90 protein-coding genes and 1 other RNA gene (2 of these 91 running past the window's edge) are annotated in these 115,343 nt (G+C 54.5%); 58 read left to right on the top strand and 33 right to left on the bottom strand.

Going from position 1 to position 115,343, the window contains the following annotated elements:
- The 4 genes from VIJ98_RS16550 to VIJ98_RS16535 form a co-directional block, all read left to right on the top strand.
- Positions 1-53, top strand: the 3' end of a protein-coding gene (locus tag VIJ98_RS16550) for a cytochrome ubiquinol oxidase subunit I (protein WP_008107195.1). It extends 1,369 nt beyond the left edge of the window; the window shows 53 of its 1,422 coding nt (coding positions 1,370-1,422); the start codon falls outside the window, past its left edge; it ends in the stop codon at positions 51-53.
- A gap of 1 nt (position 54) precedes the next feature.
- A complete protein-coding gene (gene cydB / locus VIJ98_RS16545; protein ID WP_008107197.1) occupies positions 55-1,059 on the top strand; it encodes a cytochrome d ubiquinol oxidase subunit II in 1,005 nt (334 codons plus the stop codon).
- A gap of 1 nt (position 1,060) precedes the next feature.
- Positions 1,061-1,228, top strand: coding sequence for a DUF2474 domain-containing protein (locus VIJ98_RS16540; protein WP_323275057.1), 168 nt, complete (start codon positions 1,061-1,063; stop codon positions 1,226-1,228).
- Positions 1,229-1,450: 222 nt separating this feature from the next.
- On the top strand, positions 1,451-2,317 hold the full coding sequence (locus VIJ98_RS16535; protein ID WP_008107201.1) for a helix-turn-helix domain-containing protein: 867 nt from the start codon (positions 1,451-1,453) through the stop codon (positions 2,315-2,317).
- A gap of 194 nt (positions 2,318-2,511) precedes the next feature.
- Here the strand turns inward: VIJ98_RS16535 and VIJ98_RS16530 are convergent, their stop codons facing one another.
- The gene (locus VIJ98_RS16530) at positions 2,512-2,568 is read right to left on the bottom strand and encodes an SEC-C metal-binding domain-containing protein (protein ID WP_137386906.1); all 57 of its coding nucleotides are present in this window, start codon (positions 2,566-2,568) and stop codon (positions 2,512-2,514) included.
- Between VIJ98_RS16530 and VIJ98_RS16525 the strand changes: the two genes are divergently transcribed.
- The 3 genes from VIJ98_RS16525 (at position 2,569) to VIJ98_RS16515 (ending at position 4,367) form a co-directional block, all read left to right on the top strand.
- On the top strand, positions 2,569-2,712 hold the full coding sequence (locus VIJ98_RS16525) for a hypothetical protein (protein WP_162129952.1): 144 nt from the start codon (positions 2,569-2,571) through the stop codon (positions 2,710-2,712).
- Between the two features lie 243 nt (positions 2,713-2,955).
- The gene (locus tag VIJ98_RS16520; RefSeq protein WP_323275055.1) at positions 2,956-3,738 is read left to right on the top strand and encodes a siderophore-interacting protein; all 783 of its coding nucleotides are present in this window, start codon (positions 2,956-2,958) and stop codon (positions 3,736-3,738) included.
- An 89-nt stretch (positions 3,739-3,827) separates the two neighbouring features.
- Positions 3,828-4,367, top strand: coding sequence for a PadR family transcriptional regulator (locus tag VIJ98_RS16515; RefSeq protein WP_154155262.1), 540 nt, complete (start codon positions 3,828-3,830; stop codon positions 4,365-4,367).
- Positions 4,368-4,424: 57 nt separating this feature from the next.
- Here the strand turns inward: VIJ98_RS16515 and VIJ98_RS16510 are convergent, their stop codons facing one another.
- Complete coding sequence (locus VIJ98_RS16510) at positions 4,425-4,712, bottom strand: SelT/SelW/SelH family protein (protein WP_154155265.1); 288 nt, start codon at positions 4,710-4,712, stop codon at positions 4,425-4,427.
- Between the two features lie 221 nt (positions 4,713-4,933).
- Here VIJ98_RS16510 and VIJ98_RS16505 point away from each other — a divergent pair, with 221 nt between their 5' ends.
- The 6 genes from VIJ98_RS16505 (at position 4,934) to VIJ98_RS16480 (ending at position 12,354) form a co-directional block, all read left to right on the top strand.
- Entirely contained in the window at positions 4,934-7,267 is a 2,334-nt protein-coding gene (locus VIJ98_RS16505) for a TonB-dependent receptor domain-containing protein (RefSeq protein ID WP_154155267.1), read from the top strand.
- A gap of 48 nt (positions 7,268-7,315) precedes the next feature.
- A complete protein-coding gene (locus VIJ98_RS16500) occupies positions 7,316-8,338 on the top strand; it encodes a ChuX/HutX family heme-like substrate-binding protein (protein ID WP_323275052.1) in 1,023 nt (340 codons plus the stop codon).
- Positions 8,335-9,156, top strand: coding sequence for a hemin ABC transporter substrate-binding protein (locus tag VIJ98_RS16495; protein WP_323275050.1), 822 nt, complete (start codon positions 8,335-8,337; stop codon positions 9,154-9,156). Before VIJ98_RS16500 ends, VIJ98_RS16495 begins: the two co-directional genes overlap by 4 nt.
- Positions 9,149-10,147, top strand: a complete 999-nt coding sequence (locus VIJ98_RS16490) for an iron ABC transporter permease (protein WP_154155273.1) — start codon at positions 9,149-9,151, stop codon at positions 10,145-10,147. Before VIJ98_RS16495 ends, VIJ98_RS16490 begins: the two co-directional genes overlap by 8 nt.
- Entirely contained in the window at positions 10,144-10,923 is a 780-nt protein-coding gene (locus VIJ98_RS16485; RefSeq protein ID WP_323275048.1) for a heme ABC transporter ATP-binding protein, read from the top strand. The genes VIJ98_RS16490 and VIJ98_RS16485 overlap by 4 nt, the downstream gene beginning before the upstream one ends.
- Positions 10,924-11,166: 243 nt before the next feature.
- Positions 11,167-12,354, top strand: a complete 1,188-nt coding sequence (locus VIJ98_RS16480; RefSeq protein ID WP_323275046.1) for an IS4 family transposase — start codon at positions 11,167-11,169, stop codon at positions 12,352-12,354.
- 112 nt (positions 12,355-12,466) lie between these two features.
- Here VIJ98_RS16480 and VIJ98_RS16475 read toward each other — a convergent pair whose 3' ends face one another.
- Positions 12,467-13,450: an MDR family oxidoreductase gene (locus tag VIJ98_RS16475; protein ID WP_110868031.1), complete on the bottom strand. Its 984-nt coding sequence runs from the start codon at positions 13,448-13,450 to the stop codon at positions 12,467-12,469.
- A 208-nt stretch (positions 13,451-13,658) separates the two neighbouring features.
- On the opposite strand from VIJ98_RS16475, the gene VIJ98_RS16470 reads away from it, so the two are divergent.
- A complete protein-coding gene (locus VIJ98_RS16470; RefSeq protein WP_323275044.1) occupies positions 13,659-15,806 on the top strand; it encodes an ornithine decarboxylase in 2,148 nt (715 codons plus the stop codon).
- Between the two features lie 92 nt (positions 15,807-15,898).
- On the opposite strand, the gene mltC is transcribed toward VIJ98_RS16470, so the two are convergent.
- Genes mltC through mutY form a run of 3 tightly spaced genes read right to left on the bottom strand, consistent with a single transcriptional unit; the run spans position 15,899 to position 18,390 of the window.
- Entirely contained in the window at positions 15,899-16,978 is a 1,080-nt protein-coding gene (mltC, locus tag VIJ98_RS16465; protein ID WP_008107227.1) for a membrane-bound lytic murein transglycosylase MltC, read from the bottom strand.
- 54 nt (positions 16,979-17,032) lie between these two features.
- Complete coding sequence (locus VIJ98_RS16460; protein WP_007890330.1) at positions 17,033-17,305, bottom strand: oxidative damage protection protein; 273 nt, start codon at positions 17,303-17,305, stop codon at positions 17,033-17,035.
- On the bottom strand, positions 17,305-18,390 hold the full coding sequence (mutY, locus tag VIJ98_RS16455; protein WP_323275042.1) for an A/G-specific adenine glycosylase: 1,086 nt from the start codon (positions 18,388-18,390) through the stop codon (positions 17,305-17,307). The genes VIJ98_RS16460 and mutY overlap by 1 nt, the downstream gene beginning before the upstream one ends.
- 154 nt (positions 18,391-18,544) lie before the next feature.
- Between mutY and trmB the strand changes: the two genes are divergently transcribed.
- The 4 genes from trmB (at position 18,545) to VIJ98_RS16435 (ending at position 22,884) form a co-directional block, all read left to right on the top strand.
- On the top strand, positions 18,545-19,264 hold the full coding sequence (gene trmB / locus VIJ98_RS16450) for a tRNA (guanosine(46)-N7)-methyltransferase TrmB (protein WP_008107230.1): 720 nt from the start codon (positions 18,545-18,547) through the stop codon (positions 19,262-19,264).
- Positions 19,264-19,590 carry a YggL family protein gene (locus VIJ98_RS16445; protein WP_008107231.1) on the top strand — a complete coding sequence of 109 codons (327 nt, stop codon included), beginning with the start codon at positions 19,264-19,266 and terminating at the stop codon, positions 19,588-19,590. Before trmB ends, VIJ98_RS16445 begins: the two co-directional genes overlap by 1 nt.
- Before the next feature lie 102 nt (positions 19,591-19,692).
- Positions 19,693-20,409 (top strand): DUF2884 domain-containing protein, encoded by a 717-nt coding sequence (locus VIJ98_RS16440; RefSeq protein ID WP_323275041.1) that lies wholly within the window; start codon positions 19,693-19,695, stop codon positions 20,407-20,409.
- Positions 20,410-20,583: 174 nt separating this feature from the next.
- Positions 20,584-22,884, top strand: a complete 2,301-nt coding sequence (locus VIJ98_RS16435) for an Ig-like domain-containing protein (RefSeq protein WP_323275039.1) — start codon at positions 20,584-20,586, stop codon at positions 22,882-22,884.
- Positions 22,885-22,921: 37 nt separating this feature from the next.
- Here VIJ98_RS16435 and hemW read toward each other — a convergent pair whose 3' ends face one another.
- Genes hemW through VIJ98_RS16415 form a run of 4 tightly spaced genes read right to left on the bottom strand, consistent with a single transcriptional unit; the run spans position 22,922 to position 25,954 of the window.
- A complete protein-coding gene (gene hemW, locus VIJ98_RS16430; protein WP_323275036.1) occupies positions 22,922-24,073 on the bottom strand; it encodes a radical SAM family heme chaperone HemW in 1,152 nt (383 codons plus the stop codon).
- Complete coding sequence (locus VIJ98_RS16425) at positions 24,066-24,659, bottom strand: XTP/dITP diphosphatase (protein WP_154155286.1); 594 nt, start codon at positions 24,657-24,659, stop codon at positions 24,066-24,068. Before VIJ98_RS16425 ends, hemW begins: the two co-directional genes overlap by 8 nt.
- A gap of 20 nt (positions 24,660-24,679) precedes the next feature.
- Positions 24,680-25,234: a YggT family protein gene (locus VIJ98_RS16420; protein ID WP_008107240.1), complete on the bottom strand. Its 555-nt coding sequence runs from the start codon at positions 25,232-25,234 to the stop codon at positions 24,680-24,682.
- Between the two features lie 12 nt (positions 25,235-25,246).
- On the bottom strand, positions 25,247-25,954 hold the full coding sequence (locus VIJ98_RS16415) for a YggS family pyridoxal phosphate-dependent enzyme (protein ID WP_008107243.1): 708 nt from the start codon (positions 25,952-25,954) through the stop codon (positions 25,247-25,249).
- Positions 25,955-25,970: 16 nt separating this feature from the next.
- Between VIJ98_RS16415 and VIJ98_RS16410 the strand changes: the two genes are divergently transcribed.
- Positions 25,971-26,963 (top strand): type IV pilus twitching motility protein PilT, encoded by a 993-nt coding sequence (locus tag VIJ98_RS16410; protein WP_323275034.1) that lies wholly within the window; start codon positions 25,971-25,973, stop codon positions 26,961-26,963.
- 54 nt (positions 26,964-27,017) lie between these two features.
- Here VIJ98_RS16410 and ruvX read toward each other — a convergent pair whose 3' ends face one another.
- From ruvX to metK, 8 genes are all read right to left on the bottom strand, one after another.
- A complete protein-coding gene (ruvX, locus tag VIJ98_RS16405) occupies positions 27,018-27,434 on the bottom strand; it encodes a Holliday junction resolvase RuvX (RefSeq protein WP_008107247.1) in 417 nt (138 codons plus the stop codon).
- Positions 27,434-27,997: a YqgE/AlgH family protein gene (locus VIJ98_RS16400; protein ID WP_008107249.1), complete on the bottom strand. Its 564-nt coding sequence runs from the start codon at positions 27,995-27,997 to the stop codon at positions 27,434-27,436. Before VIJ98_RS16400 ends, ruvX begins: the two co-directional genes overlap by 1 nt.
- Positions 27,998-28,079: 82 nt before the next feature.
- Positions 28,080-29,024, bottom strand: a complete 945-nt coding sequence (gshB, locus tag VIJ98_RS16395) for a glutathione synthase (protein WP_323275032.1) — start codon at positions 29,022-29,024, stop codon at positions 28,080-28,082.
- 78 nt (positions 29,025-29,102) lie between these two features.
- On the bottom strand, positions 29,103-29,834 hold the full coding sequence (gene rsmE, locus VIJ98_RS16390; RefSeq protein ID WP_008107252.1) for a 16S rRNA (uracil(1498)-N(3))-methyltransferase: 732 nt from the start codon (positions 29,832-29,834) through the stop codon (positions 29,103-29,105).
- Positions 29,835-29,908: 74 nt separating this feature from the next.
- A complete protein-coding gene (gene endA / locus VIJ98_RS16385) occupies positions 29,909-30,616 on the bottom strand; it encodes a deoxyribonuclease I (protein ID WP_061720234.1) in 708 nt (235 codons plus the stop codon).
- A gap of 113 nt (positions 30,617-30,729) precedes the next feature.
- Positions 30,730-31,242: a SprT family zinc-dependent metalloprotease gene (locus VIJ98_RS16380; RefSeq protein WP_154155290.1), complete on the bottom strand. Its 513-nt coding sequence runs from the start codon at positions 31,240-31,242 to the stop codon at positions 30,730-30,732.
- A gap of 118 nt (positions 31,243-31,360) precedes the next feature.
- Positions 31,361-32,755 (bottom strand): sugar porter family MFS transporter, encoded by a 1,395-nt coding sequence (locus tag VIJ98_RS16375; protein ID WP_008107259.1) that lies wholly within the window; start codon positions 32,753-32,755, stop codon positions 31,361-31,363.
- Between the two features lie 464 nt (positions 32,756-33,219).
- On the bottom strand, positions 33,220-34,374 hold the full coding sequence (metK, locus tag VIJ98_RS16370) for a methionine adenosyltransferase (RefSeq protein ID WP_061720231.1): 1,155 nt from the start codon (positions 34,372-34,374) through the stop codon (positions 33,220-33,222).
- Between the two features lie 784 nt (positions 34,375-35,158).
- Between metK and speA the strand changes: the two genes are divergently transcribed.
- The 10 genes from speA to VIJ98_RS16320 all read left to right on the top strand — a co-directional run bounded on the left by speA (position 35,159) and on the right by VIJ98_RS16320 (position 66,344).
- Positions 35,159-37,138 carry a biosynthetic arginine decarboxylase gene (gene speA, locus VIJ98_RS16365; RefSeq protein WP_323275029.1) on the top strand — a complete coding sequence of 660 codons (1,980 nt, stop codon included), beginning with the start codon at positions 35,159-35,161 and terminating at the stop codon, positions 37,136-37,138.
- A 715-nt stretch (positions 37,139-37,853) separates the two neighbouring features.
- Positions 37,854-38,543, top strand: a complete 690-nt coding sequence (locus VIJ98_RS16360; protein ID WP_323275027.1) for an EAL domain-containing protein — start codon at positions 37,854-37,856, stop codon at positions 38,541-38,543.
- Positions 38,544-38,851: 308 nt separating this feature from the next.
- Positions 38,852-54,943 carry an Ig-like domain-containing protein gene (locus VIJ98_RS16355; RefSeq protein ID WP_323275025.1) on the top strand — a complete coding sequence of 5,364 codons (16,092 nt, stop codon included), beginning with the start codon at positions 38,852-38,854 and terminating at the stop codon, positions 54,941-54,943.
- A 74-nt stretch (positions 54,944-55,017) separates the two neighbouring features.
- Positions 55,018-56,469: a TolC family outer membrane protein gene (locus VIJ98_RS16350; RefSeq protein ID WP_154155296.1), complete on the top strand. Its 1,452-nt coding sequence runs from the start codon at positions 55,018-55,020 to the stop codon at positions 56,467-56,469.
- Positions 56,466-58,637, top strand: a complete 2,172-nt coding sequence (locus VIJ98_RS16345; protein WP_008107276.1) for a type I secretion system permease/ATPase — start codon at positions 56,466-56,468, stop codon at positions 58,635-58,637. The genes VIJ98_RS16350 and VIJ98_RS16345 overlap by 4 nt, the downstream gene beginning before the upstream one ends.
- Positions 58,634-59,860, top strand: coding sequence for an HlyD family type I secretion periplasmic adaptor subunit (locus VIJ98_RS16340; RefSeq protein ID WP_008107279.1), 1,227 nt, complete (start codon positions 58,634-58,636; stop codon positions 59,858-59,860). The genes VIJ98_RS16345 and VIJ98_RS16340 overlap by 4 nt, the downstream gene beginning before the upstream one ends.
- Before the next feature lie 311 nt (positions 59,861-60,171).
- On the top strand, positions 60,172-61,314 hold the full coding sequence (locus VIJ98_RS16335; protein WP_154155300.1) for a capsule biosynthesis protein: 1,143 nt from the start codon (positions 60,172-60,174) through the stop codon (positions 61,312-61,314).
- 23 nt (positions 61,315-61,337) lie between these two features.
- Positions 61,338-62,999, top strand: a complete 1,662-nt coding sequence (locus VIJ98_RS16330) for a polysaccharide biosynthesis/export family protein (RefSeq protein WP_154155302.1) — start codon at positions 61,338-61,340, stop codon at positions 62,997-62,999.
- 12 nt (positions 63,000-63,011) lie between these two features.
- Positions 63,012-65,042, top strand: coding sequence for a capsular polysaccharide biosynthesis protein (locus tag VIJ98_RS16325; protein WP_154155304.1), 2,031 nt, complete (start codon positions 63,012-63,014; stop codon positions 65,040-65,042).
- Between the two features lie 33 nt (positions 65,043-65,075).
- Positions 65,076-66,344, top strand: a complete 1,269-nt coding sequence (locus VIJ98_RS16320; protein ID WP_323275859.1) for a capsular biosynthesis protein — start codon at positions 65,076-65,078, stop codon at positions 66,342-66,344.
- Between the two features lie 10 nt (positions 66,345-66,354).
- Here VIJ98_RS16320 and VIJ98_RS16315 read toward each other — a convergent pair whose 3' ends face one another.
- The 5 genes from VIJ98_RS16315 to VIJ98_RS16295 are packed head-to-tail and all read right to left on the bottom strand — an operon-like array spanning position 66,355 to position 71,345.
- A complete protein-coding gene (locus VIJ98_RS16315; RefSeq protein WP_154155308.1) occupies positions 66,355-67,524 on the bottom strand; it encodes a glycosyl hydrolase family 28-related protein in 1,170 nt (389 codons plus the stop codon).
- Positions 67,525-67,573: 49 nt separating this feature from the next.
- Entirely contained in the window at positions 67,574-68,710 is a 1,137-nt protein-coding gene (locus VIJ98_RS16310) for a hypothetical protein (protein WP_323275021.1), read from the bottom strand.
- A 7-nt stretch (positions 68,711-68,717) separates the two neighbouring features.
- On the bottom strand, positions 68,718-69,881 hold the full coding sequence (locus VIJ98_RS16305; protein WP_154192445.1) for a Stealth CR1 domain-containing protein: 1,164 nt from the start codon (positions 69,879-69,881) through the stop codon (positions 68,718-68,720).
- A gap of 22 nt (positions 69,882-69,903) precedes the next feature.
- Positions 69,904-70,572, bottom strand: coding sequence for an ABC transporter ATP-binding protein (locus VIJ98_RS16300; protein WP_154155314.1), 669 nt, complete (start codon positions 70,570-70,572; stop codon positions 69,904-69,906).
- Positions 70,569-71,345 carry an ABC transporter permease gene (locus VIJ98_RS16295; protein WP_323275017.1) on the bottom strand — a complete coding sequence of 259 codons (777 nt, stop codon included), beginning with the start codon at positions 71,343-71,345 and terminating at the stop codon, positions 70,569-70,571. Before VIJ98_RS16295 ends, VIJ98_RS16300 begins: the two co-directional genes overlap by 4 nt.
- A 636-nt stretch (positions 71,346-71,981) precedes the next feature.
- Between VIJ98_RS16295 and speB the strand changes: the two genes are divergently transcribed.
- Positions 71,982-72,902: an agmatinase gene (speB, locus tag VIJ98_RS16290; RefSeq protein ID WP_258143876.1), complete on the top strand. Its 921-nt coding sequence runs from the start codon at positions 71,982-71,984 to the stop codon at positions 72,900-72,902.
- A 54-nt stretch (positions 72,903-72,956) separates the two neighbouring features.
- Entirely contained in the window at positions 72,957-73,361 is a 405-nt protein-coding gene (locus VIJ98_RS16285; RefSeq protein WP_008107307.1) for a YidB family protein, read from the top strand.
- A gap of 77 nt (positions 73,362-73,438) precedes the next feature.
- Here VIJ98_RS16285 and VIJ98_RS16280 read toward each other — a convergent pair whose 3' ends face one another.
- Positions 73,439-74,191, bottom strand: a complete 753-nt coding sequence (locus VIJ98_RS16280; RefSeq protein WP_008107309.1) for a M48 family metallopeptidase — start codon at positions 74,189-74,191, stop codon at positions 73,439-73,441.
- A 273-nt stretch (positions 74,192-74,464) separates the two neighbouring features.
- Here VIJ98_RS16280 and tkt point away from each other — a divergent pair, with 273 nt between their 5' ends.
- The 6 genes from tkt to argO all read left to right on the top strand — a co-directional run bounded on the left by tkt (position 74,465) and on the right by argO (position 82,030).
- Positions 74,465-76,456 carry a transketolase gene (tkt, locus tag VIJ98_RS16275; protein WP_154155320.1) on the top strand — a complete coding sequence of 664 codons (1,992 nt, stop codon included), beginning with the start codon at positions 74,465-74,467 and terminating at the stop codon, positions 76,454-76,456.
- 340 nt (positions 76,457-76,796) lie between these two features.
- Positions 76,797-77,816 (top strand): erythrose-4-phosphate dehydrogenase, encoded by a 1,020-nt coding sequence (gene epd / locus VIJ98_RS16270; protein WP_008108272.1) that lies wholly within the window; start codon positions 76,797-76,799, stop codon positions 77,814-77,816.
- A 51-nt stretch (positions 77,817-77,867) separates the two neighbouring features.
- Positions 77,868-79,031, top strand: a complete 1,164-nt coding sequence (gene pgk, locus VIJ98_RS16265) for a phosphoglycerate kinase (protein WP_154155322.1) — start codon at positions 77,868-77,870, stop codon at positions 79,029-79,031.
- A gap of 104 nt (positions 79,032-79,135) precedes the next feature.
- Positions 79,136-80,215 carry a class II fructose-bisphosphate aldolase gene (gene fbaA / locus VIJ98_RS16260; protein WP_154155324.1) on the top strand — a complete coding sequence of 360 codons (1,080 nt, stop codon included), beginning with the start codon at positions 79,136-79,138 and terminating at the stop codon, positions 80,213-80,215.
- A gap of 188 nt (positions 80,216-80,403) precedes the next feature.
- Complete coding sequence (gene mscS / locus VIJ98_RS16255) at positions 80,404-81,279, top strand: small-conductance mechanosensitive channel MscS (protein WP_008108267.1); 876 nt, start codon at positions 80,404-80,406, stop codon at positions 81,277-81,279.
- A gap of 127 nt (positions 81,280-81,406) precedes the next feature.
- Positions 81,407-82,030, top strand: a complete 624-nt coding sequence (argO, locus tag VIJ98_RS16250; RefSeq protein ID WP_323275012.1) for an arginine exporter ArgO — start codon at positions 81,407-81,409, stop codon at positions 82,028-82,030.
- On the opposite strand, the gene VIJ98_RS16245 is transcribed toward argO, so the two are convergent.
- Positions 82,027-84,285, bottom strand: a complete 2,259-nt coding sequence (locus VIJ98_RS16245) for an FAD-dependent oxidoreductase (protein ID WP_407330307.1) — start codon at positions 84,283-84,285, stop codon at positions 82,027-82,029. The two genes, argO and VIJ98_RS16245, sit on opposite strands and share 4 nt — an antisense overlap.
- Positions 84,286-84,342: 57 nt before the next feature.
- Here VIJ98_RS16245 and VIJ98_RS16240 point away from each other — a divergent pair, with 57 nt between their 5' ends.
- Complete coding sequence (locus VIJ98_RS16240; RefSeq protein WP_323275008.1) at positions 84,343-85,041, top strand: IclR family transcriptional regulator; 699 nt, start codon at positions 84,343-84,345, stop codon at positions 85,039-85,041.
- Here VIJ98_RS16240 and VIJ98_RS16235 read toward each other — a convergent pair.
- The gene (locus tag VIJ98_RS16235) at positions 85,028-86,335 is read right to left on the bottom strand and encodes an MFS transporter (RefSeq protein ID WP_323275006.1); all 1,308 of its coding nucleotides are present in this window, start codon (positions 86,333-86,335) and stop codon (positions 85,028-85,030) included. The genes VIJ98_RS16240 and VIJ98_RS16235 overlap by 14 nt on opposite strands.
- A gap of 218 nt (positions 86,336-86,553) precedes the next feature.
- Between VIJ98_RS16235 and VIJ98_RS16230 the strand changes: the two genes are divergently transcribed.
- Positions 86,554-87,282, top strand: a complete 729-nt coding sequence (locus VIJ98_RS16230; RefSeq protein ID WP_008108260.1) for an oxidative stress defense protein — start codon at positions 86,554-86,556, stop codon at positions 87,280-87,282.
- A gap of 103 nt (positions 87,283-87,385) precedes the next feature.
- Here the strand turns inward: VIJ98_RS16230 and VIJ98_RS16225 are convergent, their stop codons facing one another.
- Complete coding sequence (locus VIJ98_RS16225) at positions 87,386-88,291, bottom strand: LysR family transcriptional regulator ArgP (protein WP_008108259.1); 906 nt, start codon at positions 88,289-88,291, stop codon at positions 87,386-87,388.
- Between the two features lie 181 nt (positions 88,292-88,472).
- Here VIJ98_RS16225 and rpiA point away from each other — a divergent pair, with 181 nt between their 5' ends.
- Together rpiA and serA are read left to right on the top strand one after the other, a co-directional pair.
- The gene (gene rpiA, locus VIJ98_RS16220) at positions 88,473-89,132 is read left to right on the top strand and encodes a ribose-5-phosphate isomerase RpiA (RefSeq protein ID WP_008108258.1); all 660 of its coding nucleotides are present in this window, start codon (positions 88,473-88,475) and stop codon (positions 89,130-89,132) included.
- A 279-nt stretch (positions 89,133-89,411) separates the two neighbouring features.
- Positions 89,412-90,650, top strand: coding sequence for a phosphoglycerate dehydrogenase (serA, locus tag VIJ98_RS16215; RefSeq protein ID WP_008108257.1), 1,239 nt, complete (start codon positions 89,412-89,414; stop codon positions 90,648-90,650).
- Between the two features lie 38 nt (positions 90,651-90,688).
- On the opposite strand, the gene VIJ98_RS16210 is transcribed toward serA, so the two are convergent.
- The 3 genes from VIJ98_RS16210 to zapA all read right to left on the bottom strand — a co-directional run bounded on the left by VIJ98_RS16210 (position 90,689) and on the right by zapA (position 91,911).
- Entirely contained in the window at positions 90,689-91,285 is a 597-nt protein-coding gene (locus VIJ98_RS16210) for a 5-formyltetrahydrofolate cyclo-ligase (protein WP_323275004.1), read from the bottom strand.
- Between the two features lie 73 nt (positions 91,286-91,358).
- Positions 91,359-91,542, bottom strand: a non-coding RNA gene (gene ssrS / locus VIJ98_RS16205) — 6S RNA.
- A 39-nt stretch (positions 91,543-91,581) separates the two neighbouring features.
- The gene (zapA, locus tag VIJ98_RS16200; RefSeq protein WP_007890288.1) at positions 91,582-91,911 is read right to left on the bottom strand and encodes a cell division protein ZapA; all 330 of its coding nucleotides are present in this window, start codon (positions 91,909-91,911) and stop codon (positions 91,582-91,584) included.
- Between the two features lie 170 nt (positions 91,912-92,081).
- Here zapA and VIJ98_RS16195 point away from each other — a divergent pair, with 170 nt between their 5' ends.
- The 9 genes from VIJ98_RS16195 (at position 92,082) to VIJ98_RS16155 (ending at position 103,129) form a co-directional block, all read left to right on the top strand.
- Positions 92,082-92,663, top strand: coding sequence for a YecA family protein (locus VIJ98_RS16195; RefSeq protein ID WP_061719857.1), 582 nt, complete (start codon positions 92,082-92,084; stop codon positions 92,661-92,663).
- A 50-nt stretch (positions 92,664-92,713) separates the two neighbouring features.
- The gene (gene pepP / locus VIJ98_RS16190) at positions 92,714-94,036 is read left to right on the top strand and encodes a Xaa-Pro aminopeptidase (protein WP_323275002.1); all 1,323 of its coding nucleotides are present in this window, start codon (positions 92,714-92,716) and stop codon (positions 94,034-94,036) included.
- On the top strand, positions 94,033-95,211 hold the full coding sequence (ubiH, locus tag VIJ98_RS16185) for a 2-octaprenyl-6-methoxyphenyl hydroxylase (RefSeq protein ID WP_008108253.1): 1,179 nt from the start codon (positions 94,033-94,035) through the stop codon (positions 95,209-95,211). The genes pepP and ubiH overlap by 4 nt, the downstream gene beginning before the upstream one ends.
- Before the next feature lie 20 nt (positions 95,212-95,231).
- Positions 95,232-96,434, top strand: a complete 1,203-nt coding sequence (gene ubiI, locus VIJ98_RS16180; RefSeq protein ID WP_256697300.1) for an FAD-dependent 2-octaprenylphenol hydroxylase — start codon at positions 95,232-95,234, stop codon at positions 96,432-96,434.
- A gap of 503 nt (positions 96,435-96,937) precedes the next feature.
- Positions 96,938-98,035, top strand: a complete 1,098-nt coding sequence (gene gcvT, locus VIJ98_RS16175) for a glycine cleavage system aminomethyltransferase GcvT (protein WP_323275000.1) — start codon at positions 96,938-96,940, stop codon at positions 98,033-98,035.
- Between the two features lie 22 nt (positions 98,036-98,057).
- On the top strand, positions 98,058-98,444 hold the full coding sequence (gcvH, locus tag VIJ98_RS16170; RefSeq protein WP_323274998.1) for a glycine cleavage system protein GcvH: 387 nt from the start codon (positions 98,058-98,060) through the stop codon (positions 98,442-98,444).
- A 99-nt stretch (positions 98,445-98,543) separates the two neighbouring features.
- Positions 98,544-101,417 (top strand): aminomethyl-transferring glycine dehydrogenase, encoded by a 2,874-nt coding sequence (gene gcvP, locus VIJ98_RS16165; protein ID WP_323274996.1) that lies wholly within the window; start codon positions 98,544-98,546, stop codon positions 101,415-101,417.
- Positions 101,418-101,480: 63 nt separating this feature from the next.
- Complete coding sequence (locus VIJ98_RS16160) at positions 101,481-102,224, top strand: SDR family oxidoreductase (protein ID WP_323274994.1); 744 nt, start codon at positions 101,481-101,483, stop codon at positions 102,222-102,224.
- 251 nt (positions 102,225-102,475) lie between these two features.
- The gene (locus tag VIJ98_RS16155) at positions 102,476-103,129 is read left to right on the top strand and encodes a hemolysin III family protein (protein ID WP_323274992.1); all 654 of its coding nucleotides are present in this window, start codon (positions 102,476-102,478) and stop codon (positions 103,127-103,129) included.
- A gap of 49 nt (positions 103,130-103,178) precedes the next feature.
- Here VIJ98_RS16155 and ygfZ read toward each other — a convergent pair whose 3' ends face one another.
- The gene (ygfZ, locus tag VIJ98_RS16150; protein WP_323274990.1) at positions 103,179-104,162 is read right to left on the bottom strand and encodes a tRNA-modifying protein YgfZ; all 984 of its coding nucleotides are present in this window, start codon (positions 104,160-104,162) and stop codon (positions 103,179-103,181) included.
- 218 nt (positions 104,163-104,380) lie between these two features.
- Between ygfZ and sdhE the strand changes: the two genes are divergently transcribed.
- Both sdhE and VIJ98_RS16140 read left to right on the top strand, forming a co-directional pair.
- Entirely contained in the window at positions 104,381-104,647 is a 267-nt protein-coding gene (sdhE, locus tag VIJ98_RS16145) for an FAD assembly factor SdhE (protein ID WP_061719865.1), read from the top strand.
- A 34-nt stretch (positions 104,648-104,681) separates the two neighbouring features.
- Positions 104,682-105,041, top strand: coding sequence for a protein YgfX (locus tag VIJ98_RS16140; protein ID WP_323274987.1), 360 nt, complete (start codon positions 104,682-104,684; stop codon positions 105,039-105,041).
- Here the strand turns inward: VIJ98_RS16140 and fldB are convergent.
- Positions 105,038-105,556: a flavodoxin FldB gene (gene fldB / locus VIJ98_RS16135; RefSeq protein ID WP_258143860.1), complete on the bottom strand. Its 519-nt coding sequence runs from the start codon at positions 105,554-105,556 to the stop codon at positions 105,038-105,040. The genes VIJ98_RS16140 and fldB overlap by 4 nt on opposite strands.
- A 100-nt stretch (positions 105,557-105,656) precedes the next feature.
- Between fldB and xerD the strand changes: the two genes are divergently transcribed.
- The 3 genes from xerD to recJ are packed head-to-tail and all read left to right on the top strand — an operon-like array spanning position 105,657 to position 109,020.
- Complete coding sequence (gene xerD / locus VIJ98_RS16130) at positions 105,657-106,550, top strand: site-specific tyrosine recombinase XerD (protein ID WP_323274985.1); 894 nt, start codon at positions 105,657-105,659, stop codon at positions 106,548-106,550.
- A gap of 22 nt (positions 106,551-106,572) precedes the next feature.
- Positions 106,573-107,286, top strand: a complete 714-nt coding sequence (gene dsbC, locus VIJ98_RS16125) for a bifunctional protein-disulfide isomerase/oxidoreductase DsbC (protein WP_323274983.1) — start codon at positions 106,573-106,575, stop codon at positions 107,284-107,286.
- Between the two features lie 6 nt (positions 107,287-107,292).
- Positions 107,293-109,020: a single-stranded-DNA-specific exonuclease RecJ gene (gene recJ, locus VIJ98_RS16120; protein WP_323274981.1), complete on the top strand. Its 1,728-nt coding sequence runs from the start codon at positions 107,293-107,295 to the stop codon at positions 109,018-109,020.
- Positions 109,021-109,101: 81 nt separating this feature from the next.
- On the opposite strand, the gene VIJ98_RS16115 is transcribed toward recJ, so the two are convergent.
- Positions 109,102-111,864, bottom strand: coding sequence for an autotransporter domain-containing protein (locus VIJ98_RS16115; RefSeq protein WP_323274979.1), 2,763 nt, complete (start codon positions 111,862-111,864; stop codon positions 109,102-109,104).
- A 554-nt stretch (positions 111,865-112,418) separates the two neighbouring features.
- Between VIJ98_RS16115 and prfB the strand changes: the two genes are divergently transcribed.
- The 3 genes from prfB to VIJ98_RS16100 all read left to right on the top strand — a co-directional run.
- Positions 112,419-113,517 (top strand): peptide chain release factor 2 gene (gene prfB / locus VIJ98_RS16110; RefSeq protein ID WP_323274977.1). Its coding sequence is split into 2 segments (ribosomal slippage): positions 112,419-112,493 and positions 112,495-113,517, totalling 1,098 coding nucleotides; the frame shifts between segments, so codons are not numbered across the junction.
- Positions 113,518-113,526: 9 nt separating this feature from the next.
- Positions 113,527-115,047, top strand: coding sequence for a lysine--tRNA ligase (lysS, locus tag VIJ98_RS16105; RefSeq protein ID WP_154155352.1), 1,521 nt, complete (start codon positions 113,527-113,529; stop codon positions 115,045-115,047).
- A 131-nt stretch (positions 115,048-115,178) separates the two neighbouring features.
- Positions 115,179-115,343: the 5' portion of a MurR/RpiR family transcriptional regulator gene (locus VIJ98_RS16100; RefSeq protein ID WP_258143855.1), read on the top strand. Its footprint extends 687 nt past the window's final position; 165 of the gene's 852 nt are visible here — the first part of the coding sequence; the start codon lies at positions 115,179-115,181; its stop codon lies beyond the right edge, outside the window.

The following is a 115,343-nucleotide window of genomic DNA, read 5'->3' as shown; positions in this document are numbered from 1 at the left end:
CGCGTCCGTTGTCGGCGGCCAAAACCCATAGCGAAAAGAGTGGGGAGCACTAAGATGATCGACTTTTCAATTATCTGGTTTGCCATCATCGTGTTTGGCACCTTGATGTACATCGTGATGGATGGCTTCGATCTCGGCATTGGCCTGCTGTTGCCGTTTAACAAAGATCCCATCGAACGCGACATGATGGTTAACACCGTTGCTCCGGTTTGGGATGGCAACGAAACCTGGCTGGTGCTGGGCGGCGCGGCGCTGTACGGCGCGTTCCCGCTGGCATATTCGGTGCTGTTGGATGCGCTGTCGATTCCTTTGACGGCGATGCTGATTGGCCTGATCTTCCGTGGTGTCGCTTTTGAGTTCCGCTTTAAAGCTACGGTAGAACACCGTCCGTTCTGGGATAAGTCGTTTATTGCCGGTTCACTGCTGGCCACCTTCAGTCAGGGCGTGGCGGTTGGCGCCATCCTGAATGGTTTCCCGGTGGTTGGCCGTGAATATGCGGGTTCAGCGATGAGCTGGTTAGCGCCGTTCCCGCTGTTCTGCGGCGTTGGTCTGGTGATCGCCTATGCGCTGCTGGGTTGTACCTGGCTGATCATGAAAACCGAACACGACCTGCACCGTAAGATGTCTGCGCTGGCGACACCGCTGACGCTGACGCTGCTGCTGGTGGTGGGCATTATCAGTATCTGGACGCCGCTGACGCATGCGGATATCGCGCAGCGCTGGTTCTCGCGTCCGAACCTGTTCTGGTTCCTGCCGGTTCCGGTGCTGGTGGTGCTGTGTTCGTGGGGGATTGTGCGTGCCATCAAACGTGAAGCGCATTACTCGCCGTTCATCCTGACGCTGGCGCTGATTTTCCTTGGCTTCTCGGGCCTTGGCATCAGCATCTGGCCGAACATCATTCCACCGTCAATCACCATCTGGCAGGCGGCGTCTCCGGCGAGTAGCCAGGCGTTTATGCTGGTGGGCGGCTTGCTGATTATTCCGGTCATTCTGGGTTACACCTTCTGGAGTTACTACGTGTTCCGCGGAAAAATCAAAGCCGACGAAGGATACCATTGATATGAAAACCGAGGTCAGCAACATGAAAACTCACTCTGAAACGAAGATTCCGTGGTGGAAGCAGTTGATGAGGCTGGTGGTCATTTACGGCGCAAGCGTGCTGGCACTCGGTGTGGTGGCATCACTGTTTCGTATGATGATGACGGCAGCGGGCATGCGTTCGCATTGAGTTCCGGCATTAGCAGAACTCGCTGATATCACCGTAAGGTCGCCATTCATGGCGACCTTTTTCTTTTCTGCGATCAAAAAAACGTTAGTAACCTAAGCAATTAATGCTTTTCCCGCTTCGGTACGTTTACTCTTCCTTACGTTAGTAATACGTTTTTGTTATATTTATGTGACGAATAACGCAAATTCATTACGTTAACCACCTCATTCGACCATCAAAATCATGCTCAGCCTGAATGTAAAAAAACAGTACATCAACGATCTGGTGGACTGGATTGAAGCGAACCTGACCGACGAGCTCAACATCGATCTGATTACCCTGAAATCCGGTTACTCCAAATGGCACATGCAGCGCATGTTCAAAGAGATGACCGGGCAAACGCTGGCGTCCTACACGCGCAAACGTCGTCTGACCATGGCGGCGATGGCGCTGCGTTTGACCAGCATGCCGCTGATTGATATTGCGGTGCGCTTTGGCTTTGATAATCAGCAGAATTTTACCCGCGTGTTTAAAAGTCACTTCTCAATGACGCCGGGTGCCTATCGCCGCATTCCGGAGATGCTGATGAAGGATTTCCACAGCCGCATCTCCACGCAGCGTGAGTGGGTCAATGCGCGTCTGGCGCAGAAGCCGGAAATTCAGCTGTGTGGTGAAGTGATTGAGTGGGAATGTCGCTTCGGGGAGTACATCGATCACCACAACCATGTGGTGGCGCAGCACACGCGCGACTTCATCGCTTTTGCGGGTCAGCACGTGAATCGCGGCTGGCTGGGCTTCCAGTTCAGTCCGGGCGTACATTCAGCCGATCAGCAGCACATCAGCCTGTTCCAGGCATTGGAAAGTCAGTACGCCGATGTACTGCCGCGCAACGTGCAGAACTGGACCGGCGAAAGTGGTTTGTATGCGGAGATTGACTGGCACGGTGCACCGGAAGAGATCAACGCGTTCACCGCGGAGATTTACTACAACCACTTGCCAGCGCTAGGCGTAGCACGCCGTGCGGGCAAAGATCTGCTCAAGCTGGATCTGAAATACAGCACGCCCGATCTGCTGCAGGGCACCTTCTATATTCCGGTGGCGGATAAGTAATGCATAATTCGTGCGGTAAACCGTGACAAACCGCACGATTTTATAAACTCAAGGCGTTAATCGGCGTAAAATTCTTCATCGAAACCTGATTGGCCGCGTAAATCACCAGCCGCCACACATCAGGCTGGATAATCACCTGCATTTCTGGTCCATTCCGGGCCGCTATAGTGAACAGACAAAAAATTATGCGACTTCTACCGTTGTTCCTCATGACAGCGCTTGTAGCGTTTTCTTCGCTGGCAAGTGCACAGATGGCTGAGCCTTTTTCACCGCCGGGTGGACTGCATCCGCATCAACCCCATTGTGCGCAGCATGAAATTCTCGGCGACAATGTGCTGCCGAAACATAGCCAGGATGATGGCAGTTTCGTAACCTGCGGCAATCACCAGGCTTAATCTCGTCCCGCCACAAAATTCCCATCTGCTGCATCCTTTATGAAGGTCGTCATAAATGACGCCCCTACATTCGCACATGCCTCCCGTAGGGTCGCCATTCATGGCGACCTTTGCGATTGCGCGTACCATTCTGGCGACCAAACACACAGATAGCATTTTTCGGCATTGCATCGAAGATATATCATAACTATTCTCTCCTCATCAGATGAGAATGACTTTCACTATCTTTTAGGGAGACACCACTTGCAAACTACCCCTTCCGAACGCGCGCCACGCCGCGTGCGTAATGAACTGCGTTTCCGCCATATCACTGTGGCAAGTAAGACGCTGATTGCCGGTGAATTCTGGCGCATTGTTTTCAACGGCAGCGATCTGGCCGGCTTCAACTCGCCATCGTTTGACGATCACATCAAAGTGTTTTTCCCGGAACATGCTGGTGCCGAACTGGCGCTGCCGCAAATCACTGATGAAGGCATCGTTTGGCCGAATGGCGTGCGTCCTGCCGCGCGTGATTACACGCCGCTGGAATTTAACGGCGTCGATTCTCTGACCATCGATTTCTACATCCACGATGGCGGCGTTGCCAGCAGCTGGGCAAGCGAAGCCAAAGTGGGCGATCAAATTGCGATGGGCGGCCCGCGCGGTTCGTTGGTGATACCAACGGATTATGCCTGCCAGATTTACGTCTGTGATGAGACCGGTTTGCCGGCCTTTAAACGTCGTTACAGCGAAATCCAGGCGCAGGACATTCACCTGCTGGCCTATGCCGATGAAGCCACCGGGCGCGATTATCTCGGTGATCTGCCGAATGTGCAGGTGAGCTGGTTGGGAAGCGGCAGCATGCAGGCCGATAACCTGGCACCGATAACGGCGCAGCTGGATCAGATTGCGCTGCCCGCCACTGAATACTTCATCTGGCTGACCGGCGAGGGCGAAGCGGTGAAATCGCTGAGCGATTACTTCACCCTGGGACGCGGTGCAAATACCGATTTCGTGCGCGCCGTAGCTTATTGGCATCAGAAATAACGGTAATGCCGCGCGCGCTGCCGCCTGTGTTGAATTTTGCCAGGTGGCAGACTACTATCAACCTCCTTTAATTAGCGCTCAGGAAGGCAATGAAACAGCAGCGGGATTTTCCATGGCAGTCCGATCACGCACAGCGTACCGTCTGTGCAGGCGCACGTAAGAAGCGTCGGGAGCGGATGCTGGATGCCAGCGATATCCGCCTGTTAATGCTGCACTTTCTGGCTAACAGTTCTGCGCACGGTTATGAGCTGATCAAATCGGTTGAAGAGCTCTCAAAAGGGGAATATTCCCCGAGTCCCGGCATTATTTATCCCAACCTGACGCTGCTCGAAGAGATGGATGCGATTCGCGTGGTCGATGCGCAGGCATCACGAAAAGCCTATGCGCTGAATGAGAGCGGCGTGGCGTTGCTGGCGGAGAATCGTGACAATGTGGATGCGATTATCGAGCGCTTAACTTCGCTGGCGATTCTGGTGAATAACCGCAGCATTCCGCAGGTTGAGCAGGCGATTCACCTGATCAAACACACCTTGAATCATCGTCTGGCGCAGGAAGATATTTCTGCAGAGTCGCTGGAAATCGTGATTGAAGCGTTGCATCAGGCGGCCGAGAAAATCGCGAACAGTTAACGCCGAACGTAGGGTCGCCATTCATGGCGACCGTCCAGAAAACCGCACCAACCAAAATCAACTCTTCTTCTTATCCACATGCCCAAGCGCGCGATCCGGCCAGCAAACATCGCGCACGCGCTGCTTCAGCGCAGCCGCATCCGGGAAACCGCCTTCCTGCTTACGCTCCCAAATCACCTGACCATCAATGGTGATCTCAAACACGCCGCCGGTTCCCGGCTTGAGCGTCACTGCACTTAAATCCTCGGCAAACGTATGCAGCAGCTCCTGCGCCATCCAGGCGGAACGCAGCAGCCAGTTACATTGTGTGCAGTAATGAATGGTAATCGCTGGTTTTTGTGACATAACCTGTCTCGTTTAGATAATGAAGTTAACAAAATGTGCGGTCCAAGATACATCTTAGCTTACTGCTAGTTGATAATGATTACCACTTGCATTACATTCCTGTCGACATCATTTATTACATAAAATAAGTCCATATTTTTTTACGGTCTTTTAACCAAAGCCCGTACTTTCAGGCAGCAAGCAAGTGAGCGAATACTAACAATTAACCAGGTATTTCGCGCATGTCTTCACTCTTTCAGGGAACGGCCCAGCAACGTCTTTTCAAAGTTGCCATCTTATCTTCAGCCATTCATGCCGCTTGCAGCTTTGCCGCCAGCGACAGCACCAGCAATGAACCGGTTCTCACCGTCACCGCGCCAAAACAGCAGGCCGGTAATAAAACCACCATTACGGCACAAGAGCTGCAAAAACGCGGCGCGAATGATTTCGGTTCGATCATGCGTTATGAACCGCTGATCAGCGCCACCGGTTCGAGCGGCGGATCCTCTGCCGGCAAAAGCGGTTTCGACCGCGCGGGCTATACCGGTTACAACATTCGTGGCCTGGAGAGTAACCGCGTCGGCATGGATATCGACGGCATTCCGATTCCGGATGCCACCGGACGTCCTTACGTCAGCCGCACCGGCAACAACACCTTTGGTATTGGCCGCGATTACATCGATCCCTACATGTTTGGCAGCGTTGATATCGAGAAGGGCGCCACGGCGGTGGATCAGCCGAATACCTCGATTGGCGGTAACGTCTCGTTCCATAACAAAAGCGCCGACGATTACCTTAGTAGCGACAAAAATACTTACTTCGGTTATCAGAGCGGTTACGACTCATCGAATCGTAGCTGGCACAACGGCATCACTGCCGCCGCCGGCGATGACGAGTTGCGTGGCCTGTTTGTTTACAGTCGTCGCGATGGTCAGGAGACCGAGAACAACAGCGGCGTGATCGATGCTTATCCGGCCAACTGGCACTCGGACGCCTTTATGACCTCCGGTATCTGGCAGCCGAACGATCAACATAAGCTGAGCGCTACTTTCGATTACTATCACAAAACCAATCACAGCCATTACGACACCTGGGACACCAGCGGCAACACCGTTTGGGGCACCGCGCAGCAGCAGAGTGATACGCGCCGCTGGGGCATCAATCTGGCGGATGAGTGGACGCCGTACAACGACTTTATCGATACGCTGACCACGCGCCTTTACTGGCAGCAAACGCAGGCGCACGACAATACCTATTTGCCAACCAGTGCCAGCCAGTACGGCTTTGTTTACTCTGATTTCAACGTCGATACCTACGGTTTCGACACGCGCGGCACCAAAACGCTGGGCCGCCATGAGCTGAGTGCCGGTGTCAACGCGCGCCTGGATAACAGCGAGCGTCCATTCCGTCAGGAACCAACGCCGAGCACCTTCAGCGCCATCACGCAGCCGCAGTCTGACAGCCGCACCTTCGCTGTGGCGGGTTACCTGCAAGATAAGATCAATTTCGATCTTAATAGCCACAACTTCGCGGTCATTCCCGGCGTACGCGTGATGTATCAAAGCACCAAACCCAAGGATCTGGGCGATCTGACTAACGGCAGCACAGTGCTGACCGAAGAGCAGGTTGATGCGCTGTACGGCAAAACCAACTCCGATACGCAGGTGCTGCCATCGCTGACCTTCCAGTACGACTTAACGCCAGCGTTGACCACCTATCTGCAATACAAACGCGGCGTGCAGTTCCCTACCACCAGCCAACTGTATGGTTCATGGAACCTTGGCTCCAGCTATGCGGGGAGCGCGCAGTATGCGCTGATTGGTAACACCGATCTGAAAACCGAAACCAGCAACAACTTCGAGTGGGGCCTGAAAGGCCAGGCGACAGAAGGCGTAACGGTTAACACTTCGGTGTTCTACAACCAGTACAAAAACTTCATCGCTTACACCCGCTATCGTCGCTCGGCCAATCCGGAGATGTTCGTTAACGTACCGAGCAACATCTACACCAGCTATCAGGCTGAAAACCGCGATAAGGCCTACATTTATGGTGCTGAGATCTCAACCAAAGTGAATTACGGCACCTGGTTCCCGCAAGTGGATGGCCTGAGCAGCACCTTTGCGCTGGGCTATAACGAAGGTAAATCGAAGTCCAGCTACGCCGGTGACAAGTACATCGATCTCGATAGCGTCGCGCCACTGAAAGCGATTGTTGGCCTGGCGTGGGATGACAAAGCGCGCGGCTACGGCGCAGCGCTGACCGCCACCTTCGTGAAAGGCAAACAGGCCACGGCGACCAACCGCGAAAGCTACACCAACACCGGCACGGCAATCACTGATTCCACCTCGGAATATATGCGCGTACCGGGTTACGGCATGGTGGATGCGACGGCTTACTGGCAGGCGACGAAAAACGTCAAGCTGAGCGGCGGCATCTACAACATTACCGATCGCAAATACTGGGATTACACCAGCAGCCGCACGCTGACCAGCAGCAATGCCCAGGAACGCAACGACATCAACCTGGCCGTAATGCCAGGCCGCACCTTCCAGCTGGGTGTAAACGTCGATTTCTAATCACTTTTCGCCCTGCGGCAGCGCAGGGCATTTTCATGGAGCAAGGCAATGAACCCACGTTACGATCACTATCTGGCGCTGAAAGGCGAGCATCCGAAAAAGTACGCCCGCGATCTCGCGGCATTGATGGGCATTGGCGAAGCGCAGCTGTGTGAAGCGCGTGTCGGCCATGATGCAAAAGTGTTAAAAGCTGATTTCCCTGCGCTGCTGGCGGCACTGGCGGCGGTAGGTGAAACCAAAAGCATTACCCGCAATGAATATGCAGTCCACGAGCAGGTGGGCAAATATGAAAATCTGCACCTCGGCGAACACGCCGGACTGATTCTCAACCCGCGTGCGCTCGATCAGCGCCTGTTCCCGAGTCAGTGGCACAGCGCGTTCTTCCTGCGGGAGCAGAGCGCTCATGGAGAACGTCAATGCATCCAGATTTTTGATCGCCACGCTGATGCGGTGCTGAAAATCTACACCACCGACAACACTGATATGGCCGCGTGGGATGCGCTGATTGCGGAGTTCGTGCAAGAGAACGCGGCGGCGTTAGATCCGCAACCCGCCAGCGCGCCACAATACAGCAGTGCGATTGATGCCAGCAAAGTGGAAGCCGAATGGCGCGCCATCACCGATGTGCATCAGTTCTTTGGTTTGCTAAAGCGTCACAACATCTCGCGCCCGCAGGCGTTCCGCGCGGTGGCGGACGATCTGGCACGCCAGGTGAGCAATGACGCGCTGGCGCAGTTGCTGGATCTGGCGCAGCAGGATGGCAACGAAATCATGATTTTCATCGGTAACCGTGGCTGCACGCAGATCTTTACCGGCGCGGTAGAGAAGCTGATGCCGATGGATAACTGGATCAACATCTTCAATCCCACCTTCACGCTGCATTTGATGGCGGATCACATCAGCGAAAGTTGGGTGACGCGCAAACCGAGCGGCGACGGCTTCGTCACCAGTCTGGAACTGTTTGCCGCCGACGGCACGCAGATCGCGCAGCTGTACGGTCAGCGCAGCGAAGGCACGCCGGAGCAGGCACGCTGGCGTGAGCAGGTGATGTCGCTGGAGGCGTTAGCATGAAAAAACTTCTGTTGCTGCTGACTGCGCTGGCACTGCCCGCTGTAGCGGCCGAGCGGGTGATTTCGATTGGCGGCGACGTCACGCAGATCATCTACGCATTGGATGCGCAGCAGGATCTGGTGGCGCGAGACAGCACCAGCCAGCATCCGGCGCAGGCCAACAAGCTGCCGGATGTCGGTTATATGCGTCAGCTAAATGCCGAAGGGATTCTGGCGCTGAAACCGACGCTGGTGCTGAGCAGCGAGCTGGCAAAACCGTCGCTGGTATTGCAGCAGGTGGAGCAGGCGGGCGTGAAGGTGGTGGATGTCACCGGCAAAAACAGCCTCGACGCCATCCCGGAAAAAATCGCCACCATCGGCAAGGCGCTGCATCGTGAAGATGAAGCCAACGCGTTGATTGAAAAGGTCAATAAACAGCGCGCGCAGATTCCGCAACAATCTTTGCCAGTTAAAGTGCTGTTTATCATGGCGCACGGCGGCATGCGCACCCAGGCGGCAGGCGCGCAAACCGGCGCGGACGGCGCGATTCGCAGCGCCGGTCTGATCAACGCGATGGCGGCGGTGCCGCACTATCAGCAGCTGTCGCAGGAAGGTGTGGTCGCAGCCGCACCGGATTTGATCGTGGTGGGTGAAGATGGTCTGCGTACGCTGGGCGGCGAAGAGAAAGTGTGGTCGCTGCCCGGTTTGGCATTGACGCCAGCCGGTCAGCATCGCGCTTTGCTGGTGGTTGATGAGATGGCGCTGCTGAGCTTTGGCCTTGATACACCGGGCGCGATTGTGAAGTTGCGCCGTGCCGCTGAAGCTGTAAAACATGACTAATGCATCGGTGATGCGCTGGCTGCTGTTGATGGCCATCAGCACGCTGATATTAATGCTGCTGGCCGCCAACTTCGGCGCGATGCCGCTTTCAATGCGCACCTTGCTGCGTGCGCCGCTGAGCGATATGGCGTGGCAAATCTGGATCAACATCCGTCTGCCGCGCGTGCTGCTGGCGGTGTTGCTCGGCATGGCGCTGGCGGTATCCGGCGCGGTGATGCAGGGATTGTTTCGCAATCCGCTGGCCGATCCCGGTTTGCTCGGCATCAGCAGCGGAGCGGGGTTGGCGGTGGCGATATCGATTGTCATCCCGCTCGGCTTGCCGCCGCTGCTGGCGCTGTGGCTGCCAACTCTCGCTGCCTTTATGGGCAGTTTGGTGGTGACGCTGCTGATCTTCAGTTTTAGCCGTCTGGCGCTGGGCAATCTCTCGCGCCTACTGTTGGTCGGCATCGCCATCAATGCCTTGTGCGGTGCGGCGGTTGGCGTGCTGTCGTGGCTGAGTAACGATCAACAGCTACGTCAGCTGGCGCTGTGGGGCATGGGCAGTTTGAGCGCGGCGCAGTGGCCGAGTTTGCTGGTGTGCGCAGTGCTGATTCTGCCGGCATTGATGGCGATTCAGCTGCGCGCGCGTCGTCTCAACTTGCTGCAACTCGGCGAAGAAGACGCGCATTACATGGGCATCGACGTTAAGCGCACGCAGCGTCAACTGCTGGTGCTGAGCGCGTTGCTGGTGGGCACCGCCGTCGCGGTGAGCGGCATTATCGGCTTTGTCGGTCTAGTGGTGCCGCACCTGATGCGCTTTTGTCTCGGCAGCGATCATCGCTGGATGCTGCCGGGTTCGGCGCTGGCTGGCGCGATTTTACTGCTGCTGGCCGATACGCTGGCGCGCACGGTGGTGGTGCCGGCGGAAATGCCGGTTGGCTTATTAACCAGCCTGCTGGGCGGTCCGTGGTTTCTCTGGCTGATTCTGCGTGAGCCCAAGGGGGATGAATGAGTGACTGCATGCAGGCGCGCGGCCTGCGTTTTAGCCACGGCTCACGCGCCTTGATCGACGACGTTTCCCTGATTTTACAGCCTGGCGAAATGATCGCGCTGATCGGCCCCAACGGCGCGGGGAAATCCACGCTGCTGCGTTTGCTCACCGGGTTTCTCACGCCTGAAGCGGGTGAATGCTGGCTCGGCGATCGACCGCTAAACAGCTGGCCGCGCGAACCGCTGGCGCAGCGCCGCGCGGTGATGCGTCAGCAAAATAGCGTGAGTTTTCCACTGCCTGCCGCCGATGTGGTGGCGATGGGCCGTGCGCCCTGGCCGGGCATTAAATCTAAAGCGGTAATCGAAGAGGTGATGCAGATTACCGGCAGCTTTGAGCTGGCAAAGCGTGATTATCGATCGCTTTCCGGTGGTGAACAGCAACGCGTGCAGCTGGCGCGCGTTCTGGCTCAGCTGTGGCACGATGATGGCCCGCGCGGCTGGCTGTTTCTTGACGAACCCACTTCCGCACTGGATCTGTTCTGGCAGCAGCACAGTTTGCGCTTGCTGCATCGCCTGACGCGCAACGGGCGCTTCAGCGTCTGTACCGTGCTGCACGATCTTAATCTCGCGTCGCTGTGGTCGGATCGCGTGCTGTTGCTGCATCAGGGCAAGCTGGTGGCGGAAGGCGCGCCGCATGAAGTAATGACTGAACACACACTGACGCGTTGGTATCAGGCGGAGCTGGATGTGGTGATGCAGGATGAGAAGGGCAGGCCGCAGATTCAGTTACGTGCATGATGTTTCGTAGGGTGGGCATTTATGCCCACCAGGCCGCGATTGATGTGTACAAGGTCGCCATGAATGGCGACCCTACGTGCAGGGTTTTGTAGGGTGGGCATTTATGCCCACCAGGCCGTGATTAATGTGTATAAGGTCGCCATGAATGGCGACCCTACGTGCTGATGAATCCCCACAAAAACGACGCAGGCACAGTGGAAAAATGATCTAATTATTGCGCCAACAAAAAATAAGATCGCCACTATGCCTGCTTCCGCATTTTGCCATAAATTTTTACGGGAATCTTTAGCCAGCACCCATCAGTATCGTCGTAACGCCCTCACTGATATGACGATTTCCCTGACCCGCGGTGCTTCCCTCAATCTGACCAGCATTGGTCGCTCTCTTGCGGGTGATGCCCGCGTTAAGCACAAAATCAAACGCGTTGACCGCCTTATGGGGAATGCCGCCCTCCACCGGGAGGTGCCCGCGCTGTCACGCGACATTATCTGCTGGCTTATCCGGGACATGAAGGAGTGCGTCATTGCCGTGGACTGGAGCGCCTGGCCGACTCAGTCCTTCAGCCTTTTGCGTGCCAGCCTGCTGGCGGATGGACGCGCCATCCCGCTGCTGAGCCTCATCGCAGAAGGCGATAAGCTGGGAAATCCCGACCTTCAGAACCGTTTTCTGGACGACCTGGCCGGGTGCCTGGGAGACAGGAAAGTGACCATCGTCACCGATGCCGGGTTCCGCCGCGAGTGGTTTAACCGCGTTCAGTCGCACGGATGGCACTTCATCGGCCGGCTCAGGGGCAACGGCGTTCTGAAGCTGGCCGGAACGGAAGAGTGGGTAACGCCGGGTCAGCTAAAAGCCGGCACAACGCCGCGCTGTGCTGGTGCGGCCCGGCTGACGCGATATAAAAAATCACCGGCTTACGGCTTCGTGCACGTTCATAAGAGAGCACCCAAAAATCGTCACGGAAAGAAAAGCCGGGATCGTTTTTTTTACACGCGCGAAGAGGCAAACCAGAGTCGCCTGGCCCGTGAGCCGTGGGTGCTGTTTACCAGCGATGCGGAGCTGAAGTCACGGACGGTAATGAAGCTTTACAGCCGGAGAATGCAGATAGAGCAGAACTTCCGGGATGAAAAGAGTGAACGTTACGGTATGGGGCTGAGAAGCAGCTTCAGCCGGAGTGTGGAAAGGATGTCAGTGCTGAACCTGCTGTCGACGCTGTGCAGCATCTTACTGTGGCTGATGGGCTACGCGCTTGAAAGAAAAGGCGAGCACCGGTTTTATCAGGCGAACACGGTGCAACACCGGCGAGTACTGTCATACCTTACGCTGGCAAGAAATGCGATAAGGCACAACGCGGCAGGGATTAGTCTGCTGGATATAGAAACGGTGCGAGCCGAACTATCAGCGAGTTACAGGAATATCGTCTATGTGTATTAACGATATTCCTGGGGATCCCTCAGCCCTACGTGCAGGGTTTTGTAGGGTGGGCATTTATGCCCACCAGGCCGCGATTCATGTGTACAAGGTCGCCATGAATGGCGACCGCTACTCAGCGGCAATCGACGATCAAACGTCCGCGTACTTTACCCGCCAGCAGCTGCTCAGCACCTTCACGCGCTTCGCTCAGCGGAATCACCTTGGTTAACTGCTGCAATAGGTCGCCATCCACCAGTTCCGCCAGTCGCTGCCACGCCTGCTGACGCAGCGGTTTGGCGCACATCACGCTATCTACGCCCGCCAGCACTACGCCACGCAGAATGAACGGCGCGACGCTGGTCGGCAGATCCAAACCCTGCGCCATACCGCACGCCGCTACTACGCCATCGCGCTTGATGCCCGCTAACACATTGGCCAGCGTGTGGCTGCCAACGCTATCAATCGCCGCCGCCCAGCGCTCTTTTGCCAGCGGTTTGCCCGGCTCGCTCAGCTCTGCACGATCGATAATCGATGTAGCGCCAAGCGTGTTGATCAGGTAATCGCTATCGCTGGCGCGACCGCTGGAAGCAATAACCTCATAGCCGAGACGCGCCAGTAAGCTGACGCTGAAACTGCCAACGCCGCCGCTCGCGCCCGTCACCAAAACCGGGCCGTGCTGCGGCGTGATGCCCTGTTTTTCCAGCGCCAGCACGCACAGCATGGCGGTGAAGCCAGCTGTGCCAATCGCCATGGTTTGTAGCGGGCTCAGTGCGGCAGGCACTTTCACCAGCCAGTCGCCCGAGACGCTGGCTTTCTGCGCCAGCCCGCCCCAATGTTTTTCGCCTACGCCCCAGCCGGTGAGCAGCGCCACATCGTCCTGCTGCCATTCGGCATGGCGGCTGCTGATCACCCGGCCAACAAAATCGATGCCCGGTACCATCGGGAATTGCCGCACAATCGGGCCTTTGTTGCAGATGGCGAGCGCGTCTTTGTAGTTGAGCGTGGAGTAGCTTACTTCGAGGGTGACATCCTGATCGGGCAGTTGTTTTTCTGACAGATCTTTCAGGGATGTGCGGTATCCCTGTTCATCATTTTCAATGACCAATGCCTTGAACATGCAGCCTCCGGCTGGTTGAGGAAAGTGGGGTAATAGTACTCCTTTTTTTGCCTTACCCAACCCTTACCCGCCGCGGGTTGTTCCCGCAAAAAAAAGATGACATTATTGCGCCCCAGTTAGTGATCAACTCCCAGATTTACTTCGCCGAGGAAACCTCCTCATTGCTGTGCCATCGGCACCCACTCATCCTCTCTCAGGGATTTGTGTTATGAACCCATTGAAAATTGCTGCCAGCGTTGCTGTAGCGCCAACCCTTAGTCTGAACACTGCGCGCGACGTGGTGACGCTGGACAATACCGACTTTACCGATGTCGCTGCGGTCGTGATCACCTTGTCGGACACGCGCAGTGGCGTGCTGACGCTGTTACGCAAAATCGGCTTTAATCTGCCGGTGTTTGTCGCCAATGCGTTCGATGAAGAAGTGCTGAAGCTGCCTGGCGTCACCGGTGAAATTAACGGCGCGCCCGAAGAGTGGGACGCGCTAGAGGACGCTGCGCAGGCCTATGAAGCCGAGTTGCTGCCACCGTTCTTCGACACGCTAACGCGCTACGTCGATATGCAGAACAGCACGTTTGCCTGTCCGGGACATCAGGGCGGCGCTTTCTTCCTCAAACATCCAGCGGGACGTCAGTTCTATGAGTTCTACGGCGAGAACGTCTTCCGTTCGGATATGTGCAACGCCGACGTTAAGCTCGGCGATCTGCTGATCCACGAAGGCTCAGCCAAAGATGCTCAGAAGTTCGCGGCGAAAGTGTTTAACGCCGACAAAACCTACTTCGTGCTCAACGGCACGTCCAGCGCCAACAAAGTGGTGACCAACGCGCTGCTGACGCGCGGCGATCTGGTGCTGTTTGACCGCAACAACCACAAATCCAACCATCATGGCGCGCTGATTCAGGCGGGCGCAACGCCGGTGTATCTGGAAGCGGCGCGTAATCCGTTTGGCTTTATCGGTGGCATTGATGCGCACTGTTTTGACGATGCTTATCTGCGTGAAGAAATCGCCAAAGTGGCACCCGAGCGCGCCAACGATCAGCGACCTTTCCGCCTGGCGATTATTCAGCTCGGCACCTACGACGGCACGGTGTACAACGCACGTCAGGTGGTCGATCGCATCGGTCATCTGTGCGATTACATCCTGTTCGATTCGGCGTGGGTTGGCTACGAGCAATTTATCCCGCTGATGGCCGGCTGCTCGCCGCTGACGCTGGAGTTGAACGAGAACGATCCGGGCATCTTTGTCACGCAGTCGGTGCACAAGCAGCTGGCCGGTTTCTCACAGACGTCGCAAATTCACAAGAAAGACAATCACATCCGTGGGCAGAAACGTTTCTGTCCGCACAAGCGCCTCAACAATGCGTTTATGCTGCACGCCTCAACCAGCCCGTTCTATCCGCTGTTTGCTGCGCTGGATATCAACGCCCGCATGCATAAAGGTGAGGCGGGACGCAGCATGTGGCACGAGTGCGTCACCATCGGCATTGATGCGCGCAAAGCGATTCTGGAACGTTGCGAGATGATCCAGCCGTTCCTGCCGGAGAAAGTGCACGGCAAACTGTGGCAAGCGGCGGAAACGGAAGCTATCGCCGCCGATCCCGCTTACTTCAGTCTGGAACCGGGCGCGAAGTGGCACGGCTTTGAAGGTTACGCGCAACAACAGTATCTGGTTGATCCGTGCAAGCTGCTGCTTACCACGCCGGGCATTGACGCCGCCAGCGGTGAGTACACCAGCTTCGGGATTCCAGCGACTATTCTGGCCAACTATCTGCGCGAGAACGGCATCGTGCCGGAGAAGTGCGACCTCAACTCGATTCTGTTCCTGCTGACACCAGCGGAAACGCCGGAGAAGATGGCGCATCTGGTGGCGATGCTGGTGCAGTTTGAGCAGCACGTGCGCGAGGATGCGCTGCTGGCGGAAGTGCTGCCGAGCGTGTATCGCAAGAATATCGATCGCTACAAAGGTTACACGCTGCGCCGCTTGTGTCAGGAGATGCACGATCTCTACGTCAGTTTCGATGTGAAGGATCTGCAGAAAGCGATGTTCCGTTCAGCCTGCTTCCCGCCGGTGAAAGTGAATCCGCAGGATGCGCATCAGGCCTATATTCGTGGCGAAGTGGAGCTGGTGCCGATTGCCAAAGCCGAAGGGCGCATTGCGGCCGAAGGCGCCTTGCCGTATCCACCAGGCGTGCTGTGCGTGGTGCCAGGCGAAGTGTGGGGCGGCGCGGTGCAGCGTTATTTCCTCGCGCTGGAAGAGGGCATCAACCTGCTGCCGGGCTTCTCGCCGGAGCTGCAAGGGGTTTACACCGAAGAAGATGAGAGCGGGCGTTTGTGTTTAGTGGCGAATATGATGGTGTGAGATTTGATTCGTCATTAAAAAGGTCGCCATGAATGGCGACCCTACACGTAAGGTGGGCATTTATGCCCACCTTTTTAAATCAATACCTTATCTTAAAACCGGCGATAACTGCGCTGCGCCTGGCTCACTTTATACAGATAACGACGCGATTCCGCCGATGGATGGTTGGTGGTCAGCGTCTGGTAAACTTCCGTCGGCGACATACTATTTATTGACGAGAACGCGCGATCCTTATCGCTGGAGAACACGCGCAGCACGCTGCCCGCACCGCCGTTGTACGCCGTAATCACCGCATAACGCCGTGATGTCGGATCCTGAATCCCACCTAAATAACTTCTCTGCAGCAGCGACAAATACGCGGTGCCCGCATCAATATTATTCTCAGGATCAAGCAGATAGCTGCGGCTCGGTTTGCCGCCTTTGCCCTTCATGCGGAACACATCGACACCGGCAGTGTGCTGCACCACCTGCATCAGTCCCAATGCATCAGCATGGCTCACCGCATACGGGTTGAAGCTCGATTCAATCTGCATAATCGCCAGAATCAATGACGCATCGACGCCATATTGCTCAGCGGCTTTGCGCACCATCGGCAGATATTTGTGCGCACGTTTGTCGAGGTGGTTTGGCACCATCGGAATGGTAACCGACCAGATGACGTGCAATCCGGAGGTGCGTTTCTGCAGTTTGTTTTGAATCAGATAATCAGCAAAGCTACCGGCGCGGCCCTGCCAGCGAATCGGCTGGCCGGTATTATCCAGCACCTGGCCGTACAGCAGCGGCTCTTTACTGATTTGAATATCGTTGGCATCGGAGTAGAGATCGACATTGCCCGGATCTTCGCCAATCAACAGTGTGGTGATGATCGCCTGACGCAGGCTGGCCATCGGATCGGTGCCGGAAATGGTCTCAATGGTGATGCTACCGCTGTCAAAGTTGATGTGACTGCGGGTGTAATAGCCGTCGCTATATTTGACGTAATCTTTCGGTCCGGCGATCAGAACTTCATTGATTCCCCAAATGTTTTCAATATTGTGGGCAAACTGGCCCATCAAAATATCAAAACCGTTGGTGTCCTTGACCCACTCTTCATGGTACTGCGATTTTTTTTGTCCGGAGCAGGAGACCAAAAGTGGTGCAATCACCAAGAGCGCTATCAGTTTTTTATTCATTGTTAATGCGTGCCTGAATCGAAAAAGAGGGCCTCAAAGGGAAGCCCTGAACGGTTATTTTTCTGGCGGGGTGTAACCTTCAATGTGCACATCTTTGCCTTCGAACAGGAAATTGATCATCTCCTTTTCCAGCACTTTGCGATCTTCCGGGTTCATCATGCTCAATTTCTTCTCATTGATCAGCATGGTTTGCTTGGACATCCACTGCTGCCAGGCTTCTTTGGAGATCTCATTAAAGATGCGCTTACCCAGCTCGCCAGGATAGAGCTGAAAGTCCTGACCTTCAGCGTCGCGTTGCAGATAAGTACAAAAAATGGTGCGGCTCATTACTCTTCCTCTTCGGTCACGTCTGCTCGACGCGTAAGCTGCTGGGGATGGCGCAATTCATGCAGCAAGCGCTCAACCGGCGCCGCCAAACCCACTGACGGTGGTTGCGCTAAGTTATACCAGAGACCGCCCGCTTCATCCATCAGCGACCCAGCCGAAGGCCATGCTAGCCACATAGGCACAATGTCTAAGTGGAAATGGCTAAAGGTATGGCGGAACGCGGTGAGCTGCTGCGGTTTGGCATGAATGCCGCGCTCGGTTAGCCAGTCAGTTAGCGCTTGCTCACTTGTAAATTGTGGGAAGCAGAACAATCCGCCCCAAAGGCCAACCGGCGGACGCTGCTCTAACCACACGTCATCGCCATCCTGCATCATCAACATCCAGCCGCTGCGTTCTGGCAAGGTCTGCTTGGGTTTTTTGCCCGGATATTCAGCCCAACTGCTGTTGGCATAAGCGACGCATCCGCCGTTGAGCGGGCAGATTTCGCATTTAGGGCGTGAGCGAGTACATACTAACGCGCCAAGGTCCATCATCGCCTGATTGAACTGGCTGACGCCTGCCGCTGGCGTGACTTCTTCGCTGATCTGCCACAGCCGTTTTTCAACGTCCTTTTTACCCGGCCAGCCGCCCACCGCGTAGCAGCGCGCCAGCACGCGTTTTACGTTGCCATCCAGAATCGGGAAGTGCAGACCGAGCGACAGCGATAACACCGCGCCCGCAGTAGAACGACCAATGCCCGGCAGCGCTGCAACATCGTCAAAGTTACGCGGGAACTCGCCGCCATGCATCTCCACCACCTGTTTCGCGGCTTTGTGCAGATTACGCGCACGCGCGTAATAGCCGAGACCGGTCCACAGATGCAGCACTTCATCCAGCGGCGCAGCCGCCAGATCGGCCACAGTTGGGAAACGCGCCATAAAGCGTTCAAAATAGGGAATGACGGTAGCAACCTGGGTTTGCTGCAGCATCACTTCAGAGAGCCATACCTTGTACGGCGTTTTCTCCTGCTGCCACGGCAGGGTTTTGCGACCGAAGCGCTGATACCAATCCAGCACTTGTTGCGCGAACGTCGGCGCTTGCATCATAAGAAGGAAATTTTCCGTGTTTACTCTACAATCAGGCAGGAATTCCAGCACAGAGACCTCAGGGTGTAAACCGGAACATTGCAAAGGCTTGCTTCTGCTTCCTAACTTTGCATAATGCCCGTTTCCCAGAACAGGCTAACCAGCAGGCTTCAACATGATTAATGACGTCATCACCCCAGAATTTGATGAGAACGGGCGGCCATTACGCCGTATCCGCAGTTTTGTGCGCCGTCAGGGGCGCTTAACGAAAGGACAGCAGCTCGCGCTCGATAATTTATGGCCGGAGATGGGCGTGGAGTTTCAGCAGGAGCCGCTGGATCTGGTGACGCTGTTTGGCCGCGACGCGCCGGTGGTGCTGGAGATCGGTTTCGGCATGGGCGCCTCGCTGGTGACCATGGCGCAGAACAATCCGCATCAGAACTTCCTCGGCCTGGAAGTGCATGCGCCGGGCGTGGGTGCTTGCCTTGCATCGGCGAAGGAAGCGGGCGTGGAAAACCTGCGCGTGATGTGTCACGACGCGGTGGAAGTGCTGCAGAAGATGATTCCGGATAACTCGCTGCGCATGGTGCAGCTGTTCTTCCCGGATCCGTGGCACAAAGCGCGCCATAACAAACGCCGCATCGTACAGGTGCCGTTTGCTGAGCTGGTGATGCGCAAATTGAAGCTGGGCGGCGTGTTCCATATGGCAACCGATTGGGAAGCCTACGCCGAACATATGTTAGAAGTGATGAGCAGCATCGACGGATATAAAAATCAGTCGGAAAGTAACAATTACGTGCCGCGTCCAGAAACGCGTCCGTTAACCAAGTTTGAGCAGCGCGGGCAGCGACTGGGCCATGGCGTATGGGATCTGATGTTTGAGAGGGTGAAATAATGGCCGTACAGCGTAGCCGTCGTTTGCGTAAAAAACTGCATATTGATGAGTTTCAGGAATTAGGCTTCTCCGTCGCATGGCGTTTTGCCGAAGGCACCACCGAAGAGCAAATCGACGCCACTGTTGATCAGTTCATTAATGAAGTGATCGCGCCGAATGGCCTGGCGTATGACGGCAGCGGTTATTTGGTGTGGGAAGGTCTGGTGTGCTTGCAGGAAACCGGCAAATGCACCGATGAACATCGCGAACTAGTGCGCAAGTGGCTGGAAGCCCATAACCTGACCGATGTGCAGGTGACTGAACTCTTCGACGTTTGGTGGGACTAAGTTTTAGTGGTTGATGCGGGAAGGTGGCCATAAATGGCCACCCTACAACGGAATTCGTAGGGTCGCCATTTATGGCGACCTTTTTATTGCTCAGGAGATTTCATGGTTCGTAAGGCACTTATCGCCGCGCTGCTGCTGGCGGCAACTCAGGCTCAGGCTGCATACGAGTGCAGCGTCAAGCCACAGGATGATGTGATCATTAAACCGCAGAGCGTGCAGGTGGTGGGAACCAACGGCAACCTCGAAATCACTCCGCAGGGCGATGTGCAGTTTAATGGCCAGAAGGTCAACGTGGATAACGCCGCGCGCCAGAAAGCCATCGATTATCAAACCGCGCTTCGTCGCGATTTGCCGTGGATCGATAACGGCGCGACCTCGCGTCTGGAACGCAGCCGCGTGGCGCTGGATAAAGTGATTGTCGAAAAGCTTGGCGAGAACAGTAACGTGCGTAATCGTCTCACCAAGCTGGATGGTCAGCTCAAGCAGCAAATGAACCGCATTATTGAGCATCGTCCAGACGGTTTGACCTTCCATCATCAGGCTATCGATCAGGTGCGCGCGGAAGGCGAGAAGCTGGTACAGAGCACGCTCGGCGGCATCATGCAGGATAGCCTCAACGAAATGGGCAGCAGCCAGGCGGCAAACGGCAGCAATCCATTGCAGGCGATCATGGGCAACCTTGGCGGCCTACAGCAGTCGGTGCAGGCGGAATGGAATAAGCAGGAGCAGGATTTCCAGAACTTCGGCCACGAAGTGTGTAACCGCGTTACCGTACTTGAAGATCAGCGCAAAGGATTGATGCAGGGCGTTAAAGGATAATTGCCCAGAGTTTGAGAAAGCCAGCCCATAACGGGCTGGCTTTTTAGTTTTAAGCGTTACTGCATTTAAGAATCCCGGATTCGGGACGAATCTGATAACTGTAAAAATTCTAATTAATAAAGATGGCAATGGTTTAGCAACCCCATGAAATCATTTATTTTTTAAGGAATTTTTATGCTATTTTCTAACACCTCTGCTTCCAATAATAATCCTTTGGTACTCCCACCGCTTATCGTGCTAGCCGAGTCCGGTTGGTATAACGATGCGCAAAAGCGCTGGGAAGGCAGCGTGCCATCACCAGACACTGTTGCAGTGATCATCACCATCAACGGAAAAAATCCAATTAGCGTGCCGGTAGTGGGCGGTCGTTTTGAATGGACGCCCACGATGCCATTGGCAGATGGCGAATATGTTCTCACCTTTACTGCGATGGATGCTGCCGGTAACAGCAGTACGCCCATTGTCGTCGATTACAACATTGATACCATTGCGCCAGACAAGCCGGTTATCACCGCAATTGAAGACGATGTTGATGGCGGTATCCAGAACGGTAATAGCATTAAGCGTAACGGTTATACCAACGATGCTAACCCAGTGATTCGCGGCGAGGCTGAAGCGAACAGCCTGGTATACATTTACAACAAAAACAGCAAAACTCCCCTAGCTTCGGTAAAGGCGAATTCGCATGGTGAATGGGAAGTCGAAGTCAATTTGCCAAGTGATGGCGCTTATGAACTCAGCGCCGTGGCAGAAGATCGAGCTGACAATCGCAGTCAGGCATCGCCGATATGGAAATTTGAACTTGATACGCAGAAGCCCAATGAGGCAGCAATCAGTTTCTATAAGGATGATGTGGGTCTCTATCGTGGCGAGTTTAATTTTAATCGCGCCACCGATGATCGTCGCCCAGAGCTTCATGGCATAGGCGAGTTTGGAGAATTTGTGCGTGTACAATATGCCAGTAAGAACGGCAGTTGGATAACCACTGCAACCGTAACGGTTGATAGCAATGGCCAATGGAAGTGGACACCACCCATTGATCTTGCGGATGGCGAGTGGAGTTTCCGCGTTCGCGGCATCGACCACGCGGGTAATGTGAGCAAATGGAGTAGCAGCACGTCGCTGATCATCGACACCACTACTATCCAGCCAACCATTTTGCAGGCGATTGATAATGTTGGGCCGATCAGCAATATATCACCAGGACAAGCAACCGATGACCCACGGCTGGATTTCAGCGGTAAAGCGGAAGCCAGCAGTCTGATTACCCTTTATCAAAATGGTATTGCTGTTGGATCGACTCAGGCAAGCGTTTATGGTGACTGGAAAATTACGCCATCTAAAGACATGACTGTTGGGATAAATAATTTTAGCGTCAAGGCGATAGATGCTGCAGGTAATGAAAGTGTGTATTCCACCCAATATCCGGTGCATTATAAGCCGTTACCAGAATATGAAAGAAACTACGAAGACTGGGAGTCCAGAGGGAATGATAACTGGTCAACAGGTAGAATTTATAACTATGGCAAGCTTAAAGTCACTGAATTGAAACATGGTGATGCAGCGAATGGCTGGCATACGGGGATTATTACGAACGGCAAGACACATAATGATTATTATCATGGTCGTGCAGTCACTATGTTGGATAACTCCATTGTTAAATATGATTTTGGTGAAACCGACTTCGTTGCTTTCAATTACGCTAACTTACACAACAATAATACTCAGGTGAAAATTTTCTCGCCAAACGGTGAACTGATCGCCACTCAATTTCTCGCCAGCAGTGGCACCATTAATTATGAATATCAGAGTAGCAAATTTAGTTATCAAACAACGGCCAATAAACCGATTGGTTACATAGAAGTGCACTCTGCCGTTGATCCAGATACCTATGCATATTATTGGTTTAAGGGCTGGGTTAAAACGGTCAATGATGTTGGCTGGACCATTGATACTATGACCTGGGGAAGTGGCGAAGCAGGTGGGGTTAGTAAAGTTAACAGCATCGCTTCAACAGATGCGTCCCCAATTTACTCCCCAACTGCTGGTGAACTGCATATTATTGATGTCGCCAATTGGTTAATCACCACACAGTATTTGCATCCTGAAACTGCGGCAAGCATTGTCTTTGATAGTGCCAACCAGATAATTGATTTTGCAGCAGTGAGTGAGCGTGTGGATGGCATGCAAAAAATCGATATTACTGGCGTAGGCAATAATCAGCTTAATCTTGATTTAAAAGCATTGCTGACTGAAGGCGCCAATGGTTTATTTATCAGTGATAACAGTAAGCAATTTATGATTGATGGTGATGCCGGTGACCGAGTTATTCTTGATCGTGCTGAGTTCAGCGATGGCTGGTTAATGTCACAGAATAAAGTGCAGGTTGGCGGAGAAAATTGGACGCTCTTAACCAATAGCAAGGAGCATTACACGCTGTTAGTGAACCAGGAAATAGATATTACTTACGGCTAATACGAGAAAAAATGCCCGGTTTATGCCGGGCATTCTTTTACTCTTCGGTCAGGAATAGCTCCAGCAGCGAGTTCAGGAACAGTTTCCCTTTCTCGGTTATCTGCCAGTTCTCCGTGGTTTCCACCACATATCCCGCACTTATCGCCGCATCAATTTGCGGGCGAATCACCTGCTCATGCATGCCGGTGTAGCGGCGGAAATCAGCGCGCGGTGCCGCTTCCAGCAGACGGAAACGGTTCATAAAGAATTCGAACGGCTTGTCGTTCTCAGCCACGTCGTGCTGCTTATCGAGATAGTTGCCTTTCATAAAGCCGCGCGGATGGCGGGTTTTTACCGTACGCACGATGCGACCATCGGCTTGCGTCAGCTTGCCGTGTGCGCCACAGCCAATGCCGAGGTAATCACCGAAACGCCAATAGTTGAGATTGTGCTCGCAGCGATAACCCGATTTGGCATACGCCGAGGTTTCATATTGTTGATAGCCCGCAGCGCTCAGCAGTTGATGGCCTTGCTCAAAGATATCCCACAGCGCATCGTCATCCGGCAGTTTCGGCGGGCGCGATCCGAATAAGGTATTCGGCTCAATCGTCAGCTGATACCACGACAGATGCGGTGGGTTGAGCGCAATCGCCTGGCGCAAATCATCCAGCGCTTCTTCCAGCGACTGATCCGGCAAGCCGTGCATCAGGTCGAGGTTAAAGCTGCGCAGACCTAAACCTTCCGCCAGCTGTGCAGCGCGCACCGCTTCTTCCGGCCCGTGAATGCGGCCAAGGCGCTCCAGCTTTTGGGGACTGAAACTCTGCACGCCAATCGAAATACGGTTAATACCGGCTTTCTGGTAGCCGCTAAAGCGATCGGCTTCCACGGTGCCCGGATTGGCTTCCATGGTGATTTCCGCATCGGCCGCCAGCGGCAAACGCGCACGCACGCCGTCCATCAGCATCTGCATTGCATTGCTGCTCAGCAGGCTTGGCGTACCGCCGCCGATGAAAATAGTGCGCACTTCACGTCCGCCGGTCAGCGGCAAATCCTGTTCGAGATCGTTAAGCAGGTGCTGCACATACTCAATGTGCGGCACCTCGCCTTTTAACGCGTGAGAGTTGAAATCACAATACGGACACTTCTGCACACACCACGGAATGTGGATGTACAGGCTTAATGGCGGCAACTCAGGTAAAAAATCAGGCATTGCGCATCGCTTCCAGCAGCAGCGTCAATGCTTTTCCACGGTGAGAGACGGCGCGCTTTTCGTCTTTACTCAGCTCTGCCGCCGTTTTACCTAATTCAGGTACATAAAAGATGGGATCGTAACCGAAACCGCCTGCGCCCGCTGCCGCGCGGGTGATTTCCCCGGCCCAGCTACCGTGGAACACCAGCGGCGTTGGATCGGCGGCGTGACGCACGTAAACCAGCACGCAGTGGAACTGCGCCTGACGTTCCCCATCCGGCACCTTTTCTAATGCTACCAGCAGCTTTTCGAGATTTTGCTGGTCGCTGGCATCAACGCCCGCATAGCGCGCGGAGTAAATCCCCGGCGCGCCGCCCAGCGCATCGACCGCCAGACCGGAATCATCGGCAATCGCCGGTAAGCCGGTGATCTCGGCCGCATGACGCGCTTTCAGAATGGCGTTTTCGATAAAGGTCAGGCCGGTTTCTTCCGCCGACTCAACGCCGAGTTCGGTTTGCGCCACGATATCAAGCCCGAAGGCCGCTAACAGATCGGCCAGTTCACGAACTTTGCCCGGATTACCGGTAGCGAGAACAACTTTTTGCATAACAGTTCCAGATAGACGAATTACAGCAAATACCAGAGACCTGGGAACAGGTCCATGCCGAGGAAATTCAGCGCGTACAGCACCAGAATCACAATCATGGCAGAGAAATCTATACCGCCCATCGCCGGCAGAATACGGCGAATTGGCGACATCAGCGGTTCAGTCAGCTGCATCAAAACCTGATCCACCGGGCCGCGACCCTGGCTGATCCAGCTCATCAGCGAACGAATGATGATCACCCAGAACACCAGATAACCGGCGGATTTCACCAGCGACAGCAGGCCAACCAGCAGGTTGGTGGGATCAACCGAGAACACGCCGACCTGAATCAGCAGCAGGATCGGATATTTCAGCGTGGTCAGCACAAAGGCCAGCAGTAGTGATGCGGTATCAATCGGCCCAATCGCCGGGATCACGCGGCGCAGCGGTTTGATAATCGGTTGGGTGATCTTCACGACAAACTGCGCCAGCGGGTTGTAGAAGTCACAGCGCGACCACTGCATCCAGATGCGCAGCAGCAGCACCATCACGTACAAATCGATCAGCGTTTTGACTAAAAACGTCAGTGTTAACATGAGGTTCCTCAATTATTGTTGTGAAGGTCGCGCATAATCCCGCGCGCCAAAAACGGCGGTGCCAATACGCACCATGGTGCTGCCCGCGGCGATGGCCGCGTCCATATCGTCGCTCATTCCCAGAGAAAGCGTATCGACGTCAGGATAATCCTGTTTTAAGGCATGAAACGCGGCGGCCATCTGCTGACACACCGCTAATTGCCGCGCGTAGTCTGATTCGGGTGCCGGAATCGCCATTAGCCCCCGCAAGCGCAGCTGCGGCAGTGCGGCGATCTGTTGCGCCAGCTCCGGCAGCGCCTCCAGCATGATGCCAGATTTGCTGTTCTCGTCACTGATATTTACCTGAATTAACACGTTGAGCGGCGGCAACGACGCCGGGCGCTGATCGTTCAGGCGCTGCGCGATGCGCTGGCGGTCAACGGTGTGGCACCAGGCGAAGTTTTCCGCTACCAGACGGCTTTTATTGGATTGCAGCGGGCCGATAAAGTGCCATTGCAAATCAGGATGTGCGGCCAGTTCAGCCACTTTTTCAACCCCTTCCTGCACGTAATTTTCACCGAACGCTTGTTGTCCAGCGGCAATGGCTTCTGCGACCGCGCTCGCAGGTTTGGTTTTGCTCACTGCAAGCAGCGTAATTTCTTCTGGCGCGCGGCCGCAACGTGCGGCGGCAGCGGCGATACGCTCACGCACTTGCTGTAAGTTGTGCTCAATGGAAGTCATAGTCAGGAGAAGTTAAATGGAGTTGGATGAAATTGTGGCCCTTAGTGTAAAGCATAACGCCGCCGATCTGCACCTTTGCAGCGGACATTTGCCGCACTGGCGGCGACAAGGCGTGCTGGAGCCGATTCCGCAGCAAAACGCACTGGATGGCGGCTGGCTGGAAGCCTTTATGCAGCAGTGGCTGACGCCACCGCAACAGGCCGAGCTGGAGGAGAACGGCCACGTTGACTTTGCCATCACGCTTGCCAGCGGCATTCGACTGCGCGCCAACCTTTTTATGCAGCGTCACGGCTTATCGCTGGCGCTGCGGTTGATTGCCAGCCACGCGCCCGATCTCAGCAGCCTGCATTTACCCGACGTAGTGAGCCAGTTGTTACAGCTGGAAGAGGGGCTGATTTTAATTACCGGTGCCACCGGCAGCGGCAAATCAACTACGCTGGCGGCGATGGTGGATTGCCTGAACCGCCAACAGGCGCGGCACATCCTGACGCTGGAAGATCCGATTGAGTTTGTGCATCGCAGCCAGCGATCGCTGATTCAGCAGCGCGAAGTCGGCGCACATTGCGCATCGTTTCAACACGGGCTGAAAGCTGCGCTGCGCGAAGATCCTGATGTGATTCTGCTCGGTGAATTGCGTGATAGCGAAACCATCCGCCTGGCGCTCACTGCGGCAGAAACCGGCCATCTGGTGCTGGCTACGCTCCATACGCGCGGCGCAACCCAGGCGGTTGATCGGCTGGTGGATGTGTTTCCCGCTGAGGAGAAAAATCTGGTGCGCACCCAATTAGCGGGCAGCCTGAAAGCGGTGCTGGCGCAGCGTTTAGTGCCGGCGAAAGCGGGCGGGCGTATTGGCTTGTTTGAAGTGTTGGTAGCGACGCCAGCGGTGGCGAATCTGATTCGCGAGGGCAAGATGCATCAGTTGCCTGGCGTGTTGCAAACCGGTGCGCAGGCGGGCATGCAGACATTTGCGCAGAGCGAGCAGGCGCGGCAGTTAGCGGGGATGATTTAACGTGTTGTTGTTATATCGGTCGCCATGAATGGCGACCCTACGAAAATGCACGCTTTAATGCGTGTCAAACCAATCTTCGAGGATAATCACGGCGGATTGGGAATCAACCTGGCCTTTCTGTAACGCACGAAAGCCGCCGCGTTCAAACAGGTCGGCACGCGCTTCGACGGTGCTCAGGCGTTCGTCCTGCAGCTCGACGCGAACGCCAAAACGGCCATGCAGGCGATTGGCGAACTTACGTGCACGCGTGGTGAGCTCCTGTTCGGTGCCATCCATATTCAGCGGCAAACCCACCACCACATAATCGGGCTGCCACTCTTTCAGCAGCTTTTCGATCAGCTTCCAGTCCGGCGTGCCATCCTGCGCTTTGAGCGCCGTTAACGCGCGGGCGGTGCCCGTTAACTGCTGACCCACAGCAACGCCGATGCTTTTGGTGCCGAAATCGAAGCCCAGTAAGGTTTCACTGGCCATCAGGCGTGTCCTGCATCGGTGGCAATATTGTGAATATCAACACCTAAACCGCGTGCCGCTTCACGCCAGCGCTCAGCGATGGGCGTCTGGAACAGAATATTGGTGTTAGCAGGCGAGGTGAGCCAGGCATTCTCCAGCAGCTCATCTTCAAGCTGACCTTTCTCCCAGGCGCAATATCCCAGCGCTACCAGCACGTTATCGGGCTGCGAAGTGGTACCGATCGCTTCCAGCACATCACGCGAGGTGGTGATCACCGTGGTGTCTGAAATACGAATGCTTGAGGAGTAAATGCGCTGCGCCGAGTGCAGGATGAAACCACGATCTTCCGCCAGCGGACCACCGGCGAACACCGGCTTGTCCAGTTTGATGGCAGGATCGCGTTCGGATGCGCTAATTTTTAGCTTTTTCAGAATGCCTTCAACCGTCAGGTTATCCATCGGCTTATTCACGATCAAACCCATGGCACCATCTTCATTGTGCTCGCAGATATAAACTACCGAGCGTTTGAACAGTGGGTCCTGCAGCGACGGCATCGCAATTAAAAAATGATGCTGTAAATTCATTATCACTCGTATACCAAAAATAACCGGCGCAGCCGCGGCAGCGCCGGTTTTGGGTGTTCACGGAGTGGAGACTCCGACGGCATCAGCCCAGGCGTTTCTCAATGGCATCCATCAGCATGCCAGTGATCGATATCGGGAACGCGGCCTCGATTTCACGTACGCAGGTTGGGCTGGTCACGTTAACTTCAGTCAGTTTATCACCGATGATATCCAGGCCGACAAAAATCAGCCCTTTAGCTTTCAGCGTTGGGCCGACGCGACGTGCAATTTCCCAGTCGCTGTCGCTCAGCGGACGCGCTTCACCACGGCCACCGGCCGCCAGATTACCGCGCGTTTCGCCGCCTTGCGGAATACGCGCCAGGCAGTACGGCACAGGTTCGCCATCCACTACCAACACGCGTTTGTCGCCATCTTTGATCGCTGGCAGATAGTTCTGCGCCATGCAGAAGTTCTGGCCATGATTGGTCAGGGTTTCGGTGATCACGCCGAAGTTGGGATCGTCTTGCTTCACGCGGAAGATCGATGCGCCGCCCATGCCGTCCAGCGGCTTCAGGATCACGTCGCCATGTTCCTGCCAGAAGGCGCGCAGCTGCTCTTTGTTGCGCGTGACCAGCGTATCTGGCGTCAGGTCGGCAAACCATGCGGTGTAGAGCTTCTCGTTGCAGTCACGCAGACTCTGCGGTTTGTTGACGATCAGCGTGCCTTGCTCTTCTGCGCGTTCCAGCAGGTAAGTGGCGTAGATAAATTCGGTGTCGAACGGCGGATCTTTACGCATCAGCACCACGTTGAGATCGGCCAGCGGGATATTCTGCTCGCTGCCAAACGTGTACCAGTTGTTGTAGTTCTGCTCAACGCTCAGCAGACGGGTGCGCGCATAGCTCACGCCACCGCGCAGGGAGAGATCGCTCATCTCCATGTAATGAATTTCGTAACCACGGCGCTGTGCTTCCAGCAACATGGCGAAGCTGGTGTCTTTTTTAATGTTGATGGACGAAATTGGGTCCATAACGATGCCAAGCTTAATCATTATTCTCTCCTGTACGGGGGAATCTGCCGCCCCGAAAGCAATGGTGCTGTGTGTTGAGCTGCAACCCGCAAGTATCGCTTAACCGAGGTCACCAAACCTCACCTGAAGTGCCGTAATGGCGGTGAGTGCGGTGGTTTCGGTGCGCAACACGCGTGGTCCAAGCAGAATATCGGTAAAACCCTGCTGCGCAGTCATGGCAATTTCATCGGCGGTTAAGCCACCTTCCGGCCCAATCAGTAAGCGCAGGCGCTCAACCGGCTGCGGCAGCGTATTGATGCTGTGGCTGGCGCGCGGATGCAAATTGAGCTTCAAACCGTCTTCGGCTTCCGCGCACCAGGCTTGCAATGTCATCGGTTCGCGAATTTCCGGCACACGATTACGACCGCACTGTTCACAGGCGGCAATCGCGATTTTCTGCCATTGCTGAATTTTTTTCGCCAGTCGCTCGGCATCCAGCTTTACGCCGCAGCGTTCAGAAAACAAGGGCGTAATCACATTCACGCCAAGTTCGATCGATTTCTGGATAGTGAATTCCATTTTTTCACCGCGCGACATCACCTGGCCGAGGTGTAAATGCAGCGGGGATTCACGGTCATCAGCCTGACTGGCAAGGACCCTTACTTTTACACGCTTTTTATCAGCCTGGGTGATTTCGGCGCTAAAAGTCAGATTACTGCCATCAAACAGCTCAATTTGCTGACCGGCCGTCATGCGCAGCACGCGTCCGACATGGTTAGCGGCATCCTCGTCGAGGAAGACTTCACTGTTAACTTCGAGAGATTCGGGATGATAAATGCGAGGTATACGCATGCGGTTCCTGCCAGCGTTATGCCGTGTCAGCAGACACGGCGCAATCGAAAAAAAGCTAGTGTAGGGTAGCGCTTTTAGCGCTGGCAAGCCTGCTGTACGTAGGAATTATGATTTCCCTGCACTTTAGCGATGCGATTGTCGCGCTCGCACTCCCACGTCGTCACCGGATATTGCTTATCCCACGCGGTAAACAGCTGGGTTTGCTGACGCGACAGGCGCAGATGATATTGGTCGCGCATATAGAAGTAAGTGCGGGCAATGGCGCCACGCGCACGCTCCGGCGGCTGCGCTAGTTTCTGCTTAAAATCGACCTTCATGCCGCATTGACCGTACTGCTGTTCGCCGCCGTTCCACTGGCTGTACTGGAAGTTATTGCGGTCGCCGTTCACTTCACCAATCGCGGGTTGCAGGTTATGCAGATCGCTTTCGATGCGGCGGTAATCGGCATCTTTGCTGCAGCTTTTGCGGCCGCCGTTTTGCCAGCATTGACGCTGATGGCCGAACTCCCACGCGGGCATCACATGTTCCCACTCAATACGTTCGGCGCGATTGGCGTTTTTGCGCACGCTGTAGCCGCAGCTGTTTAAATCGGGCACGCCCTTTTTGCCGTGCCAGCTGATTTTGCAGCCGCAGTAAAAGTCGGCTGGCGCATCAGCATTGATCTGCGCGGCATACGCTTTGGCCTGACTAAAATTGTTTTGATGATAGTTAGTGAAACTGAGGCTGTAAGCGCTAAGCGGGGCAACTAATAAGGTAAGTAACAGCAGCGTTTTGCGAGACATATTCCAAAAATTAACCTGGTCCTGAAAAAGGGCGGCAGGGTAACAGAATGATGACGTACGGGATATGAGATTAGGCTATGTTGCTGAACTATATTACAAACTATATTGCTAAACTATTTCGATAAAAACTCACCGGGTTGCAGCAGCGATTTGCAGTGCACGCAGCGATATTCGCTTTCACCGCGCAGCACGCGGTTATGGCGACGCACAGTGAGCTGATGCTGCTGGCAGCTGCAGCGATAGGGAAAGGTGTTGCTGCGCACCGAGTCGATTTCAAACTTGTGGGTGCGACGCGCAGGCACACCCAGCACGCTCTCCATCATCCATTTCCACTCTTTGCCGTGCGGCGGCACGCGGCCAAAGGTTTTCCACACCAGCAGATGCGCCAGTTCGTGCGGCACCACTTCATCAACAAATGCCTGCTGATTCTCCAGCAGCAGCACCGGATTGATGCGGATTTCCCACTTCTCCAGCCATGCGGTGCCCGCAGCGGTGCCGCGCTGCTGATAGATCAAAGAGGGCTCATCAAAGCGGCGTTCCAGCTTTTCGTTAGCCAGCTGCAAATAATGGCGCAGCGAGCGCATGACGGCTTGCTGTAAGGCGATGGGAAGGCGTGGTGTTTTCATGTGGGGCAGCATAAAAGGTTGCAGCGGTTGAATCAACTGAGTGTGCAGCGGTCGCCATTAATGGCGAACCTATAAAAAAGGGCTGCCAGTTGGCAGCCCTTGCATTCGCTTATCGGGATTACTTCTGACCGATGTCGCGCAGTTTTTTGCCAGACATCAGGTTGCGTTCGATGTGCTCCAGCGAGACGTTTTTGGTCTCTGGAATCAGCGCCAGCGTCAGCAGAATGAAGAACACGTTCAGACCGGCGTAAACCCAGAAGGTCGGCGCGTTGCCCAGCGTGTTCAGCATGGTCAGGAAGGTGGCACCGACGATCATGTTGGCAATCCAGTTGGTCGCGGTGGAAACCGTGATACCGAAGTCGCGGCCTTTCAGCGGCTGAATCTCGGAACACAGTACCCAAATCAACGGACCGGCAGACATCGCAAAACCAATGATGAACATCAGCAGCATCGCCACCGCGAAGTACTGCGCTTCTGGCGAGTGGATGCCGATGTGCAGCATGGTGCCGAGAATGCCCATACCAATCGCCATCACCATGAAGCCCAGCACCAGCGTAGGTTTACGGCCCCAGCGATCCACCAGACCGATAGCAATAAAGGTGGCCAGTACGTTCACCAGACCGACAATCACCGTGCCCCACATTTGCTGCGTGGTATTGGCAAAGCCAGCGATTTCGAAGATTTTCGGTGCGTAATACATGATGACGTTCATACCGGTGAACTGCTGCATCACCTGCAACAGCACGCCAAGGAACACCGCGCGGCGGAAGTTGCTGTTGCTCTGGAACAGCTGCCAGCCCGACTGTTTGATTTTCAGGCTTTCACGGATTTCATCCAGCTCGCGTTTTGCTTGTTCGCTGGTATCACGCAGACGCGACAACACGCGCTCAGCACTGCGGAAATCACCTTTAGCTGCCAGCCAGCGTGGGCTGTTCGGCAGGAAGAACACGCCAATCAGCAGCAGCACCGCTGGTATGGTGATGATGCCCAGCATCCAGCGCCATGCGCCAGCATCGCTGAACGCGGTATCGGAGAGATACGCCGCCAGAATACCGATGGTGATCATCAGCTGGTACAGCGAAATCATACTGCCACGAATCTTCTCTGGCGCGATTTCAGAGAGATAAAGCGGCGCGGTGTAAGAGGCGACACCAACGGCCAGGCCAAGCACCACACGTGCGGCGATCAGCATTTCCGGGCTGGTTGCGCCTGCAGACCACAGCGAACCGATAACGAACAGAATCGCACCGGCCATCAGGCTCTTTTTACGACCGAGACGCGATGACATCCAGCCGCTACCCACAGCACCCACAGCTGCACCAAACATCATTGAGCTGACGATCCACTCTTGCTGATGAGCGGTGACGTTAAAGTCTTTCGCGATGAAAGGCAGAGCACCGGCGATAACACCGATATCCAATCCAAACAGCAATCCGGCCAGCGCCGCTAAAAAGCAGACAAACAAGGTCATGACCTTATTTGAAGTTCTGCTCTTATGAGTATTACCAGGCATGAAGCCTCCAAAGTTTATCCATCGTTGTTGTTATCAATGTTATGAAACCTGTCGGCGGAAAAAAGTGAGTAAGATCACATCAGTGTAATCGGTTACACACGCTGAAACCCTGCAATCCAGCATTTTCCGCCCGAAATAGTTACGTAACCAGTAAGGTATAGCACCCTTTAAGTTTCTGACATCGCACTAAATACCGGCAATCAGAGGACGCTGAAAATAACGCATTTTCACGGTAATAACTACGCTGAAAAATCTCTAAATTGCCGATTGTTAAAGGATTTCAAAATGTAATCGTTATCACCAAGTTGTAAGCGAGGTGAAAGAAGTGTAGACAGCCTGGAAGAAGTGACAAATCGAGGTTTGGAGTTGTTGGAGTGGTTGGGACCAGGTCGTCATAAATGACGACCCTACGGGCACAAAAAAGCCCGCCAGTGGCGGGCTCAATAACGATGTCGCTTCTGAGCTTACTTCAAACCCGCCGCTTCGCGCAGCTGCGCAGCTTTATCAGTCTGCTCCCACGGGAAGTGCTCACGACCAAAGTGACCGTATGCTGCAGTCTCTTTATAGATCGGTTTCAGCAGATCCATCATCTGAATCAGGCCGTATGGACGCAGGTCGAAGAACTCACGCACCAGCAGCGTCAGCTGTTCGGTGGAGACTTTCTCGGTACCGAAGGTTTCAACCATGATTGAGGTTGGCTCAGCCACGCCGATGGCGTAAGAAACCTGGATTTCACAACGGTCAGCCAGGCCAGCCGCGACGATGTTCTTCGCCACATAACGCGCGGCGTAAGCAGCAGAACGGTCAACTTTTGACGGATCCTTACCGGAGAACGCGCCGCCACCGTGACGTGCCATGCCGCCGTAGGTATCAACGATAATTTTACGACCGGTCAAACCGCAGTCGCCCATTGGGCCACCGATAACAAAACGGCCGGTTGGGTTGATGTGATATTTGGTGCTGGCGGTGATCCACTCAGTCGGCAGAACCGGCTTGATGATCTCTTCCATCACCGCTTCACGCAGATCGGCGGTGGTGACATCTTCAGCGTGCTGCGTTGACAGCACAACCGCATCGATACCGACAATTTTGCCGTCATCGTACTGGAAAGTGATCTGGCTTTTTGCATCCGGACGCAGCCACGGCAGTGAACCGCTTTTACGCACTTCAGCCTGACGCTGCACCAGACGGTGCGCATAGGTAACCGGCGCTGGCATCAGCACATCGGTTTCGTTGCTGGCGTAGCCAAACATCAGGCCCTGATCGCCCGCGCCTTGCTCCAGCGGATCGGTACGGTCAACGCCCTGATTAATGTCTGGAGACTGCTTACCAATCGCGCTCAGCACTGCGCAAGAGTTAGCATCAAAGCCCATATCGGAATGGACATAGCCGATTTCACGTACGGTATTACGGGTGATCTCTTCGATATCCACCCATGCGCTGGTGGTGATTTCACCGCCAACCAGCACCATACCGGTCTTCACGTAAGTTTCGCAGGCCACGCGCGCTTTAGGATCCTGCTCGAGGATCGCATCCAGCACGGCATCGGAAATTTGGTCAGCGATTTTATCAGGATGTCCTTCTGATACGGACTCAGATGTAAAAAGGTGTTTAGCCATTCTGTTCTTTACCTTAAAAATGGTTTGAATACGACTGCATAGCGTAAGTGGGATCAGACCGACTCGACGCCCCTTCAGGCAAAGCCGCAAGCAGTAGGCAGCGAGAGCATTAACTCACACCGCCTGGATGTTAATCAGTTTAGATGGAAAACCATCTGGACGGCTATTCTAGGTTACTCAGTGAGCACTTTTCCAGTGCTTTTTCCGATCCCGCATTTTCCGCAACATCACAAGTGGAATTATTTCCTGACACCGCGCGCAGTTACCTGACAAAGATTTTGCAATTTACCCCGCGTGGCTGTATAAAACGCCGCTGCTGTCGACCACAGCCGCAAAGGATGACGCCGCCGTGCGTCGCGCCGTCAGATGCCATTTAATCTGACCTTCACCCAAGCCGTTTCTCGCATGCTTTAAGCAGGCGATGGAGGTGATTAAAGTAATGAACCACTCTTTCTCTCGCTTTGGTTCACTGCGCTGTTGCGGCGCGCTGGCACTCCTTTCACACTCCAAACCCGTTCTTTTCTTCTATCGACGTTGTGTTCATTCTCCCGACACGCGCGCCGGTTAACATTTCTCTGCATCTATTACTGCATTTCGCTGTCTACAGACCGTGGAAGTCTCAGGCTATTTGCCCCGACTTCGGTGCGGTGTTTTACACTTAGAGTCAGCTTTGCACATTGCAACCTTACAGAGGCAGCAAGCAGGATGAGGCAATTTTTACCCGGCGCCACCATGACAAAACTCGGTAACAAATTCATATTTCAACGGAAAATTGAGGTTCGCGATGTCTGACGACACGAAGAATATCAAGGGTTCGTCAGCTGGCGAACAAGGTGTACTCCGCTCCATGCAGGAGGTGGCAATGAACGATCAGGAAGCAAGCAGAATGCTGCGTACCTACAATATTGCCTGGTGGGGAAACAATTATTACGACGTCAACGAGCTGGGGCACATCAGCGTGTGTCCCGATCCGGATCAGCCGGAAGTGCGCGTTGACTTAGCGAAACTGGTGAAAGAGCGCGAAGCCGACGGCCAACGTCTGCCAGCGCTGTTCTGCTTCCCGCAGATTCTCCAGCATCGTCTGCGTTCGATTAACGCCGCCTTCAAACGCGCGCGTGAATCTTACGGCTATAAAGGTGACTACTTCCTGGTTTACCCGATCAAGGTTAACCAGCATAAGCGCGTGATTGAGTCGCTGGTCAACTCTGGCGAACCGCTGGGCTTAGAGGCCGGTTCGAAAGCCGAGCTGATGGCGGTGCTGGCCCACGCCGGTAAAACCCGCTCGGTGATTGTTTGTAACGGCTATAAAGACCGCGAATACATTCGTCTGGCGCTGATCGGTGAAAAGCTCGGTCACAAAGTCTATCTGGTGATCGAGAAGATGACCGAGGTACGTCTGGTGCTGGAAGAGGCCGAGCGTCTGAACGTGATTCCGCGTCTCGGCATCCGTGCGCGTCTGGCGTCGCAGGGCTCGGGCAAGTGGCAGTCGAGCGGTGGTGAGAAGTCGAAGTTTGGTCTGGCGGCCTCGCAGGTATTGCAGCTGGTCGACATTATGCGCAAAGCGGGTCGTCTCGATAGCCTGCAGCTGCTGCATTTCCATCTCGGTTCGCAAATGTCCAACATCCGCGACATCGCTACCGGCGTACGTGAGTCGGCGCGTTTCTACGTTGAGCTGGCGAAGCTGGGCGTCAACATCAAATGTTTCGATGTGGGCGGCGGTTTGGGCGTGGACTATGAAGGAACGCGCTCGCAGTCAGATTGCTCGGTCAACTACGGTCTGAACGAATACGCCAACAACGTGATTTGGGCAATCGGCGATGCCTGTGAAGAGAACGGTCTGGAACATCCAACCGTGATCACCGAATCAGGTCGTGCGGTGACTGCGCACCACACCGTGCTGGTGTCCAACATCATTGGTGTTGAGCGTAACGAGTTCAGCACGCCGGTGGCACCGGATGCCGATTCACCGCGTCCGATTCAGAGTTTGTGGGATACGTGGCAAGAGATGCACGAACCTGACGTGCGTCGTTCGCTGCGTGAATGGCTGCACGATAGCCAAATGGATCTGTTCGACATCCATACCGGTTATTCGTCAGGCACCTACGATCTCGGTCAGCGCGCCTGGGCAGAACAGCTTTACCTGAGCATCTGCCACTATATTCAGCAGCACCTCGACCCAAGCAACCGCGCGCATCGCCCGATCATTGATGAGCTGCAGGAACGTATGGCGGATAAGATTTACGTCAACTTCTCGCTGTTCCAGTCGATGCCGGATGCGTGGGGCATAGATCAGCTGTTCCCGGTGCTGCCGCTGGAAGGGCTGAATAAAATGCCGAAGCGTCGCGCGGTGTTGCTCGACATCACCTGTGACTCCGATGGTACCATCGATCACTACGTCGATGGCGATGGCATTGCCACCACCATGCCGATGCCGGAATACGACATCGATAATCCGCCGATGCTCGGCTTCTTTATGGTCGGCGCGTATCAGGAAATTCTCGGCAACATGCACAACCTGTTCGGTGACACCGAAGCGGTGGATGTGTTTGCGTTCCCGGATGGCAGCGTGGAAGTGCAGCTGTCGGATGAGGGCGATACCGTGGCGGATATGCTCGAGTACGTACAGCTTAATCCGAACGATCTGATGACGCTGTTCCGCGATCAGGTGACCCAGCAAACCGATATTCCTGAAGAGCTGCGTGCGCAGTTCCTCGCAGAATTTGAAAGCGGCCTGTACGGTTACACCTATTTAGAAGATGAGTAATTAACTGCTCTCAAACCGAGCCCGTAAAGGGCTCGGTTATCTCTTTTCCTGCTATATTCTCGCACATCCTCAACCTTTTAATTCTATTTGTGAAGACGATCACTCTTCGCTTATTTTTAACCTGCCGCCAAAAAATCGCATTTATATCCTCAGTGCTATCTCTTTCTTTTTGCTGATAAAGCCAATCAGTAACAACCTCCTTTTTCGCCAATGCCCTTACATTACCTAATGATTAATCAGTGATTAAGCAGCTTATCTGTTATGTATTCCTTGCAATGCATAATCAAAATTTAAACATTAAGGATTGAATAGTCACTCACGATAACTTTATTTATTGGAGCTTATTGGAATCATGAATTCCAGATGAAACATTTTCAAATTTGAGATAAGTATAAAAATCAATCAATGCTAATTTGCTTTTTATTGTTATTTTTCAATTTGTTCGTGTTTTGTAGAGCTGTCAAGGTTAGCGTTAAGTTAAATTTTTCTCAGATTTATCCGAAGTTTTTATGAATTTTAAAGAAATTTACTTACGTTATTGATTGGTTTAAACGATTAAAGTTGTCAGTGCTGTTTACTGAAATCTATTTCTCAAAGTGTAAGTTGTACGTTAACCTTCAGTTAAGACATTAAGTTTTATCAATGTTTACCTTGCTTCTCACATGAGAAATCCTGACAGTTTAATGCTATCAGGCAGTTGCAGTAAGGATGTGAAATGAGCAATCAACCGAAGACAGTGTTCTTGTTAGAGCCGGTTTATGATTTATCCGGCCAGGTGATTGCCAGGGAATTATTAACGCGTCTCGCAGATGACGCGGACATCAATAATAAGCGTAATCCTGAAAGGGATGTTGGGTTCTTCAGTCAGCTTTCTGCTGACGTTAAATGGCAGTTATTCCTCCACCAGATCGAAAAACTTATTCAGCTATACCAGAAAGGGTTCGACCAGATTGTCAGTGTCAATGTTGATAGAGATATCGTAGCCAGCATTTTTAAAGATGCTGAAATACAAGAAAAACTGGCTCAACTGACGCTATTGCGTCTGGAAATATCAGCATTCTTCACCGCGCGATTTAATAGCGCCGATCTGTTGATTTTAAAAGGTGTCGCGAAAGTGACGCCCGCCCCTTTATGGCTCGACGACTTTGGTCCAGGTTATTCCAACCTTTCCATGTTCGATAGCGGAATATTTGAAATCGTCAAGATTGACAAAGAATTTTTTTGGCAATTTGGCGACGGTCGCACCTTTGACATTCTGCTCGACCATCTCAACGAATTATGCAACGGCGTCATCGTTGAGGGTGTTGAAAATCAACAACAGGTCAACCTGCTAGCGCATAAAGCGATTTATGGCATGCAGGGTTTTCTGTGGCAGAGCGTCTATCTCGATGATTTATTAGCATAATCCTGAATATTACTGGGTTGGTTTCATCCCTCGGGGAAGTGAAAAATGTCAAAGCCTGGGCTCCATGCGTTTCACGTCATTTGTGCCCGGCCAATTGAGAAAATAAAACTTTTTCCCGTGGTGATTTTTAGAAATAAATCCAATCAGTTATCAGGATGGCGGCTAAACAAAACTCAACGCGATTTCATTCTTAGCCTGTATGAGATCGAACAAGAGAAAAAGTGAATATTCATGGTGATTATTCACGGTAAAAGCCGGTGTCTGCGGATGCCGGGCATTTTAATGGAACTTCGCGGGATCTCGATAACATGAATAATATCTCAGTAACCCCAAAAGGTGGGACCGTTGCTTCTGAGCTGAGTGGAAATCAAGTTAATTTGACCGCTCCGAGTTTGGTGAAGCTGCATCTTAATCAGTCTGATATTAAGTCTTTCACACGCAATGGTAATGATTTAGTCGTCACCACAAAATCTGGTGAAGTCCTTGTTATTCATAATTTTTACAGCCCGAACGGTGATAGCGATCTGGTCCTGCAGGACGATCGCGGCGCGATGTGGTGGGTTGAAGATCCCGGTACTGAAGGTTTCCATTACGTCTCTATCGACAGCACCGAAGGGCTGTTAGCGGAAAACACCACCAATGACGGCACCATCGCCGCCTTCGGTATCGGTGGTGCGGCGCTGGCTGGTTTAGGTGCGATGTTTGCCGGTTCGGGCGGTGGCGGTGGCGGAAATGCCACGCCGAGTAACCCCGATGACGGCAACAACGGCGGCAATCCTACTAACCCGACCAATCCGACCAACCCAACCAATCCCGGTGGTGGCGATGACACTACGCCGCCAACCGCCATCACGGATTTGGTGATTAACGACACGGTTGGGCCCTATCAGGGCGCGATTGGTGCGGGCGCAATTACCGATGACAACACGCCAACCCTGAGCGGCACCGCTGAAGCGGGTGCCATTGTCAGTATTTACGATGGCACGACGCTGCTCGGCACGGTGACCGTTGGCGCGGATGGCCGCTGGAGCTTTACCACGCCTGCGCTGGCGGACGGTCAGCACAGCCTGACCGCCACCGTCACCGACGCGGCGGGTAACACCAGTCCGGCAACCAATCCGGTAGATTTCACCGTGGATACCGTCGCACCAACCGCCGTTGGCGGCCTGAGCGTGATTAACAACAGCGGTACCACTGCGCAGCCAATCACCAACGGCGGCGCGACCAAAGACACCACGCCAGTGCTGAGCGGAACCGCTGAAGCGGGCTCGATTATCACCATCCGCGATGGCGATACGGTGCTTGGCAGTGTCACTGTCGGCAGCAACGGTGCCTGGAGCTTTACCAGCCCCGAACTCAGTCAGGGCAGCCATACGCTGAGCATCACTGCAACCGATGCAGCGGGGAATACCAGCCCAGCCACCACCATCACCTTCACGGTGGATACGCAAGCGCCGACAGCAGTAACTGACCTGCTGGTCAACGATAACTCGGGCGGCAGTTCCGGTACGGTTACCAATGGCGGCACTACCGATGACAACACGCCAACGCTTACCGGTAGCGGTGAAGTGGGCGCGATTGTCAGCGTCTACGATGGGCAAACGCTACTGGGTACGGCGGTCGTGGGTAGCGACGGAACCTGGAGTTACACCACCACAGCTTTGAGCAACGGTAGCCACAGCCTGACCGTGACCTTAACCGATGCGGCGGGCAACGTCAGTGCGCCTTCAGCACCTTATGATATCAACGTGCAGGCCGGTATTCCCCCAGCAACCACCTCGCTCGAAATCACCGACGATTCCGGCAATACGCTGGTGCAGCTCAGCAACGGTGGCAGCACGCACGACAACACACCAACCTTGAGTGGTCTGGCAACTGCTGGCGCACTGATCACGCTGTATAACGGCAGCACCGTGTTGGGTAGCGTGGTCGCGGGCAGCGATGGACAGTGGACCTTTACGCCAGCCGCATTGGCAGATGGCAGTTACGCGTTCCACGCCTCGGTAACGGATACCTCTGGCAACGTGACGCAAACGCCGGTTATCACCATCACCGTGGATACCGTGCCACCTGCTGCGGCCGGTGGCGTCACGCTGAGTGATAACGATGGCAGCACGCTGCAACCGATCGCTTCCGGTGGTGCGACCAATAGCACCACGCCAGTACTGAGCGGCACCGCAGAACCGGGCAGCACCGTCACCGTGCGTGATGGCGATACCATACTCGGCACCGCAACCGTGGGCAGCAACGGCACATGGAGCTTCACTTCACCAACGCTGACGGAGGGCGGCCACAGCATTACTGCCACCGTCACCGATGCAGCAGGGAACGTCGGCCCAACCTCCAGCCCGATCACCTTCACCGTGGATACCCAGGCTCCAGCAGGGGCCAGCAATGTGGTGATCAGCGATAACGTCGGCGGAGCTACCGGCCCAATTACTGCGGGTTCGACTACCGATGACAACACGCCAACGCTGAGCGGCAACGGCGAAGTTAACGCCATCGTTAAAATCTACGACGGCAGCACGCTGCTCGGCAGCGCTACTGTCGGCAGCGATGGCACCTGGAGTTTCACGACGCCAGCGCTGAACAATGGCCAGCACACGCTGAGCGTGACGCTGACCGATGCGGCGGGCAACGTCAGTCCAGCGACAACCGGGGTGAACTTCACGGTTGATGCGGGCGTCGCGCCGACCACCAGCACGCTGCAAATCACCGATGACAGCGGCAGTACGCTGAAAATCCTGCCAGACGGCTCCAGCACGCATGACACCACGCCAATTCTTAGCGGCCTGGCGTCAGCGGGCGCGGTGATTGAGTTGTACAACGGCACCACGCTGCTGGGCAGCACCGTGGCAGGTGCCGATGGGCAATGGAGCTTTACGCCTGGCGCGCTGCCAGACGGGACTTACGCCTTCCACGCCACTGCAACAGATACCACCGGCAATGTGACCGATTCCGGCACGCTTACTATCACCATTGATAACGTTGCGCCTGCGGCGGCAGCCGATCTGCAACTGAGTGACAACAACGGCGGTACCGTAGTGCCGATTGCCGCTGGCAGCACCACCAATGACAATACGCCAACCTTCAGCGGCACGGCCGAACCGGGCAGCACCGTGACGGTGCTGGATGGCACCACCGTGCTCGGCACTGCAACCGTCGGCAGCGATGGCGACTGGAGTTTCACTACGCCAACGCTGGCTGATGGCAATCACAGCCTGACCACCACCGTCACCGATCCCGCTGGCAATACCGGTCCGGCATCATCTCCGGTCACCGTGACGGTGGATACCACGCCGCCAGCCGTGGTGGGCAATTTGGTGATCGAAGATAGCGTCGGCGCGGTACAAGGACCATTAACCTCTGGCGACACCACCGATGACCGCGCACCAACCCTGAGCGGCACCGGCGAGCCGAATGCCACTATCAGCATTTACGATGGCACCACGCTGCTGGGCAACACCACCGTGGGCACCGACGGCACCTGGAGTTTCACCACGCCAGCGCTGAGCAACGGCGATCACACCTTTACCGTCACGGCAACTGATACGGCCGGTAACGTTGGCCCAGCCAGTCCGCCGATTGTTATCACCGTTGATGCAGATATTCCTCCTGCCACTTCGTCGCTGGAAGTGACGGACGAAAACGGCAATACCGTCGCGCAGCTGACTGACGGTGCCAGCACCAACAACGACAGCCCGGTATTAAGCGGTGTGGCGGGTGCTGGTAACATCATCACACTGTATGACGGCACCACCTTGCTGGGCAGCACCACGGCGGGCAGCAACGGCCAGTGGATCTTCTACCTCAGCGGTCTGACGGATGGTCCGCACGCGCTGCATGGCACCATCACCGATGCCAACGGCAACGTTACTGATACTGCAACCATCAACATCATCGTGGACACCATCGCGCCGGATGCCGCATCCGGTGTGGAACTCACCAACGACGCGGGCAGCATTACCCAGCCGATTGTGGCGGGAGGGGCCAGCAATGATGCGACGCCAGTGCTGAGCGGCACGGCGGAAGCGGGCAGCAAAGTCACTATTCTGGATGGCAACACCGTGCTTGGCACCGTTACCGTTGGCAGCGACGGTAACTGGAGCTTCACCACGCCGACGCTGGCGGAGGGCAATCACAGCCTGACCACCACCGTTACCGATGCGGCGGGTAATGTCAGCCCGGCGACCACACCGATCGCCTTCAGTGTAGATACCATCGCGCCAGCGCCGGTCAGTGGCCTGGTGGTCAACGATAACGTCGGTGGCAGCACCGGTCCGTTGACCTCTGGCGCTATCACTGATGACAGCACGCCAACCCTGACCGGCACCGCCGAAGCGGGATCGGTGGTGCGTGTGTATGACGGCACCACATTGCTGGGCTCAGCGACAGCGGGCAGCGACGGCAGCTGGAGCTTCACGCCAGATAACGCGCTGACCAACGGCCAACACAGCCTGACCACCACCGTTACCGATGCGGCAGGCAACGTGAGCCCGTCGTCGCCGGTATTCACCCTGAATGTCGATGCCGGCGTTCCGGCGACCAGCAGCTTGCTGGTGGTCACCGACGACAGCGGCAGCACGCTGGTTGAACTGCCAAACAACTCCAGCACCCACGACACTACGCCAATTCTCAGCGGGCTGGCGGGCGCGGGCGATCTCATCACGCTGTATAACGGCACCACCGTCATTGGCAGCACCGTCGCGGGCAGCGATGGGCAGTGGAACTTCACGCCAGCGGCGCTGGCCGATGGCAACTACGCTTTCCACGCTGTCGCCACTAACGCCACCACCGGCGTCGATACCGATTCGCCAACCATCAACATCACCATCGATACCGTAGTGCCAGGCGCACCAACCGGCGTGGGGCTGGAAGATGGTGCTGGCGTGCCGATCACGGATGGCAGCAGCACTAACACCAACACACCAACGCTGACCGGCAGCGGTGAAGCGGGCAGTACGGTAACCATCTCGGATGGCACCACTGTGCTCGGCACCACCACGGTAGGTACAGACGGCACCTGGAGTTACACCACGCCACCGCTGAGCGATGGCGGTCATAGCCTGACTTCAACCGTTACCGATCCAGCAGGCAATACCGGTCCGGCTTCAACGCCGGTGACCGTGACCATCGATACCCAACCGCCTGCGGCGGCGGGCAATGTGCAGTTCACCAATGACGACGGAACGCCGCTGGCCTCAGGTAGCACCACCAGCGACACCACGCCAACTCTTAACGGCACCGCCGAACCGGGCAGCACCGTTACGGTGAGTGATGGCACCACCGTGCTGGGCACTGCAACCACCGGCACCGACGGCAACTGGAGCTTCACGCCAACCACTCCGCTGACTGAAGGACAGCACAATCTCACCACCACCGTCACCGATACGGCCGGTAACGTTGGCCCGTCATCATCAGTGGTGATTGTGATTGTTGATACCACACCACCCGCAGCCGCCACCGATCTGCAGCTCAGCAATGATGGCAGCGGCACGCTGGTGCCGGTCGCGGATGGCGGCACCACCAACGATGTGACGCCAGTATTGAGTGGTCGCGCGGAGCCGGGCAGCATTGTGACGGTTTCCGATGGCGGCACGCCGTTGGGTTCGGTTACCGTCGGCAACGATGGCAACTGGAGCTTTACCTCTCCAACGCTCGGCGATGGTGCGCACAGCCTGACCACCACCGTGACCGATGCGGCGGGCAATACCGGCGCAGCGAGCACGCCGTTAACCTTCACCATCGACACTACGGCACCGCCAGCACCGGGCGGTGTGCAGCTGAGTAACGACACCAGCGGCACGCCAGTTCCGATTACCTCTGGCGCGGCAACCAACGATGCAACGCCAGTATTGAGCGGCACCGCAGCAGCGGGCAGCACCATTACCGTTTCTGATGGCGGCAACGTGCTCGGCACCGTGACGGTTGGCAGCGGCGGAACATGGAGCTTCACCACGCCAGCGCTGAACGAAGGCAGCCACAGCCTGACCGCCACCGTTACCAGCCCAGCGGGTAACACCGGTGCGCCATCTACGCCAATTGTGGTCACCGTGGATATCACGCCACCTGCGGCGGCAACGGGTCTGCAACTCAGCAACAACGAAGGCACGACGCCGGTACCGATTGCCGCAGGCGGCACCACCAACGACACCACGCCAGCGCTGAGTGGCACCGCAGAAGCGGGCAGCATCGTCACGGTACGTGATGGCACCACCGTGATTGGCAGCGCGACCGTTGGCAGCGATGGATCGTGGAGCGTTACGCCAACCACGCCGTTAACGGCGGGTGAGCACACGCTTACCACCACCGTCACCGATGCGGCCGGTAACGTCGGCCCAACCTCGACGCCGATCACCGTCAACATCGACACCACGCAGCCGCCAGTGGCAGGCAGCGTGGTGCTGAATAACGACAACGGCAGCACACCAGTGCCTATTGCGAATAACGGCGCCACCAACGACACCACGCCGGTGATCAGCGGTACGGCGGCGGCGGGCAGCACGGTAACAGTGCTGGATGGCAGCACCGTGCTGGGCACCGTTGTGGTCGGCAGCGGCGGCAGCTGGAGCTTCAGCACACCAGCGTTGAGCGAAGGCGAACATAGCCTGACCACCACCGTCACCAGCGCTGCGGGTAACGTCAGTGATCCGTCTACGCCAATCAACTTCACCGTTGATACCCAGGCTCCAGCCACCTCAACCGGCCTGCAGTTGAGCAACGATGGCGGCACCATCATTGCCACTGGCGGCATCACCAACGACAGCACGCCAATATTGCGTGGCACGGCGGAAGCGGGCAGCACCGTCACTGTGCGCGATGGCACCACGGTGCTGGGCACCGCGACAGCGGGCAGCGACGGCAGCTGGAGCTTTACGCCAGCCACCGCGCTGGGCGATGGCGCGCATAGCCTGACCACTACCGTCACCGATCCGGCGGGCAATAGCAGCGGCGCGTCAACACCTATCACTTTCAGCGTGGATACCACACCGCCAGCCGCTGCCACTGCGCTGCAGCTCAGCAATGACAATGGCAGCACGCCAGTGCCTATTGCCGCTGGCGGTAGCACCAACGACACCACGCCGGTATTAAGCGGCAGCGCCGAAGCGGGCGGCGTGGTTACCGTGCGTGATGGCACCACGGTGCTGGGCAGCACCACAGTCGGTACCGATGGCAAATGGAGCTTCACGCCCACCACACCTCTTGATCCGGGTACGCACAGCCTGACCACGACCGTCACCGATACGGCGGGTAACGTGGGTCCGGCATCAACGGCGATCGCGGTGACTATCGACACCACGCCACCGCCAGCGGCAACGGCGGTGGTCCTCAATAACGATCAGGGCAGTACACCAACGCCGATTGCTACGGGCGGCGCCACCAACGACACCACGCCGGTGTTGAGTGGCAGTGCTGAAGCGGGCAGCATCGTCACCGTGCGCGATGGCACCACGGTATTGGGCACGGCGATTGCAGGTAGCGGCGGCGCATGGAGCTTCACTACACCAGCGCTGAGTCAGGGCAGTCACAGCCTGACGGCGACCGTGACCGACGCTGCTGGCAACAGCAGCTCACCGTCTACCGCTATCACCTTTACCGTGGATACGCAGGCACCATCAGCGGCGACCGGTCTGCAGTTGAGCAATGATTCCGGCCAAACGGCGGTTCCGATTGCGGCAGGTGGCGCAACTAACGACACCACGCCAGTGTTAAGCGGCAACGCCGAAGTGGGCAGCACGGTCATTATCTCTGATGGCAGCCTGGTGCTCGGTTCGGTGGTGGTCGGCAGCGGCGGCACCTGGAGCTTCACACCCGCCACGGCGTTGGGCGAGGGCGCACACAGCCTGACCACCACCGTGACCGATCCTGCAGGCAACATCAGTGCGCCATCTGCGGCGCTGAACTTCAGCATCGATACCACGCCGCCGGTGGCTCCAACGGCGATTACCCTTAACAACAACAACGGCGGCACACCAGTCACCATCGCCGCAGGCAGCACCACCAACGATGCCACTCCTGCGATTGGTGGCACCGCCGAGGCTGGAAGTACGGTGACGGTGCTGGATGGCACCACTGTGCTGGGCTCCGTGATTGTCGGCAGTAACGGCCAATGGAGCTTCACCACGCCAACGCTGGGTGAAGGCGGTCACAGCCTGACGGCGACCGTCACCGATCCGGCGGGTAACGTCGGCCCGGCGTCCACGGCCATCGCCTTTACGGTGGATACCGTTGCGCCAGGCGCGGCAACTGGGCTGGCGCTCAACAATGACAATGGCGGTTCGCCGGTACCGATTGCCAACAACGGCACCACCAACGACAACACGCCAGTGCTGAGTGGTACGGCGGAAGCGAACAGCATCGTTATTGTGTCTGACGGCACCACCGTGCTCGGCAGCGCTGTTGCCAATGCGCTGGGCGCCTGGAGCTTCTCACCAAGTCTGACCGATGGCACCCACAACCTGAGCGTGACGGTACGTGACGCGGCGGGTAACACTGGACCGGCCAGCAGCACCATCACCGTCACCGTTGATACCGTGGCGCCGCCAGCAGCAACCGGGCTGACGCTGACCAACGATATCGGCACGCCAATTAACATTCCAAACGGCGGTCTCACCAACGACAACACGCCAGTGCTGAGCGGTTCTGGACAGGTGGGCAGCATCATCACCGTGTCCGATCAGAACGGCGTGCTGGGATCGACTACCGTCGGCGCGGGCGGAACCTGGACCTTCACGCCGGCGACTGCGCTGGCGGATGGCACCCATACCTTCAGCGTCACTGCCAGCGATGCGGCGGGTAACGTCAGTGCGCCGAGCACCATTGGTGTAGTGATCGACGCCACACCACCGGCTGCGGCGTTGAACGTGGTTGCCAGCAACGATGAAGGCACCTCGCCGGTTGCGATTACCAACGGCGGTTTCACTAACGACAACACGCCATTCCTCACCGGTACCGCCGAAGCGGGCAGCACGGTGATTATCCGTGATGGCACCAACATCATCGGTAGTGCTTCGGTGGGCAGCAACGGCCAGTGGAGCTTCACATCGCCAACGCTGGGAGAAGGGCTGCACAGTCTGACCACCACCGTGGTGGATGCCGCAGGAAACGTGAGTACGGCGTCACCGGCGATTGGTTTCACCGTCGACAGTGTTGCACCAGCGCCAACCACGCTGGTGGTTAACAATGACAACGGCGGCTCGCCTGTGCTGATACCGAATGGCGCAACCACCAGCGACAACACGCCGTTGCTGAGCGGGAATGCGGAAGCGGGCAGTCTGGTCACTATCTACGATGGCAACACGGTGATCGGGACTGCCACAGCAACGGCAGGCGGCACCTGGAGCTTTAGTTCTCCAGCCTTAACCGACGGTTCGCATACGCTGACCGCCACCGTGACCGATGAGGTCGGCAACGTCAGTGCGCCATCCTCCAGCTTTACCGTGGTGGTGGATGCCACCGCACCGCAGCCAGCTGACGATCTGCTGCTGCAAAACAACAATGGTGGCTCACCGGTTACCATTGCGGATGGTGGTATCACCAATGACAACACGCCAGCCATCAGCGGCACGGCGGAAGCCAATGCCATCGTGCGGGTCTATGACGGCACCACCTTAGTCGGCTCAACCGTGGCAGGCAGCAACGGCGCATGGAGCATCACCACCAGCACGCTGACTGATGCAACACACACGCTGAACGTCACCGTGACCGATGCGGCGGGCAATATTAGCTCCAATGCCTCGGTATCCCTGACGGTGGATACCTCAACTCCAGCGGCGGTGCTGACCTTTGGCGTCTACAACAACGCCAATACCACAGCCTCGCAGGTGGCGAATAACGGTTACTCCAACGACAACACGCCAGTGTTGCGCGGTACCGGCGTCGCGGGCACCACCATCAACATCTACGAAGGCAGCACCTTACTCGGCACCACCACGGTAGGTGATAACGGCGTGTGGCGTTTCGAAACCAGCGTGCGCGCAGATGGTCAACACAGCTACACCGTGTCGGTCACTAACGCCGCAGGCACCACCGGTCCAGAAGCTACGCCGATTACTATCAATATCGATACCGCCGCGCCGGCAACGGTTAGCAACCTCACGGCAACGGACAATGTCGGTGGCAGCACCGGTCCGTTGACGTCAGGCGCAACCACCGATGACAGCACGCCAACCCTGGGCGGTTCCGCTGAAGCGGGCAGCCGCGTGTCGGTTTACGATGGCACCACGCTGCTGGGTACGGTTATCGCCACTGGCGGCACATGGAGCTTCACACCGGGCAGTGCGCTCTCTAACGGTTCGCATAGCTTCACTTTCACGGTGACCGATGCCGCAGGCAACGTCAGCGCGGTGAGCAGCCCGGCGTTTACGCTGAATATCGCAGCGGATATGCCACCTACCGCCAGCACGCTGGTGATCAGCGACGATAGCGGCAGTTCACTGGTTACAGTGAATGACGGCGCCAATATCAAGGACGGCACACCGGTATTAACCGGTGCGGCGGCTGAGGGTGATGTGATCACCATCCACGATGGCGCAGCGGTGTTGGGCAGCCTCACGGTCGGCGCTTCCGGACAATGGACCTTCACGCCGACGCTGACCGATGGACCGCACGGTATCTATGTCACCACGGTCGATTCGCAGAACAATCCAGGCGAAACGTCGCCAACGGTGAACTTCACTATTGATACCGTTGCCCCTGTCGCTGTCACCGACCTGGCCGCCGCCAATAACAACGGTGGCTCGCCAGTGCCGATTGCCAACAATGGCTCGACTAACGACAGCACACCGCAGCTTACCGGTACCACCGAAGCCAACGGCATTGTCACGGTTTATGATGGCAACACCGTTATCGGCTCGACCACCGCCAATGGCCTCGGCGTATGGAGCTTCACGTCGCCAACCCTGAGCCAGGGCGGACATGCGCTGAGCGTCACCGTGACGGATACGGCGGGGAACATTGGACCACGTTCTGCGGCGGTGAACCTTACCGTCGATACCGTGGCACCAAACGCATCGACGCTGGTGGTCACCAACGACGTCACCAGCACGGTTGTGCCAAATGGCGGTTCGACCAACGACAACACGCCAACCCTGAGCGGTACGGCGGAAGTGGGCAGTATCGTCAGCGTTTATGATGGTACGACCTTGCTCGGTTCGGTTGCCGCCGGAACAGGCGGCGCATGGAGCTTTATTTCACCGGTGCTGGGCGAAGGCAGTCATCCACTGACCGTCCGCGTGACCGATGCAGCGGGTAACACCAGCGTGGCATCCAGCACTGCTACGGTGATCGTCGATACCGTAGCACCAACGGCCGTGAGCGGTTTGGCGGCAGCCAACAATAACGGCAGTTCGCCAGTGGCGATTGCTGCAGGAGGCAACACCAACGACAACACGCCAGCGCTGAGCGGCACGGCGGAAGCGGGCAGCGTAGTGGTCATCCGCGATGGCACCACCGTGATCGGTTCTGTCACCGCTGGCAGCAACGGCGCGTGGAGCTTCACCTCACCTACGCTGGCGGATGGTCTGCATACCCTGAACGTGACGTCTACCGACCTTGCCGGTAACGTCAGTCCGAATGCATCAATCAGCTTCACCATAACCACAGCCGCGCCAACGCCGGTCACCAATCTGGTGGTTTCTGACAATGTGGGCGCGACACAAGGAACGCTCACCAGCGGTGCCTCTACCGATGACAACACGCCAACGCTGACCGGTACCGCAACCGCCGGCAATATCGTGATTATCTCGGAAGGCACCACGGTGTTGGGTTCTGTGGTGGCCGGAACGGGCGGTGCATGGAGCTTCACCACCGCCGCGCTGAGCGACGGATCGCATCCGTTGAGCGTGACGGTGCGCGATGCGGCGGGCAACACCAGCGCGGCGACCAACTTTACGGTCAATGTCGATACGGTGGCACCAGCCAACTCAACCTTGTTGATCACCAACGACGTCACCAGCACCACGGTGCCGAATGGCGGTTCAACCAACGACAGCACGCCAACGCTGAGCGGCACGGCGGAAGCCGGTAGTCGCGTGTCGATCTACGATGGCAGCACGCTGCTCGGTACGGCGATTGCCAGTGGCACTGGCGCATGGACCTTCACCACCGCAGTGCTGGCGCAAGGTTCGCATCCACTGAGCGTCACGGTCACAGATGCCGCCGGTAACGTCAGCGGCAGCACCTCGGCGACGGTAATTATTGATACCGTCGCGCCGGTGGCTGTAACCGGTCTGGCTGCGGCCAACAACAACGGCAGCACGCCGGTTGCGATTGCCAATAACGGCAGCACCAATGACAACACCCCAGCGCTGAGCGGTACGGCAGAAGCAGGCAGCCTGGTGATCATCCGCGATGGCACCTCGATTATCGGTTCTGTCACCGCCGGCAGTAACGGTGCATGGAGCTTCACCACGCCAACGCTGGCGGATGGTGCGCACACCTTCAACGTCACGGCGAGAGATGCAGCGGGCAACGTTAGCCCGAACGCAACGCTGACTCTGACGGTGGATACCGTGGCTCCGGCGCCCGTCACTAACCTGGCGATCAACGATGATGTGGGGGCAAGTCAGGGGCCGCTGGCGAACGGTGCGGTGACCGATGATGCCACGCCAACCCTGAGCGGTACGGCGGAAGCCAATGCGATTGTCACCATCTACGATGGCACCACGGTGTTGGGTTCAGTGGTGGCCGGAACGGGCGGCGCGTGGACCTTCACCACCGCGACGCTGAGCAACGGCGTGCATCCGCTGAGCGTGACGGTCAAAGATGCGGCCGGTAACACCAGCAGCGCATCGGCGACGGTTTCTATCACCGTGGATACAGTGGCACCGACGGCATCAACGTTGGTGATCACCAACGACATCACCAGCACCACGGTGCCGAGCGGGGGTTCCACCAATGACAACACGCCAACCCTGAGCGGTGTGGCCGAAGCCGGCAGTCGTGTCTCCATCTACGATGGCAGCACCTTGCTGGGTACGGCGATTGCCAGTGGCACGGGCGCATGGACTTTCACCACCGGCGTGCTTTCCACCGGCACGCATCCATTGAGCGTCACGGTAACAGACGCAGCCGGTAACGTCAGCGGCAGCACCTCCGCTTCGGTGATTATCGATACCACGCCGCCAGCGGCTGTCACCAACCTTGTTGCCGCCAACAACAACGGCAGCACGGCGGTGACCATTCCGAACAACGGCGTGACCAACGACAATACGCCGCTGTTGACCGGTTCGGGTGAGATTGGTGCACGCATCAGCGTTTACGATGGCACCACGCTGCTGGGCACCACCACGGTGGGCAGCAACGGCACATGGAGCTTTGTTTCAACGGCGCTGAGTAACGGTGCGCATACGTTGAACGTCACGGCAACGGATGCGGCGGGCAACGTAAGCCCTAACGCCTCAACCACCCTGACGATTGATACCGTGGCACCGAATCCGGTGACCAATCTGGTGATCACCGATGATGTCGGTACGATTCAGGGGACGCTGGCGAACGGTGCAGTTACCGATGACGCCACGCCAACCCTGAGCGGGACGGCGGAAGCGAACGCGATTGTCACCATCTACGACGGGTCGACCGCAATTGGTTCCACCACCGCCAATGGTTCGGGTGCATGGAGCTTCACTACCGCCACGCTGAGCAACGGCACGCATCCACTGAGCGTGACGGTGACTGATGCAGCGGGTAACACCAGCAGCGCGTCGGCGACGGTTTCCATTACCGTAGATACCGTGGCACCAACGGCGTCAACGCTGGTGATCACTAACGACGTCACCAACACCACGGTGCCGAGCGGCGGTTCCACCAATGACACCACGCCAACCCTGAGCGGCGTAGCGGAAGCGGGCAGCCGTGTCTCCATATACGATGGCAGCACGCTGCTGGGTACGGCGATTGCCAATGGCTCCGGCGCATGGACCTTCACTACTGGCGTATTGACCACCGGCACGCATCCACTGAGCGTGACGGTGACAGATACCGCCGGTAACGTCAGCGGCACGACGTCGGCCTCGGTGATTATCGATACTACGCCGCCAGCGGCTGTGACCAACCTTGTGGCCGCCAATAACAACGGCAGCACGGCGGTGACCATCCCGAACAATGGCATCACCAACGACAACACACCGTTGTTGAGTGGTAACGGTGAAGTCGGCGCAAGGATCAGCGTGTACGACGGCACCACATTGCTCGGCACCACTACGGTGGGCAGCGGCGGCACCTGGAGCTTCGTCTCCACCACGCTGAGCAACGGCACGCACACGCTGAACGTGACGGCGACCGATGCGGCGGGCAACGTGAGCCCGAATGCGTCGACCACGCTGACCATCGACACCATAGCGCCAGCGGCCAGTACGCTCACCATTACCGACGACGCTGGCAGCACGCCAGTAACGCTGACCAATGGCGCGTACACCCGTGACACCACGCCGGTACTGAACGGCACGGCGGAAGTGGGTGCGATTGTCACCATCTACGATGGCACTACCGCGCTCGGCTCGGTAACGGTAGGTGCGGGTGGCAGCTGGACTTACACCCCAACTGCACTGGCGAACGGTGCGCATCCGTTGAGCGTAACGGTCACCGATACGGCGGGTAACGTCAGCACCGGTAACACGGCGGTGACGGTGAACGTCGATACCGTGCCACCTGCTGCTGTCAGCGGCCTGGCGATCAACGATGCCGGTACCACGGTGACCGGTAGCGGTGAAGTGGGGGCAACGGTAACTGTACGTGATGCGGGCGGTAACGCGCTGGGTACGGCGACGGTTGGTAGCGGCGGTACATGGTCGGTTAGCCTGAGCACGGCGCAGACCACCGGTGCTTCGCTGTCGGTGATTCAGACCGACCGCGCGGGCAACGTCTCCACCAGCACACCACTCACTGGTGCGATTCACATCGTGGCGGCGAATGATGTCAACGAAGTGGATTACACCACGCAAACTGGCACCATCACCAACGCCAATACCAGTTCGACCAGCACCGCGTTGCTAAGCGTTAACCTGCTTAGCACGGTGGGAGTGGGTGTTCTGAACAACACCAACGCCTACATGTTCAACGTGGGAACCGGCGATACCCGTACCGTGACGTTGCATGCCTCGGCCACCAGTCTGGTTGCCCTGACGTCTAACTACACGCTGTATCTGTATCAACAGCAGGCGAACGGCACCTGGTTGCTGAAATCCAGTAACGCCAACTACATCACCACCATCCTGACCATTGGTACGCAAACCGGTGGCAACGTGACCTACAGCAACCTCGGCACCGGTAACTATGCCGTGCTGTTAGGCACCAGCACCGGCGTTGGCGTGTTGCCATCAACTACGGTCACCACCACGTCGGATATCACGACGTTGGCGTTGACCGTGGCGGCTACCGTCACCGGCAACCTGTTGACCAACGACACCAGTTCAGTGGCCGGTACGGTGCCGAACGGTACGGCGGTCACCGTGGTGACGGGACATGCGATTGCGGCCAGCGGTAACACGGTGATCACCAGCAGCTACGGTACGTTGACCATCGATTCGCACGGTAACTACACCTATACGCTGAAGGCGGGACTGGATGCCGATCTGGTGCCAGCCACCGACGTCTTCACCTATTCGGTGCGTGATGCCAGCGGCGCGGTGACCTCGGCCAGCCTGACGGTGAACCTGCATAACGGTGCTTCAACCAGCACGCTGCTGGCGACTAACAGCCTGGTGGCAGAAAACACCAGCGACCACGACGCCAGCGGCAGCATCTATGGCTCGTCAACCGGTACGCACACCGGAACCTTGAGTATCACTAATGAACACGGTGATATCACCACGGTTCACAGCGTGGGTAATACGTCGGTTGCCGGGGACTTTGGTGTGCTGAGTATTGCGGCCAACGGTAGCTACACCTACTCACTGAATGCGGGCGTGGATGGACAATCCATTACCCATAAAGAGGTGTTCAGTTACACCCTGGCGGCAAGCGATGGCACCATCACCACGCAGTCGTTCACCATCGAGCTGCATCCAACCATCACAGGAACCACGGGGGCTGACACGCTGACCGGCGGTGCCTACGACGACACCATCACCAGCGGTGCCGGCGCAGATACCCTGGTTTATCACTTACTGGCGAGTGCGGATGCTACCGGCGGTAACGGTCACGATACCTGGACCGACTTCAATGTTGCGCAAGGCGACAAAATTGACGTCAGTAACTTGCTTATCGGCTGGAATGATTCCACAAGTAATATTAATGATTTCGTGAAAGTGGACCATACTTCAGATGGCAATACGGTGCTCTCGATCGACCGTGATGGTACCGGTACGGGTTACAGCAGTACTCAACTGATTACGCTGGAAGGCGTGAACGTTTCACTGGAGGAACTGCTGCAACAACCGCACCAAAACCACACGGCTTAATGGCTATGTGATGCAGGGATGCAGTTAGGGCACAGGGATGTGCCCCTTTCTCTTTAATGACTGGTGGACTATCGATGGAACTGATGCACTCAGGCGCAACATTTCGCCGTTCGTTTAAGCTCAGCGTTCTCTGTGCGGGCATGGCTTTACTTTACAGTTCTCAACTTTTAGCGGCCAGTGACGCGTTAACCCGGGCGGGGCAAATTACCTCAGCAGGTTTAGCGCAACAGCAAGAACTGCCTTCATTAACCGGTGAGGTGGCGGAACCCGCCCTCGCTAATGTCCCCGATTTTCTGACCATCAACCAGGCGGTGCAGCGCGCCATTCAGTGGCATCCCGATATCGCTCAGGCGGTAGGGAAAATGCTGGAGCAGGCCAATCAGGTTGATGTGGCGAAAGCCAAATATTATCCGCAAATCAGTGCCGGTATGAACAACGGCTACAGCAACGCTTACAGTGAAAAGGGCTTCAGCCCGTCGTTTGTGCTATCGGTTTCGCAGATGCTGTATGACTTTGGCAAGGTCAGCAGTTCGGTGCGTTCCGCCGAAGCGGGCGTGGCGCAGGAGCAGGCCAACGTGCTGGTGAGCATTGATACCGTGGCACACGATACCGCCGCAGCGCTGGTGGAAGTGCAGGGTTATCAGCAACTGGTGATCATTGCGCAACAGCAGCTCACGGCGCTGAGTAAGATTGGCGATCTGGCGCGACAGCGTAATGAAGAGGGCGCGGCGTCACTTTCGGATGCTACGCAAACCGATGCGCGTATCGAAGGCGCGCGAACCACCTTAACGCAATATCAAGCCAACCTTGATCGCTGGCGCGCCACGCTGGCAACCTATCTTGGCTGGCCGCTGGTGAAAAAAGTCAGCGATGATTTCCCCACCAAACTCACCCAATCCTGTCAGGTGGCGAAAGCCGATGACAAGCTCAATCCGTCGGTGCTGGCCGCCTGGGCGCAGGCTAATCAGGCGCAGGCCAAACTCGATAATGCCAACGCGCAAAACATGCCGACCATCTCGCTGGAACCGCAGGTGACGCATTATCTCAACAATCACTACTCCGGCAGCGAATCGCTGGATCGCACTCAGTATTCGGCATTTGTGAAAGTAGAAATGCCGCTCTATCAGGGCGGCGGCATCACCGCCAGCCGGGACGCGGCCGCCAATGCGCTGCAAGCCGCCAATGCCGCTGTTAACTCGGCACGGCTCAAAGCGCGTCAGCAGTTGAGCGAGTCGCAGAATGAGTCGCAAAGCCTGTCGCTCAGCCTGGCGATCATGGGTCGGCAACAGGCGCTGGGCGAGAAAACCCAGTCGCTGTATCAGGATCAGTATCTGCAACTCGGCACGCGTCCGCTGCTGGATGTACTCAACGCCGAGCAGGAAGTATTCCAGACCCGTTTCACGCTTCAGCAAACCATCAGTCAGTTACGCTCACTGCAGCTCGATTGCCTCTACAGCACCGGGCATATGCGGTCAGCGTTTGCCTTGAATAATCAGCGGATCCAGTCCGTGGAGATCCAGCCATGACGCAATTACAGATTCCCGACGCGCCCGATAGCGCGTCCGGGGGAAACGTGCCCTTACACGGATGGGCCACCGCAATCATCCTGATTGCCACCCATTATCGCTTGCCCTGTTCGCCGGGCATGATCATGGCCGCTGCCGAATGGCAGGGCAAACAGTCGCGCGATAAAGCATTGCGCCATCTGGCGCGTCAGGCCGGTTTATCGTTGCAGCTGTATGAAGAGAACAAGTGGGAGATCACCAGTTGGCGCTTGCCGCTGGCGATCGAACTGGCCGACGGTCAGGTGGGCGTGATCACCCAGTTTGATGGCGACGATGAAGTGCGGGTGCACTTCGCCGGTGATGAACAGCCAGCGCCGATTGCGCTGGAAACCTTGCTGCCGGAAATCCGTTTTGCCGCCGCACTGCGTCCGGTTACCGCGGCTAAAGACAGCCGCGTCGATCGCTATCTCGCCACGGTGAAACCGGATTGGCTGCGCCGTTTGGTGCTGCACGATCTGCGGCCGTACGGCTACGTGATGCTCGGATCCTTCCTGATCAACCTGCTGGCGCTGGTCGGCATTATCTTCTCGATGCAGGTGTACGATCGGGTGATTCCGGCGCAGTCCTATCCCACGCTGTACGTGCTGTATATTGGCGTGATCATCTCGGTGGTGTTCACTTACATCCTGCGCGTCGGACGCGATCACGTAACCGATCTGCTGGGTAAGCGCGCCGATATGCGCGTCTCCGATCGGGTATTTGGTCACGCGCTGCGGCTGCGTAACAGCGCGGTGCCGCGTTCGACCGGTACTTTTATCTCGCAGCTACGCGAGTTGGAGGCGATCCGCGAAATGGTCACCTCGACCACGGTAACGGCGATTGTCGATATGCCGTTCTTCCTGCTGTTCCTGCTGGTAATGGCGATTATCGCGCCGCAGCTGGCGTGGATTGCACCGGTGGCGGTGCTACTGATGATCTTGCCGGGCGTGCTGAGCCAGAAAAAGCTTTCGAAGCTGGCGCAGCAGAACCTGAAAGAGTCGACGCTGCGCAATGCGGTGCTGGTGGAGAGCGTGCAAGGGCTGGAGGATATCAAGCTGATGCAGGCGGAAGATCGCTTCCTGCAACAGTGGAACAGCTACATTCGCATCACCGCGCAATCCGGCGTGGAGATGCGCAAAGTGATGCACTCGCTGATTACCTGGGGCGTTACCGTACAAGGTTTGGTGTATGCCAGCGTGATTGTGATCGGTGCGCCGATGGTGATCAACGGTGATATCACCACCGGTGCGATTGTGGCAGCGTCGCTGCTCTCCTCGCGCATGATTGCGCCGATGGCCACGCTGTGCGGCGTGCTGGCGCGCTGGCAACAGGTGAAAGCGGCGAAAGGCAGCCTTGATGCGCTGATGAATTTGCCGGTGGAAAACAGCAAAGATGAAACGCGCATTCACACGCCGGTGCTGTTTGGACACTACCAATTCACCGACGCAATGTTCCGTTACTACACCGATTCGCTGAACATCGCGCTGCGCATCAAAAGCCTGACCATCAAACCGGGCGAGCGCATCGCGGTGCTGGGACGCAACGGTTCGGGTAAATCGACCTTGCTGCAGGCGATGATCGGCGGCATCGATCTGGTTGGCGGTGAACTGCGGCTGGACAACCTCAGCCTGCCGCACATTGATGTAGCGGATGTACGGCGCAACGTGGGCCTGCTGACGCAAAACGCGCGGCTGTTCCACGGCACGCTGCGGGAAAATCTCACCATGGGCGCGGCACATGCCACCGATGATGCCATCTTTGGCGCGCTCACCGTCAGCGGCGGCGCGGATTTCATTCGTCGTCTGCCGCTCGGCCTTGATCATCCGATCATGGAAGGCGGCGTTGGGCTTTCTGGTGGTCAGCGTCAGTCGCTGCTGCTGGCGCGCATGCTGCTGCGCGATCCCAACATTATCCTGCTTGATGAGCCGACGGCGGCGCTCGACGATCACACCGAGAAAGAGTTTATCGAACGGCTCGGTCAGTGGCTTAACGGTCGCACCTTGATCGTGGCGACGCACCGCGCGGCGATCCTCGCGTTGGTGGATCGTGTGCTGGTGTTGAAGGAGGGACAACTGGTGATGGATAGCCCGAAAGAGAACGCCTTGCCGGCACCGCGTGCTAACGGCATTCCGCCGGAGGCGCAATCATGATCAAACAATTACCGGCAAGACTGCGCTTAGTCACGGCGGCAGAAGTGGATTCCTCCGACGATCTGCTGGGCGAGCTGCGATCCGAAACCCATTACACCGGCGCGGTGCGGCTGATCGTGATCAGTACCGCACTGATCCTCGTTACGGTGATTTGGGCCTGGTTTGGCGTGCTGGATGAAGTCTCCACTGGCACCGGCAAAGTGATTCCCAGCTCGCGTGATCAGGTGCTGCAATCACTGGAAGGCGGCATTCTCACCGAGCTGTATGTGCATGAAGGGGATCAGGTGCAGGCCGGGCAAGTGGTAGCGCGTCTGGATGCCACGCGATCGGAATCTAACGTCGGCGAAAGTGCGGCGCGCTATCGTGCGGCATTGGCTGCCGCCTCGCGCCTCAATGCGGAAGTGAACGATCAGCCGCTGAGTTTCCCGGCGGAGCTGAATAAGTTTCCCGATCTGATCGCATCAGAAACGCGGCTGTACAAAACTCGCCGCGCGCAGCTGACCGATGCCACCGCGCAGTTCAAAGAGTCGCTGGCGCTGGCCAACCGCGAGCTGGCCATCACGCAACGCCTGGCGAAAACCGGCGCTGCCAGTAGCGTGGAAGTGCTGCGTTTGCAGCGCGATAAATCGGATCTGGAGCTGAAACTCACCGATATGCGTTCGCAATATTACGTGCAGGCGCGCGAGGAGCTGGCGAAAGCCAACGCCGAAGCCGACAGCATGGCGCAAGTGGTGAAAGGGCGCGAAGACACGGTAACGCGATTAACCATCCGCTCACCGATGCGCGGTATCGTGAAAAACATCAAAGTCTCGACCGTGGGCGGCGTGGTGCCACCCAATGGCGAGCTGATGAACATCGTGCCGATGAACGATCGTCTGCTGATTGAAGCGCGCCTCTCACCGCGTGACATCGCCTTTATTCGTCCTGGCCAGCGTGCAGTGGTGAAGATCTCGGCTTATGACTACGCCATTTATGGCGGCCTGAACGGCGTAGTAGAGAGTATCTCGCCGGATACTATTCAGGATGAGGTGAAGCCGGAAATTTACTACTACCGCGTGTTTATCCGCACCGATAACGACTATGTGCAGAATAAAGCCGGTAAGCGCTTCTCTATCAGTCCCGGCATGGTTTCTACCGTGGATATTAAGACCGGAGAGAAGACGGTGATGGATTATCTGATTAAGCCGTTTAATAAGGGTAAAGAGGCGATGCGCGAACGTTAAATTCGTCGTTACCTAATTGAAAACGCCGTTGATTCTTTGAGAGTCGCGGCGTTTTTTTTAACCAAACTTTTAAGTCGAATGATTAACGTGTAACACTCTCACCCTGATATTTATTCTCTATGAGAAATGTCCTGAGGTTTACCTGCGGGTAAATCAAGTCATTTCTTAAATCTCCGCCACTATGTTGGATATATATTCGTGCGAGTCTTTTCTTATAAGGAATGACCAAACATGACGGCGGCGTTTACCGAGACGTATCAATAAAACTCAAACCTGATACTTAAATAAATTTTGATGATAGATGCATATTGATGAAAGACAATTCCAGGAAGAACAGCTTACACAAGCATTTATCGGTTTTCACCCTGGCGGGTATCCAAAAGCATCTGGCGGAAATTATCATTGTTGCGCCAATGATGCTGTTAATTGTTTATCTGGCTATTTTTAGTCAGCCGCGCTATGTGAGTGAATCAAAGGTTGCCGTTAAACGTTCAGATGATCTTGCCGGCAATAATCTTAATGTCGGATTACTATTGGGTGCTTCTAATCCAAGTTCAGTGGAAGATGCTTTTTACCTCAAAGAGTATATTAACTCACCGGATATGCTGCTAACGCTTGATAAAAAAATCAATTTTTATCAGGCATTCAGTGAGGGCGGATTAGATTTCCTCAATAAGTTGCCGGCAGGAGAGAGTGCTGAAGGTTTGTTGCGCCATTATCGCTCGCGCATCAGCGTAACCTACGACGATAGAGCCGGATTGCTTACGCTACAGACGCAAGGCTTTAGTCCAGAATTCGCACTGCGTTTTAATCGTGAAGTTTTGATTGAATCAGAACGTTTTATTAATGAGCTTTCGCATCATATTGCCCGCGAACAGCTTAGTTTTGCTGAAGCAGAGATGGAGAAAGCCCGTCTGCGCTTAAAAATCAGCAAGGATGAACTCCTTGCCTATCAAAATAGTAATAATGTACTGGATCCTGAAGCGCAGGCCTTAGCAGCGAATGTGCTGGTCAATACATTGATCGGACAGAAGACGCAAATGGAAGCGGAATTGCGCAACCTACTGACCTACTTACGTGACGATGCGCCCCAGGTGGTGAGTTTACGTAATGCGATTGATTCCATGCAGGCGCAGATCGAAAGTGAAAAAGGCAAAATCACTGCGCCGCAGGGTGAAAAATTAAATCACATGGCGGCAGAATTCGAAGAGATAAAATCAAAGGTCGCGTTTGATAATGAATTGTATAAATTAGCGCTGACTGCCATTGAAAAAACCCGAGTAGAAGCTGCGCGTAAATTGAAAGTGTTATCAGTTATTAGTTCACCACAATTACCGCAAGAATCTACCTTCCCTAATACACCTTATTTAATTGCTTGTTGGTTGTTAGTGTGCTGCCTGATGTTTGGCACGCTTAAATTACTGCTTGCCGTAATTGAAGACCACCGGGATTAATGCTGTCGCAGAATGAGTTTGCTATGAAATTATTATCATCACTATTACTGATTACCGTTAGTCTCGCTCTGCCGATTCGCGCAGCCACAGACATTATGGCTGACCCCATTTTATCGGGAACAGCGTCGCAATCATTTTTATCAGGTAATCAAAACCAGATTGGATTTGTTGACGCACCACCGGCCGTTATTCCCGTCGCATTGAGCCGTATGTTTGGTGCGCAGTTGTTTAATGGCACCAGTGCAGACAGCGGTGCAACCACCGGCTTTAATCCAAACTATGTGCTTAACCCCGGCGATAGCATTCAGGTGCGTTTGTGGGGAGCCTTTACTTTTGATGGTGTGCTTCAGGTTGATCCAAAGGGCAATATTTTTCTGCCAAATGTCGGGCCGGTCAAAGTGGCTGGCGTCAGCAATAGCCAGCTTAATGCGCTGGTTATCAGTAAAGTGAAGCAGGTTTACCAATCTAATGTCAGTGTCTACGCCTCACTGCTGCAGGCGCAGCCCGTCAAAGTGTATGTGACTGGTTTTGTACGCAATCCGGGGCTGTATGGTGGCTTAACTTCAGATTCGTTGCTCAACTATTTGATTAAGGCGGGCGGCATCGATCCCGATCGTGGCAGCTACGTGGACATCAACGTGAAGCGTGGCAATAAAGTACGATCCAGCATCAATCTGTATGATTTTTTGCTTAACGGTAAGCTGGGGCTGTCGCAATTTTCTGATGGCGACACCATTGTGGTTGGGCCGCGCCAGCATACGTTTAGCGTGCAGGGCGATGTGTTCAACAGCTATGACTTCGAATTTCGCCATAGCAACATTTCGGTTACCGAAGCCCTGAGCTGGGCAAGACCTAAACCCGGTGCCACCAATATCACCATCATTCGTAAGCAAGGTTTGGCGAAGCGCAGCGAATATCATCCGATTGGCACCGCAGCCGGGCGCATGTTGCAGGATGGTGACACCTTAATTGTCAGCACCGACCGCTATGCCGGCACCATCCAGGTGCGCATCGAGGGTGCGCACTCCGGTGAGCATGCGATGATCTTACCGTACGGTTCCAACATGCGCGCCGTTCTGGCGAAAATCCGTCCGAATAGCATGTCGCAGATGACCGCCATTCAAATTTATCGTCCCTCAGTGGCGGCTCGTCAGAAAGAGATGATGAGCGTCGCGCTGCAAAAACTCGAAGAAGCGTCTCTATCTGCCCAGTCATCGACTAAAGAAGAGGCCAGCTTACGCGTACAGGAAGCGCAATTGATCAGCCGCTTTGTGGCCAAAGCACGCAACGTTGTGCCTAAAGGTGAAGTGATCATCAATCAGAAAAACCTTGACGGGATTTTGTTGGAAGATGGCGATGTCATTAGCATCCCTCAGAAAACGTCGTTGGTTCTGGTACACGGTGAGGTGTTGTTCCCTAATGCGGTGAGCTGGGAAAAGGGGTTACGTCCGAAAGATTACATAGCGAAGTGCGGCGGTCTGACGCAGAAGTCGGGTAATGCCAGAGTGATTGTCATACGCCAGAACGGCGCCGCTGAAAATGCAGAGGATGTTGATCAAATCAATCCTGGTGACGAGTTGATGGTGCTGCCGAAGTACGAGTCGAAGAACATCGAAGTCACTCGTGGACTTTCAACCATCCTGTATCAACTAGCAGTAGCAGCGAAAGTCGTGTTAACGCTGTAAGGCAGAGCAGAAATGATCGGTGTTTTCTCTTCAGGAATTTGGCGTATTCCACATTTGACCAATTTTCTGGCACAGCCGTGCCAGAAGTTATCGCCCTTTATGCCCATCGCCGATGACATTGCTTCAATTGCGGTATGGGGGCACCGGCCAAGTGTGCATAAGCCTGTGGCGCGTGCACTGAATGCAGGTAAGCCGGTGCTGCGACTGGAAGATGGTTTTATTCGCTCACTGGATCTCGGCGTGAATGGTGCACCGCCACTCTCGATGGTGCTGGATAATGTTGGCATCTATTACGATGCCAATCAGCCAAGCGCGTTGGAAATACTTATCCGCGACCGGGATGCTAATAAAGCACTCGCAGCGGAGGCGGAAAGCGCCATGCGCATCATCGTTGCAGAAGATCTATCGAAATATAATCAGGCGCCGCCCTTTGTTGTCGAACATCAGGTTCCAGCAGACATTGTTTTAGTCATTGATCAGACGTTTGGTGATATGTCAGTCAGTTATGGAAATGCTGGCCCTGCTGATTTTGACAATATGCTGGACGCTGCGTTGAGAGAAAATCCCAAGGCAACTATCTGGATTAAAATTCATCCTGATGTATTGCAAGGAAAGAAGGCGGGATATTTTCGTGAGTTGGAAGCTAGCCAGCGTATTCAATTGATAGCTGATAACGTTAGCCCATATTCACTTTTGCGACATGTTTCGCGAGTCTATGTCGTGACCTCGCACTTTGGTTTTGAAGCCTTAATGGCAGGCAAACCAGTCACCTGCTACGGGCAACCCTGGTATTCAGGTTGGGGATTAACGGATGATCGACATCCGCAAGCGCAGGAATTAAGCCGGCGGCGAGGGCGAGCCAGCTTACTTGAGTTATTTTCCGCTGCCTACTTACGCTATAGCCGTTATATCAATCCGGCCAACGGTGAGCCGGCAACTTTATTTGATGTGCTTAACTGGATGAAATTGCAGAGGCGCCATCAGCAGCAACGAAACGGGTCTCTTTGGGCGCCAGGATTATCGCTGTGGAAATACAGCATCCTCAAACCATTTTTGGATACTGGAGTCAACAGACTAAGTTTTTCGCGTCCCTGTGTTGAGACCACAGCTTGCGTAGTCTGGGGAGTTCACGGTGAACGACGTTGGGAACAGGAAGCTAATGCACGCCATTTACCGATCTGGCGTATGGAAGACGGTTTTTTACGATCATCCGGATTGGGTTCTGATCTCCTGGCTCCGCTATCTCTGGTATTGGATAAGAGGGGTATTTATTACGATGCAACCCGGCCAAGTGACTTAGAAGATATGCTTAATAAGAGCATGCTGAGTACTACGCAACTCTCACGTGTTGAAAAACTGATGAAACGACTGGTTGCCAGCAAATTGAGTAAATACAATTTGGGGGCGGAATTTAGTGTTCCAGCGGAATCGTACGGGAAACGCATAATATTAGTGCCTGGACAGGTTGAAACTGACGCATCTATTCAAAAGGGTGCTTTTTCAATTAACACTAATTTAAAACTATTAAGCATTGTGCGTGAGCGAAATCCTGACGCTTATATTATTTATAAGCCACATCCTGATGTACTGGTAGGTAATCGTTTGGGGCACATTTCACAGCATACAGTCTCTCAATATGCTGATTTTCAAGTGCTAGATGCGGATATCATACAATGTATTCAGGTCGCGGATGAGGTTCATACCATGACTTCTCTCGCTGGTTTTGAAGCCTTATTACATGGTAAACACGTTTACTGCTATGGCTTACCATTTTATGCCGGTTGGGGACTCACGCACGATGAGCATCGCTGTGAACGCCGTCAACGTAAGTTACGGCTTGAGGAAATGGTGTATCAAGTATTAATTAGATATCCCACCTATATCCATCCACAACGATGGGAAGCGATAACCGCCGAAGAAGCGGTAGAAATATTGATTGGTACACCACGCACTGCATTAGTAATCAGGAAGAATAAATGGGACAAATTGAAAAGAAATGTGCGAAAGATAAAGATGTTTTGCAAAATAAAACTGCTTTTATAAATATAATTTTTCAGGTTGACTTTAGTAATGAATATCAAAGGAAAAGCTGTTAATAAAATCCTTGCCGGTGAGCGTTATCTATTATTACAGGGACCAATGGGACCTTTTTTTTCCTTCCTGTCTGAATGGCTGGAGTATCATAATCGAGAAGTTATTAACGTTGTATTCAATGGCGGTGACCGCTTTTACTGCAAAAACAGGAGGTTTTTGACCTACCTGCTTAAAGCTCGTGAGATAGCGGGTTGGTTAGATGAAGTCCAGCAACAATACCGTTTTGATACCATTATCTGTTTTGGCGACTGCCGACCTCTTCACCATTATGCAAAACAGTGGGCATCCGAGAATGGGGTGCGTATATTAGTATTTGAAGAAGGCTATCTAAGGCCGCAATTTATTACTTTAGAAGAGGACGGTGTAAATGCAAATTCTTCGCTTTCACGCGATGCGAACTTCTATCTCAATCAACCCGATCAGCTTCCGCTTCAGGTTTTGCCTGTTAAATCATGTACCAAAAAGCAATATGCTCATGCTGCGTGGTACTATTTAAATAGCTGGTACTATCGTAAAGAATTTTTGAATTACCAACATCATAAGCCATTATCGATATGCTATGAAGCCGGTTGCTGGATCCGTTCAGGATGGCGGAAAGTGATTTATTCGTTAAAGCAAAGAAAAATACTTGCGAAGTTGCAACAAGAATTGGATAAAAATTACTTTCTGGCTATTTTGCAGGTATACAACGACAGTCAGGTGACGAGCCACAGTCCTTATAATGATATTCGGGATTATATATATGAGGTGATTTTCTCCTTTGCACGTCATGCACCGCTAGAAAGCACACTTGTCATTAAGCATCATCCAATGGATCGAGGCCATCGACAATACCATTCATTAATTGATCAATTGTGCGTACAGCTGGGTATCCGGGGGCGTGTAATGTATGTCCACGATTTACCATTGCCGGATTTACTTAACCATGCAAAGGGGGTTGTGACCATTAATAGTACGGTAGGAATTTTAGCGCTGAACTATAACAAACCTTTAAAAGTGATGGGTAATGCACTTTATGATATCAAAGGCCTTACATTCCAGGATAGCCTTGACAAGTTTTGGAGCATGAGCGAATTACCGGACATGAAAATATTCGAAAATTTTTTATCTCATCTATTAATTTCAACGCAGATTAACTCGGCATATTATCCTTGTCTTAAAAAACCTGATGTTGGCGATGCATTTTTCAGAGTTAAGGACGAATTGAAAACGGATAAAGAAATCCGCAACGGGTTAAATATCAATTTGTAAAAGGAGGTTTTTATTTAAGAAAGTGGTTGTTTGTGCTTTTACGGTCAGATTTAACTGATACGGCTTGATCGGAATGAATATTCTTAATTGTATTTCCATGTGCATTAATTAACCTTATCGCTGTCTTTTTACAATCGATGAAAGTACAATTCTCTATAAAAGAGTTATCAATTGCTTGAAGTTGTATCGCATTACTACTGGTGTTTTTGAATAAGCAGTCGCTAATTATTATTGACTGATGATGTTTTTCAGGATTGCTATGTGAAGCGACACCTTTTTGTACGTTTATGAACTTGCAAGATAGTATATTCACTCTTTTACACGATGAGTTATCCCAATTGCCATAGGCTGGAAATCCAGGTTTGCTGTTGTAGTCGATGTTTATTTCTTCGTGAGAACCCGGCTGAGATATCATCGTATCGGAGAATATGCAGTTGCTAACTGTGAAATCCTCTTGAGCATTACACTCTATTCGGTGAGAGTTTCTACCATTGTAAAAATGAATATTGTGCAGAAAAACGTTTTTTGAACGGCCAAAAATCATTGCACTACGGCTTTTTTCGGCTAGATCTCCGCGTAAATTTATTGAGAAATCGGATAAGAAATAATTACCTCTTCCGGAATATCCACTGCGCTTAATGAAGTTTGGATTACCTTTCTCTCCATTAATGAATAGCCAGCTATTTTTAGTATTCCGATATTCAATGATGGATGTCGCCATACCAGAACCAATAACCCTTACATTTGGGCCAAGTTCAATATGATTTTTTACGATTAAATGCCCCTCATTGAAGTAGTACTGTCCCTCATTTGCAAGTATTTTCCTCAACATAAGTGTATCATCATGATGGCCATCCATTTTAAGGCCCAATTGCTTGAAGGAAATTATATCCTTATAAATAGGGATGATGAAAATTTCTCTCCCAACTTTAATGGAATGAGCGATTTTTACATTTTCACCAAATATTACACGATACAGCATACTGCTTTCTTTTTCGGGGTAATAAAATCCGCGGGTCTTGACTATCATCCCATCGAACAAATCAATATATTTGATATCAGCAACTGAGTTTACAGTTTTATCTATATGCTTATCACGTAATTGAAAGTTGAATGCAGTTGCTTTACTTATTGCAGGGAATGTAATCAAAATGCTTAGCAGCGATCTTCGTGTAATCATTGATGGCTCGATCTTATAAAGTTATAGGCCAGAGTTAACTGGCCTTTTCTTATTCGATATTTTCAATTTCTTTCTTCAATGTTTGAAGAAGTAATTTATCTTTTTGTGACTTGGTATTGTTGATAAAGTGAGCGCATGTTTCAATCGCGGTATCATTTAATCCCATTTTCATATAGGACTTCGCCAGAGTTGAGGCCGCTTTGACATGATGTTTACTGCGACAGAATGGTTCCAGCAATCGCAATACCGAATCAAGATCATTACGGTTAAAATAGATCTCCGCTAATCGAACAATAGGTCTTCCTAAGTAAGGTGATAGCTCACGGCAGGCTTCATAATACTTGGTTGCGGCACAATAAAAGCCTTTTTTGTCAAGGCACATTGCATACAAGTAATTTATGTAGCCCCAGTTTGGCGCGTCTTTTATAAAAGCTTCAATGGTTTTTATATAGCTATCATTGAACTCTTTTCCTGTCACCAGGTTTTCATTAATCTCTTTGAAAGCTTCAATCGTGTTGTCTTTGTATAATTTTGATTTTTCCAGACTCCATAACCCTTTTGATGAACCTTTTGATACCATTTCGTAAAGTAAGTTATCAATATTATACGTTTTAGTTAGTTCACCTAAAATGTTGTGTTTGAAATTCCTTAAAGAATAAACTTTCGAATTTTCAATACCATTTTTGAGTTTTGTCGCCGAGTAGTAATCAACAGGATCACCGTCATTGCTTATGATAATAACATCGGCACTTTTTTTATAGCTTACTGACGATAAGTCAATATCTTCGTCAGAGTAGGGAACATTGTTCTCGGCGCTTTTAGAAAACTTCATACCAAGCTTTACTTCTGGACTGAAAGCAACTATTCGGTCTGCTGCCAACGCACTTCCGAATTTCAGTGCACCATAGGCTCCCATGCTCGAACCCAGTATCCAGACTTGTCCTCCCTTTTTTTTATATAGCTTAATTTTCTCTTTAAGAAATTGAACTAATTCTTTATGGTCAGGAATATCCGGGACACCATTTTGATACCAGTCGTTACTGTAATCGTTAATAAATATTTTAGAGGCTGCTACACGACCTAATCTTTTGGAAAAAGTGAACTTTCCTTTAGGTGTATTTCTTGCTGAAAAAACGATCAAAACATTTTTTGCCGATTTTTTTTCGGATATTTTTATCGAGTCCATGATGTATTTATTCCTGATTATTAATTTCTTTAGGTGCCAGCTCTAACGGAGATGGAATGTTATAAAACGAATTTAGTGCTTCGGTTAAATGTTCTGCGTAGTCTTCAAAGTCTAAACTATCATAGGAAGACCTATCATTAGGGCACATTGAAAAGGGAATAGTATCCTTACCTTTTTTATCCTTTAACATGCGATAATAATCTAATGCCACTCTCTTTCGAATATTAAAATAGAACACGCGTGTTTTTGTAAATATTGACTTTCCAGTTATTTGTGCAACATGAGGAATGAGAAAACCGGTGCAGAGGAGATCATTCATCGCTCTGAACTTGTTTTTTCTACATCCATCAAATGCTTCAGGCCAGGTTGCTTCACACAATTGAGCCACAGATTTTAATTGTGGGTAGAAAGTATGCGAAAACATTTGGTCTGTATAAACTCCATATTCTGAAAAAATTAATCTACGGGCATTTTTTGCGCCCCATTCTGTAGCGGAGTCATAAACGGGATTAACCGGTGAAGCGGGTAACTTTATTTTTGATGTAAACATAAAAGCTAAACCTGAACCAGTGAAAAAATACTCCGGTTTAACAGGCCTCAACAGCATCATGTCATCATTGAAATACACATAGTGTTCCGAAAGATCTTCAATCTTATGGATGGCACTTTCGATAACATGCGAGTTAAACGTAGGAAGATATTTTTCCTCTAATATCTCGCTGTGACTTACTATGCGGACTTTAGGATGGTCAATGTTCATCCATTCTGGGTACTGTCCATTAGTCACAATGTAAACTTTATTCACCCATGGCGCATAGTCAAAAACTGAGCGAAGTGCATAACGCAGTTCATCCAGTGATTTAAAGCGTGCAGCATCCGATAGCACTGATTTTTGAGAATCGACAGGAGCGTGCTGATTGAATACCTCGATAAAATCAGGATCGTCAGAGTCTACCCATGTAAAGACAAAGTCTATAGGGAATGTCACCGGAAGATTTCCAAAATCAATAACCCTTTGATCATCGACAGGCTTTTTATTTTGTGATTTATCATTTTTGCTATTTAAAATCACGCTCCCATTTCCGTCAGAGACGGTAATAGGATAGCGCTTTATAAACGCATCACGAAAAAATACGCCTGGTTTAAATATCAACTTCTTAATCTTATTCATGATGATGCTTCCTTCTTACTGGTCACTCTAAATTTTCCTCTGATTTATACTCTGCAATAGCATCATCAATATTATCGTAGTAGCTTATTTCCCCACTTCGTCTGATGAATAAAGCTGAATCGCAATGTTCTTTTAATGATTTGAAACTATGTGAAACCATCAAAATGTTTGATTTTTCACTTTTTTCTTTAAATATATTGGCGCATTTTAATTTAAATCGACTATCACCAACTGCAGTGATTTCATCAACGATGTAGTAGTCAAAATCAAATGCCATACTTAAACCAAAACCCAGACGTGATTTCATTCCTGACGAATAGGTTTTTATCGGCATATCGAAGTATTTTCCCAGTTCAGAAAAATCTTCGACGAATGCAATCTTCTCTCTCAATTGCTCTTTCGTCGCATAGAGGCGGGAAACAAACTTTACGTTTTCTCTACCAGTCAAACTTCCCTGAAAGCCACCACTCAATCCTAAAGGCCAGGATATAGTTTTAGTGGTAGTGATCGTGCCTGAGTCTGGTCTGTCAATCCCGCCGATCATGCGAAGTAGGGTTGATTTTCCCGCACCATTGCGGCCTACAAGCGCGACACTTATGCCTGCTGGCAATTCGACACTCATCCCTTTAAATACATAGTGCCGACCCGTTGGTGTACGATAGGATTTTGTGAGGTTTTCAATTTTAATCATGATGTCAGCATCGCCTCTTCGCGTGTTCTATATATCGTAAGCCCGATAAAGATCGTGCACAGCGTTGCGATTGCTAAATAATCTAAACTCACGCCTACGCTGACATAGCCCGGGATGATTGCCTCGCGACTCAATTCAACTGCATGCAGGATCGGATTCCATAACAAGAACGGCCAGTATTTTTCTGGAATGGATTGCAGCGGAAACATCACGCCTGAAATAAAATAAAGTGGTTTAAGCAGAATAGGCAATATCTTATGTGTTTCAGTAAAAATACTCCCGATTGTCATCACTATGATGCCAATGCTGCAGGAGAATAAAATCATTAAACCCCAACTCAGCGCGAGTTGTAGCATATTTAACAACACAAAATTTTCGCCAGCCGCCCAAATGCATCCCATAAGCAAGACGTAAACGGTGAGATATATCACTGACTCGAGAAAAGCACGTGATAAAACCGTATCTATTGGTTTTACTGGTCGGTAATTAAAGAGACCTTTGTTGGCGTCAATCGCACCAATGGAGCGATTAACGATACTGCTAAATATCAAATAGAGAATAATCCCATTGAGTAAAAAAACAGGAAATGAAATGTCCCGCATTGTGCGGTGCATAATGAAGCTGAAGATACTTAATAATACTAATAAATGAGCGGCAGGTTCGATGATAGCCCACAGATATCCCAGGCGGAATTTGCCGAAGCGCGTGCGCAATTCACGAAAAAACAGTGCCTTAACAGTAGATGCTTGTACTTGTATTCCACTTCTTGCCATTTCAAAGCTCATTTAACAGTTAACGAATGAGGTAACTTTCGCCAGGCATGATCCAATGTTTTTACATGGCTTAAATGACGATAGATAAAATGAAATGAGAGTAAAAAGATAGCTGGGAGGCTTACATGGAAGAACATATTATGCATTTGTATGAGTGCTTAACTTACTCGCGGCATAATGCTGATTCATTTTATTTGATCAGTGAGGAGCTTGTTTTATAAGAAAAAGCTTATATCTCCATACTGAATTCCCTGAGCGTCTATCGATTCCTTTCTTATTTCTGTAGAATAAATTATCAGAGCCAAGTGAATTGATTCCACATGTTTTTGGCTATTAATTTAATTGCTATTAATAGATTTTTGTGGTTTAGGAAATTAATGATTTATATCGTTAAGAAACGGCTTAATTTATATAAGAATGATTCTTTATTTTTTGCTGACCGACTTCTTTATATTGTATGAAGAGATCGTGTTAGTTGATTTAATAAACCCCATAAACGCGCTGATTGCAGTAAGCCACAATCTCCGCGATAATCGCGCCAATCAATCCCTTCCTCGTCGGGCTAACGACGCGGAGGGGATTTTTTATTTATATCCTAAACTGGTGAAACGATTACCGCCTTAATGAGGACGATTTATGTATAACACCCTGGGCAATCAGTATGATAACTCCCTGGTTTCTAACGCCTTCGGTTTCATGCGCTTCCCGCTGAACTTCCAGCCTTACGATAGTGACGCTGAGTGGGTCATCACCGGTGTTCCTTTCGATGCCGCAACCTCAGGTCGTCCGGGCAGCCGTTTAGGGCCGGGCGCGATTCGTCAGATCTCAACCAACCTGGCGTGGGAAGGCTGCCGCTGGCCGTGGGACTTCGATCTGCGTCAGCGTTTGAACGTGGTGGATTGCGGCGATCTGGTTTATGCCTTCGGCGATTCACAGGATCTCTCTGACAAACTGCAGGCGCACGCCGAGAAGCTGCTGGCGAACGGTAAGCGTATGCTGACTTTTGGCGGTGACCACTACGTTACGTTGCCGCTGCTGCGCGCGCACGCTAAGCACTTCGGTAAAATGGCGCTGGTGCACTTCGACGCGCATACCGATACCTATTCCAACGGCCCGACGTTCGATCACGGCACTATGTTCTTCACAGCGCCGAAAGAGGGTTTGATCGATCCGCAACACTCTGTGCAGATCGGTATTCGTACTGAGTTCGATAAGAGCCTCGGCTTCAACGTGCTGGATGCCGCGCAGGTCAACGATCGCAGCGTGGATGACATTGTGGCGGAAGTGAAGCGCACCGTTGGCGATTTGCCGGTTTATCTGACCTTCGATATCGACTGCCTCGATCCCGCCCACGCACCGGGCACCGGTACGCCAGTGATTGGCGGGTTGAGCAGCGATAAAGCCACTAAGCTGATTCGCGGTTTACAGGGCATGAACATCGTTGGCATGGATCTGGTAGAAGTGGCGCCGGGCTACGATCACGCCGATCTGACCTCGCTGGCAGCAGCCACGCTGGCGCTGGACATGCTGCACGTGCAGGCGGCAAATAAAGGTTAATCCTTTTGCTTGCGGCTACACTTATTGGCGGTTAATTAATCTGCGGAGGCGACTATGGGCTTACTGGACGATTTAGTTGGATCGCTGGGAAACAGCAACGGAAGCGGGCAGGGCAATCAGATGCAACAGCTGATGGCTATCTGGAACTGGGTACAGGAGCAGGGCGGCGTCGAAGTGCTGCTGCAGAAATTTCAGCAGGGCGGACTTGGGCAGGTGCTGAATAGCTGGATTGGCAGCGGCAGTAATCAGTCGGTTGATGGTGGCGAGATTCAAAATGCGCTTGGTCAGGATCAGCTGCAGTCGCTGGCGGATAAGCTTGGCACCGATGTCAATGGTGCGTCCGGTACGCTGGCCGCTTTGTTGCCGCAGGTGATTGATAAGCTGTCGCCGCAGGGCCACATCGATACGTCGAATACCCAGGATTTGGGTGCGATGGTGGATGGGTTGTTTAAGCGTTGAGTTTTGCCTGGTCGGCATGAATGCCGACCCTACGTGTAAGGAGCGCATTAATGCGCTCCTTTTTGCTGCGTGTGATATTACTTCCCAGCGGCAATGCGCTCACGAATATGCTGGGCGCGCGCTTCCGAGTCCGGGTGCGAATCAAACATCGAACTCTGGCGTCCCTGTTCCAGTTTCGCCAGTTTCTCAAAACTGGTCGCTAATCCCATCGGATCAATACCGCGCTTTTTCATTAGGTCAAACGAGTAATCATCGGCTTGTGTTTCCTGGGTTTGTGAGAACTGTGCATTCACCAGTTTTTCGCCCATTTCACCCAATTGCGATTGTGATAGCGAACCGATCACGCCGCCGACGGAAGCCGCAGCGGTGCGCGTTGCGGTGGTAGTCAGCGCCACCTGCATCGCTTTACGCGTATGGCCCAGTGCAACGTGGCCCATCTCATGGCCAAGCACACCTTCGACTTCGTTGTCGGTCATCATGTCCATCAAGCCGCTGTAGACGCGAATACAACCGTTGGCCATCGCCCAGGCGTTGACGTCTTTGGTCTGATACACCTTGTAGTTGGCAGGCACGCCGTTGATGTTATCGCCGAGCGCCGCCGCGATTTTGTTCAGGCGCTGCTGATATTCACTGTTGGCGGGTGCAACCTGATTGTCTTTATCCATCTGCGCACAGGATTGATCGCTTAACTCTTTCACCTGTGCATCGTTCAGCGCGTAGGCCTGATAAGCCTGCGCACCAGATTGTAGCAGCGCGTTGTTATCAAATCCTTCGCAGCCGCTCAGCAACGAAGCCATTCCCAGAGCAACAATGGTAGCTCTCATTTTCATATCGGCATCCTTTGGGTAACAAGGTAAAGAAAACAAACACCTGAAACCGTCACAGGTGTTTAAACGATTTGGTTATAGCTCGCATGTTGTGCAATGGCTAGCAGACAAGGCCGGAAATGCAAACGGTTACCCGTGATTTAGCACCCAGATGCATGTACTTTTGTCCTGATTTTCATGTACATTGATGTGCGACTTTTTTCTCGCTTCGCCTTATAACTGATTAATTACAATAAGTTAAGCGTGGCGGAGCATTAATCCGACCTGGAGTAGAAGATGCCCTCTCGTAAAGAGCTTGCCAACGCCATTCGCGCGTTAAGTATGGATGCAGTACAGAAAGCCAATTCGGGACATCCGGGTGCCCCGATGGGCATGGCGGACATCGCCGAAGTGCTGTGGCGTGACTTCCTGAACCATAACCCTACTAACCCGCTGTGGGCAGATCGCGACCGCTTTGTGCTGTCGAACGGTCACGGCTCAATGCTGATTTACAGCCTGCTGCACCTCACTGGCTACAATCTGCCAATGAGCGAGCTGCAGAACTTCCGTCAGCTGCACTCTAAAACTCCAGGCCACCCGGAATACGGTTATACCGCAGGTGTTGAAACCACCACCGGCCCGCTCGGTCAGGGCATCGCGAACGCAGTCGGTTTTGCTATTGCCGAGCGCACGCTGGCGGCGCAGTTCAACCGTCCGGGCCATGACATCGTAGACCATAACACCTACGTGTTTATGGGCGACGGCTGCATGATGGAAGGCATCTCACACGAAGTCTGCTCCATCGCCGGTACCCTGAAGCTGGGCAAACTGGTTGCCTTCTATGACGACAACGGCATCTCCATCGACGGTCACGTTGACGGCTGGTTCACCGACGACACCGCTAAACGCTTTGAAGCCTACGGCTGGCACGTGGTGCGCGGTGTGGACGGTCACGACGCAGACGCAATTAAGAAAGCGGTTGAAGAAGCCAAAGCGGTTTCCGACAAACCTTCGCTGCTGATGTGCAAAACCGTGATTGGCTTCGGTTCACCGAACAAAGCCGGTACGCACGATTCGCACGGCGCGCCGCTGGGTGCCGATGAAATCGCGCTGACCCGCAAGCAGCTGGGCTGGAACCACGGTCCGTTTGAAATCCCTTCAGACATCTACGCGCAGTGGGATGCCAAAGAAGCCGGCCAGGCGAAAGAGTCTGCGTGGGACCAGAAATTTGCTGCCTACGCCGCTGCACATCCGGAACTGGCTGCGGAGTTCAAACGTCGCGTCAACAACCAGCTGCCAGCTAACTGGGCAACTGAGTCGCAGAAGTTTATCGAGCAGCTGCAGGCCAATCCGGCGAAAATTGCCAGCCGTAAAGCCTCGCAGAACGCCATCGAAGCCTTCGGTAAAATCCTGCCGGAATATCTGGGCGGCTCCGCTGACCTGGCGCCAAGCAACCTCACCATGTGGTCCGGCTCCAAGCCGATCAATGAAGACGCGGCAGGCAACTACATTCATTACGGCGTGCGCGAGTTCGGTATGACCGCCATCGCTAACGGTCTGGCGCTGCACGGCGGTTTCCTGCCGTACACCGCCACCTTCCTGATGTTCGTCGAGTACGCGCGCAACGCCGCACGTATGGCCGCGCTGATGAAAATCCGTCAGATCATGGTCTACACCCACGACTCGATTGGTCTGGGCGAAGATGGCCCGACGCATCAGCCGGTTGAGCAGATGGCCAGCCTGCGCGTGACGCCTAACATGAGCCTGTGGCGCCCGTGCGACCAGGTTGAGTCAGCGGTGGCGTGGAAGTACGCTATCGAACGCGTTGATGGCCCGTCGGCGCTGATCTTCTCGCGTCAGAACCTGGCGCAGCAGGATCGCAGCGCTGAGCAGCTGGCGAACGTGGCGCGCGGTGGTTACGTGCTGAAGGACAGCGAAGGTACGCCAGAGTTGATCCTGATCGCTACCGGTTCAGAAGTGGAGCTGGCGGTGGCTGCATTTGAACAGCTGACGGCGGAAGGCCGCAAGGTGCGCGTGGTGTCTATGCCATCCACTGACGCCTTCGACAAACAAGACGCGGCGTACCGTGAATCCGTGCTGCCGAAAGCGGTTGCCGCACGCGTGGCGATTGAAGCGGGTATCGCGGATTACTGGTTCAAATACACCGGCCTGAACGGTGCGATCGTCGGCATGACCACCTTCGGTGAGTCAGCGCCTGCGGATCAGCTGTTCAAAGAGTTTGGTTTCACCGTTGAGAATGTGGTTAAAACGGCGAAATCGATTCTGTGATTTGAGGTCGCCATAAATGGCGACCCTACACAGCGGGTATAAAGGGCGTCCCAACCGGGGCGCCCTTATTGTTTCATCACCTCCAACCTGAAACGGTTCAATTATTCCTGCAGTAATAATCCCGCAGTGCAAAATTTGTGACGTAGATCCAATATTCCGCCACTCACTTGATCGCAATCATTCCCGTTATTCCTCTCTTGCATTACTCTAGCTGAACCGTTTCAGTTGCGAGCGAGAACGTGCATCTTGCCGGTGCGGGCAAGCAATAATTCCCTGTACAAAACGGTGTGAAACGCTCAGGCTAATCGGCACGTTTTTTCGGGTGTTGTTGAAGGTAGAAATGACCGTTCGCGTTGCAATAAATGGTTTTGGTCGTATCGGGCGTAACGTGTTGCGCGCTCTGTATGAAACCGGTCGCCGGGCTGAGATCACCGTGGTCGCCATTAACGAGCTGGCCGACGCCGCCGGGATGGCGCATCTGCTGAAGTACGACACCAGCCACGGCCGTTTTGCCTTTGATGTGCGCCAGGAGCGCGATCAGCTGTTTGTTGGCGACGACACCATTCGCATCCTGCATCAGGCGGAAATTGATGTACTGCCGTGGCGCGAACTGAATGTGGATATCGTGCTGGATTGCACCGGCGTGTACGGCAGCCGCGCTGATGGCGAAGCCCATCTGGCAGCAGGTGCGAAGAAAGTGTTGTTCTCGCATCCGGGCGGTAACGATCTCGATGCCACAGTCGTATTTGGTGTTAACGAACAAGCTCTTAAACAAACTGACCGCATTGTCTCCAACGCATCCTGCACCACCAACTGCATTATTCCGGTGATCAAGTTGCTGGATGACGCCTTTGGCATTGAGTCGGGCACCGTGACCACCATTCACTCGGCGATGCACGATCAGCAGGTGATCGACGCCTATCACAGCGATCTGCGTCGTACCCGCGCCGCCAGCCAATCGATCATTCCGGTAGATACGCGTCTTGCTGCTGGCATTACCCGTATTTTTCCGAAATTTAACGATCGCTTTGAGGCGATTGCGGTGCGCGTGCCCACCATCAACGTGACAGCCATTGATTTGAGCGTGTCGGTGCGCGAAGCGGTGAAGGCGTGCGAGGTCAACGCGTTGCTGCAAAACGCGTCAGAAGGGGCGTTTCGTGGTATAGTTGACTATACGGAATTACCGTTAGTCTCAGTAGATTTTAACCATGATCCGCACAGTGCCATAGTCGATGGCACGCAAACGCGGGTCAGTGGTCATCACCTTATCAAAACGCTGGTTTGGTGTGACAACGAATGGGGCTTTGCTAACCGCATGATCGACACCACGTTAGCAATGGCCGCAAGCGGTTTCAGGTAAGACGCGGACTGCGTCTGGCAAAACTTATGAGAATCAACGAGAGGGTTCACCATGTCTGTAATTAAGATGACCGATCTGGATCTTGCTGGTAAACGCGTTCTGATCCGTGCCGATCTCAACGTGCCAGTGAAAGAAGGGAAAGTGACGTCAGATGCACGTATTCGTGCTTCTCTGCCTACCATCGAAGCGGCGTTGAAACAGGGCGCGAAAGTGATGGTTACCTCTCACCTGGGTCGTCCGACCGAAGGTGAATACAACGAAGAGTTCTCCCTGCTGCCGGTTGTTAACTACCTGAAAGACAAACTGAACGGCACCAACGTTACCCTGGCAAAAGATTACCTCGACGGCGTTGAAGTCGGCGCTGGCGAATTGGTTGTGCTTGAAAACGTACGCTTTAACAAAGGCGAGAAAAAAGACGAAGAAGGCCTGTCGAAGAAATATGCCGCGCTGTGCGACGTGTTCGTGATGGATGCGTTCGGTACCGCTCACCGCGCACAGGCTTCTACCCACGGCGTGGGCAAGTTTGCACCAATCGCCTGTGCCGGTCCGCTGCTGTCAGCTGAGCTGGAAGCGCTGGGCAAAGTAATGAGCAACCCAGAGCGTCCGCTGGTTGCTGTGGTTGGCGGTTCTAAAGTGTCGACCAAATTTGATGTGCTGCAGTCACTGGTGCAGATTGCGGACACCGTGATTGTGGGCGGCGGTATCGCGAATACCTTCGTTGCTATCGAAAACAACGTCGGTAAATCACTGTACGAGCCAGACTTCGTTGAAGCAGCGAAAAAACTGCGTGACGAGCACGGCATCCCGGTTCCTACCGATTCTCGCGTAGGCACGGAATTCTCTGAAACTGCGCCGGCAACCGTGAAAAAGGTTTCCGAAGTAGCGGATAACGAAGAGATTATGGACTTCGGTGACGAAACTGCACAGGCAATGGCTGCGATTCTGAAAGGCGCGAAAACCATTCTGTGGAACGGCCCGGTTGGCGTGTTCGAGTTCCCGAACTTCCGTAAAGGCACCGAAATCGTGGCGAATGCTATCGCTGATAGCGATGCGTTCTCAGTGGCAGGTGGCGGCGATACGCTGGCTGCAATCGACCTGTTCGGTATCGAAGATAAGATCTCTTATATCTCTACCGGCGGCGGCGCATTCCTCGAGTTCGTGGAAGGCAAAAAACTGCCAGCAGTTGCTATGCTGGAAGAGCGCGCCAAGCAGTAACTCTTTGGGGGCGGCGCTTTGGCGTCGCCTGAAGGCTAGCCCTTTATGGGGCAATCAAATCGCAATCCCTTCGGGGATGAACGGTAACGAAACGGGACACAAACATGTCTAAAATTTTTGATTTCGTAAAACCCGGCGTTGTCACTGGTGACGACGTTCAGAAAATTTTCCAGGTAGCGAAAGAGAACAAATTCGCTCTGCCAGCAGTTAACTGCGTCGGCACGGACTCTATCAACGCGGTATTGGAAGCTGCGGCCAAAGTGAAAGCGCCGGTCATCGTTCAGTTCTCCAATGGTGGTGCTGCCTTCATCGCCGGTAAAGGTTTCAAAACCGACAAGCCTCAGGGCGCGGCTATCTTCGGCGCTATCGCGGGTGCATACCATGTGCATCTGATGGCTGAACAGTATGGCGTGCCAGTCATCCTGCACACCGACCACTGCGCCAAGAAACTGCTGCCGTGGATCGACGGTCTGCTGGACGCGGGCGAAGAGCACTTCAAGAAAACCGGTAAGCCGCTGTTCTCTTCTCACATGATCGACCTGTCTGAAGAGTCACTGGAAGAGAACATCGAGATCTCTGCTAAGTATCTGGCGCGCATGGCCAAGCTGGATATGACGCTGGAAATCGAACTGGGTTGCACCGGTGGCGAAGAAGACGGCGTTGACAACAGCCACATGGACGCTTCTGCTCTGTACACTCAGCCAGAAGACGTTGATTACGCTTACACCGAGCTGAGCAAAATCAGCCCACGTTTCACCATCGCTGCTTCATTCGGCAACGTGCACGGCGTGTACAAGCCAGGCAACGTGAAACTGACTCCAACCATCCTGCGTGATTCTCAGGAATACGTGACCAAGAAACACAATCTGCCGCACAACGCGCTGGACTTCGTGTTCCACGGTGGTTCAGGTTCTTCTGCTGCAGAAATCGAAGAGTCTATCGGCTACGGCGTGATCAAGATGAACATCGATACCGACACCCAATGGGCAACATGGGACGGTATTCTGCAGTACTACAAAAAGAACGAAGACTATCTGCAAGCTCAGTTGGGTAACCCGACTGGCGTAGATAGCCCGAACAAGAAATACTACGATCCACGCGTGTGGCTGCGTTCTGCTCAGGCTTCAATGGTTGTTCGCCTGGAGCAGGCTTTCAAAGAGCTTAACGCTGTCGACGTACTGTAATTTTTCCTTACAGTACAAAAAAGGCCCGTAAGGGCCTTTTTTTATGCGCCTGGTCTGGAAAGTCCCGTAATTTAAGGCCATTTTTGGCGCTTCGCCCTATTTTTGTTTACCCTTGTATGCGGAGTGTCGGAGTCAATCTGGCAGTTTTTGGCAATTTCCTGCGGGAAACTCAATAACAGGGCTAACAAATGGAAGACTTAAATGTCGTTGATGGCATTAACAATGCTGGCGGATGGCTGGTACGTAATCAGGAATTGATCCTGAGCTATGCGGTAAATATTGTGGCGGCGATTGTTACCATCATCATTGGTATGTTCATCGCCCGCATTATCTCCAATGCGATTAACCGCGTTCTGCTGGCGCGTCACATTGATGCGACAGTGGCAGATTTCCTCTCTGCAATGGTGCGCTACGGTATTATCGCTTTTACCATCATTGCTGCACTGGGCCGCGTTGGGGTGCAAACCGCTTCAGTTATCGCCGTGCTGGGTGCTGCCGGTTTGGCTGTGGGTTTGGCGCTGCAAGGTTCCCTGTCCAACCTGGCTGCCGGCGTATTGCTGGTGACCTTCCGTCCATTCAAAACCGGTGAATTTGTTGATCTCGGTGGCGTGATGGGTACGGTGCAGAATGTGCAGATCTTCTCCACCACTTTGAAAACGGCCGATGGCAAAATTGTCGTTGTGCCTAACGGTAAAATCATTGCCGGCAATATCATTAACTATTCGCGTGAACCGATCCGTCGCAACGAATTCATTATTGGCGTCGCTTACGATGCGGATGTTGATCAGGTAATTGCACTTTTCCGTGAAGTGGTTGAAGCGGATGAGCGTGTGCTGAAAGATTTGGGTATCCAAATCGGCCTGAATGAACTGGCCGCATCATCGCTCAACTTTGTGGTGCGTTGCTGGAGCAAAAGCAGCGATCTGCAAAACGTCTATTGGGATCTGATGAAGAACTTCAAACGTACGCTGGACGCGAACGGCATCGGCATTCCTTATCCGCAGATGGATGTACATCTGCATCAGGTGAAGAGCGAGCAGCAACAGCCCGCACGTAGCGAATAACTGAGAAAGGCACCTACGGGTGCCTTTTTATTACTTATTCTAATGACCGATTAAATCTTTCAATTTCCTCTAATATCCTCGCGTCACTATACTGCATCGCATCTCCCCATTCTTTAGGACTATTTCCGTGTTATCTGTTTATTTACAAGGGCTTGCTCTTGGTGCTGCGCTGATTCTGCCACTTGGCCCGCAAAATGCTTTCGTAATGAATCAGGGCATCAAACGCCACTACCATTTGATGACCGCATCGCTGTGTACCGTCAGCGATATTGCACTGATCTGCGGTGGGATTTTTGGCGGCAGCGCGTTATTGAATCAATCGCCGATCTTATTGATGCTGATCACCTGGGCGGGCGTGGCGTTTCTACTGTGGTACGGCTGGGGCGCGCTGCGCAGTGCGTGGAAGGGCGATGTTTCACTGGCATCTGACGCAGAGCTGAAACAAGGGCGCTGGCGCATTATCGCTACCATCCTGGCGGTCACCTGGCTCAATCCGCATGTCTATCTCGACACCTTTGTGGTGCTCGGCAGCCTCGGTAGCCAGCTTCCCTCTGAAGATGCGCGTCGCTGGTTTGCATTTGGCACCGTGAGTGCATCAATCATCTGGTTCTTCGGCCTGGCGTTGCTGGCGGCGTGGCTGTCGCCACGGCTGCGCACCGTGCGGGCGCAGCGCATTATCAATCTGCTGGTCGGCGGCGTGATGTGGTTTATCGCCATTCAGCTGGCGCGTCAGGGCATTGCCGCTCTCTAATGCAGATGTAATCCGTACAGTGCGGGCAGCGCGCCCGCACTGGCGAGCAACTCCAGCCGAATCTGGCTAAAATTCACGCCTTCTGGCACCGCGTGATGACACAGCGAGTGATGATTTTCCGTCACCTCAGCCAAGAGCATCTCATCCAGCCATACCCGGTAATGCGTGGTGCAGTGCGGCGTCACCGTCTGTGCGTGCCCCATTTGCACCGTTTCCATCGCATGATCGAAGTCGTTGTCGAACAGCAAGGTAATCTGTTTTGCCCGCTGCGGTTCGTTCCAGTGCCAGCACGCGTTGGGATGCGCATCATCCTGCGCGGGCACCCAACAATTGGTGTGCTGTTCCGGGCGTAACTTGCCGTTAAGCAGATAATCGCGGTGCCAAAGTTGCAGTGGTGTTTCCAGCGCAAAGGCCAGCAGGATTTGCTGCGGAGCACGGCGCGGCAGCCAGAAATCAAACTCATCAACGCCGTAATCGCCATCGTTAATCTGACGTGTGCGTTTCGCCACGCGCGGATTCAGACTGTTGAAGACCATCATCACGCCCGGCAAACGCTGGCTGGTCAGCGCAACCTCAATCGCGGCGTTCTCCTCAAAGGCGATAAACACATAGCGATCGCAATCGGCTCGATAATCAAAGCTCAGTCGATACGTGCCTTGTTGATTCACCGTGATGCTCTGTGTGGCCAGATGGCAATCGCCGCAGGTATTCGCCTGATTATCGCTGGTGAGCAGCGACACCTGCAGTTTCTGCGCATTTGCAGCGCGTAGCTGCACGTTGATCGCTGGCAAACGTTCGCCCGCTTTGAGCGGCAGCAGCAACGCGCAGCGGGATTTCAGTGGCTGCCAGCCTCCATCGGCGGCCAGGGCGCGCAGTTGTAAGGTGCTGCTCACCGTGACATGCGCATCACGCGCGGGGTTCGCCAACGGATGTCGTGGAATAAACGCACCCTGACGCAGCAGATGCTGCTGTAGCTGGCCAACGCGGTCCGGCTGCGCTAGCTCGGCAGGCGTGATCTGCTGCTGCTGACATAGCGCTGCCGCGCGACCCACCACTTCGCCCAGCACTCCGCAGGTGCACATAACGCGAGCGCTGCCAAAGGCGACGTGCGTAGCGGAGATCAGTCGGCCGGTTAACAACAGGTTATCCAGCGACTGGCTGTAGAGCGCGCGGAAGGGGATGGTGTAAGTGCCTTTGCTGTGGAACTGGCGACAGCCATCGTGTTCGCTATAAACGCCGTCGGCCGGATGCAGATCAATCGACCAGCCGCCATATGCCACTGCATCGTAGTGATCGCGCTGTTCGATGATGTCCTGCTGGCAAAGCAGGGTATCGCCGAGAAAACGCCGACTCTCGCGTTTGCCGGGAATCAGGCCAACCCATTCGATGGTGAGGTTATCGGCATCGGGGAATTCGCCGGAGTTTTTGATGTAATCCCACACGCCCCAGACAATTTTCCACAGCTCCCATTTGATGGTTTCGCTCTCGTGCACGGTATCGAGCCGTCCGCCCCATTCCAGCCACCATAAATCGCAGCCGTTCAGTTCTGAGCTCAGGCGTTTATAGCGCGGAATGGCGGTGATCTCTTTCAGTGCGAAAGAGGGCGCAACGAAGCGTACCGGTTGCGCTGCGCGCTTGGTGTAGAAGTAAATGGAATGCCCGAGCTTGTGGCCAAAATTCTCTCCCGGTGCCATCTTCTCGCCAAACTCCTCCACAGATTCCGCGCCCACGCGATGTGCCGCACCGGCCAGATAGCCCAACACGCCATCGCCGCTGGCATCGATAAACTGTGACGCCGAAACCTGATAACGCGTTTGATTAATGGCATTGAATGCCTGCACTGACTGCAAGCGGTGGCCAGATTTTTCGATATCGGTAACAACCGTATTAAGCAGCAAAGTCAGGCCGGGCTGCGCCTGCACCATGTCCAGCAGCACCATATCGAACAGCACCGGATTGCCCTCTTTGTTGCGCCACAGGTTCTCCTCCATGATTTCGCCCATGATGCCGCCTTCGCGCGCCCAGCGATTGTTATTGCCCATGTGCGAGGTAGCGCCGTTGGCCCACAAGCGCACTTCGCTGGAAGCGTTGCCGCCCAGTACCGGACGATCCTGAATCAGCACTACATCAAGGCCATCGCGTGCGGCGGCGAGCGCGGCACACACGCCTGCTAGTCCACCGCCGACGATAACTAACTCCGCTTGTAGCCGTTGTTGCGGAAAGTCGCGCACATTTTGCGTAGAGAAAGTCTGCATCATTTCATTCCTCTGACTCTAAGGCTAAGATTGGATTTTGCCCGCCGCAGGTGATCTATGTCTTCTCAACCCAACCAAAGCCTGATTGACGGTATTCGCTGCCTGCAATATCTGGTTTCCAGTGATAAAGCCGTGGGTTGCCGTGAACTGGCGCGCCAGATGGGGATGAACAGCACGCGTGTGAATCGACTGCTGATGACCATGGCATCGATTGGACTGACTACGCAGGATGAGCATCGACGCTATTTGCCCGGCCCCGGTATTCACGCGCTGGCGGCACAGGCGATTCGCGGATCTTCGCTGTTTGCGCAGGCGTTGCCGCAGCTGGAACTGCATGCGCCGCGCGATATCGTGGTGGCGCTGGGCGTGCTGTGGGAGGATCAGGTGATCTACATCTGGCACTCGGAACCCGGTGAACGCATCAACGCCAGCCAGGCGCTGGCCGGTTTCCGCATGCTGCCCGCATGGCAATCGGTGATTGGCGTGTCGTTGCTGGCGGCGGAGAGTGATGAGGCGCTGCGTCCGCGTTTCAGCGACGAACAGTGGCAGCAAATCGCGCCGCTGCTGGCGCGTAAGCGTGCTGATGGTTACCTGATTTGGCATCGTGATGACGGTGAAATCAGCATGGCGCAGCCGATTGATAACAACCGTGCGGCGCTGGCGTTCGCCAAAATCTGGCAGGACGATGAGGCGCATCTCGCGCAGCGGCTGCAACAGCTGCAATCGCTGGCGCAAACCGTCATTACTCCGCGCTAACATGATCGATTTTCCCGACAATAAACAGGTAACTGCAGATGCCAATCGCCGCCAGCACGGCGATAAATGCCAGTGCTGGCGCGAAGTTATCGCCATCGATTAACGCACCAATAGCAATCGGCACCACGATGGAGGAGAGCGCGCCGGTAAAGTTAAATACGCCGCCCGCCAGACCAATCAAATGGCGCGGTGCCAGCGCCGTGACAAAAACCCACGTAATGGTCGCCAGGCCGTTGCCAAAGAATGCCAGCGACATAAACAGGATGATCAGCGTGGAATCATCGGTGTAGTTGGCGCCAAGGATAAACAGCGTCAGGAACAGACCGAGGATCACCGGCAACTTGCGCGCCACGCTGGCAGAAACACCGCGACGTATCATGCGATCCGAGGCAAATCCGGCCAGCAGCACGCCGCAGAAGGCGGCGAAGTAGGGCACCGAAGCCACATAACCGCTTTTGATGAAGCCCATGTGGCGATACTCCACCAGATAAGTCGGGAACCAGGTGAGGAAGAACCAGAAAGTGGCAGAAATGGTGAACTGGCCAATATAGATGCCGACCAATTTGCGACTGCGGAACATCTGCACCAAATCGCCCCAGCGCGCTTTGGACTGCTGCGTATTCTGCCTACTTTCCAGCAGCGCACCGTTGTCGCGTAAATAGTTGAGTTCAGCTTCCGACACGCCTTGATGTTGATTCGGCTCGCGGTAGAGCCAATACCACACCAGCGCCCAAATCATCCCCGCGAATCCGGTAATCAAAAACAGCCCGCGCCAGCCAAACGCATCCTGCAGATGAAACAGCAGCGGCGTCATGCAGGCGAGGCCGACAAACTGCGCTGAGGAGTAAATACCGATCGCACTGGCGCGCTCTTGCTCCGGGAACCAGCTGGAAATTACCCGATTGTTGGAGGGCATCACCGGCGCTTCAAACGCGCCCACGCCAAGCCGCAGACCGAACAGCGCGCCAAAGCTATTGGCAAGCGCATGTAGCGCGGTAATCAATGACCAGGCAAACAAACCGACGCCATAGACCATGCGCGCGCCAAGGCGATCGATGAGAAAGCCGCCGGGGATCTGCAGCGCAGCGTAGATCCAGCCGAAAGCAGAGAAGATCAATCCCATCTCCATCGGCGTGAAGCGCAGTTCGCCCGCCATTGCCGTGGCGGCAACCGACAGGTTAGTACGATCCATGTAATTGATAATGATATTAATAAACACCAGACCGAGCATCAGAAAGCGCGTGCGTCCAGCGCGAACGCTGACGGCAGTTTGGCTAAGCGGCTGTTCTGTCATTGGCAACTCTCCCGAACCCAGAGATGTTTCTTTAATAGAAACGTTTAAGTGTTTTTTTGGCGAATCTGTACCGCTAAATTTGCGATCGCGGCGAGGTTAAAACAGCAGAGTGCCCGAACTTTTTGCTGAATCAAAACTCAGAGCATCACGCATGGTAATGTGTTTTGGGTTTAGCCATAGTGGCGACCTGCAAATTGAATCCCTCAAGGAGGACTTTCGTGAAACTGAAAGCACTGGCGCTGGCCGCCGTAATGAGCACCGGCGCACTGTCCGGTTTAGTTCAGGCAGGCGAATTGCCGAATGGACCGCATGTGGTGACGTCTGGACAGGCAAGCGTTGATGCCACGCCTGATATCGCCAGGCTCGCTATTGTGGTGAGTGTTTCGTCGAAAGACGCGGCGGAAGCGAAAAAGCAAGCTGATGACCGCGTGGCGCAATATTTCGATTTCCTGCAAAAGAACGGCATCGAGAAAAAAGATATTGATGCGGCAAACCTCAGCACGCAGCCAGAGTACGATTACACCAAAGAAGGTAAGTCGGTACTGAAAGGCTATCGTGCCGAGCGTCAGGTACAGGTAACGTTGCGTCAGCTGGACAAGCTGAACGAGCTGCTGGATGGCGCGTTAAAATCTGGCCTGAATGAAATTCGTTCGGTTGAACTGGGTGTCGCAAATCCGGACAGCTATAAAGAGAAGGCGCGTAAAGTGGCGATCGCCAATGCTACGCAGCAGGCTAATGCGCTGGCAGAAGGGTTTAACGCTAAGTTAGGTTCGGTTTACAGCATTCGCTATCACGTTGCGAACTACCAGCCGATGCCGATGGCGCGTATGTATAAAGCCGCCGCTGCACCTGCTGATACCACCGCGCAGCAAACTTACGAGCAGCAGAGCATTCACTTTGACGATCAGGTGGATGTGGTGTTCGAAATCAAACCGAATACGCCGTAAGTCTGTTTACCAGGTCGCCATTAATGGCGACCCTACGGTTATTTGGTGGGATTTTCGTTAGGTGCGCATACATGCGCACCTGCAATCATATGCAACGCATTGCTTAAACGGGCAACACATCCTGTCGCAGCACGCGATGTCCGTGCGCAATCAGCGCATCGGTCACGCTGCGCATCAAACGACTTTCCGGCGCAAACCGGTGCCAATACAGCATACGACGCTGATATAGGCCTGGCGTCAAATCCACCAGCTCACCTTGCGCCAGCTCGCGCTCAATCTGCAGATGCGGAATCATACAGCACACCGAACCCTGACGCGCCAGCTGCACAAAGGCTTCTGACGAGTTAACGATGTGGCAGGGCACGCTGCCCGGCGACAGGTCAAAGTTCTGCTGTAAAAACGCCTGGTGCATATCATCCAGATGATCAAACGCCACCGCCGGCGCTTTCAGTAGCGCAGAGCGCGTCACGCCATTTGGGAAGTAACGTGCAGCAAAATCAGGTGAGGCGCAGAACAGATAATCGAGCGCGCCCAATTGATCCACTAAGCAGCTTGGCAGCGGCTGCGGCTGAATACTCACCGCGCCGACCACTTCACCACGACGCAGACGTTCCTGCGTGCGGGTTTCATCTTCTACCTGCAAATTCAGGCGCACCGGCGAATCAGCCAGCACATCTTTCAGCGCGGGCAGCAGCCAGGTTGCCAGACTGTCGGCGTTGACCGCCAGCGACAGCAACAGCGGCGTGGTTCCACCGTTATCATCACCCAGCCACTCTTCTTCCAGCAGCTCAACCTGATGCAACAACGCCAGTAACTTTTGTCCCTGCTCGGTCGGACGCGGCGGCACGGTGCGCACCAGCAGCGGCTGACCAAATAAATTTTCCAGCTGTTTAATTCGCTGTGAAACCGCAGATTGGGTAATGCAGAGTTTTTGTGCCGCACGCTCAAAGCCGCGCTCGCGAATCACAGCATCCAGCGCCTGAAGCGTTCGATAATCCGGGCGTTTCATTGTTGTTCTCTCTCGTTCAGGGTGGACGTTACTATGCCATAAAACTGTCAAATTGTGCTGCGGCGCATTTTTGCGGGCTGGCTTCCAAAGCGTTAAATCGGCTGTCTAACAGTCGCGCTTTTTTACAGCGCCTTGTTTTATACTACGCGCACTTCGATGTCGCACAGGTTTTAAACATACCATGACCCAGGATGAACTGAAAAAAGCGGTAGGTTGGGCAGCCCTGCAGTACGTAGAGCCCGGCACCATTGTCGGCGTAGGTACCGGATCAACGGCAGCGCATTTCATTGATGCACTCGGCACCATGAAGAATCAGATTGAAGGCGCAGTTTCCAGCTCGGAAGCCTCGACGGAGAAACTGAAAGCGTTAGGCATTCACGTGTTTGATCTCAACGAAATTGATGAACTGTCGGTTTACGTCGATGGCGCCGATGAAATCAATCCGCAGATGCAGATGATCAAAGGCGGTGGTGCAGCGCTGACGCGTGAGAAAATCGTTGCGGCGGTGGCGAAGAAATTCATCTGTATTGCCGATGCATCGAAAGAAGTCGATGTGCTGGGTAATTTCCCGCTGCCGGTTGAAGTGATTCCGATGGCGCGTTCATATGTGGCGCGTGAACTGGTTAAACTCGGCGGCTTGCCGGAGTATCGTCAGAACGTCATTACTGACAACGGCAACATTATTCTCGACGTGCATAATCTGCGTATTCTCGATCCCATCGAGCTGGAAAAAACCATCAACGCGCTGCCTGGCGTGGTGACCGTTGGCCTGTTTGCGGGACGTGGCGCCGATGTCGCGCTGATTGGCACCGCTGACGGCGTGAAAACCATCGTAAAATGATCTGTCCGGCGCGCGTAATGCGCCGGTTATTTCCATCCGCAAAACATCTTTTCTCGCCAGGCTGAAATTTGGTGACTTATGTCACAAAAGATTCATCAGCAGTGAGTTCGTACTTCGTCCACTCAGGATGTCACGATTTTGTACGGCATTGTGCTGCCTCCGCGTGGGCGCGTGCTGGCTCCAAGGCAATCGTTTGTATTGCTGCGCACGAAATTTTTGATATTTTGACAGAAGGCTACCTTATGGTAGTCCTCATTGAATTCTGAATAGGGTCGGGAAATGGCAAAGGTATCACTGGAAAAAGACAAGATTAAGTTCCTGCTGGTGGAAGGCGTTCACCAGAGTGCGCTGGAAAACCTGCGTGCAGCAGGCTACACCAACATCGAGTTTCACAAAGGGGCGCTGGATGCGGAGTCGCTGAAATCCTCCATCCGCGATGCGCACTTCATTGGTATCCGTTCCCGTACCCAACTGACCGAAGAGATCTTCGCTGCCGCAGAAAAGCTGGTGGCAGTCGGCTGCTTCTGTATCGGTACTAACCAGGTTGATCTTGGTGCTGCGGCAAAACGCGGCGTGCCGGTGTTCAACGCACCGTTCTCCAACACCCGTTCAGTGGCTGAGCTGGTGATTGGCGAAATGCTGCTGATGCTGCGTGGCATTCCTGAAGCCAACGCCAAAGCGCACCGTGGCATCTGGAATAAAGTCGCCAACGGTTCGTTTGAAGCACGCGGCAAGAAACTGGGCATCATCGGTTACGGCCACATCGGCATGCAGCTGGGTGTGCTGGCAGAAAGCCTCGGTATGCACGTGTTCTTCTACGATATCGAAAGCAAGCTGCCACTGGGGAACGCGACGCAGGTGCGTCATCTCTCCGATTTGCTCAACATGAGCGACGTGGTGAGTCTGCACGTTCCTGAAACCCAATCGACCCAGAACATGATTGGTGCCGAAGAGCTGGCGCTGATGAAGCCAGGCGCGCTGCTAATCAACGCCGCGCGCGGTACCGTAATTGATATTCCGGCACTGTGTGATGCCCTGGCAAACAAACATCTGTCCGGTGCCGCCATCGACGTGTTCCCGGTTGAACCTGCAACCAACAGCGACCCGTTCAACTCACCGTTGTGCGAGTTTGATAACGTGATCCTGACGCCGCACATTGGCGGTTCAACGCAGGAAGCGCAGGAAAACATCGGAATTGAAGTGGCTGGCAAGCTGGCGAAGTATTCGGACAACGGTTCAACACTGTCTGCGGTTAACTTCCCGGAAGTCTCGCTGCCAATGCATGCGGCGAGCGCGAGCCGTTTGTTGCACATCCACGAAAACCGTCCAGGCGTGTTGACGGCCATCAACCTGATCTTTGCCGAACAGGGCATCAACATCGCGGCTCAGTATCTGCAAACTACGCCGGTGATGGGTTATGTGGTTATTGATATCGATGCGGAAAAAGATGTAGCGGATAAAGCGCTGCAGGCGATGAAGGCGATTCCGGGCACCATCCGCGCCCGTCTGCTGTACTGATTAAACAGGGCGCCATTGGCGCCCTTTGTTTTTCCTGTTTACGCTTCCCATTGCCACAGTTTCGATGGCGTCAGTATTGCGGGTAGCGGCACATCCCATGCGGCGACCGGCAGCGCTTCTACGCGTTGACAATCATGTGCGATTCCCACCGGAAGAAAACCATGCTGCTGCCAGTGTTGCAGCGTGCGATCGTAAAATCCGCCGCCCATTCCCAAACGTTGACCCGAATGATCAAACGCCACCAGCGGCACCAGCATCACATCGAGTTGATCCAGCGTTGCCAACTGCGTGATGTCTAACGGCGGTTCCGGAATGCGTAGCTTATTTGGCGTGAGTGAAGTTTCTGGCGTGTAACGGATAAACAACAGATTGCCAGGCGAGAAGGGATGGAGCACCGGTAAATAGACCTGCTTTTTCTGCTGCCACAGTTTGGCGATCAACGGGCGGGTGTTGATCTCTCCATCGACAGACAAAAACAGCGCAATGCGTTGGGCATTAGCGATCGGCGCAATGTTGATGGCGTGTTCAGCCAATTGATCGGCGGCCTGTTCTTGCTGTTCAGATGTGAGATTGCGGCGCAAATGGCGCACGTGCTGACGGATTTCTTGACGGTCGAGAAGTGAGGGCGCTGACATGATATCCCCGGCAGATTGGGCTGTTTCCAGCACTATATCATGCGAACCGGGGGATGCAGATTGGAACTAAATGGAGATCTCCGAGATGCCGCCGCAGGCTGTAACCCTTGAACCCTTGGTTCAAGGTGAACATGCCGTCACAACTATTAGGCTTCTCGGACGGACCGAGCATGCGCACAAATTGTGGAGCGTCACATTCTGTTGGTATGAAATATCGGCTCAGGGGACTGGCCCGCTTGCAAACATCTCAGAGAAAATTTACTTCACCGTCACTCTAGCATGAGGACCATGAAGTGTTATTCAAAATTAGGGCCCTGGCGGTCAGTTATGCGACCTTGCTCTACTAACGCTTGTTCAATGGTCTGCTGCAGCATGCGGATACGTTGTTCCATGTTTGCTGCATAGTCGCGCGTCTTACCTTTCTCTTGTGCCAACTCGTGGCAGATGTTTAACGCGGCGATGAACACCAGTTGCTCTGTATTGGTGACTCTAGTGCGAACTTTTAAATCTTGCAACCGTTGATTGAGATCCTCTGCGGCCAGATTCAGCGCATCTTGCTGTTCAGGCGGGCAATTCACTCTTAACGAACGACCAAAAATTTGAATATCTACTGGTTGTGCAGACATGCCACCATCCTAACTGATTACTTCGATCGCATCTCCCTTACCGGTCAATGGGTTGGGAGGTGCGAAACTATATATACCCGAGTTATAAGTTACAACCCCTTTTCTGGAAACCCAGAGGCACCTGGTGGTAGCATAACACGAACTTATTCCGCCAACGACGACCAAAGCTTATGTCTTTACAGAACGCAACGCCGAGTTACAACACGCTGGCCGCGGCCCTTTCACAGCAGGGCGTGGGCATGACGCCAGCCGAAATGCATGGTCTCCTTTCCGGGATTCTGTGCGGCGGCAATCAGGATACCAGTTGGAAAACCATGGTTCACGATCTCACCAACGAAGGCATGGCGTTTTCGCAGAGCCTGTCTCAGCCGTTGCAAGCGCTGCATGAAAGCCTGGCGACCACGCTGGAAGACGAAGGCTTTATGTTCCAGCTGATGTTGCCGGAAGATGATGACATCACGGTATTCGATCGCGCGGATGCACTGGCCGGTTGGGTAAACCACTTCCTGCTCGGTTTGGGCGTCACTCAGCCTAAGCTGGAGAAAGTGACCGGTGAAACCGGTGAAGCGATTGACGATCTGCGCACTATCGCACAGCTTGGCTATGACGAAGATGAAGATCAGGAAGAGCTGGAGCAGTCGCTTGAAGAGGTGATTGAGTACGTGCGCGTTGCCGCTCTGCTGTGCCACGACACCTTCACGCGCCAGCATCAGCCAACCGCACCAGAAGTACAGAAACCTACGTTACACTAAGCGCGTCAATGCGGGCGCGTTGTGGCCCGTCTTCAACAGGGAGTGCAAACATGATTACCTTGGATACGTTTCAACAACGTCGTCAGGCGCTGATTGCCCGCATGGCGCCAGGCAGCGCTGCATTGATTTTTGCAGCACCTGAAGTGACGCGCAGCAACGACACCGAATACAACTTTCGGCAAAACAGTGACTTCTGGTACTTCACCGGTTTTAACGAACCGCAGGCGCTGCTGGTATTAATCAAAAGTGATGATAAGCACAATCACAGCGTGCTGTTCAATCGCGTGCGTGACCTGACAGCCGAAATCTGGTTTGGTCGCCGCCTTGGTCAGGATGCCGCACCGGCGAAGCTGGGTGTCGATCGCGCTTTGCCGTGGGATGACATTGGCGAGCAGCTGCATCAACTGCTTAACGGTCTGGATGTGGTTTACCACGCGCAGGGCGAATACGCAGAAGCCGATCGGCTGGTGTTCAGCGCGCTGGAAAAACTGCGTCGCGGCTTCCGTCAGAACCTCAGCGCGCCGGATACGCTTACCGACTGGCGTCCGTGGGTGCATGAAATGCGTCTATTCAAAAGTGCGGAAGAGATTGAGATTCTGCGCCGCGCCGGCAAAATCAGCGCGCTGGCGCACACCCGAGCGATGCAAGCCTGTCGTCCCGGTATGTTTGAATATCAGCTGGAAGGCGAAATTCATCACGAATTCAATCGCCACGGCGCGCGCTTCCCCTCGTACAACACCATTGTCGGTTCCGGCGAAAATGGCTGCATTCTGCACTACACCGAAAACGAATGTGAGATGCGCGATGGCGACTTAGTGCTGATCGACGCAGGCTGTGAATTCCACGGCTACGCGGGCGATATCACCCGTACTTTCCCGGTCAACGGCACCTTTAGCGAGCCGCAGCGTGCTATCTACGACATCGTGCTGGCCTCGCTCTACAAAGCGCTGTCGATGTTCCGTCCGGGCATCAGCATCCATGACGTCAATGACGAAGTGGTGCGCATCATGATCACCGGGCTGGTCGATCTCGGCATTCTGGATGGCAACATCGATACGCTGTTTGAAGAGCAGGCGCATCGTCCGTTCTTCATGCACGGTTTGGGCCACTGGCTGGGGCTGGATGTGCACGATGTTGGCCATTACGGCACGCCAAGCCGCGACCGCTTACTTGAGTCAGGCATGGTGCTGACCGTTGAGCCAGGCTTGTATATCGCGCCAGATGCCAAAGTGCCGCCACAATATCGCGGTATTGGCATTCGCATCGAAGATGACATCGTCATCACCGCTGACGGCAACGAAAATCTCACCGACAGCGTAGTGAAAGACGCCGACGCGATTGAAGCCTTGATGGCAGCGGCACGTCACGCATGAGCATTTTGATTGCCGGCGGCGGCATGACCGGTGCGACTCTGGCGCTGGCGATTTCACATCTGACGCAAGGCCAGCTGCCGGTTACCCTAATTGAGCGCAGCCAGCCCGACAGCCGCGCACATCCTGGCTTTGACGGACGCGCGATTGCTTTGGCGGCAGGTACTTGCCAGCAGTTGGCGGATATCGATCTGTGGCGCTCGCTGGCCGATTGCGCCACGCCAATTACCGATATTCACGTTTCCGATCGCGGTCATACCGGCTTTGTTTCGCTTAAAGCACAAGATCATCAGGTTCCCGCGCTCGGCCAGGTGGTCGAACTGTTTGATGTCGGCCAGCGACTGTTTCAACGCCTGCAGAAAGCGCCAGGCGTCACGCTGCGCTGCCCGGATCACGTTACCTCGGTATCGCGTACGGCGGATAACGTGCAGGTTATGTTGAACAGCGGCGAACAACTGGAAGGCGCATTACTGGTGGCCGCCGACGGTGCGCGTTCACCTTTAGGCGCGTCCTGCGGCATCACCTGGCAGCGCGATGATTATCAGCAACTGGCGGTGATTGCCAATGTGTCGACGCAATTGCCGCATCAGGGCCGCGCTTTTGAGCGCTTTACCGAGCACGGCCCGCTGGCGTTGTTGCCGATGTCCGACAATCGCATGTCACTGGTGTGGTGCCATCCGCTTGAGGCGCAAGCAACCATTAAGCAGTGGGACGATGCCACTTTCCTGCAAGAACTGCAGCGCGCATTTGGCTGGCGGTTGGGGCGTTTAACGCATACCGGTCAACGCGAGCATTATCCGCTGGCGCTGCAAACCGCCGAACGTCAGGTGACGCATCGTCTGGCGCTGGTGGGCAACGCGGCACAAACGCTGCATCCGATTGCCGGACAAGGCTTCAATCTCGGTCTGCGCGATGTGATGTCGCTGGCGGAAACGCTGGCGGGCGCACATCGTCAGCAGCAAGATCCCGGTAGTTTCGCGGTATTACAGCATTTTGCCGCGCGACGTCAGCCGGATCGTGCCGCCACGGTTGGCGTCACTGACGGTTTAGTCCGACTGTTTGCTAACCGCTATGCGCCGTTGGTAGCAGGACGAAATCTTGGGCTGGTGGCGATGGACCATCTGCCTTGGCTACGAAATCCACTTGCCGCGCGCACGCTCGGCTGGGTTAAGCGTTAAGCACGAATTAAGGGGCAGCAATGCAAACTTTTGATGTGGCAATTGCCGGAGGCGGCATGGTGGGTTTGGCCGTCGCCTGCGGACTACAAGGCAGCGGCTTACGCGTTGCCGTGCTGGAAAAAGCACCCGAGCCACAGTTTGATCCGGCGGCCAAGGCGTCGATTCGCGTCTCCGCCATCAACGCTGCCAGCGAGCGCCTGCTGCAAAAGCTCGATGTCTGGTCGAGCATTCTGGCGCTGCGTGCCAGCGCCTATCACGGCATGGAAGTGTGGGATCAGGATAGCTTCGGTTCGATCAGCTTTGATGATGAGCAGCAGGGTTTATCGCACCTCGGTCATATCATTGAAAATGAAGTGATTCACAGCGCGTTGTGGCAGCGCGCCAGTCAGAGCAGCGATATCACGCTGTTTGCCCCGGCGCAGTTGCAGCAAGTGGCGTTTGGCGATAACGAAGCTTTTATTACCCTGCAAGATGGCAGCATGATGAGCGCCCGTTTGCTGGTTGCTGCCGACGGCGCGAATTCGTGGCTGCGCGACAAAGCGGATATTCCGCTGACCTTCTGGGATTACGAACATCACGCGCTGGTGGCAAACATCCGCACCGATATGCCGCATGATGCCATTGCGCGTCAGGTGTTCCATGGCGACGGTATTCTGGCGTTTCTACCGATGCAGGATCCGCATTTATGCTCGATCGTCTGGTCGCTCTCGCCGCAGGAAGCGGCGCGCGTGCAATCGATGCCGGAAGCGCTATTTAATCAGCAGCTGTCGGTGGCGTTTGATATGCGTCTTGGTTTGTGTCAGGTCGAGAGCGAACGTAAAACCTTCCCGCTAACAGCGCGTTATGCGCGTAACTTTGCCGCGCACCGTTTGGCGCTGGTCGGCGATGCCGCCCACACCATCCATCCGCTGGCAGGGCAGGGCGTGAATCTTGGATTTATGGATGCAGCTGAATTAATTGGTGAAATTCGCCGCCTGCATCAGGAAGGCAAAGACATTGGGCAGCATCTCTATTTGCGTCGCTATGAGCGCAGCCGCAAGCACAGCGCGGCGATGATGCTGGCAGGAATGCAAGGTTTCCGCGAACTGTTTGCCGGCACCCATCCGGCGAAGAAGCTGCTGCGTGATGTTGGCCTCAAGCTCGCCGATACTTTGCCGGGCGTCAAACCACTGATGCTGAAACAGGCGATGGGGCTTAACGATCTACCCAGCTGGATACGCTAATCACCTAAGCAAAAAATCCCAGGTGCGGATCAATGTGCACCCCCGCCCAATATCCGTAGGGTCGCCATTCATGGCGACCTTTCAACAAACACCCATCACGCCCAAATCAACCCCATTTTCTTTGCTGCACCGCAATGATGCAGCGCTGCACCGCAATTGCGCCTCGTTTGATTTATTCTAATTTTACCCCTCAATTCGCATTAGTTTAATTCATGCTATAGCCCTGCGCATGCCGGAGCATTTCTTAATCCTGTGGCGTCTATTCCCTCAATTTGCTGCATGAAAGTAATTTAGTCGTATTTTGTGCGAGGCAAATCACAATAACGCAGTGATTTATGCTAGTGGCTGTTCGGTGGCTCATTGAAAGGTGGTAGTGTTTCGCCCTCGTTTTCCTCATGGTTAATTGCCGCATTAGGTGATAACTTCAGCATAAAGAGAACGTTTGCGTCAGCCTGCTAAGGCGACGCAGGCGCGTCACACTCACTTGTATTCACAGGATGGTTATGACTCAGCAAACGCCTCTATTCGAACAGCATCAGGCAAGCGGTGCGCGCATGGTGGACTTCCACGGTTGGATGATGCCGCTACATTACGGCTCGCAAATGGATGAGCATCACGCGGTGCGTAACGATGCCGGCATGTTTGATGTTTCCCACATGACCATCGTCGATCTGCGCGGCGCACGTACCCGCGAATTCCTGCGCTATCTGCTGGCGAACGATGTCGCCAAGCTGACCCAGCCGGGCAAAGCCCTGTATACCGGCATGTTGAATGCCTCCGCTGGCGTCATTGATGATTTGATTGTTTACTTTATGAGCGAAGATTTCTTCCGTCTGGTGGTGAACTCCGCCACGCGTGAGAAAGATTTGGCGTGGATTAAACAGCATGCGCAGCCGTTTGGCGTGGAGCTGACCGAGCGTGACGATCTGGCGCTGATTGCGGTGCAAGGTCCAAACGCGCAGCAGAAAGCACAAACGCTATTTAGCGCCACTCAGCGTGATGCCGTTGCCGGTATGAAACCCTTCTTTGGCGTTCAGGCAGAAAACCTGTTTATCGCCACTACCGGTTACACCGGCGAAGCGGGTTATGAGATTGCCATGCCTGCCACTGAAGCTGCCGCTTTCTGGCAGCAGCTGTTGGCCGCAGGTGTCAAACCGGCGGGGCTCGGCGCGCGTGACACGTTGCGTCTGGAAGCGGGCATGAACCTGTACGGTCAGGAGATGGATGAAGGCGTTTCGCCGCTCGCCGCCAATATGGGCTGGACCATCAGCTGGGAACCTGCCGATCGCGATTTCATTGGTCGTGATGCCCTGCAGGCGCAGCGCGAGCACGGCACCGAGAAGCTGGTTGGCCTGGTGATGACCGAAAAAGGCGTGCTGCGTAACGGCTTAACGGTGCGTTTCACCGATCAACAAGGCCAGCCGCAGCAAGGTATTATTACCAGTGGTTCCTTCTCACCAACCCTGGGTTACAGCATCGCGCTGGCGCGTGTGCCAGCAGGAATTGGTGAGCAGGCGATTGTGGAAATCCGCAACCGTGAAATGCCAGTAAACGTCACCAAACCGATTTTTGTTCGCGCCGGTAAGCCGGTCGCCCAGTAATTTTTTTCAGGAGAAATGGCCAATGAGCAATGTGCCAAGTGAATTGAAATACCGCGATAGCCACGAGTGGGTCCGTAAAGAAGCCGACGGCACCTTTACTGTTGGTATCACCGAACACGCACAGGAACTGCTGGGCGATATGGTGTTTGTCGATCTGCCCGACGTTGGCGCCACTTTCGCGGCCGGTGATGACTGCGCCGTTGCGGAGTCTGTGAAAGCGGCTTCAGACATCTATGCGCCACTGAGCGGTGAAATTGTTGCGGTGAATGGCCAACTGGGCGATTCGCCAGAGCTGGTGAACAGCGCGCCGTACGCCGATGGTTGGCTGTTCCGCATCAAAGCCAGCGACGCGTCAGAGCTCGACGCCATGCTGGATGCTGATGCCTACAAAGCCGCGATCGACGAGTAACCGGTAGTTTTAGAAGGTGACGCGCTGCGCCACCTTCTTTTTTATCTGCCTGATTTAACGCCATTTTTGTAACCCAGCCCGATTCAGGATTTACTGCAAATGACCCAGACTCTCAGCCAGCTTGAACACAACGGTGCTTTCATTGAGCGCCACATCGGTCCTACGCCGGAACAACAGGACTTAATGCTGAAAGCGATCGGTGCCAGTTCGCTCTCTTCATTGATTAGTTCTATCGTGCCTGCCGATATCCAACTGCCTGGCCCGCCGGCAGTGGGCGACGCCGCGACCGAGCAGCAAGCGCTGGCAGAGCTGAAAGCCATTGCCAGTCAGAACCAACGCTACAAATCCTGGATCGGCATGGGCTACAGCGCGGTAATCACACCGCCGGTTATCCTGCGTAACATGCTGGAAAACCCAGGCTGGTACACCGCGTATACGCCGTATCAGCCAGAAGTGTCACAGGGCCGTCTTGAGGCGCTGCTGAACTTCCAAACCCTGACGCTGGATCTGACCGGTCTTGATATCGCTTCCGCGTCACTGCTGGATGAAGCGACCGCCGCAGCCGAAGCGATGGCGATGGCCAAGCGCGTCAGCAAACTGAAAACCGCTACCAAATTCTTCATCGCCAATGACATCCATCCACAGACGCTGGATGTGGTGCGCACCCGCGCAGAAACCTTTGGTTTTGAACTGATTATTGATAGTGCTGACAAGGTATTAGATCACGACGATCTATTCGGCGTATTGCTACAACAGGTTGGCACGCACGGTGAAGTGCACGATTACCGCGCACTGATTGCCGAGCTGAAAAGCCGCAAAGTGGTGGTGAGCGTAGCGGCAGACTTCATGGCGCTGGTGCAGTTAGAAGCGCCAGGCAAGCAGGGCGCGGATATCGTCTTCGGTTCTGCCCAGCGTTTCGGCGTGCCAATGGGTTACGGCGGCCCACACGCTGCGTTCTTCGCCAGCCGCGACGAGCATAAACGCTCAATGCCAGGCCGCATCATTGGTGTATCACGCGATGCCGCCGGTAACACCGCGCTGCGCATGGCGATGCAAACCCGCGAGCAACATATCCGTCGTGAGAAAGCCAACTCCAACATCTGTACATCTCAGGTGCTGCTGGCAAATATCGCCGGTCTCTATGCGGTGTATCACGGTCCGGTTGGCCTGAAACGCATTGCATCCCGTATTCACCGTCTGACCAGCATTCTGGCTGCGGGCCTGCAAAACGGCGGTCTGAAGCTGCGTCACAACAGCTGGTTCGATACGCTGACGGTTGAAGTGGCCGATAAAGCGGCGGTACTGAACCGCGCGCAGAGCTTTGGCGTCAACCTGCGCAGCGATATCCACAATGCCGTCGGCATTACGCTGGATGAAACCACCGCACGTGAAGATGTACTAGCGCTGTTCGCGATCCTGCTGGGCGATGCGCACGGCCAGGACATTGATGCGCTGGATGCCGCCGTTGCTGCGGAAAACAGCGCGATCCCGGCGGGTCAGGTGCGTGAGAGCGCCTTCCTGACGCATCCGGTGTTCAACCGTCATCACAGCGAAACGGAGATGATGCGTTACATGCACAGCCTGGAGAAAAAGGATCTGGCGCTGAATCAGGCGATGATCCCACTCGGTTCGTGCACCATGAAACTCAACGCTGCGGCGGAGATGATTCCGATCACCTGGCCGGAATTCGCCGAACTGCATCCATTCTGCCCGGCTGAGCAGGCGTCGGGTTATCTGCAGATGATTGGCCAGCTGTCGCAATGGCTGGTGCAACTGACCGGCTACGATGCGCTGTGCATGCAGCCCAACTCGGGTGCGCAGGGCGAATACGCCGGTCTGCTGGCGATTCGTCGTTACCACGAAAGCCGCAACGAAGGTGGACGTAATGTCTGCCTGATCCCAAGCTCGGCGCACGGCACCAACCCGGCATCTGCACAAATGGCGGGCATGTCGGTTGTGGTGGTGGCTTGTGATAAACAAGGCAACATCGATCTCGGCGATTTGCGTGAGAAAGCCGCGCAGGTCGGTGAGCAGCTGTCGTGCATCATGGTGACCTATCCGTCAACGCACGGCGTTTACGAAGAAACCATCCGTGAAGTGTGCCAGATCGTGCATCAGCACGGCGGTCAGGTATATCTCGACGGCGCCAACATGAATGCGCAGGTTGGTATCACCACGCCGGGTTACATCGGCGCTGACGTATCGCACCTCAACCTGCACAAAACCTTCTGCATCCCGCACGGCGGTGGCGGTCCAGGTATGGGCCCAATCGGCGTGAAAGCGCATCTGGCGCCGTTCGTACCCGGTCACAGCGTAGTGCAAATTGATGGTGTGTTGACGCAGCAAGGCGCGGTTTCTGCTGCTCCGTTCGGTAGTGCATCGATTCTGCCAATCAGCTGGATGTATATCCGCATGATGGGCGCAGAAGGTCTGAAGCAAGCCAGTTCCGTGGCGATTCTGAACGCCAACTATATCGCCAGCCGTCTGCAATCTGCTTATCCGATTCTGTATGCGGGCCGCGATGGCCGCGTGGCGCACGAATGTATTCTCGACATTCGTCCGCTGAAAGAGCAGACCGGCATCAGTGAGCTGGACATTGCTAAACGTCTGATCGATTACGGTTTCCATGCGCCAACTATGTCATTCCCGGTTGCGGGAACGCTGATGGTTGAACCAACGGAATCAGAAAGCAAAATTGAGCTGGATCGCTTTATCGATGCGATGCTGGCGATCCGCATGGAAATCGATCGTGTTGCCGATGGCGAATGGCCGCTGGAAGATAACCCGCTGGTGAACGCGCCGCATACGCAGACTGAAATCGTCGGCGACTGGGCGCATCCGTACACCCGCGAACTGGCGGTGTTCCCGGCCGGCAGCGCTAACAAATACTGGCCGACGGTGAAACGTCTGGATGATGTATTTGGCGACCGCAACGTGTTCTGCTCGTGTGTGCCAATGAGCGAATATATTTAGGCTAAAGTTACGGGTAGTATTTATGAAGGGCCGATTATTCGGCCCTTTTTTTTGGAGGCAAAAATGGATCTGGCTTTGATTACCGGCGGCAGCCGTGGAATTGGACGCGCAACTGCATTATTGCTGGCGCAGGCGGGTTATCGCGTGGCGATCAACTATCGCCAGCGTCAAGCCGAAGCGGCAAGCGTGGTGGCAGAGATTGAAGCGCAGGGCGGCTGTGCCTTTGCGCTGCAGGCCGATATCGCCGATGAAGCGCAGGTTATACGCATGTTTGCCGAGTTGGATCAGCAAGAGGGCGAACTGCGTGTGCTGGTGAATAATGCCGGTATTTTGTTTACCCAATGCCGGGTGGAAGATCTGGATGCCGAACGTATTCAACGCGTGTTCGCCACTAACGTTACCGGCACGTTCATCTGCTGCCGTGAGGCGGTGAAACGCATGGGTACGCATCATGGCGGCAAAGGTGGTGCTATCGTCAATGTGTCATCCGCCGCGTCACGTCTCGGTGCACCGGGTGAATATGTGGATTATGCCGCCTCAAAAGGAGCGATGGATACGCTGACCAAAGGTTTATCGCTGGAAGTGGCGGCGCAGGGCATTCGCGTCAACAGCGTGCGCCCTGGCCTTATTTATACCGACATGCACGCCGATGGCGGCGAGCCGGGCCGAGTCGATCGTTTGGCGAGCATATTGCCAATGGGACGCGGTGGTCAGGCCGAAGAGATTGCTGAAGCGATTGTCTGGCTGGCGAGCGATGCCGCGTCTTATGTGACGGGCACCTTTATTGATGCGGCTGGCGGGCGATAATTAACCAGGTCGGCATAAATGCCGACCCTACAAAACTTGAAAACGATGATCATTTATGCACAAAACACCAGCAAATCACCGTATGGTCGCCATTAATGGCGACCGATTCCCGCTAATTTAATCAATCTCTCACCTGTCACACCCACTCACAGATTTAATTTAGCGTACATGTGTACTCTGAAAATTATCCCGGTTACTCTGGTTGCTCAGAAATAGCACACTCGCTTTTTCCGTTGTTCAGGAATCCCTTCATGGTACAAAACCCAGTTATTACCCAGGGCTACTCGTTGGCAGAAGAGATCGCCAATAGTATCAGCCACGGAATCGGCTGCATTTTCGGTATCATCGGGCTGGTGTTAATGCTGACACAAGCCGTTGAATCACAAGCTAACATCACCGCAATCACCAGTTACAGCCTGTACGGCGGCAGCATCATTTTGCTCTATCTCGCCTCAACGCTGTATCACGCAATTCCCCATCAAAAAGCCAAATACTGGCTGAAGAAATTTGATCATTGCGCCATCTATCTGTTGATTGCCGGCACTTACACGCCGTTTTTGCTGGTGGGGCTCAATTCGCCGCTGGCGCAGGGTTTGATGGTGGTGATTTGGAGTCTGGCGCTGGCCGGTATCCTGTTTAAAATCGCCTTTGCTCACCGCTTTGAAGCGCTGTCGCTGGTGACTTATCTCGGTATGGGTTGGTTATCGCTGGTGGTGATTTATCAGCTGGCGATCAAACTGTCGCCGGGCGGGATTTGGCTGCTGGCTGCCGGTGGGATTGTTTATTCGCTGGGGGTGATTTTCTACGTCTCGCGCCGCATTCCTTATAGTCACGCCATCTGGCATGGTTTTGTGCTTGGCGGCAGCGTGTTGCACTTCTGCGCGATTTATTTTTACGTCATGTAAGCTCGATCCAGGTCGCCATAAATGGCGACCCTACGGGTTTGGTGCGCAATTATTCTGTCAATGAATACGGCAGCGGCTGAATGGTCAACTTGCCACTTTCATCACCTTCCACGCGTAATACGCTATCCGGTTCCAAATCGTTGTTCATCACCACCTGCACCCAAACGCTGCCGTCATCCAGCTGCACGCCGCTCAATACCGTGCCAGTACGACGCCATTTATCGCCCATCTGCAGCTCCATTGAACCGCCAACGTCCGGCACTTTGCTGGCTTTACCCGCCAGCCAATAGAGTGCGCGTTTGTTGGCGCCGCGGAATTTGGCCCGTGCCACCATTTCCTGGCCGGTGTAGCAGCCTTTTTTGAAGCTGATGGCATCTAGCGCCTGCAGGTTTGTGGCTTGTGGAATCAGCTGCGCGCTGGTAGCGCTTTCAATCACCGGAATGCCCGCTTCGATGTCCAGCGCCAACCATTGCAGGCTGTCATTGAACTGCGCTTCTCCCGCCAGTTTATCTTTCAGCGCATTTGCCTGGTCTGGCGTGGTCACCAGCAGGAAACGCTCAGCTGGTTGGGCAAACCACAGCAGCGTGCTGTCACCTTGCTGTACCACCGGCGTTTCGGCATCCGGCAGCGTGCTGAACACGCCCGCCAGCGCGGCGCGCGCCTGGAAACCGGCAACGCCCAGTAGCACCGCTTCATCATCAGCGACGAGGGTGACTTTGGCGAACACTGCGTATTTCTTCAGTTCGGTAAGCTGCTGCTCGCGCAGGTTGCGGCGTACCACGTAAGCGTAACCTTCGGTGCGATGGAACAGACGAATGTTGCTCCACATTTTTCCTTTGGCATCGCAGTGCGCGGCGGGACGATGTTGCGTCTCGCCCATCGCCGCAACATCCAGCGTCAGCTGACCTTGCAGATAAGACGTGCTGTCATTGCCCTGCACCTTCACCAGCGCCCATTCGTCGAGCGAAATCAGGGTCAAAGGCAGGCGTGACGATGCAGCAGGCTGGCGAGGTGGAAGGGTAAAAATCGACATGTCTCTTTCCTGATTAATGAGGTAATAGGTTGCAATGGTAAAAGAGCAGTGCGGCTTTGCAACCTGTTTACTGAATATGGCGCACAAATCGCGTGATACCCATTGCAAACTGGGGGATGTAACGCCGAGGCATTGCACAGGGTTAAGCACAGCGCCTGCAGCGAGAAAAAAAAGCAGGTACACTGAGCGCCACTGTTTTTAGTCATGGAACCTGAGACATGGAAATTAACGACAAAGCCCGCGTCCAATGGGCATGCCGTCGCGGCATGCTGGAGCTGGATATCGCTATCATGCCGTTTTTCAAATTCGAATATGATTCGCTGGACGACACCGATAAGCAGGTGTTTATCGCGCTGTTAAAGAGTGACGATCCCGATCTGTTCAACTGGTTAATGAATCACGGTGAACCGGTCGATCCCGAGTTCAAACGCATGGTGAAACTGATTCAGCAGCGCAACCGTGAACGCGGTCCGGTGGCAATGTGATCTGCGGGCGTCACGCAGTGCGCGCGCACTGAATGTGACGCTCTTTCTGCTGTGCGCCGGTTTGCTGCTGGCGCTTGAGTGGCCTGACGCGTGGGCGTGGAGTAAAGCGCCGGTGTTAGTGCTGCTGCTGGCAGAATGCTGGCACAACGAGCGCCGTTTGGTGCAGCGCGTAGGTCATCTGGCGCTGGACGTGAAGGGCAACTGGCTGTGGCGCGGCGTGCGCTGGCGAGCGGAGCGCAGGGCAGATTGGTTGCCGTATGGCGTTTTGCTGGTGTTGCGTAATCAGCAGGGGAAACGCTGGCGGCTGTGGTTAATGCACGACAACCTGCCGCCCGGTGAATGGCGCACGTTACGCGCCTGCTGTTTTCTGCGCGAGGGGCAAACGCTGCCTTAAAGCAGCGCTGCAGTTTCCGTCAGAATCTGTTCGCACCACTGTTCGACGCGCTCATCGCTCAGTTCGAACTGATTAACATCATCAAGCGCCAGGCCGACAAACTGGTTGCCATCGGCGGTCAGCGGTTTTTTGCTGGTAAACTCATAGCCTTCCAGCGGCCAGTAACCCACAAACTGCACGCCCATCGGCTGCAACAGTTCGTGCAGCATGCCCAGCGCATCAAGGAACCATTCGGCGTATTCGCCCTGATCGCCCATGCCGTACAGCGCCACGATTTTCCCGCGCAAGTTCAGCGCCGGAATCTGCGGCCAAATCGCTTCCCAATCTTCCTGCAACTCACCGAAATCCCACGTCGGAATACCGAGGATCAGCAAATCGTACTGTTCCATCAGCGACGGATCGTCATCTTTCAAATTGTGTAGCGTGACTAATTCTTCACCGATAAAGTCGCGAATCTTCTCCGCCGTCATCTCGGTGTAGCAGGTGCTCGAACCATAAAACAAACCAATATTCATGCAATTAATGCTCTGTCTGAAACTGACTCGGGGGCAATTGTACCAGAAGCAGGCTACTTTCAGGCATAATGAGCACGATTTCACACGGGCGGAGAGTACAGTGCAGGACAGCGATCTGATCGAACAGTTTCTGGATGCGCTTTGGATTGAGCGTAATCTGGCGCAGAACACGCTCGCCTCTTATCGGCAGGATCTGCAAACGCTCACCGGATGGCTGCATCACCACGATCGCACGCTATTGACGTTAGAAGCGCTTGATTTGCAGCAGTTTCTCGCCGAACGCGTCGAGGGCGGCTACAAAGCCACCAGTTCGGCGCGCACCCTCAGCGCCATTCGCCGCTTGTGCCAATATCTTTATCGGGAAAAAGTGCGCAGCGACGATCCCAGCGCGCTGCTGTCGGCACCGAAATTGCCGCAGCGTCTGCCGAAAGATCTCAGTGAAAATCAGGTCGAACGCTTGTTGCAGGCACCGAGCATTGATGTGCCGCTTGAACTTCGCGACAAGGCGATGCTGGAATTACTGTACGCCACCGGTTTACGCGTGACGGAGCTGGTGGGTTTGACCATCAGCGATATCAGCCTGCGTCAGGGCGTTGTGCGCGTGATCGGTAAAGGCAACAAAGAGCGTCTTGTGCCGTTAGGTGAAGAAGCGGTGTACTGGATTGAATACTATACGGAACATGGTCGGCCGTGGCTGCTCAACGGGCAAACGCTGGACGTGATGTTTCCCAGCCAGCGCGCGCAGCAAATGACGCGACAGACCTTCTGGCATCGCATCAAACACTATGCGACCCTTGCCGGTATCGATAGCGAAAAGCTGTCGCCGCACGTGCTGCGCCACGCATTTGCCACACATTTACTGAACCATGGCGCCGATTTGCGCGTCGTACAGATGTTGCTGGGACACAGCGACCTCTCGACCACCCAAATTTATACGCACGTCGCCACTGAGCGCCTGCGTCTGTTACATCAACAGCATCATCCGCGCGCTTGAGATGCGGTAACAAGGATTTAAGATGAAAAAGCAGCTAACGATGCTGGCTCTGCTGGTCAGTGCATGCACTGGATTGGCGCATGCCGATGACAACGCCATTCAGCAAACGCTGAAAAAACTGGGATTGCAGCAGGCTGAAATCCAGCCGTCACCGCTACCGGGTATCAAAACGGTGCTGACCGAAAGCGGCGTGCTTTACGTCTCTGAAGACGGCAAACACATGATTCAGGGCCCGCTGTATGATGTTAGCGGCAGCCAACCGGTCAACGTCACCAACCAGCTGCTGGATAAAAAAGTCACCGCGCTGGCGCCAGATATGATTGTCTACAAAGCGCCGAAAGAGCAGCACGTGATCACCGTGTTCACCGATATCACCTGCGGCTATTGCCGCAAGCTGCATGAGCAGATGGCCGACTACAACGCGCTCGGCATCACCGTGCGCTATCTGGCCTTCCCGCGTGAAGGTCTGAACGGTCAGGTAGAAAAAGCCATGCGCGCCATCTGGTGCAGCGCCGACCGTAACAAAGCCTTCGATGCAGCGATGAAAGGCGATGCGCCGCAGATGGATGCGCCAGCGACCTGCAAAATCAATATTGAGCAGCAGTACAAACTCGGCATCCTGTTTGGCATTCAGGGCACGCCAGCCATTCTCACTGATAGCGGCATGATGATTCCTGGCTATCAGGGACCGCAAGAGCTGAAGCAGGTGCTTGACGGCCAGAAGCGTGGCGGTTAACGCACAGTGATTCATTCTGTTGAATTGCGTCGGCGCGAAGCCGAGACCGAAGCCATCCTACCCGCTGATTTGCCCCCTTTGCTGCGCCGCTTGTATCTGCAACGCGGCGTGAAAGAGGCGCTGGAACTGGAGCGCGGCGCTAAACATCTGCTGCCGTGGCAAACGCTGGGCGGCATCGAAGCCGCCGTGACGCTGCTGCACCAGATGCTGCTGGCAGGCAAGCGCATTGTGGTGGTGGGCGATTTCGATGCCGATGGCGCCACCAGCACCGCGTTAACCGTGCTGGCGCTGCGCAGCCTCGGCGGCAACGTTGATTATCTGGTGCCAAACCGTTTCGAAGATGGCTACGGCTTGAGTCCGGAAGTGGTCGAGCAGGCCAAAGCACGCGGTGCGGAGATGATTCTCACCGTCGACAACGGCATCTCATCACACTCCGGTGTGGATACTGCGCATCAATACGGCATTCCGGTGTTGGTTACCGATCACCACTTGCCAGGTGAAACCTTGCCCGCCGCCGAAGCGATTGTGAACCCGAACCTCAACGACAGCGAATTCCCTTCACGTTCGCTGGCGGGTGTTGGCGTGGCCTTCTATCTGATGCTGGCGCTGCGTGCGCATCTGCGTCAGCAAAACTGGTTTAGCGATAGCCGCGCCGAGCCAAACCTGGCGGAACTGCTCGATCTGGTGGCGCTGGGCACGGTAGCCGATGTGGTGCCGCTGGATGCCAACAACCGCATTCTGGTGTGGCAAGGTTTGAGCCGTATCCGTGCCGGTAAATGCCGCGCCGGGATTCGCGCACTGCTGGAGATTGCCAATCGCGATGCGCGTCAACTTGCCGCCAGCGATCTCGGTTTTGCCGTCGGTCCGCGTCTTAATGCTGCTGGTCGTCTGGACGATATGTCGGTCGGCGTGGCGTTGCTGCTCACCGAAGATATCTCCGAGGCGCGCATGCTGGCGAATGAACTTGATGCGCTGAATCAGACGCGCAAAGAGATTGAGCAGGGCATGAAGAGTGAAGCGCTGGCGCTGTGCGATGAGCTGGAGCGCCAGCACACCGATCTGCCGCTGGGTCTGGCGTTTTACCATCCTGAGTGGCATCAGGGCGTGGTCGGGATTCTGGCGTCACGGTTGAAAGAGCGCTTCCATCGTCCGGTGATCGCTTTCGCTCCCGCCGGAGACGGCACGCTGAAAGGTTCTGGCCGCTCGATTGCCGGTTTGCATCTGCGCGATGCGCTGGAGCGTCTCGACACGCTGTTCCCTGGTTTGATGATCAAATTTGGTGGTCACGCCATGGCCGCCGGATTGTCACTGGAAACCGCGAAGTACGAGGAGTTCCGTGAGCGTTTTGCCGCGTTAATTGATGAGTGGCTGGATGGCGAAGCGTTGCAGGGCGTGATTTGGTCGGACGGCGAACTGCATGCGCAGGAGTTTACGCTGCACACCGCCGAAATGCTGCGAGAAGCCGGTCCGTGGGGCCAGGCGTTCCCGGAGCCGGTGTTCGATGGCAAGTTCAAGCTGCTACAACAGCGGTTAGTGGGCGAGCGTCATTTAAAAGTGATGGTCGAGCCGCTCGGCGGCGGCCCGCTGTTAGATGGAATTGCCTTCAACGTGGATACCACGCTGTGGCCAGACAGCAGCGTGCGTCAGGTGCAGTTGGCCTACAAGCTGGATATCAACGAGTATCGTGGCAATCGTTCGGTGCAATTGATCATCGATCATATCTGGCCGATGTAATGTGCGTGAGGTCGCCATGAATGGCGACCCTACACCGTAGGGTGCGCATTTATGCGCACCTGGTTGGCCTTAAAACGTTTATCAGAAACTCACATCCACACCGCCGCGCAGCACTTTCTCGTCACCGCGATCGGCGAAGTGCTGGTCGGCGCGCAGGAACAGGCGCGCACATGACGTCTGCGCCACATCCAACCGCACGCCTAACCACTGCGACCGGCGATCGAGCTGCATACCAGGAATCGTGAAGCGGTTCTGGTCATCACCAAATCCACCCCAGCGCGCGCTGACATCCATCGACGGATTGTTGAACGCGTACTGATATTCGCCATACATGCTCAGCATGCTCCACAATCCAGCCGACCAATCCTGCCGTGCGCTGATACTCAAACCGCTATATCCCACGCTACGTCGATAGCTGTCGCCGTCACCACTCAGACCAAACGCGCTGCCTTTGTCCTCAAACGCACCGGTATCCAGCCCGGTTTCACGCCAGCCGAGATACGGTTCGAGGCGATAGTTATCCTCAATTGTCCAGCGATAGCCGCTTTGCAGCGCCGCCTGCCAGCTGTTGCTGCTGGTGGTTGATGACACCGGCGAAGCTTCATCCAGCAACACCAAACGCTTCAACTCATCACGGCCATGTTGATAGCTAAGATTGCCCTGCAGATACCACTCTGGCGTCAAATCGTAACGGCTATACAGCATCGCGCCTTGCAGACGATTACGGCTGGTGCCGCCAGTTTGGTCGTAGGTGGAATCGATCTGATTCTGCGTCCAGGCCACGCCCACGCGCAGACCGGAAACGCCTAAATCACTATCTACGCCCAGCGCAGTAAGCGTGTTGCGATAATCGGTGCCGAGGTAGCCCGCCTGATCCAGCGAACCGCGCAGTTGACCGCTCTCGATCCAGAAGCCGTAACGATTGTCGGCGCTGGCGTCGGCGATGCGATTGCTCAACAGGCGGCTTTGATAATCCAGCGCGTTAAACAGCACCGCATTGCTGGAGGCGTGCGCCTGACCGGAAAGTGAATTGATGGCAGCCTGCGCACTGCTGGCATCCGCCAGCGTCTGGAAAGCTCCGGCCGCGCCCAGTGCCGACTGCTGCGCACTGCTAAGCGATCCCTGTTGCTGCCAGCTATCCGCCACGCTGAACGCCTGCTCCAGATTTGCGGCCGTTTGCTGGGTGCTGGTGCCGTTGATGCCCATCGCTGCCGCTGCTGCCGCAGTATTTTTACGCGTCAGCTGGCCGATCACGCTGTTGGCGTTGTAGCTGACCGAACCATCAAGGAACACGCCGGTATTGACCTGACTGAACTGGCCGCTGACGCCCGCATCGCTGGTCAGCAGCGTTTCCTGCTGTTTCACTACATAGGTTGATGACGGTGGCGCAAGGTTCAGCGTGCCGTCCAGCGTCGAGTGGCCCGCTACGCGCAGCGGACTGTTCAGCGCAATATTCAGCACGCCATTACTGCGTTGCTGGTAATCGCCTTGCACCTGCAAGCCGCCGTTGACCGATCCCTGATTGAGTAAGCTGCCGCCAATCACGCCGCTGCCGCCAAGGGTGCCGCTGCCGCTGACGTTGGCACTGCCAGCAATCGCGCCATCGATAAGCAACGTATTTGCCGAAACGCTGGTCTGGCCGAGGTAACTGTTGTTGCCGGTTAACTGCAGCACGCCTCCATTATTCGCGCCGTCAAGGATCAGGCCGCGATCGCCGCTGATGGCATTAGAGAAGACATAGCTGCCCGCATCCAGACTGGCGTGAAAATCATCGGCCCAAAACATCGCCGGACCGTTCAGCGCTTTCGCCTGGTTGAGATCGCCCCAGCCGAAGGTATCGTTGTAAGGCCGCCCGTTGGCGCTATCCGCAGCGCCTGCATAAGCATCGCTGCGATAAGTGGCGGTGGTCAGCAGCGTCTGCTGCAGGTTGTAGCCGCTCATCCACGGAAAGCGCTGCAACACTTGCGAAGCCGCTGCAGCGGCGCGCGGTGCGGCAAACGAGGTGCCGTAGCTACGCGCATTCACCCAGGTGCCATCGGCATTCTGAAAGCGATAATCGCTGTAACCTGGCGCGCTCAGGCACCATGCCGCGGCGTTGCCGCAGGCGTCAAACGGCCCGGTTAATGCCGCGCGGTTCGCCGTATCGTATGAGGTGCTGTCCATCACGCCGGTAACCGCCAGCATGTTCTTTTGCAGCGCGCTGTCCTGATAAATCAGCGGCAGTTGGGCGTTAGGAGAAGGTGTTGCGGTGCCGCCATTGCCGGTGATCACCACCGCTAAGCCGTCAGCCGCCGCAATCTCACGCATGCTTTGCACTAGCACCTGATAGCGCGGTTGCGCATCGGTTAGCGCCTGCGCGGTGGTTAAGCGCTCGCTGGAGGCGTACGACATATTGAAAACCCGCACGCCCTGGCTCAGCAGGCCGCTCACGGCGCGCGCGGTATCGTTGTACTGAAAGACATTGTTCTGCGATGCCTGCGCCACATACAGCGTGCTGCTCGGTGACAAGCCCAATAACGTCAGCGCCACCACGGTGCCGTGACCGTTAATGCCCTGATTATCATTTAAACTGCTGCCGCCGCCGACGTAACTGGTGAACTGCACGTTAGCGTAATTAATTTCACTGCGATCGGGCGACAACCCCGAATCAATAATGCCGACTTTGCTGGCATTGCCTGACGCGCTGGGCTGCGCTGGCGTGGGTGTTTCAGGCGTGCCGGCGGTGGGCGAGGTTGCTGCGCTACCGCCGCCTCCACCTCCGCCGCCACCACCGCAGGCGGCAAGTAACAAAGGCATTAACAAGGCAAGCAGGCGCGGAGAAGTGCGCAAACCGGGAATAAACATCGATACTCCTTCATGTCTCTCAGAACATGTTGTGCCCGCTCACGTTTACGGGCGCTGATTACTGTGTCATTCCCTGTCGAAGCTGCGCATTCCTGGCGGTCGTGGTGACAAACGGTCTGGACGTTAGTGATGTCCATCGGGGGGATAGTCACTGAGCAAAATGATAAAAGGGCGCTAACAAATCGATAGGCTGAATATCAGCTGCTTAATGGCGTTATTTGAGACGTGTCTGCTTTCTTGCAGGAAATTTCTCACAAGACAATTCTTAATGATTTATCTTTATAAATCATGATCTTTAATGACGTCTTTCAGCGCTAATTGCCTAAAATTTGCAGGAAAATTCCTAAGAAGGTTCTGAAGACGAGGTGTTTGTTGCGGTGTTTTGGAAAGCGTAGCGAGTGCAGCTTTCCAGAAGCTTGAGAATTTTTTTTCTCGCGGGCGATGCGCGCTCACTCAGGCCGCGTGCAATGCTACAAAGTACGCACACTTTCGGGTAAACTAGCGCGTTAGTTTTTATCTCCTTTCACCGAATCGTCAAAAAAGACTGAAAAGCCATGTTTGAAATTAATCCGGTCAAAAATCGTATTCAGGATCTCACCGAGCGCAGCGACGTTCTTCGGGGGTATCTTTGACTACGATGCTAAGAAAGAACGCCTCGAAGAAGTAAACGCCGAGCTGGAGCAGCCAGACGTCTGGAACGAACCCGAGCGCGCGCAAGCGCTGGGCAAAGAACGTGCTTCACTGGAAGCCGTGGTCGAAACCCTGGATCACATGACACAAGGCCTGGAAGATGTGCAGGGCCTGCTGGATCTGGCGGTGGAAGCCGACGACGAAGAGACCTTCAACGAAGCGGTTGCCGAGCTTGATGCACTGGAAGTGAAGCTGGGCGAACTGGAATTCCGTCGTATGTTCTCCGGCGAATATGACAGCGCCGACTGCTACATGGATATTCAGGCCGGTTCCGGCGGCACCGAAGCGCAGGATTGGGCCAGCATGCTGCTGCGCATGTATCTGCGCTGGGCGGAAGCCAAAGGCTATAAAACCGAAATTATCGAAGAGTCAGACGGTGAAGTGGCCGGAACCAAATCCGCCACCATTAAAATCATCGGCGACTACGCGTTTGGCTGGCTGCGTACCGAAACCGGCGTTCATCGCCTGGTGCGTAAGAGCCCGTTCGATTCCGGCGGCCGTCGTCATACCTCATTCAGTTCGGTGTTTATCTACCCGGAAGTGGATGACAACATCGATATCGATATCAATCCCGCCGAGCTGCGTATCGACGTTTACCGCGCCTCCGGTGCGGGCGGCCAGCACGTTAACAAAACCGAGTCTGCGGTGCGTATTACCCACTTGCCGACCAACATTGTGGTGCAGTGCCAGAACGACCGTTCACAGCACAAGAACAAAGATCAGGCCTTCAAGCAGTTACGCGCCAAGCTGTACGAGTATGAGATGCAGAAGAAAAACGCGGACAAGCAGGCAGCGGAAGATAACAAATCTGATATCGGCTGGGGCAGCCAGATCCGTTCTTATGTTCTCGACGATTCACGCATCAAGGATCTGCGCACCAGCGTAGAAACCCGCAACACCCAAGCGGTGCTGGATGGCGATATCGATCGTTTTATTGAAGCAAGTTTAAAAGCAGGGCTATAAGGAACCGACATGTCTGAACAACAACCGCAGAGCGCTGATGCCGCCCTTGAGTTAAACAACGAACTGAAAGCACGTCGCGAAAAACTCAGCGCGCTGCGTGAAAAAGGCGTGGCGTTTCCTAACGATTTCCGCCGCGACACCACGTCCGATGTGCTGCACGCCAGCTATGACGCTAAAGAGAACGAAGAGCTGGAAGCGCTGGGCGTAGAAGTGAGCGTGGCCGGTCGTATGATGACGCGCCGCATCATGGGGAAAGCGTCATTCGCTACCCTGCAGGATGTCGGCGGCCAGATTCAGATCTACGTCTCACGCGACGATCTGCCAGAAGGCGTCTACAACGAGCAGTTCAAAAAGTGGGATCTCGGCGATATCCTCGGTGCGCGCGGTAAGCTGTTCAAAACCAAAACCGGTGAGCTGTCGATCCACATCACTGAGCTGCGTCTGCTGACCAAAGCGCTGCGTCCGCTGCCGGACAAATTTCACGGCCTGGCCGATCAGGAAACCCGTTATCGTCAGCGTTATCTCGATCTGATCTCCAACGACGATTCGCGCAAAACCTTCAAAATTCGCTCACAAATCATGGCCGGCATTCGTCAGTTCATGGTTAACCGCGAGTTTATGGAAGTGGAAACCCCGATGATGCAGGTGATTCCTGGTGGCGCGTCTGCGCGTCCGTTCATCACCCATCACAATGCGCTCGACATCGATATGTACCTGCGTATTGCGCCAGAACTGTATCTGAAGCGCCTGGTAGTTGGCGGATTTGATCGCGTGTTCGAGATCAACCGTAACTTCCGTAACGAAGGCATTTCGCCGCGTCATAATCCAGAGTTCACCATGATGGAACTCTATATGGCGTATGCGGATTACAAAGATCTGATCGAGCTGACTGAAAGCCTGTTCCGTACCCTGGCGCAGGATGTGCTGGGCACCACGGAAGTGCCGTATGGCGATCACAGCTTCGATTTCGGTAAGCCGTTCGAGAAGCTCACCATGCGTGAAGCGATCAAGAAATACCGTCCGGAAACCGACCTGAGCGATCTGGAAGACTTCGATAAAGCAGTAGCGATTGCTAAATCGCTGCACATCAAAGTCGAGAAGAGCTGGGGCCTCGGCCGCGTAGTAACCGAGATCTTCGAAGAGACCGCTGAAGCGCACCTGATTCAGCCAACCTTCATCACCGAATACCCGGCTGAAGTGTCGCCGCTGGCGCGTCGTAATGACGAGAACCCGGAAATCACCGACCGCTTTGAGTTCTTCATCGGCGGCCGTGAAATCGGTAACGGCTTCTCAGAGCTGAACGATGCAGAAGATCAGGCTGAGCGTTTCCTGCAGCAGGTGAACGCGAAAGAGTCTGGCGATGACGAAGCGATGTTCTACGACGAAGACTACGTCACCGCGCTGGAGCACGGCCTGCCGCCAACCGCAGGTTTGGGTATTGGTATCGACCGTATGGTGATGTTGTTCACCAACAGCCACACCATCCGCGACGTGATCCTGTTCCCGGCACTGCGCCCGACCGGTAAGTAATCCTCTCCGGCATCTTGTAGGGTCGCCATTCATGGCGACCTTTTTTTATTCCCGCCTTCCAAAACAAAATTCCTGATGACAACCCGGCACGCTCTGTGCAGGATGGTTTTTTTCATTTTCAGGGAATCACCATGAGTGCAAAAGCGGCAACGTTAGAGGGCCGGATTCGTCAGCACTGGGATCAACTCTCCAGCCACGAGCAGCGACTTGCCGATGTGCTACTCGCCGCACCGGGCCAGCTAGCCATGAACACCGCCACCGAACTGGCGCACAGCGCGGGCGTCTCCAAAGCCACC

Origin of the sequence: Pantoea sp. S18, from assembly GCF_045689705.1 — a bacterium.
Classification (GTDB): Bacteria; Pseudomonadota; Gammaproteobacteria; order Enterobacterales; family Enterobacteriaceae; genus Pantoea; species Pantoea symbiotica.
Note: the sequence above shows the minus strand (reverse complement) of the source record. Positions and strands in the feature narration are given on the sequence as shown.

Excerpts from the sequence above, each read along its gene's own strand:
- cydB (WP_008107197.1), top strand. The coding sequence starts at position 55 with ATGATCGACTTTTCAATTATCTGGTTTGCCATCATCGTGTTTGGCACC.
- VIJ98_RS16540 (WP_323275057.1), top strand. The coding sequence starts at position 1,061 with ATGAAAACCGAGGTCAGCAACATGAAAACTCACTCTGAAACGAAGATT.
- VIJ98_RS16535 (WP_008107201.1), top strand. The coding sequence starts at position 1,451 with ATGCTCAGCCTGAATGTAAAAAAACAGTACATCAACGATCTGGTGGAC.
- VIJ98_RS16525 (WP_162129952.1), top strand. The coding sequence starts at position 2,569 with ATGGCTGAGCCTTTTTCACCGCCGGGTGGACTGCATCCGCATCAACCC.
- VIJ98_RS16515 (WP_154155262.1), top strand. The coding sequence starts at position 3,828 with ATGAAACAGCAGCGGGATTTTCCATGGCAGTCCGATCACGCACAGCGT.
- VIJ98_RS16510 (WP_154155265.1), bottom strand. The coding sequence starts at position 4,712 with ATGTCACAAAAACCAGCGATTACCATTCATTACTGCACACAATGTAAC.
- VIJ98_RS16505 (WP_154155267.1), top strand. The coding sequence starts at position 4,934 with ATGTCTTCACTCTTTCAGGGAACGGCCCAGCAACGTCTTTTCAAAGTT.
- VIJ98_RS16500 (WP_323275052.1), top strand. The coding sequence starts at position 7,316 with ATGAACCCACGTTACGATCACTATCTGGCGCTGAAAGGCGAGCATCCG.
- VIJ98_RS16495 (WP_323275050.1), top strand. The coding sequence starts at position 8,335 with ATGAAAAAACTTCTGTTGCTGCTGACTGCGCTGGCACTGCCCGCTGTA.
- VIJ98_RS16490 (WP_154155273.1), top strand. The coding sequence starts at position 9,149 with ATGACTAATGCATCGGTGATGCGCTGGCTGCTGTTGATGGCCATCAGC.
- VIJ98_RS16485 (WP_323275048.1), top strand. The coding sequence starts at position 10,144 with ATGAGTGACTGCATGCAGGCGCGCGGCCTGCGTTTTAGCCACGGCTCA.
- VIJ98_RS16480 (WP_323275046.1), top strand. The coding sequence starts at position 11,167 with ATGCCTGCTTCCGCATTTTGCCATAAATTTTTACGGGAATCTTTAGCC.
- VIJ98_RS16475 (WP_110868031.1), bottom strand. The coding sequence starts at position 13,450 with ATGTTCAAGGCATTGGTCATTGAAAATGATGAACAGGGATACCGCACA.
- VIJ98_RS16470 (WP_323275044.1), top strand. The coding sequence starts at position 13,659 with ATGAACCCATTGAAAATTGCTGCCAGCGTTGCTGTAGCGCCAACCCTT.
- mltC (WP_008107227.1), bottom strand. The coding sequence starts at position 16,978 with ATGAATAAAAAACTGATAGCGCTCTTGGTGATTGCACCACTTTTGGTC.
- VIJ98_RS16460 (WP_007890330.1), bottom strand. The coding sequence starts at position 17,305 with ATGAGCCGCACCATTTTTTGTACTTATCTGCAACGCGACGCTGAAGGT.
- mutY (WP_323275042.1), bottom strand. The coding sequence starts at position 18,390 with ATGATGCAAGCGCCGACGTTCGCGCAACAAGTGCTGGATTGGTATCAG.
- trmB (WP_008107230.1), top strand. The coding sequence starts at position 18,545 with ATGATTAATGACGTCATCACCCCAGAATTTGATGAGAACGGGCGGCCA.
- VIJ98_RS16445 (WP_008107231.1), top strand. The coding sequence starts at position 19,264 with ATGGCCGTACAGCGTAGCCGTCGTTTGCGTAAAAAACTGCATATTGAT.
- VIJ98_RS16440 (WP_323275041.1), top strand. The coding sequence starts at position 19,693 with ATGGTTCGTAAGGCACTTATCGCCGCGCTGCTGCTGGCGGCAACTCAG.
- VIJ98_RS16435 (WP_323275039.1), top strand. The coding sequence starts at position 20,584 with ATGCTATTTTCTAACACCTCTGCTTCCAATAATAATCCTTTGGTACTC.
- hemW (WP_323275036.1), bottom strand. The coding sequence starts at position 24,073 with ATGCCTGATTTTTTACCTGAGTTGCCGCCATTAAGCCTGTACATCCAC.
- VIJ98_RS16425 (WP_154155286.1), bottom strand. The coding sequence starts at position 24,659 with ATGCAAAAAGTTGTTCTCGCTACCGGTAATCCGGGCAAAGTTCGTGAA.
- VIJ98_RS16420 (WP_008107240.1), bottom strand. The coding sequence starts at position 25,234 with ATGTTAACACTGACGTTTTTAGTCAAAACGCTGATCGATTTGTACGTG.
- VIJ98_RS16415 (WP_008107243.1), bottom strand. The coding sequence starts at position 25,954 with ATGACTTCCATTGAGCACAACTTACAGCAAGTGCGTGAGCGTATCGCC.
- VIJ98_RS16410 (WP_323275034.1), top strand. The coding sequence starts at position 25,971 with ATGGAGTTGGATGAAATTGTGGCCCTTAGTGTAAAGCATAACGCCGCC.
- ruvX (WP_008107247.1), bottom strand. The coding sequence starts at position 27,434 with ATGGCCAGTGAAACCTTACTGGGCTTCGATTTCGGCACCAAAAGCATC.
- VIJ98_RS16400 (WP_008107249.1), bottom strand. The coding sequence starts at position 27,997 with ATGAATTTACAGCATCATTTTTTAATTGCGATGCCGTCGCTGCAGGAC.
- gshB (WP_323275032.1), bottom strand. The coding sequence starts at position 29,024 with ATGATTAAGCTTGGCATCGTTATGGACCCAATTTCGTCCATCAACATT.
- rsmE (WP_008107252.1), bottom strand. The coding sequence starts at position 29,834 with ATGCGTATACCTCGCATTTATCATCCCGAATCTCTCGAAGTTAACAGT.
- endA (WP_061720234.1), bottom strand. The coding sequence starts at position 30,616 with ATGTCTCGCAAAACGCTGCTGTTACTTACCTTATTAGTTGCCCCGCTT.
- VIJ98_RS16380 (WP_154155290.1), bottom strand. The coding sequence starts at position 31,242 with ATGAAAACACCACGCCTTCCCATCGCCTTACAGCAAGCCGTCATGCGC.
- VIJ98_RS16375 (WP_008107259.1), bottom strand. The coding sequence starts at position 32,755 with ATGCCTGGTAATACTCATAAGAGCAGAACTTCAAATAAGGTCATGACC.
- metK (WP_061720231.1), bottom strand. The coding sequence starts at position 34,374 with ATGGCTAAACACCTTTTTACATCTGAGTCCGTATCAGAAGGACATCCT.
- speA (WP_323275029.1), top strand. The coding sequence starts at position 35,159 with ATGTCTGACGACACGAAGAATATCAAGGGTTCGTCAGCTGGCGAACAA.
- VIJ98_RS16360 (WP_323275027.1), top strand. The coding sequence starts at position 37,854 with ATGAGCAATCAACCGAAGACAGTGTTCTTGTTAGAGCCGGTTTATGAT.
- VIJ98_RS16355 (WP_323275025.1), top strand. The coding sequence starts at position 38,852 with ATGAATAATATCTCAGTAACCCCAAAAGGTGGGACCGTTGCTTCTGAG.
- VIJ98_RS16350 (WP_154155296.1), top strand. The coding sequence starts at position 55,018 with ATGGAACTGATGCACTCAGGCGCAACATTTCGCCGTTCGTTTAAGCTC.
- VIJ98_RS16345 (WP_008107276.1), top strand. The coding sequence starts at position 56,466 with ATGACGCAATTACAGATTCCCGACGCGCCCGATAGCGCGTCCGGGGGA.
- VIJ98_RS16340 (WP_008107279.1), top strand. The coding sequence starts at position 58,634 with ATGATCAAACAATTACCGGCAAGACTGCGCTTAGTCACGGCGGCAGAA.
- VIJ98_RS16335 (WP_154155300.1), top strand. The coding sequence starts at position 60,172 with ATGAAAGACAATTCCAGGAAGAACAGCTTACACAAGCATTTATCGGTT.
- VIJ98_RS16330 (WP_154155302.1), top strand. The coding sequence starts at position 61,338 with ATGAAATTATTATCATCACTATTACTGATTACCGTTAGTCTCGCTCTG.
- VIJ98_RS16325 (WP_154155304.1), top strand. The coding sequence starts at position 63,012 with ATGATCGGTGTTTTCTCTTCAGGAATTTGGCGTATTCCACATTTGACC.
- VIJ98_RS16315 (WP_154155308.1), bottom strand. The coding sequence starts at position 67,524 with ATGATTACACGAAGATCGCTGCTAAGCATTTTGATTACATTCCCTGCA.
- VIJ98_RS16310 (WP_323275021.1), bottom strand. The coding sequence starts at position 68,710 with ATGGACTCGATAAAAATATCCGAAAAAAAATCGGCAAAAAATGTTTTG.
- VIJ98_RS16305 (WP_154192445.1), bottom strand. The coding sequence starts at position 69,881 with ATGAATAAGATTAAGAAGTTGATATTTAAACCAGGCGTATTTTTTCGT.
- VIJ98_RS16300 (WP_154155314.1), bottom strand. The coding sequence starts at position 70,572 with ATGATTAAAATTGAAAACCTCACAAAATCCTATCGTACACCAACGGGT.
- VIJ98_RS16295 (WP_323275017.1), bottom strand. The coding sequence starts at position 71,345 with ATGGCAAGAAGTGGAATACAAGTACAAGCATCTACTGTTAAGGCACTG.
- speB (WP_258143876.1), top strand. The coding sequence starts at position 71,982 with ATGTATAACACCCTGGGCAATCAGTATGATAACTCCCTGGTTTCTAAC.
- VIJ98_RS16285 (WP_008107307.1), top strand. The coding sequence starts at position 72,957 with ATGGGCTTACTGGACGATTTAGTTGGATCGCTGGGAAACAGCAACGGA.
- VIJ98_RS16280 (WP_008107309.1), bottom strand. The coding sequence starts at position 74,191 with ATGAAAATGAGAGCTACCATTGTTGCTCTGGGAATGGCTTCGTTGCTG.
- tkt (WP_154155320.1), top strand. The coding sequence starts at position 74,465 with ATGCCCTCTCGTAAAGAGCTTGCCAACGCCATTCGCGCGTTAAGTATG.
- epd (WP_008108272.1), top strand. The coding sequence starts at position 76,797 with ATGACCGTTCGCGTTGCAATAAATGGTTTTGGTCGTATCGGGCGTAAC.
- pgk (WP_154155322.1), top strand. The coding sequence starts at position 77,868 with ATGTCTGTAATTAAGATGACCGATCTGGATCTTGCTGGTAAACGCGTT.
- fbaA (WP_154155324.1), top strand. The coding sequence starts at position 79,136 with ATGTCTAAAATTTTTGATTTCGTAAAACCCGGCGTTGTCACTGGTGAC.
- mscS (WP_008108267.1), top strand. The coding sequence starts at position 80,404 with ATGGAAGACTTAAATGTCGTTGATGGCATTAACAATGCTGGCGGATGG.
- VIJ98_RS16245 (WP_407330307.1), bottom strand. The coding sequence starts at position 84,285 with ATGCAGACTTTCTCTACGCAAAATGTGCGCGACTTTCCGCAACAACGG.
- VIJ98_RS16240 (WP_323275008.1), top strand. The coding sequence starts at position 84,343 with ATGTCTTCTCAACCCAACCAAAGCCTGATTGACGGTATTCGCTGCCTG.
- VIJ98_RS16235 (WP_323275006.1), bottom strand. The coding sequence starts at position 86,335 with ATGACAGAACAGCCGCTTAGCCAAACTGCCGTCAGCGTTCGCGCTGGA.
- VIJ98_RS16225 (WP_008108259.1), bottom strand. The coding sequence starts at position 88,291 with ATGAAACGCCCGGATTATCGAACGCTTCAGGCGCTGGATGCTGTGATT.
- rpiA (WP_008108258.1), top strand. The coding sequence starts at position 88,473 with ATGACCCAGGATGAACTGAAAAAAGCGGTAGGTTGGGCAGCCCTGCAG.
- serA (WP_008108257.1), top strand. The coding sequence starts at position 89,412 with ATGGCAAAGGTATCACTGGAAAAAGACAAGATTAAGTTCCTGCTGGTG.
- VIJ98_RS16210 (WP_323275004.1), bottom strand. The coding sequence starts at position 91,285 with ATGTCAGCGCCCTCACTTCTCGACCGTCAAGAAATCCGTCAGCACGTG.
- zapA (WP_007890288.1), bottom strand. The coding sequence starts at position 91,911 with ATGTCTGCACAACCAGTAGATATTCAAATTTTTGGTCGTTCGTTAAGA.
- VIJ98_RS16195 (WP_061719857.1), top strand. The coding sequence starts at position 92,082 with ATGTCTTTACAGAACGCAACGCCGAGTTACAACACGCTGGCCGCGGCC.
- pepP (WP_323275002.1), top strand. The coding sequence starts at position 92,714 with ATGATTACCTTGGATACGTTTCAACAACGTCGTCAGGCGCTGATTGCC.
- ubiH (WP_008108253.1), top strand. The coding sequence starts at position 94,033 with ATGAGCATTTTGATTGCCGGCGGCGGCATGACCGGTGCGACTCTGGCG.
- ubiI (WP_256697300.1), top strand. The coding sequence starts at position 95,232 with ATGCAAACTTTTGATGTGGCAATTGCCGGAGGCGGCATGGTGGGTTTG.
- gcvT (WP_323275000.1), top strand. The coding sequence starts at position 96,938 with ATGACTCAGCAAACGCCTCTATTCGAACAGCATCAGGCAAGCGGTGCG.
- gcvH (WP_323274998.1), top strand. The coding sequence starts at position 98,058 with ATGAGCAATGTGCCAAGTGAATTGAAATACCGCGATAGCCACGAGTGG.
- gcvP (WP_323274996.1), top strand. The coding sequence starts at position 98,544 with ATGACCCAGACTCTCAGCCAGCTTGAACACAACGGTGCTTTCATTGAG.
- VIJ98_RS16160 (WP_323274994.1), top strand. The coding sequence starts at position 101,481 with ATGGATCTGGCTTTGATTACCGGCGGCAGCCGTGGAATTGGACGCGCA.
- VIJ98_RS16155 (WP_323274992.1), top strand. The coding sequence starts at position 102,476 with ATGGTACAAAACCCAGTTATTACCCAGGGCTACTCGTTGGCAGAAGAG.
- ygfZ (WP_323274990.1), bottom strand. The coding sequence starts at position 104,162 with ATGTCGATTTTTACCCTTCCACCTCGCCAGCCTGCTGCATCGTCACGC.
- sdhE (WP_061719865.1), top strand. The coding sequence starts at position 104,381 with ATGGAAATTAACGACAAAGCCCGCGTCCAATGGGCATGCCGTCGCGGC.
- fldB (WP_258143860.1), bottom strand. The coding sequence starts at position 105,556 with ATGAATATTGGTTTGTTTTATGGTTCGAGCACCTGCTACACCGAGATG.
- dsbC (WP_323274983.1), top strand. The coding sequence starts at position 106,573 with ATGAAAAAGCAGCTAACGATGCTGGCTCTGCTGGTCAGTGCATGCACT.
- VIJ98_RS16115 (WP_323274979.1), bottom strand. The coding sequence starts at position 111,864 with ATGTTTATTCCCGGTTTGCGCACTTCTCCGCGCCTGCTTGCCTTGTTA.
- lysS (WP_154155352.1), top strand. The coding sequence starts at position 113,527 with ATGTCTGAACAACAACCGCAGAGCGCTGATGCCGCCCTTGAGTTAAAC.